Below are 106843 nucleotides of genomic sequence, written 5' to 3'. Positions count from 1 at the left end.
CTCGCGCAGGGCATCCTGCCCATCATCGGCGCCTGGCGTGGCAATGGCGCGCTGATGGCCGTGGCACGCCCCGCCGCCGCAGGACAGGCCGTGTTCGTTTTCGCCGCGATGGCGATCCTCATCCACGCCTTCCTGGCGTTCGATTTCTCGGTGGCCTACGTCGCCGACAACTCCAACCTCGCGCTGCCCTGGTACTACCGGATCACCGCCGTCTGGGGTGCGCACGAAGGCTCGATGCTGCTGTGGGTGTTCATCCTCAACATCTGGTCGCTGGCACTGGCCGCCTTCAGCCGGCACCTGCCCGATGCCTTCGTTTCCCGCGTGCTCGGCGTGCTGGGCCTGATCGGCGTGGGCTTTCTCGCCTTCATCCTGTTCACCTCCAACCCCTTCCTGCGCGAGCTGCCGATGCCGGCCGACGGCGGCGACCTCAACCCCGTGTTGCAGGACCCGGGCATGACCTTCCACCCGCCCGTGCTCTACATGGGCTACGTGGGTTTCTCGGTGGCCTTCGCCTTCTCCATCGCCGCGCTGCTGGGTGGCGAGATGGAGCAGGCCTGGGTGCGCTGGGCACGTCCGTGGACGAATGTCGCCTGGGCCTTCCTCACCATGGGCATCGTCGCCGGTAGCTGGTGGGCGTATGCGGAGCTGGGCTGGGGCGGCTGGTGGTTCTGGGATCCGGTGGAAAACGCCTCGTTCATGCCGTGGCTGGTGGGCGTGGCCCTGATCCATGCCCAGGCTGTCACGGAGAAACGCGGTTCGCTGCCGGCGTGGACGGTGCTGCTGTCGCTGTTCGCCTTCTCGCTGTCGCTGCTGGGCACCTTTCTCGTGCGTTCGGGTGTGCTCACCTCGGTGCATGCTTTCGCATCCGATCCGCGCCGCGGCCTCTACATCCTTGGCTTCCTCATCGTGGTCATCGGCGGTTCGCTGTTGCTGTATGCGATCCGCGCGCCGAAGGTGGCCAATGGCAAGCCATTCTCCGCACTTTCGCGCGAGACCGGCATCATGGTCGCCAACCTGCTGTTCACCACGGCAGCGGCAATGGTGCTGCTGGGCACGCTGTTTCCGCTGATCGGCGATGCATTCAACCTTGGCCGCGTCTCGGTAGGGCCGCCCTACTTCGGTTTTCTCTTCGTGCTGCTCATGGCGCCTGCCGTGTTGCTGCTGCCGTTCGGCCCCTACCTGCGCTGGGGCCATGCCGAAGGTCGCCAGTTGACGACCATGGCCTTGCGTGCCGGCATCGCCGCCGTGATCTGTGCCCTTGCGGCCGCGTGGTTTGCCGACGGCAAGCTGCGTGCCGTTGCCGGTGTAGCCGGTGCGGTATGGGTGGGTGCGGGCACGCTGTCGTACGTGATCAAGCGCTGGCGCGAGATGCCGGCGGGCCGCCGCTACCCGGCGGAAATGGCCGGTATGCTCGTGGCTCATGCGGGCGTGGCGATCTTCCTGATCGGCGTGATGTTGTCCGAGTCGCTCAGCACCGAGCGCGACGTGCGCCTCGCACCGGGACAGACCGAAACCGTGGGCCGCTTCCAGTTCCGCTTCGAAGGCGTACGCGAAACCGAAGGCCCGAACTGGCAGGCCGATGAAGGCGTGGTCACCGTGATGCGCGACGGCAACACCATCGCCACCCTGCATCCGCAGAAACGCACCTATTCGCGCGGCCAGGTGCAGAGTGAATCGTCCATTGATCCGGGCCTGCTGCGCGATATCTACGTCGCGCTGGGCGAACCGATGGATGCGGCCCATCCCGAAGCGGCCTGGGCCGTGCGGCTTTATCACAAGCCCTTCGTACGCTGGATCTGGCTGGGCGGCCTGTTCATGATGGCCGGCGGCTTTCTGGCGGCGGCGGAGCGCCGTTTCCGTGCGAAGAAGGCACCTGCAGCGGCGCCTGTGGTGGAGAGCGTGGCATGAGTCGCCTGCTGCCCCTGATCGGCTTTCTCGTGCTGGTGGCTCTTTTCGGCTTCGGTATCTGGTGGAACACGCAGCACGACCAGCGCGAGATCGTCTCGCCGCTGATCGACAAGCCGGCACCTGCATTCGTGCTGCCCGTGCTCGGTGAGCCCGGGCGTAGCGTGGACAAGGCATCGCTGCTGGGCAAGCCGTATTTCGTGAATGTCTTTGCCAGCTGGTGCATCGAGTGCGTGCATGAACATCCGCAGCTGCTGGGTAGCATGCGGCAGCTTGGATTGCCGTTGATCGGATTCAATTACAAGGACGATCCGGCGGAAGCCACCGCGTGGCTTGCCCAGCATGGCAATCCGTTCGACACGATCGTCGCTGATCGCGATGGTCGTGCCGGCATCGATTTTGGCGTGTATGGCGCACCGGAAACCTTTCTCATCGATGGGCGCGGCGTGATCCGGTACAAGCACGTGGGGCCGATCACGCCTGAGGTGATCGAGGGGGAGATCCGGCCTGCACTGGCGGCGCTGGCGAGGGAGCGGTCGTGAGGCGTGCCGGGATATCCGGTCGCGCGCGAGGCGCGCTCCTACAGGGGACTCGTCGCATTTGCGCGCGACCCTTGCGACATGGCGGCTTGGGCAGGAGCGCGCCTTGCGCGCGACCGTTACTCGCGCTGGTCTTTCTGCTCGCCCTGTGGCCCGCCCTGTCCCTGGCCCAGGCCATCCAGCCGCTCCCCTTCCGCGACCACGCCGAAGAGCTGCGCTTCCAGAAACTCAGCACCGAACTGCGCTGCCCCATGTGCCAGAACGAAACCCTGGCCGACTCCAACGCGCCCATCGCACACGACCTGCGCCGGCAGATCTTCGAAATGATGCAGGCCGGCAAGAGCGACAACGAGATCAAGGCCTACCTCGTCGACCGCTACTCCGACTTCGTGCTCTACAAGCCACCCGTGCGCCCATCCACATGGCTGCTCTGGTTCGGCCCGCTGGTACTGCTTGCCATCGGTGGCGGCGTGGTCTTCGTGCAAGTGCGTCGTCGCGCCCGTCAGCAGACCAGCGCCGTCATCGCACCATCTGACAACGGGGACGACTGGTGACCCTTGCGTTCTACCTGATCGCCGCGGCGATGCTCGCCGCCGCCCTCGCCCTGCTGCTGGTTCCGCTCGTGCGTCATGGACGCAGGCAAGGACGTCCGCGCGGGCCGTTCGTCATCGCGGTCGTCGTCGCCATCGCACTACCGGCTGCCAGCGTGGGCATCTATGCACTGGTCGGCAATCCGCAGACGCTCGCCGGTGTCGAACCGGCGAAGGAACTGACCGTGGACCAGGCCATCGCCGGCCTGCGCGACCAGGTGAAGGCACACCCCGACGACGTCACCGCCTGGGTGATGCTCGGCCAGGCCTATGCGATGCTGAAGCGGCCCGCGGATGCGCGCGATGCCTTTGACGGCGCACTCAAGGCCGATGCGAAGAACGCCACCGCCATGATCGGCTGGGCCGAAGCCGATTCACTGGTGCGCGACGATCATCGCCTCGACGGCCGCTCGCGCGAACTGCTCGAATCCGCGCTGGCCCTCGATCCACAGAACCAGCGCGCCCTGTGGCTGCTCGGCATCAGCGACTTCCAGCAAGAGCGCTTCGCGGAGGCGTCCGCCACATGGAAAAAACTACAACCGCTGCTGGACCCTGACTCGAACGTGGCACGTGCCGTCGCAAAACAGATCGAGCTGGCGGACGAGCGCGCAGCTTCCGCGCCACACTGATCACCTGCGTGACATCAACCGGATGATGCCCCGCCGATTCCTCCGAGGATGAGGTTCACGCCGGCAAGGAAATCCTCGCGGTCGTCGTGCGCACTCATGCGCGTGGCGATGCCGCGCGTGAACGGATAGTCGTCCGCATCCAGTTCCGACCACGCTTTCGCAACGTCGGCCAGCAGGCTCGCACGATTCATGCTCTGCGCGCGCGCCAGATACATATTGGTCGCATGCTGGCTACCGACGCCGAGGATGTAACTGAGCAAGACGGAGACCGTCGACCACTGCTCGGCCTCAGGCACACCCAGCGCACATACCGACTGGCCCAGGCGTTCGAGGATGCGCACACCCGGCGACTGGCCGGGCGCCATCGTCAGCGCCGAACCGATCCACGGATGCGCCGCGATGGCGTCGAAGACGCCCAGGGCCACCGCACGGATCGTGGCATCGGGTGCAGCCTCGCTGGCGATGCCTTCCAGCGTACGGGCCATGAGGGCATCGCAGGCCGCCGTCAGCAGGTCACTCTTGTCGGCAACGTGCCAGTAGATCGCGCCCGGCCCCGTTGCCAGCCGCTCGGCGAGTGCCCGGAAGGTCAGCCCGGCCTCGCCGCTGGCATCCAGCAGCTCGATCGCGGCGTCGATGATGCGTTCACGGGAGAGGGAGTCCTCGCGACGCTGGGGGTTCGGTTTTCTAGCCATGGCCTATCTTGACATCAATGGAACGACGTTCCAATATTTATGGAACGACGTTCCATTGAATCCATTCCCATGACTCCTTCCATCGCCATCGTCGGTGCGGGCCTCGGTGGCCTGCTGCTGGCCCAGGTCCTTCGCATGCACGGCATGGCCGCCACCGTTTACGAGGCCGAGGCATCCCCTGCCTCCAGGAGCCAGGGCGGCATGCTCGACATCCATCACGACACCGGACAGCCCGCGCTTGTCGCGGCGGGGCTCGCCGAGGCCTTCCGCTCCATCGTGCATATCGGCGGCGAAGCCGCACGCACCCTCGACAGACATGGCAACGTGCTGCTCGACCAGCCGGACGATGGGCATGGGCAGCGCCCGGAAGTGCCTCGCGGTGACTTGCGGCGCATCCTGCTCGACGCACTGCCTGCCGGCACGGTGCGCTGGGGAAGAAAGCTCACCGAGGTGTTCCGGCAGCACGATGGGCGCCATGCCCTGGTCTTCGCGGACGGCAACAGCGTCGCGGCCGATCTGGTGGTGGGCGCCGATGGGGCGTGGTCGAAGGTCAGGCCGCTGCTGTCCACGGCCACGCCGGCCTATGCGGGACTGTCGTTCGTGGAAACCTGGCTGCACGACTGCGATAACCGCCGCGCTGCAAGCGCCCGGGCCGTCGGCAGCGGGGCCATGTACGCGCTGGCGCCCGGCAAGGGCATCATGGCGCACCGCGAGCCGAATGGCGTTCTGCATACGTATGTGGCCTTGCAGAAACCGGAAGCCTGGTTTTCACGCATCGACTTCTCGCGCCCGGCAGAGGCAGCCGCACGCATCGCCGACGAATTCATCGGCTGGGCGCCCGAATTGCGCGCACTGATCACCGATGGCGACATACCAGCCGTGCTTCGCCCCATCCAGACGCTACCCGCAGGCCATCGCTGGGATCGCGTGCCTGGCGTGACCTTGCTGGGCGATGCGGCGCACCTGATGCCACCATCGGGGGAAGGGGCGAATCTGGCGATGCTGGATGGCGCCGAACTGGCCAGGGCGATCGTTGAGCATCCAGGGAATCTCGATGCGGCGCTGGCGGCGTATGAGGCGGTGCTTTTCGAGCGCAGCGCAATTGCGGCCATCGAGGCACAGGAAAGCCTGGTCACCTTGTTCGGCGATAACTCCCCCCACAGCCTGGTGGCATTCTTCAACCAGCACACCATGTAGGAGCGCGCCTGCGCGCGACCGTTTGATACGAAAACCCCGGCCGTTCTCGCCGCGAACGGTCGCGCGCAAGGCGCGCTCCTACAACAGGCAAGGCGGTCGTGGGGTGGACGCGTTCGACGGGCAAGACGGTCGTGGGGTGGACGCGTTACGCTTCGTGCTTTCCAGGAACGAGCGATTCCATGGGCGACGCACGCCGATACCATGACCTGTCCTCTCCCTTCCGCATGAAACGCGGTGGCGAACTGCATGGCGCACGGGTGGCCTACGAGACCTGGGGCACGCTGACCGAAGCGAAGGACAACGCGATCCTCATCCTCACCGGCCTGTCGCCCAGCGCGCACGCCGCCTCCAACGACATCGACCCGTCACCGGGATGGTGGGAGGACATGATCGGCCCGGGTCGCGCATTCGACACCGATCGTCACTACGTCATCTGCGTCAATTCGCTGGGCAGCGACAAGGGTTCCACCTGCCCCGCTTCGCTGAACCCCGCTACCAGCCTGCCCTATCGCCTCGACTTCCCCGAGCTCTCGCTGGAAGATGTGGCCAATGCAGCCTACGAAGTGGTGACCGGGCTCGGCATCGACACGCTCGAATGCCTCACCGGTTGCTCCATGGGCGGCATGAGCGCGCTGGCCTACATGATCCTGCACCCGGGCTCGGTCCGTACGCACATCAGCGTCGATACCGCGCCACAGGCGCAGCCCTTCGCCATCGCCATCCGCTCGCTGCAACGCGAGGCCATCCGCCTCGATCCGCAGTGGAACGAAGGCCAGTACGACGGCGAGCAGTGGCCGGAACACGGCATGAGCATCGCGCGCAAGCTCGGCGTCATCACCTACCGTTCGGCCATGGAATGGAACGGACGCTTCGCCCGCATCCGACTGGACCCCGAGCAACGCGAGGAAAACGAACCCTTCGGCTTCGAATTCCAGGTGGAGTCCTACCTCGAAGGCCACGCCCGCCGCTTCAACCGCCAGTTCGACCCGAACAGCTATTTGTACCTGTCGCGCGCCAGCGACTGGTTCGACGTCTCCGAATACGGCGAAGGCGACGTCATGCGCGGCCTGGGCCGGATCGCGGTGGAGCGGGCCCTGGTGATCGGCGTCAGCACCGACATCCTGTTTCCCCTGGAACAGCAGGAAACCATCGCCAAGGGCCTGGAAGCCGCCGGCGCCGGGGTCGAATTCGTGGCGCTCGACTCGCCCCAGGGCCACGACGCCTTCCTGGTAGACATCGAAAACTACAGCCGGGCCATAGGCGACTTCCTAAACTCCCTGTAGGAGCGCGCCTTGCGCGCGACCGGGATAACGAATACGCGCAGCCCCGCAGCCACCCCACCCGCTCACAAAGGCGCACCTCCACAGGGGCTGGTATCATCGAAACCGAGCCGCGTCCCCGCGTGGCACCGCTTTGAAGAGGTCAGCACCCATGATCACGGTCGAGTTTCCTGGCTGTCGCAAGCTCATCGATGCCATCGATGCCTCCGTCGCCCAGCCCACCACTCCCAAGATTACCGACACCCTGCGCACCAGCCTCTGCGAGCTGATCCGCTCCCGCGAGGTCGAGCTTCCGGCCTGCGTGCTCGAGACTGCCGGCGACCATTACGCCCGTCGTGAGCTTTACCGCAGCGACGAGCATGGCTACAGCGTGGTCGCCATGACCTGGGGCCCCGGCCAGGGCACCCTCATCCACGACCACAGCGGCATGTGGTGCGTCGAGGGCGTATGGAACGGCGCGCTGGAAATCGTCCAGTACGAGCTGCTCGGCCACGACTCCGACCGCTACCAGTTCCGCCCCGTCGGCTCCATCCAGGCCGGCCCCGGCTCCGCTGGCAGCCTGATCCCGCCGCACGAGTACCACACCATCCGCAACCCCAGCGGCGATTCGGTGGCCGTCAGCCTGCACATCTACTCGGGCCGCATGACCCAGTGTGCCGTGTTCAATCCGGAAGGCGACGACTGGTACCACCGCAGCGAACGTCAGCTGGGTCTCGACCAGGTCCACTGATTCACGCATAATGCCCGTCCCGCGCCGGAATGGCGGAATCGGTAGACGCAGCGGACTCAAAATCCGCCGCCCTTAAAAGCGTGTGGGTTCGAGTCCCACTTCCGGCACCAAAGACTTACGCGTTTTTTTGAACTTCGCGTTGGTCCGCAATTCGATAGTTGGTCCGCAATTATTCCGGGAACGGAAGTCGCGAGCTTTGATACTTGCTCGCTCGACAATGGACCCATGAAACGAATCCGCCCCTCCCTGTACGCCGCCCGCGCTGCTGCCGGCGGCCGTGACGCCAGCCACGCGACCCGGGTGCACTTTCCCAACGCGGCTACTGCCGCAAGCACTACCATATGAGCCCCAGCCATGGGGCGGCAAGGTCAGCGGATAGGCTCGACCAACTCGGCCCCTTGGTTGCGTGGATTGCTGACCGCCTTGGTGACAGGGTGATAGGCCAGCTCGGCGTACCGCCTAGTGATCGAGTCCTTGCTGGGTTTCAGCCTCGAAGGCGGCAAGATCCGCACGCACCGTGCGCCTCAACATGGAAAGCGTATGAGTTGATGTATCGGCATGGACGGCGACGTATGTGTTTCACTTACGACAGCGGGAGAGCATGTCCTCGTCACGCCATCCCTTGATGGACAGTCCATCGAAATCGGCCTGAGTGCCCTGACAGATGACGGTCGGGAACATCGGGCGGGAGTTGTACATGCGTCAGCCAGATGATGTGCGGGCACACCGGGCTCGCGTGCGTCAGGGTGTCGACATCTTTACGGCAGACAAGCTCACACCAAGCCGCTGTCGTACCTTTGCCAAGGCAGCTGTGTCGGCCTCCACCAGAACGTGCCATCCCCGCTCGAATGCCGCCTTATCGGGATTATCCGCATCGGGCCACCTGAAGGTTTGCCTGCTCAGCTCGCATGGCTGGCATCCGCTTGCCTGGGAGCCGCTGATTATCAGCGTAGTGCCGGGTGCATTTGGCCCCTCGGGCGCGCTCTTCAGCTGGAACACGAGTACCGTCGTCCAGGGCCCCTCTGGAAGGGAGTACGTATCCTTGCTTTCGAGACGGAACCCGGACTGCTCATAGGACTCGATGTACGCCTGTTCCAGGGCTTCAGGAGACATGCCGAAATGAGGCACCTCGGTAACAGCACGACTCTCGGCGTCGGACACTTCACTCACGAGTAAACCCACGGTCAAATTGAAGGCCAGGAAAAGCACACAAGACCGCATGTGACACCCTCCGTTTTTAATGTCTCTAGTCCGACGGGGCGATGAGTCCCGCCTAGTCAGGCGGCTCGCGCACGGCACTCTTAGGGAAGCGCGGCGGCGGTAATACTAACTGACTATACCGGCACTCCTACGCGTGAGCCATTGCCCCTTCGTTACTGTCGCCCCCCTTTACCTGTCACTCGCGTCTGAAACCGTGTCATTATCATCCATCATGCGCATTCCGCTTATTCTCGCGGCCTAGAAGCCCTCTGGTGCGTATATCAATAGCTGGATCGAGCTCCGCTGGGACGTAACGAGAACGGCATCTGGATGCGGAGACACGATGAGTACTCGCAAATGGGTAAGTGAGTCTTGAGGAGAAGCCGGAGCATGGCATTTCAGTTCCACCCGACCTTGGGCGCGGTTGACGAAACGCGCCAGATTATCGTGACCTCATCGGCACGGTTCTACGATGACCTCATCAACCGACTGCACTACACATACATTCATGACGACATGACGCTGGAATTCGTCGCTGTCACCGATACAACGCATATTCCCGGAGCCAAGGCTCTGCCGGGAAGCGGCTATATACAGAGCTGGACCACAGCAAGTCATGTCGACGAGATCTTGCTTCGCGCCGCTTTCGCGGAGGCAATCTATCCGAAGCCGCCGGATGAAACACGTTACGTCAGCATCAGGAACAGCCTGCGTGAGGGGCTATTCGTCCTGGTGACGCGAGGTGGCACCTATAGCGGCGTGTCACCCGATTTCGTAGTCGATTTCAATTGCAGCATCGATTAAGTCCCCTTCTGCCTGTGATTGTCTTCGCCGGTTCCGTCGAGCGGATCACCTGAAGCGTCGGAGTCGCGAGGGCGGGTCGGATCGCGAGAGTCCTTAGGTGTATCGTCTTGCCCTGGATGCTTCTGAGGTGGATTCTTTTCGTCAGCCATAGCGTCTAGCTCCGCCGCGGCGGAGCTAGACGAGCTAGCCATGGCAGCTGAGAAATCGCGCGAGCTCTTAGGCCAAAACGGAAGTAAGTCCCAGACGGGACTCGGCGGTGCCATCATCAAAGTGGCCGACGAGCTGGGCGCGTTAAGCATCGATTGATGTCTGGCGGCGCGCCCTATCGCGGTGGCTGCTGCACCAATGACTGGTCGCGCGCTGCCGACACGACTTCGCTGCCAGAGATCAGAGCACCAGCGACCAGTGTGCTCGCGTTACAACCGGGGCCTGACTTTCGGCACTCACGCCGAAGGTAGTACACGTGGAGGCTAGCGTTGAAGTGAAACTTTTCAGGCGTCAATGCGTGTAAAGGAGATTTCAATGAGAAGATCTGTAGGGGTAACTGATTTGTTATGCACTCTGATGCTGTCCATGGGCGTCACGGTGCCGACCCTTGCAGTGGCGCAGATCCATAGCACTGGTGGCGTGTTAACTGCTGCGCCAGTAGTTCGAGACTGGCCGGTTGAGGTGTGGGCGCGCGTCGGTTTCGAGCCGACGTGGTTTCATGCCGATGGGGGCGACTCAAAGACGCTGTATGAGGTCTACCTCACGAACTTTTCCGACAGCCCTATGCCGCTTACGGGTATAGAGGTTCATGACGCAGCCCAGCCAAAGGCGAAAGCCTTGGCGACGTTCACCGGTAGCGCACTCACTTCGATGACGAAAATCCTCGGGAGCAGCGCTTCGGAGAAGCGGACTGCTCCTGTCATTCCAGCTGGCGGAACGGCCATCGTTTTTATTTCAGTAAATCTCCAAGGCACTGAATTGCCCGAGCAACTAATCCATCGCATATCGATTGGCAGGACGGCCACCGATGGGGCAAGGACGCAAGTGAGCCACGCAAAACTACTGGTTCTTGACAGTCCCCTCGAGGGAAAGGATTGGGTTGCGCTGGATGGGCCCAACGAGGATCCGGAAAATCACCATCGTCGTGGAGCGTCCATCATGGATGCAGAAGTCGGCATTTCCCGTCGGTTCGCAATCGACTGGCAGCAGCAGATACATGGCTCGGCCTTCAAGAGTGACGAACACAACTACCGCGCGTATTATTGCTACGGTCGCCCGGTTCTGGCAGTTGCGGATGCCGTGGTGGTCGCCTCACGCGATGGTATGCCTGACAACCCACCTGGACACGGCGATGCCTTTCATCCGGCGCTTCCCGAAACAATGGATGTGGTGCCTGGCAATGCCATCATCCTCGACCTTGGCGGCGGTCTTTACGCGCACTACGATCACCTCAAGCCCGGAAGCGTAAAGGTCCGTGCGGGAGACCGTGTTCGCCCTGGTCAACTAATCGCCCAGGTAGGCGCGTCAGGCGATGCGCGAGAACCCCACCTACATTTCGAAGTCACGAACTCGATTACGCCGAGCAAAGGCGAAGGTCTGCCATATCTTTTGAGGTCATATACGGCCGTCCAGCCGGACGGAACCGAAACAAGACGACAACGGGAATTGCCTACTGGCGGAATGACTGTCAAATTCGACGAGCCTCGCTAGGTATCGAAGGAGCGCGACGCCAGTTCGACCGCCTCGTGGCCAGACGCAAGGACCTGCGCGAGTCTTCCGTTTACGCGGTCGATTTCAGAAATGTGCCGCAATGCATGATTCATGCGACCAAGGGCTCACTTACGCCTGCGTTTAATCCAGATGGTCCGCGATAATACCGCCATGAACGAGGCGGCCCTGGGTAGCGGCTTCGACAAGGTGCGGTTTCGAGTCAGCCTTATCGCGTCGAAAGAGGATGCACTGGGTTACGAGGCGCTCGTCGTCGCCGCGGCCCGTCTTGTGCATATCCTGGTCCCGGTCGGCACCCGCCCAGCGACCAGATACGTCGCAGCTATGCTTCGGATCGAAGACGAACTCGACGCGATAGGGTTCACCTCGCCGCGGCGCCTGCGGTCCCAGTTGAGCCCAGCTGCCTACCTCAACATGAATCCTGCATTGGCGATGTCATAGACCGCGAACTCGACACATGCCCGGGCCCGATAGGGCTCCGGAAGTGAACGACAGAGCGCATCTAAGAGATAGGTCTTCACGACCTTCCCATCCAGCATTATCAGATAGCCGTTCGAGTCGCAGGCTGCTGTATACGGCGCTGCGCCGCCTTTGGGTGCACATCCACTGTTCATAGCGCCCTCCTGAGCTGAGAATGCCGGGGAGGCCGGCAGCCTTCCTCCTCATCACGGTGCGCCACGTTCAGTTACCGGAGTGTTATTCCATTCAAACCGCACTCGATGCGGGCCTATGCATAGCTACGCTTCAGCCTGGAACTCGAGCTTCACGGGCCTCGCGCAGGCCATCGGCAGGCCTGCTATCGGTGATGGCGCGTGGGCGCTCCAGGCCTGAACCACCCTGCCTTCTTGGTCATTGATTTCGAAAGTGTCGATGAACCCGCCTCGCGGGGAAGCCTTCACGCTAAACGTGCAGGATTGCATCGATAGCGCAGCTGGGTTAGGACGTGAAGGCAAATAGAGAAGGCCAATGATCCGGATTGGAGGATTCGGGCCGAGTCGCTGCGGCTCCGAAGATGCTTGATTGCCGCCTTCGTTGAGATAGGCCTCCTCCGCCGCCTGATCGTCCTCGGGAAGCGAGGGAGCTCCTTCCGGCTCAGAGGAACTACCATGTTCCCCCAGGTTTGGATCGGGCTGGCCGCCAACGGCTGCGATGCTGCTTTTCATGATTGATCCTCAGAGAATCGAACCATGCGCTGCGACGCGTGATTTCCAGGCGATGAACCAAGGTCACATGAGATTCGAACTCTCACCACAAAGCTAACGATAAACTCTGGCCACCCTCACGTCACTGCGCCCAGTGTCGAGACTCCCTAAAGGAGATCGATATGAACGACGAAAAGAAAACTAGCGCACCTGGCCAGAGTACTGGCAACGACAAAAAGTCTGCTGATCCGCAAAAGCACGGTGATCAGTCGAAGCATCAATCCCCGCAGAAAAACGCGGACGATAGCCACTCGAAGAAGTAAGTTCGGTTTGTAAGGGCGGCGGTCGAGCGCCGTTTCTTCGAGAAACCATTTGCATGAAGGACTCGGCGCCCGTCTAATTCCGGTGCCACTGAAATCGAACGTGGGGCACCGAAATGAACGTCGTTGGGATCAATACCACTGACCTATCGAAAATACGGATCGATATAAATCAGGCTACCGACCTCCGTTACTGGATGAGGAATCTGGGCGTCACGGCACATGAACTCTGTCTTGCGGTTGCCGCTGCAGGTGATGTGCCGACCGACGTCCGCGCGGAAATTCGTCGGCGAAGGCGGATGTTTGCCCCAGATAGGGCATAGATATTCCTAGGAAGATAATCGACGAACGTATGCTCATAACAGGCAGCGATTGGATCTTCGCGAATTGGCAGTCAATGGACGTTGTTCCGCCTGAAGCGTCCAAACCCCTGGACTGCTGGAAGCGCTGTCATCCTCACTTTCTCCTACGGAGGTCCCTAGATTAGTCCTCTGGCGGCGAGTCCGACGCCGCCTGACCATCTAGCGAATTAAGGGCCGTGAGGGCCGATTCACCATATTGCCGCGCGTATAGAAGGGCGCCGGACATCGTGTCAAGTGAATACGTCGCCCGCCACCGGAGTGCAGGCCGCTGAGTCTCAAGGTCGGTTATGAGCACCCGAGGGACGAATCCGCCCTGGTGCTCTTCTGCATCCCAAATGAGCGTGTATCGGAAGTGCATGATTCGATGACCGGTAACTAGTCCAGTGCTATACGGACTTTGGGGCTTGCCGGATGCATGATGCTGCACACACTCGCTACGAATAGTCGACCGCTCAGGAAACCCGCCGCCGCACCTCAATAGGATCATTGCCGATGTTAAGCATCATGCAACGCGATTGTTTTATTCAAAAACATCAATGCTAGGGAACCAACATGCTAGACACTAGCCCTCCCCCTCGGCGATCGGAATGCCAGACATATAGCACGCCCTATTCATCTTTGCGCTAGCCGCCCGCAGGGTCTATGCCTAGCCTTCCATCAGATGAAGCGCCGGATAAAAGAAGCCTGCTACGACAAGGAAGGAGCTAGGGTCGCCTCCAGGAGTTCCTCGCGCGAGGCCTCTGCCTTCGATTGAGCGTATGCTAGAGCCAGTGCCGCAGTTGGAAAAATCGACTTTCCTTGCCAGGCATCTACCACCTTCCCGGCCTCATCGAATATCTCGTAGGAACCAACAAAGCCCTCCCCTACGGACCGCACGAAGTAGGAGCAGGTGAGAGATTGTCCGGACATTGACGTCTTCCTCTTTGCTCCGTCTGTGAACCCCCAGCCTAGCCCAATGATCGCTACGAAATAATTAATGCCCTTCAGCGCCTATATGCCTTTTCGGCAACACAAACAGATAGGCGAGCCATTGACGAGCCTGCCCGCGATCTATCGCAAAATCGGTGACACGTCCGCACGCCGTTGACCGCCCGACTGCTTAGGCTGTGTCGGCGACACCCGGCCCAGGGTTATGTTCTTGGATGCCCTGACTTCTTTGTTGGCGAAGGTCCAGATTTCACCACTTTCCGTTATGAGCACTGTCCAGTACAGGTCAGATTCGGGACCGTAGTCGATCAGAAAATGCGCGAACCCTTCGCCTTTGGGAGTGTTCATAGGCAGTGGCGGATTTAACTGAAGCATGGGCGTCTCCTCTTTTTTTGGATTACCCACCTTCAGTTGTCACGACCTAGTGAATCCACCGTTGAGGGTCCCATGCAGCTCGCCCGCACCCTTCGCCATCAAACGTAGGGACGCCATCCTTTACAATGGCGATCAACACCAGGATACACAGCCATTCCCTTATTCGCTCCCTGGCATCGCCCAAGCCCACCTTCCGGGTTAATGGCGTCCGGCTCAAAGTGTATGCAATCCACGCATTCACGACGCAATTGCCCGGACCTCCCGTTCTTCTGCGCCTCCAGCCACGCAAGGCCGTCCTCGGTTACGCCTGGTGATCGTGAAAGCCTGTGAGACATTATCTATTCTTCAAAACGTCCCGCAGGGGAGCCCCCTGCGGGACAAAAATAGCGACCGAAATCTATGTCTAGAACGAAGAGTTACGCAGTTTCAGTACGAAGCTGCCGGATGGCAGCTGCTCCCTCGGACTCGTCGACGTCGATGGGTATCCGACGTGGCTTCATTGCATCCGGCACCTCTCGCTGCAAGTCGACAGACAGCAGTCCATTGACCAGGCGCGCGCCAACAACACGGACGTGCTCAGCGAGTTCGAAGCGACGGCTAAATACCCGCGCCGCGATACCACGGTGCAAATATTCACCCTCGGTATCGCGCTTGCGTTCACCACTTACAATCAGTGAGTTGTCTTGGGTGGATACCGCAAGCTCGTCTTCACTGAAACCAGCGACGGCTAGGGTGATGCGATATCGATCCTCGCCCAGCTTTATCGAGTCAAAAGGCGGGTAGTTATCTCCCCGGGTCCGCGCGGCCGATTCGAGCAGATCGAAGACCCGATCAAAGCCCACGCTGGATTGGTGAAGCGGTGTAAAGTCAAGAAGAGTACGCATGGCCATATTCTCCGTAAGCAACATGGGAATGGGTTCTCTGGGTCGTCCACCTTTGGACGGCCAGGCCGGCCCCTTAGCGACCGGCAAGTCTCAGCTGTGGGCGCTGAAATCTCTTTCAAGCGGACCCATTCAGCTTCCATTTAATCACTCAAATGAGGTACTTACGAACCCCATCCCAGTGCTCTTGGAACATTTGCGTTACAGTCGAATTGGAATTATCACGTGAGTTGCGCTGTGGGTACGCAAGCCAATAGGAAGAAGAACTTCGCTCTAGTTACACGTGAACTGGAAATCGCAGGCCATGTGACGATCGGCTCCCAAGTCGAAGCTCTTGGCAAAGCTGTTTCAATTGAAAAATTCGAACGTCTACGTGCGGGTGGTGATGTATCGTTCCATTTTGCCCGCACCATCGAGCATGCGCTCAAGAAGCCCAAGAGGTGGATGGATCGCGCACCAGCTGACGACGTGGTGGGCGCCGCAGTAGACAAAGAGCAGGGTTCCTAGTCCCTTCCCGAACGAAATTGGAGCCGCAAGCAACAAGCTTATGCTTGTAACCATGCTCGGGCAGCGCGAGCGCCATCGATCGTGCCGATCAGGTGGACGCACCCGCCGATGACGGGGCGCCAGATGATCGGAACACGAATGGATGGGTGGGCCATGCCGGCGAGGCTACAACGGATCAGTCTCACATCGAGTGATCGGCTTCACCGCTATCTGAAACATTTCATGTCACAATAACCTGACGTTCGTAGGGGGAGCTTAGACCCAGGCAGGGGGAAAGGTGATGGGAACTGCATCTTCAGAAGAGAAATCGGGCGCCTATCTGCGAATGAAGATTTCGTCGCGAACACTGCGCGCCCTGGTCGAGCTTAAAAATGACATTGCCGCCATCAGGCGCCGAGATCGTGCTCAATTCTCAACAGCTGGAGTATCCGCTTGTTGGGAGAGCGAATCCGGCAACCCTATGGATGGCGCAAAGGAACCTACGTCCGGCAGTGCAGGCGGCAGGTAGTCGATCGCGCCCGACACGCCGATACGGACGGTCATCATGTACACCACGTCCTTTGGCTCTCGACTCTCAGGGTCAACGCACTTAATCACCACGGCCCCGTCTTCTTGGACGAGGGCAACTCGGACAGTGTTCTCACTATTTTCGTTCTTGAAAATCTCTACTTTCCAACCGTCGAGCCACCGCGCACCAGGTGCCGTGATTCGATACACGCCGACATCTATCCGCTCTAGTCGCACGCCAATGGCAGTGAAAGGCACTCCGAGTGTATCGCCGACAGCCGGCTGATGATCGCCATCCGGAACGATGGTCCCGTTTGGCAGAAAATTGAAGATCACAACACCATCAATGTCCATACTAAAGTGCCTTTTTAATGAATTGATTGGAATCAACCGTCGTATTGCCAGTATGCCACACGCGGCACCATGGACCCCAACCGCCACCCGCTCCGCGGTAATAGCGGAACGCCATCTCGTTACCCGTCACGCTCTGCGCAAGCTGCGTGTAATCGGACGAGCTGTAGGACAGTACGGTGACCGTGCCGTAAGCCTGGTTGGTTGGCAGCGTGCCTGGGGTCGTCGCGATGAACCTATACACCGCCGATCGGTTGACCCCATCGATGCTGGAAATGGCAGGCAGCTGCGCCGTACCCCAGCCCACGGTATTGAGCAGGGTGCCAACACCGTCTGCCGACGATTGAGCGTTGGCGGCGGCCTGCAGCGCGCCAGCTATCCGGCCATCTAGATCAACGCAGTTGTTGTCGAGCTTACGCAGGGCTCCCGTGGTGTCGTCGCCGTCAAGGGCGAAATTGGGTCGTTGCTGTGGCATACAAACCTCAGTAATTGGTGACGTCAACGAGCATCACGATGCCGTTCGGAGAATTGTCGTAGTTGGGTAGGCTCGGACCATTGCTCTTGATAGTGGCTGCAATGATCTGATCGATGCGAAACCCCGTCGGAAGCACTGATGCACCGGTAAACCTTAGGGACGCGTTCCACGTCCATTCGATTTGCCCAGGATTGCCTATCGGAGAAACAGCCGACATCAGTCCTGTGACCATCATGATGGTTGCCCAAGTCCTCGCTTCGTAGCCATCGAATGCCACGCTCGCCATGTACGTCGGGACCAGGTCCCGTGCCCGTAGGTACTTCTGCAATGCGTCGAACGTGAGCCGACCAGAAGCATCAAATACCTGGAGCCCATATTTTGAGCCGATATCAATCGGTCTATCGAACACATACCATTGCAAGCTCTGGCCGACATTCGATTTGGCGGTGATGAGATGGAAAATCCAATTCGCCCCGGATTGCTCCACGTACCATAGCGCCACGGGGAATGCAGACCTGTACGCGAGCAATGGATATTCCCCGGCAATTGTCACCGTGAGAGTCGCTGAATCTCTCGGATCGGACTCGTAAGTCGCAAACGTGGCCGAACCCTTCCCGCGCAAAGCAAGGCTAGCGAAAGACTCATCGACCTGCACCGCACCAGAATCGCCGATAATTTGCAGGCCGGTAGGCATCAGAACGTCCCGTAGGCAATCAAAAAAGGCATATTTGCCGATGTGTAGGTAATAGTGGTTCCGTCAATGGTGATCTGCGGCCCAAGGCTTCCTATGTTTGCAGCCCCCAGCACGATCGCATTTGCCCACGGCCGCCCCAGACGTAGCCCGGCATCGGAGATAGATCCCCCTTTCTGGTTCCCCGGCACCACATAGAAAACGCGTCCAACGCGTGTCGTTTGATCCAGGATGACGTTTCCGGCCTCATCAAAGCACTGAAGTCCCTGTGGCATTTACGTCCACCTCCCTAGGCGGACACGCAAAGTTCCGTTGGGATCGTAAAAGTTCAGGGACTTGGCGGTCAGCTCAGACGACCCTGTTGCGTCTGCACTGCGCTGGACGAAGCCGGTCGTTTTGTTGAGCTCCCATATTGGCCTGCCCAAGCTGTCTACGGCAGTCGCCTGGATCGAGTTGCCGATCATCGCGTCCGTGATCCAACCCTTGCCGATCAATGCCTGCGAGAGGAACAGCTGCCCACCCTGAAATACAAAGGGATAAGTGGTCGATCCGCCTGCCGAGGAACCGATAATGGCGAACGTATCCACCGTCACCAGGAACTGCGATTGCACCGTGCCACCGCTGTTGTCGATGCCAAGGCCAAAACCCGCCTGGTAGTACTTGCCATCCGACGTAACACCCACCTTGGTGACAACCGAGGCAGACACCTTGCCGTCGAGGGTAGCCTGCGCCTGCTGGATCGTCTGGATCTGTGCCGAGTATGCACCCACCTGCGCGGTCAATTGCTCCGTCTTGATGGCTTGGGCGAGGTCGCCATCGACGCGCGCGACGGAGTATGTGTAGATCCCCGCCTTGCGTACATTGGCCCCCGCCTTCGTGCTGTCGGCGCCGGCCTTCACTGGGGGCGCCGAGGAAACTTGCAGCTCACTGATCTGGTTGGCCTGATTCGCCTGCGTCTGTTGCAAGTTGGTGATCGACGCAGTGTGCTGGCCGACCATGGTCCCAAGCTGGCTAAGCTGTGTAGCTTGCTCTCCAGTCGTGCGCTGCAACGTCACGATGTTGTTCTCGGCGTCTCCGGTGCGCGTGGTCAGCCTGCTGACCTGGGCGGCCGTGTCGTCCGCTTTCTGGCTGACCGTCGTGATAAATGATCCGAGGCCCTGGTCGGCGGACTGCCGGTCCAAAATCTCCTTGGCGATGTCCTGCGCGTTTTTGACGATGTCCTTGGCCTGCTGTTGCACCTGCCCGGCCACACCGTTTGCGGCATCGATTTCGGTCATCAGCTCCTTTTGCAAGGCACCCCGCCCGATGGTGTTGCGCCAGTAGTCCTGCAGGGCATCGGGGTCCGTGACGCTCTGCCCGTTGACCGCACCGGTGGGCGGGTAAAACGGTCCGACATTGCCGGCCTTGTCCACGATCCGCCCCCAGAAAAACAGGGACGCGCCGGCTGCGAGTCCATGCAGCTCGGTGTGATCGCCGGGATAAGCGTAGTCGCCCATCTTGTAGGCCAGCGTGCCGGCGACATCCGGGCGCACTGCCGACGTGCTGGCAAAGATCTCCGTGCGCTGCGTGTCACTCGCCCCCTCCGGGAATGCCCAATCTAGAGCTATGCCGAAGGGCAGCGCCGTCGCCTTGAGGCTCACCAGTGCCGGCGGCGAACCCGTCTTGCCGGTGACCGCCGTGGGCTGACTGAGCGCGGCGAGCGACGGCGTATTGCCGTTGTTGAACGCGGTCACCCTGGCCACATACGTGCCCGTGTAGATCCCCACCACGTCCACCGATGTCGTGGCCACCGTGCCCGCCTGGATCCACTGGCCGCTGTCCTTCTGCCACTCAACTTTGTAGAGCGCGGCGCCGGCCGCAGCGGTCCACTCGATGGTCATCACGTTGTTGGCGATGCCCTGCTCTACCACCTGATGCGACGATATCCGGACATTGGTCGGCGGCACCTGCGTCCCCACCGGCAGCTTGCTGATCGGTGGAATCTGGATCTGCGCACCGTCGTCAATGTGGGCGAATTTGCTCGCGTTGTGCTGGATCGCGCTGATCGTGAATTGGATCTTGTCGCCGGAAGTGTCCTCCGTCACCGACAGCACCCGGAACGTCTGCAGCGCCAGGGTGCCGCTCTCCACGGACCAAACCGATTGCGCCACCGGAATCTCGGTGAAACCCTGGGAGACGTAGAGATCGCGCCCGTCGATACGGCTGATCGTCCGCGTCTCGGAGAGGCCGGTGGGCCGCACGACGGTGAGTGTGTCGCCGACGGCCACCTGATCCGGCGACCGGTCCACGGTCACCATGCCGGCCGTGGCTGCGCTCAGGCGTCCGCCCTGCCTCGCGCCTGATCGGTTGGGGTCCTGCACGGTGATGATCTGCCCGGGTGCCGCGCGCAGGCCGTCCAGGCCCACGGCAAACGTCACCGAGTCGGTCTCGACCTGGCTCGTCGTGATCGCCCAGAGGCCAGCGCGGTGCGCCTGCCCCTGGCTCGTGCAGCCCATGGCCACCAGCTCGACCTGCTGCAGGCCGTAGCGGGCAATGGCTGCCGTGTCCTCGACGTACTCCACGGCCTGCTTATAGCTATTCGCTGGGTCGTTCCAGGTGACCAGTGCCGCCGAGCACCGCGTCTTCCGTGCGCTGCTCTGGTACGTGAATCGGCCGCCGATGACGTTCGCGGCGGTGTACGGATACACCGGATCCGCAGGCATGTCGGCCACGGTCGTCAACGAGCCGCCCATCCAGTAGCTCACGCCGCGCACGATGGAGGCGAGGTCGCTCAGGAGTTTGAATCCATCCTGCCGAGTCTGGAGGTACGCGCTGCAACGAAATCGCGGCTCCTGGCCTCCCTTGCCGTCGCCGACCAGCTGGTCGCAGTACTGCGCGATGCGATACAGCTCCCATTTGTCGACCAGCGACGCATCGATACGGTCGCCCAGGCCGAAGCGGTTGTTGAGGATCATGTCGTACAGCACCCAGGCCGGGTTATCCGTCCAGGCGGGTTTCAGCGTTCCATCCCATGCACCGGTATACGCCCGCGTCTGGGGGTCGTAGTTGCTTGGCACGCGGATGATCCGGCCCCAGCAAACATAAGACCGGGCTGGTACGTTGGAAAACTGCGAGGCGTCCCCGCTGATCGCCACGTAGGCGGTGTTCGGATAGCGCAGCTTGGCGTCGATGATCTCCGTGATCGAGACGACGCGAGTCGTGTCCGCGATAGTCGCACTGTTGGCATTGGCCGTCAGCCGGCGCACGCGCACATTCCAGCCGGTCGTCGCCGCTGGCAGGTCGATCCGGTGCGTGCGCTGGTACGGGGCGGACGCCTTGCCGTTGAAGGCGCTATTGATGACCGTCTGCCACGCGCCGCCGTCAGTCTGCACGTCAATGGAGTATGCGATCAGATAGCCGTTGATGTCACCGTTCTTGGTGTTGCTCTGCTGGATCGAATCGACCTGCAGCGTGATGGCGACCGCCGACAGCTCGCGGTTCGAGACAGCACGCACCCACGGCGTGGCCGACTTCAGCTCCGTCGAGATGCCGATCTCGTTCTTCACGTCACCGTAGCCCGGCACATACGTCTGGTCCTGCGTGCCGGTACGCTGCTGGACCGAGACGCTCGTGAAATTCAACGTGCCATCGGCATTGGCCACGGGCGTGCCGTCGAGCTTCACCGATTGCAGACCGTTCACCAGTCCGCCGATCTCGCCCTCGGACAGCGCGTCCTCCACCTGGAAGTATGAGATCGAGCGGAGGGTGTCGGGAGCCTCTACAGGCGTGTGGGCGCTGCCGCCGCCCTTGGCACCGGTGATGAAGTGCTCGTATCCCATGCGGGCTCCATAAAAAAACCCGCTCAAGGCGGGGTTTAGTCAGCGAAGGAATCGGGAATCAGCCAGTGAGACGGAACATATCCGGCGCGAACGCGTTCTCCAGTGACGCTCGGCGAGTGCGGAGACCCGGAAGCGCTCTCTTTCGATCAAGCATGAGTTTGCTTCCGAAGGATGCCCGGACCCGCGAATCGGCATCTTCGAGCTGTACCTTCTGAAGTTCCTGCCAGACCGTCATGGAATATGCTGCCCCTGCTTGCCGTGCACGGCCGAAAGCCCGCACCAGTTCGACCTTGAGCGAGCGAATCAATGGCGTGTTTCGACTGAAGGAGAGAAGTAGATAGCACTGGTCTTCGTTGAGCAGCGCCGTCTCCCGCTTCTGAGCACCACCAGCCGTATCGAAGGATCGCGTCTCAAACGCGACCCTTCCAAGCTCCTTGAAGTCACTGGCGTATCGACGAACCATGCCCAAAACGTTCTTGTGCTGGATGCCGAGCCGCTGGGCCAGTTCCAAGGAGCTCGCGCGCACGTCGCTATCGTTCATCACCAAATGGATCACGTTGCTCATGGGGTCTCCAGCCTCTCCAAGAGAAAGGAATACGCGGCCAGCCCGGCATAGGAGAGATAGCCAGGTCTTCGGCTGTACGGGCCTAGGCTGCGCATAAAAAAAGCCCGCATAGGGCGGGCTTTGGAAAATGAATGACGGGATGTGGTCAGTCCGGGTCGTACGGCGTCAGCTTCTGCGATCCATTGGCGGTCCCCAGCCCGACATTCGAGGGCCGGGAGCTGTAGTCCATGGCCTCAATGCCAGCCGAGATCACGACACTACCGATCTCCATCGGGCCGCCGTAGAGCACCGGCACGCAGTTGCCCTGCGCCGTTGTGTTCACTGCGCCGTTGAAGATGTCGGATGCCTGATTTTCGGGGGAGTCGGCTGGCTTCCGAGCCTTGGGCTGGGGGCTGAGCATCTGGACTACGCCGCCCACTGCCAGGGCAAGGCCGGTTGTCGCTACGGCGCCTCCCCACAGGCCGTTTGCAGTAAACGCCGCTGCGATGCCGCCAGATGCGATCGAAGCAACGGTGATTAAGGCGGCGCCAAGAATGACTTGTAGGCCGCCAGCCTTCGCGCCAGCAATCGCAGGCGAAATTCTGATGAAGCCTCCAGCTGATTCGCCAACCTGGTCAAGCCCGATGTTCTTCTGGGAAGTTGCGGTCCCGGTAAAAATTGCTACACCAACGCCGTCACGCTCCATCTTCAACAGCAACGAACGGGCTGCGGGAAATTGGCTAAACCACCATCTCATTGCTTCGCGTGGTGAATTCGTGTCGAGAAATACCCGGTGCTCTCGTCCGAACTTCTTAGCCAGCATTCCTGAAAAACGAATCGTCGTTGCGCTCACATTTTTCTCCAAAAAAAAGCCCCTTACGGGGCTTTGTTAGATGCATTGCTTTAGGACTTCAGCTCTTCGCTTCTTTCGTGATTCAAAGATCCCTCCAGAGAAATAAAGGGAAGCGGTGTTCTCGGTTATATCGACTATCTCGAGAGGAGGGCCGCCTGCGGGCGAAATGACGGTCAAGCGGCCGTTGCCCTCTTGAATCATGACCATCGAAGGACCGCCGAAGGACTGTTCCTGCCACCCATCTCGGACGCATTCAGCTACCTGCTTCGCGGCCTTCGTCGCCTGGAAAGTCGCATATGCCGGCTTCTGACGAATTTCGGAAATCGTTGAGCACCCGCTCAAGGCGACGAGCGCCAGAGACATCCACACTTTCCGCATCTCAATCTCCTTCCTGTGCTGAGAAGCCGATTCTACCCAACCCGCGCGAAGGCCGCATTTCGGCAATTTCTGTAGGTGTTGGCCTACAGATCGAAAGCAATGCCGCCCTTACGATGATGGGCCGGACGCCCGAGCGTGGTTGCTAGGGGGCGGGACCGGACTTACCTACAGGGAGAGAAGAATGGAAAGCAACAGCAACGACGCGCTTAATCACCCCGAAAACCTCGCCGCTTTCGCAAAGGGCACCCTTTTAGCCATCGAGACTCTAGGGGCAATCGTCCAAGGTTTGGCCGAGGCGGTTGGAATGCCTGACATGCCTCTTGGACAGATCACCAACGTTCAGCGTGAAATTGTTCCAAACCTTGCTCCCACCGGAGATGCGGGAAAGATGTTTGAGGCAGCTCTCCTCCGCCTGAGGCATTCAGTTGAATTGGTCAAGCAGGTCCAGTCCGAAGCGCGGGGTCAAGGTGGCGGTGCGTCATAACGCCATCGAGATAGTCTCGAAAAGGTAGCTCACCACCCGCGCGACTCACCGAGAATTTTTCTGCCTCAATTATTACTACCCAGGTGTGTTCGCTGGCCGCAAGGGATTGAGCGTTGACGCCGAGGGAAATCTCGGCGTCTTTCGGATTCTGGGTCATGTGGAGTCTCCGTTGTTTGGAATGGGTGCCGCACGTAGTTGCCAGATCGATCGGGTAATCTCGGCGTACCAGCCGCCGTAGACATCTCTCGAGCTGAGCCGGCCATGCAAGTGGTGCAGGATCTGGCCATCGCCGAGGTAGACAGCAGCGTGATTCGGCACCTGGTTGCCTGAGCGGATCTGCATGAGGATGACCTCGCCGCCCTGCATGTCGGCTGGCGATACCTTTCGGAATCCAGCCCCGGCCATGGCCTCGTCGCCATACAGGTCGCTGCTGCCGTCGTCCCACCAGCCGTCCGCCCGAGGCGGATCCGGTAGTTCCACTCCACGCTCCCGGGCAAACCAGTCCCTAACCAGCGCCCAGCAGTCCAGGACGCCATGCGCCCACTGGCGACCCACCAGCGGAGCCTCGTAGCCTCGGGGCTCAGTGACCAGTGTCTCGGCCACGCGCGGACCATCCTCGCCCGGCATGACGCTTACGATCACCCAAGGCAGTCCGGAGCGCTCGCAGGCGACCAGGTCGCCCTCAGAGGGCCGTGCGGCCACGTCCGGGTGCGAGTGCACCACGGCGGTGATCTCGCCCTCGTCGTCGGCTGCGGCGTAATCGCGCGGGCAAAGGACGAAGTGATCTTCGGGTGTGGCGGCAAGGTTTCGGCAAGCCATGTATCGCTCCCTGCCCTTGCGCACGACGATCACGCCGCAGCATTCGCGCGGATATTCGGCCACGGCATGTGCGTGGATGGCGGCTTCGGTCTCAGGCGTCATCACTTCACCAGCTGGGCAGCTGGGAAGCCGCCATAAGGCAATTCGCCATTGGGCCAGTTGCGTAGACGGCACGACCGGAGCCGTCCGCCGCATCGGTCCAGCGATGGATCCGCCGTGGGCGAATCGTCGGCCTTGGCGACGGCCGGACCCGTGTAACCGCAGAATGGCCCGCGGTATCCGCCGATCGACAGCCAGCTGCACACGTTGGCGATGATCTGCCGGCCCGGGAGCTGGCGATCACCGAAGTCGAGCGGGCTCGAAAGCTCCCAGGTCACCTGTTCTTTGTCCTCGGACGAGCGGCGCTCGATGAACCACAGTTCCGGCGGTGCACCCTGGTCGGGGTCGGCCGTCGGGTTGCCGCCGGCGAAGTTGACCGCATCAAGGTACTTGCCGAGCGTACGCAGGCGCCGGAGGCGAGCACCGACCAGGTCTTGATACGCAAGGCACAGCGCCGTCAGCCGGCCATCGACGTTGCCGGCGGATAGCGTCGGCACGGGCGGCTGCTCCGGGTCGACGCGGAAGCCCTGGGCGACGATGGGCCACGGCTCGTATGCGACACCTTGCCAGGTGACCGGCCCGACCTGCGTGTATCCGTGGAAGCGGAGGATGTCACCGGCCCCGCCGCCCGTTATCGGTCGAAGATCGAGCTCGAAGAGCTCGACCCAGGCACCAGGCTGCAAGGTCTGGATATCGGCATATAGGGTCACGGTGCGAAGTCCTCTTCAAAGACCGCGGTGAGTGTGGTCAGTCCTGCAACCGCTGGCGACTCGCTGTAGCCCTCGCAGATGTAGAGCCCCTGGACGCCGTTCGGCGGCGTCCACAGGAACGAGCGAGCACCGGCACGCGCGTCGAGGAAGTCCTTGATGGGCTGCATCTCAAACGCGTACCGGTCAGCGACAGTGATGTTCCACTTCCTTGCGGAACTGTTGATGCCGTCCTGCGCACGCTGCGTGTAGCCGTCGCCAAACTGGGCCTTCTTCACGCGGAATGTCGTGGCGCCATTGGTTCCGGCGTCTACGGTGAAGGGAAATACGTCAGCCACGCTGTGATCTCCAGAGTTTCCCGCCCGGCTGCATGCTGCGCGCAAGCACCTGTTCGGCGACTGCCTGCATCTGTTGCCCCAGGTCTCGCCCGACCGCATCAGCGCCTGCCGCATCTACCTGGCCCGACGTCGACCCATCGCTGGCGACGTTGACGGTGACATTCACCTGTACGCCACCGGCCGATTGAGCCTGGCCGCCACCCGCGCGCATCGGCACAACCCGCCCACCCTCTTGCCCGGTCAGGAGGTACGAATCGCCACCGGGAGACTGGTAGACCTCCGGGCCATTCTCGGCAACGCGATACAAGCTGTTGCGATCCACGCTGCCACCGTTCGCGCGTGCCGGCGCGAGCCAGTTCGTCGCGAACGACCCGCCGCCCGAGTACGTACCACCGGTCAGGCTGAACCCACCTGACGTACCGGTCGACGGAACCGAGTCACCGCCAAGCCCAGGTATGAAGCTCAAGCCATAGCTCAACAGAGACGCGGCTGCACGATTGGCCTCCAATCGCGCCACCTCCTTGAGGATCGACGAAACGAAATCCTTGATGCTCGCCTTACCGGTGGTCGCCGCGTTGACGAGAAAGTCCGACAGGCTGCCACTGGTCGTGGTGACGAAGGAATAGAACGAGCCCGCTGCGTCCATGGCCTGGTCGCTCAGGTCGCCCATGGCCTTTCGGGCGCCCGTGGTCCAGCTCTCTCGCGCCGACGCGATGCGTGCCTGAGCGTCCAGCTCAATCTGCACCAGTCGATCGGTGCTGGCCTGCTGTACCTCTGCTTGCTGGTCGTACGTCGCGCGATCGATCTGGTTGTTGCTGAGCTGGGAGGCCAGCCGAACGAGATCGTCGGCGCCTTGCCGGCGGATCGAGATGACCCGCTGCATGTTCGCGAACTCGCGGTCCCCCATCGACAGCCGCTGGACCTGGAGATCCGCATCCGCCCGCGCCGCGGACTCCTGCCGGCCCAGTGCCTCCACGTACGCATTGATGGCGCGCGTGGTGCGCTCCTTCGCCCCTGCGGCCTCCTGCTGCAGCACGGTGTCCCGACTGATCGCGTCGGCCTCGACCTTGTGCGCCTCGGCGGAAAGCTCCGCCATGCGCTGATCGTTCTTCACTTTCTCGGCGCCAGCGACCTTCCGTTGTTGCAAGCGCGCCATCTCAGCCTGAATCGCGGTGACCTGCTCGCCCTCTCCGCGCCACAGGAGATCACGCGACTGCTCGTAGTACGCCTGCTCCGAAACGGCGCCTGCCTTGCGCTGCGCATCCAGCTCCTTCTGTGCGTTGGTATAGGAGGTGGTGATCTGGGCAAGCGCCGACTTGAAGGCCGATGCCTCGGCGGATACCTCGGCGGTATCCAACGCCTTGGACGCGCTTCGGCCGGCCTTGTCGGTGTACTGCTGGTCGATGTACTTGAGCGCCGCGGCCTGCTGGGCTTTGATCGCCGCCTTGTCCTGCGGTCGCCCAGCAAGTGCCTTCTGCGTTGCCTCTTTTACCTTGGCGATGTCCTTCGCCTTGGCGTCGTCTGCCTTGGCGCGACGGGCGAAATCGTCCAGCGTATCCGAGGCTCGCTTGCCCTCATCCTGGATGCGCTTGTCGTAAGCGGCCTGCTCCGCCGTCCACTGGTCAAGTGCCTGGTTGACCGTGATCCGATGCTTAGCATCCAGCAGTTCCTGGTACTGACCGTACAGCGGACTCCCTGACTTCTGGAGCCTCGCAGCGAAGTCCTGATCGCTCTGACCTCGGCCGCCGACCTGCGTACCCTTGAGACCCGCGATTTTCTGGTCCAGCAGGTTCAGCTTCGACGTGTCGCTGCCGCTACCGATCTGCTTTTCCTTCTCCAGCGTTTGCGAGATGGCATCCCGAACGGCAAGCCAGCTCTTGGCGAGATACCCAAGGTCCTCTTCGTACTTCTTACGGCGCTCGGAGAACTTGGCCGCCTCAATCGCCTGAATCTCGGCAACAGCGCGCTCTTGTTGGCCCTGCTCGACGAGCGCCTTGATGTGCTCGTACTGGTTCGCCGTCAGCAAGTTGTACTGCTCGTCCAGCGCGCGAACGGCCTTCACAGGGTCGTCGCGCAGGGAAACGATGTGCTGTACCGCCTCGCCGATGCTCTTGCCCGTGACCTCTGCCATGTCCACGGCAAGCTGCCCGGCCTGCTGAAGGCTGTCACCGGTGAGGCGGCCAGATTCGACCAGGCCGAGCAGTGCCTCCCGAGCCTTGCCGTACTGGCCCGAGTTACCACCGATGGCCACCACCATGCCATTGACCTGAGCCGCAGTGACGCCAGCAGAATCACCAGTGGCGATGATCGCCTTGGTGAGCTGCTGCTGGTCGTTGTAGCCAGCGATGGAAATAGCAGCCAGGCCGCCGATGGCCAGGGCCAGCGCACCAACGCCGATGGCGGCCGGCGACAAGAGGGCCGAGAAGATGCCGGTGTCGCCTGCCAGAGTAATGAGCGAGCGCTGGAAGTCCCCGAAGTTGCCGCGGGCCAGTTCACTAACCAGCGTGCCCACCTCGCGCCGCGCGGCCGCCGTGTTGAGCGAGAAGCCATGCATGGCCTCGCCAACGTCGGAAACGTCCTTGCGGCGCTGCTGGATCGTTGACATGAATCGGTCGAAGTCGTCGCCACCGAGCATGCCAGCGGCCTTGAACTGCTTGAGCTCCGCCTCCTGCTGGTCCAGCTTCTCTAGCGCGGCGATGGTCGGGTCGATCTGCTTAAGCAGCTTGTCGAGCGCCGCGCGCTGTTCGTCAACGCCCTTGGCGGCGCCACGCGAAGACTGCGCCGCCTCTTCCGTGCGCTGCCGAAATGCCGCGATGGACTCCTGTGCCCGGCGGACCGAATTGGCCTCCGAGTTGAGATCGGCCGCGACGGTTCGGCTGGCATCACTACGACGCTGCGTCGCCTCGATGGCGGCGGCGTCCGCGCGCACCTGATCCAGAGAAGCTGAGACCATCGCGCGGATGCGATCCCGGGCCTGGTCTGCCGTCTCGCCCAGGGCTTCCGTTGCCTGCGCCTGCGTTTCCGCCGCCTTGGCCGCCTGCTCGCTCGTCGCAGCAACCTTCTGGCCCGCGCTATCCAGCGAGGCATACGACGACACTTGGCGATCGATGGCCGCCGTCAGCTTGGCGATCTCGGCCGCGACCGGCCCGAACGCTTTGGATAGCGCCTCGACCATCGCCTCGGCGTTGCCCGCCGACGCCGTCATGGTGTCCAGCACATCGGTGGCCTTCGTCGCCGACGTGCTGTCGACAGCTACGACGAGGCGAGCGGTTTCATCTGCCACGGGGCATCCTCAGGATTGCCCGGCCCGCCACAGGGCATCGAGCTGTTCGATGACCTGGACCTGCCAGGGGCGTAACGGGATGCCCTCCAATCGCTGGAAGGCATCGATATCGGCGTGAGAGATGGGCTCGGCCCCCATGGCGCGCGGACGCTGCCGTGAGAGACGATGGAAGGCGCCAAGAAGCCCCTCAAATCCCTCCGGGCAGGAGCCGTGCTTGGTGAGCGCCGCCGGCTTCTTCCCGGAGGCCTTCCACAGTGCGTGTAGATGCTCACGGACCGTCCGTTGGCCACGCAGTGCGTCGAGTTTCAGTTCACCTTCGAACCACTCGAAGAGGGCGAGGAGCCTTTCCCGAAAAAACGGTCGTCGTCCGTGGCGACGCGGTCGACCTGCTCGGCCACGAGCTGAGCCTCGCGCAGAAAAGCCTCGACGTTCTCCTGCGTGCAGTCCGTGCCGAAGTTCCAGCCCGCGACCAGGCTCGCTATCAGCGACAGGCGGTCGGCTTCGCGCTGGGCATCCGTCGGCTTGCCGCCTTCCGCCAGGCGCTCACGGATCTCCGCCAACTTGGCTCGATAGGCATCGCTGCGGAAGTTACGGACGACGAGGTAGCGATCGGTGGGCGTACCGTCGGGCAGCGAGAGCGAGAGACGGATGCCGTCGTTCCCCGTCTTGCGCGTGGCGAAGGCGGCCATGTCGGCGCCGGCAACGGCGGTCTTGTTCTGGGTGTCGGTCACGTGTTGTTCCTTGGGTGGAGGGATCAGCCGCCCTGCGGCGGGGCCGGCGGCACGTAGGCGACGCGCTGGATCTGCAGCTCGGTTGTGGAGGTCGTGTCGTAGAGCGACCGGATGTTCAGCTGCTGGATGCCGAGGTCGTCACCGTTGAAGCTGTCCTGCGCGGAGGTGAAGCGCTGCCGGGGAAGCGTCAGGACGTAGGAGTTACCAGCCGTCGCCTTGTCCGTCATGGTGACCGCCATCTCGGTGTCGACTTCGTTGCGATAGCGCTGCTTCAGCGAGTCGTCCTCGATGTAGGCCGACAGGTCGCCGGTGACGTCGATCATGCCGATCTTCATTGCGTACGCAGGACGGTTCATGAGGCTGTACTTCGCCTCGATGTTGTTGGCCAGCGTGATGTTGAGGTCTGTGGCGGAGTTCAGGTCCGCCGTATCGATGGCCAGGGAGCCGTCGAACGTGGTCATGTAGTCCGTCGTGGTCGGCTGGGCGAACGTTGCGCTACCAGGGACGGTGTACGACTCCTCGGACTTGCCGACCACCGAGAACGTCACAGTGATCTTTTCCTGCAAGGGGCAGGCGAACTTCAGCGTGTTGATCTGGCAGCCGCGATAGATCGTGTCGACATTGATGTCGAGATTTCGCTTCAGGATGGCGAACCCACGGCGTACCGCCCCGGTCTTCAGGACGTTGTTCACCCAGGTGCCACAGAAGGCGGCCTCGATCAGGTCGTCGAATGTGCCGAAGGACAGCTCACCCACGATGTCGCCACTGACACTGGTGGCACCGCGACGCGCGGCACGGCGATGACGATCCGGCACCAGCTCGTTCGACTGGATGTCGTTGGCCTGCTCCTGCAAGCCGTTCTGGGTGAGGCGGATCGGCTTGAATGCCGGATTCACCGGGAGCGTGCCGTCGGCATTCTCCAGGGCATAGAAATACGCGGCGCGAGCGCCAGATGCGGCAATGCCAGCGGTCATTGGGGTCTCCGTTACGGGGTGACGCGGTGCTGCCAGCTCCGGTAACGGATGGACAGCGACAGGGTGAGCCAGCCTTCCGACCGGCGAATGGATGAGCGCGCGCAGCGCTCAATGTTGACCTTCGTGCCCTCGAACACGAACGACGCGCCGGGCGTGAATCGCGATGCGACGGTGTCAGCGGCCTTCAGCATCACCGGTGCCCCGGTGTCCAGCGGATGGTTCAGATCGATTTGCAGGATGCCGACGTGCTCGAGGGGTGCCTGAGCGCCGATAGCGGCGGGCATCGTGCCTGCGGGAAGCAGGTACAGCGCCGCCCAGGGCTTCCCCTGTTCTGGCGTGAACGCCTTACCCTCGTACGCCGTCGGATAGGCAAGCCCTGCCCCCTGCCACGCCCTCACGAGCGCAGCATTAATAGCGAACTCCGACATGCCTTAGTATTCCCTTATGAAGACGACAGTTAGCGAGGTGCGTGTGAACGAACGGTGGCTGCCTATTTCTGGGTATGAGGGCATTTACGAGGCTTCAGACCTCGGCCGAATCCGATCCATACCGCGCGAACGAAAGTTTTGCGATGGAAGGCTGCGTCATTTCGAAGGTCGAATTCTCAGCCCCGTCCGTCACAGCCAAGGCTACGCCAGCGTCCGCCTCAGTGATGGTCCAATCATCAGGACCCACCTTGTGCATCGGTTGGTGGCCGCCGCCTTCTGCTCCAACCCTTTTAGCTACGATGAAGTTAATCATCGTGATGCCGACAAGTGGAACAACGCCTCTGAGAACCTTGAATGGTGCTCTCGTGCTCAAAATCAGGTCCATGCCGCAGCACTTGGCCTCTTCGCCTCATGCGGTAGCCAGAAGGGCGCAGCCAAACTTGATGAAGGAAGCGTTTCAGCCATAAAGCGACTGATTGAGGCCGGTAAGACCAATGTAGAAATCGCTCGCATGTACGGGGTTTCTACAGCTCCTATTTGATACATAAGAACAGGCAAAGCTTGGCGGCATGTGGCCTAACTCAGGCCGCTGGAGATTCTTGCCATGCTGATTCTGACCATGCCTGCGGGGGCTTGGGAACTGTGACTCTCGTACTCAAGCACCTGTGAATATGGGAGGTTGTTGACGAGAAATGTCACCGTCCCTGCTCCGCCCATGTTTCTAAGCACTTCGCTGATAGTAGAGGATCCGCTCGGATCTACACGATCGATAGTTCCGGTTGCAGGCGCTGCAATGCTTGTCTGCCAATTCCCTCGAAATCGACCGCCGACGTACCCATCCGGCTTCGTGATATCCATCCGATCGTGGAGCTTTCGGCCAGGTTTTAACCTGCCTGCCTTGGTGACGTTATCGGGATTCTCTTTGAGCGCATCATTCCAATCTTTCACCGAATCGTTGTAGTACCTCGCTGAACGGTTAACCGCCCAAAGCTCTTCGTTTCCCACGGGTGATTGGAGAATGATGTCGGTGAAAAGCGTGAGCGTCAGCGTCCTCACCTGTTGATCGATTCGACCTTTCTCCAGCTTCGCGAAAGCAGCGACGCTCTCTCGGAATCCAGGCATCACGACCTCACTTGTAGGCGATATGCCAGCGGCGTGCCCGCGGGGTTGATGGCCTCGATGCGCACGATGGTCAGCACATCCGTTCCGGCCACAAGTCGGTCGGATGCTCCTGGCTCCTGCGACGCATCGACGATCGCCAGGCGGTCGCCGGCCAACACTTGATTCGTCGCCGCGTACTCGGCCGTCATCGAGCGAAATAGGCCGATCGTTGGCAAGTCGACCTTGCCGCCGCCCGTCGTCTCACCTGTCGCCGGGTCGTACGACGACTCTGCTGATCGACGCAACGCCATCTCGCGGCCGAACTCGTCCAGCAGCTCCGTTACCGTCGCCGCCATATCGTCGTAGAAAGCCATGGTTACGCTCGAATTGCGAAGAGCCCGCCGCGTTTCAGCAGCACATTGACCAGCGCCTCCGGCTTGGCGAAGGCACTCACGGGGAGCACCTTGCCGGGGTTGGCGTATTTGACCGTCACCGCGCCGTCCACGGTCTTTTCAATCACCGGGCCGGTGTCCTGCGGCGTGACGGTCTTCTGCAGGTCGTTCTTCACTGCCTCGATGGCAAAGGCCAGCTGGGCGTATTGCAGTTCCCTCGGAATCGAGCTCGTCGAGAAGCGCATGTCGTTGAGCCAAACGTCCTTGCGAGGCCATGCCAGCGCTTGAGTGGCCGAAGCGCGGCAGCCCAACCACCGCGCATCGTATTCGCCGAGCTTGTCCATCGCCTTGACCAGCAGCACCTCACGCGCTGCATCGTCGTCCGGCACCGTGACGCCGCGCTTGGCCGCGTACATGGCCAGATCCTCCGCCGTGGCGTAGGACTCGGCGTCAGGTTTTCCGGTGCCGTCTTCGATGATGAGCATGGGTTACGCCTGCTGGTTGGCCTTCAGGAGTTCGCGCAGGGCCGCTTCGTCGGCATCGGCAGGATAGTCGATACCTGCCGCCTTGAGGCGTTCTTGCGCTTCTTCGAGGGTCAGCTCGTCGACCGGCTTCTCGTTGTTCTGGCTGCCACCACCGGAACCCGTGCCGCCGGACGCCTTGCCGCCGCGACCGGCGCGGCCAGCGGAGACCTTGGCATCCTTCTCCTTCGCGACATCGACGCCCTCGACGGCACCGTATGCCTTGGCCACATCAGGCCAGTCGCCGACGATGGTTACCTTCGTGACACCCGGCTCAGGGCGATCGAAGTAAGCCGGGTTGCGATAGCGCTTGCCGTCGTCGAATGCCGACGTCTGCGTGGTATAGATCAGTTCCATGCTCGCTCCCATGGACGGCTCCGAGCCGGAGCCGCCCGCCATGGATCAGCCGCCCTGCTGGGCAGCCAGGTTGATGAGAACGCCAGCGGTGACCTTGTCGCTGGTGGCGTACTTGGTCCAGTTGGCGCCGGAGCCGATCGACGCCAGCGTGGGATTCACACCGCCGGCCGAATCCTTCCAGCTGTAGCCCAGCAGGTCCAGATTGAAGGTGCCCTCGGCACGGAAGCCCATTCCCAGGTTCTCCTGGTCGTTGATCGGGTACGAGCGGAAGCCTGGGGGCTGCGACTCGGTGACCTTGATGGCACCCGCCTGGAGGCCGAAGATCGTGTCGGCCGGGATGGTGTCCGAGACCAGGACCGGCTTGCCCATGGTGCCCGGCTGGCCGCCGTAGATCACGACGCCGGCTTCTTCGTACACCTTCTCGGCAATGGCCTGGTCGACCATGTCGAAGTAGGTCGACGAATCCATGGTCCACAGGGAGATGCGCGCGAAGCGGTCCCCGAACTTGCGCATGCCCTTGGTCAGGACCTTCTTGCCATCGGTCGCGAAGCTGCCGGTGGCGACCATGTTCGCGTTCGCACCGATCGCGGCCTTCAGGCCTGCCATGGCGTACTGCACGTAGCCTTCCAGCACGGCGTCGGCGTAGTCCTGACCGACCAGTTCGGAGAACTCCTCCAGCGAGCGCGCGCGGCGCTTGAAGGCTTCTTCGGTGGTCTCGTACGGGCCGTACTTGAATGGCACCTTCACACCGACCATTTCGCCAGCGCCGATTTTCTGCGCATCGACCTTGCCGACGGAGTTGACGTCGCGATGCGAGATCGAGCCGCCGAGCTTGTAGAACGCCCGCTTGCGCAGGTCGCCTTCGATCAGTTCGTTGGCGAGGACAAACGCGCCGGCGGACGCGGCGTTGAAGATGTCGATCACGTCCTGGATGCGCTCCAGGTAGGCGGTCTGGGCCAGGTCGTTGTAGATGACCAGGTCCGAATTCACGGTGGTTGCCATGCATTACTCCCTTACTTGGGTAGCTTGAGGTATGCGTCCTGACCGTGCGCCTGGATGAACTCGCGTTTCTCCACAGGCGTCATGTCGGAGCGTTTCTGCGCGGCCCCGCCGCCCTTCCCAGCACCCCCGGCCCCGCCGCCAGATGCCTTGCTGCCGGCAATCAACGGCGCGAAGGCCGGATCGCTGGCGAATTCCTTCTTCAGTTCATCGACCGTGGCGGCCGAGAGCTTCCCGTCTTGGCCCAGCACGACCACGGTCGGCTTGCCATCACGGGTTTCGACGCCGAGGCGACGCTCAAGGTGCGGTAGGAGCGCCTTGGCACTGCCCTGCACCGCCAGTTCGGCAGCCAGATCCGTCGCCATACGACCCACCGTCAGATCCCTGATCTGCGCGCTGAGCGCGGTGCGCTCGGTTTCGAGCTGCTGGGACAGCTCCGTCTCGCGACGGGTGTATTTTTCGGACCAGGATTTCTCGAGCTCCTCGACGTTGCCGGACTTGCGCAGCGCTTCCTCGCGCTCCTGGCGGGCTTTATCTTCGGCCTCCTTGCGCAGGCGCTCGGATTCCTTCTTCTCGTTGAGCAGTTCGGTAACCTTGTTCTTGAGGCCGGAGACATCCTCGCCCTGCGGGATGCCTTCGACGCCAAGGACGAACTTGCCATCCTTCTCGGTGTAGAGCGCGCGCGTGGAGTCGTCCAGCCCGTCAAGGCTGTCGATCTGGTACTTCAGCATGGTGCCTCCCTGAGGCGTTGAAGCCGGCCCGGCCGGCGTACAGGCATAAAAAAACCCGCCGAAGCGGGTTCCTATTTGGATCTGCTGAGCCGCTTTAGGGCGCGTTCGACTCATTGGTGACAACCGTCCGACCGTCCTTGAGCCGGTACTTTCTGCGAGATTCAAGAATCTCCACCGGATCTTCGTTGCGATCAATCACGGCAAGCGGAGGTTTCCCTTGATTGTGCTCATCGATATTGAGATACCGGGCGCGAAGGTGAACAACCTCACCGTCAATGGCATCTATCCTGGTCTTGAACGGAACGTCGAACGGTTTCTCTTGCGTCATTTGAATTTCCTCTCCTGAGAGGCCAAGAGATTAGATGCCACTTCTCTGGAACGCCAGCGGCTCCAGTACCTTCATTTCGGCAAGCGTGAGAGGCTTGAAGTTCCGATCAAGCTGCAATTCGGCAAAGCGCTCGGGGCTCAGCCCGCCATCCACGAGAAGCTTCGCCCGCGCCGGCCCGATGGCCGTCTCGATAAAGCCCATCGGCTGGCGCTTCAGCCACTCGTAGTACGTCTCGTCCGCTGGCACCTGCTCGGCGTTGCCGTTCACGACAGAGGGTCGCTTCGCTCCTTTCCGGAGCGCCTTGAAGCCATCGGCCAGCTCTGGGACCTCCGTGGTCCGGCAGTTGATGTGCAGCGGCGTGCGTGGTCCAGAGTCCAGCGGGAATACCCGCTGGTCCAGCGACCGGCAAATGGCCGTTGTCTTGCTGTCCAGCGTGGCGATCAGCCGCCGGCCGACCACGACATCGGCATTTGCCTTGAACGTCTCGTTACGGGCTACGCTACTGGCGTGCTGCACCGAGGTATGGACGATCGCCTGGGCGTGCCGCGTCGTGGTGCTAAGCAGACCGTCGTTGTAGTTGAGCGCCTTGGTTCCACGGATCTCACGGACCATTTCGGCGTTGGTCTTGCCCTCGTACGCGCCGCGGCGAATCGTCCCGACGATGGCGTCGCGCTCGGAAACGGACCAGTCCGCGACGAACTTCTCCAGCAGCTTGCCGCCACTGGCGCCGCGCATGGCGAGCGGTCTGGACAGCACCGCCGCCCGGACCTGCGTCGCGGCCGGCGTCACCGCATCGAAGTCCTCGACGGCATTGCCGAGCGCCCGAGCCGAGAAGCCAGCCTCATGATCTGCGAAGTCCAGCACCGCCGCGACCAGGTCATCACCAAAGGCGGACTGAATCGCAGCCAGCGACCGTGTGGTCGCGGCCAGCAGCTTCTCCAGCCTCGTCCGGCTGAACTCGGACAATTCATCCGCGCTGAGCCTGCTACGAATCTCGGCATCGATCTTGCGCAGCACTGGCGAGAACTGCGCCACTTCGTTGGCCGACAGGCGCTGGATCAGCACCTGGTGCCGGGTCAGCGCATCAACCAGCGCCGCCGAGATCGCCATTGCCACCCTCCCCGTCATCCAGAGCGCCGCCGAGCACGCCAGAAGTCAGCGACGGGTCCTGCTGCTCCAACTCGTCGCGCAGTTCGTCATCGGTCTTCTCGGCAGCGATGATTCCGCGGTCGCGTAGGTACTGCCAGAAAGCGGACACCGGGATACGGCCGGCCTGCACGCCCTTCAGGAGCGTGTCCATGACCTGCGGATCAAGGGTGATCTGCGTGTAGTCCTGGCTGATCTTGTACGTGACCTCACCGGTGACGCCAGCGAACTCCGCGTACCAGCGCAGGCATTGCTCGTAGGCCTCGTTGACGTTGCTCACAACCAGCGACAGGACGCTGTGCTCGGCCGCGCTCTCATTCTGGTCTTGCGTCGCGGTCTTCGCGGCGCTGCCGGGTTCGAACAGGCGCGCGCCGATGGCCACGAGCTGCCGCTCCTTGGCGTCCATGGCCTCTTTGACCATGGTGTTCGGGAGCGGCTGAAGTATCCCGGCCGCGCCACCTACAGGCAGCGGCAGGATTGACCGCGAGCCGACGTAGATGCCCGCCTTCTCCAGGTAATCACGCCACTGCTCGTCCAGCCCGGTGATGTACACCTGCGGTTGGCCGACCAGGTAAGTCGAATCCTCGTAGTCCGCGCTGTTCCGATAATGGCCCTTGTTGAGTTCGGCCATGTCGTAGAGCGGCGCGGGATCGACGCTCGCATCGTTGCTCTGGCTGCCGACGAAGGTGAAAGGGATCGCCTTCCACGGCTGGCCAGAGCTGTTGTTCGGGGTGAATGCCGGAGTGGCAAGCGTGGTCGACTTGCCTTCGGTCGACCAGACCTCTTGCGTGTAGTTGCCGCCGTCATTCAGGCGAAGCACGCGGTACTGGGCCACCTCTTCCGTCCCGAAACCGTCGGGCGTGTCCTTGTCCACGCACTCCTTGAGCACCACCAGGCACAGCAGCTGCTTGCTACCGACCCGGCGATACTTCCAGTTGATGACGGCCTCGGCCGGATAGGAGCAGATCGTTGGCTGCACACCGCCGGACTGCTGGTCTGCCACGCTGACGCGGCTGCCGTCCACTGCCGGATAGTCCACGAGCAGGCCATGCCGGCCGGTTTCAAGGATGTTGCCGACCACGTCCTGCGACTGCTGGTAGATGCTGACGCCCTTGCCATCGACGTCGGTCTTGACCAGGTCGAGGGCTGTCGGAACTGTGAGCGTCGGCCAGGTCCGGAAGGCGGCGCCGACGAGGGTCAGCTTCGTGTGTCCCGTTGCGCCGTAGAACTGGGCGCGCTCGACGTATGTGTCGTAGCGCCTCTTGTTCTCTTCCGACTTGTCGTGTGGATTCGGCCGGGGGAGATACGCCTCCGGCATGGCCTTGACCGCCTCGGCGCCCGCGCAGAAGTCGCGCACGAGCTTCCAGCGCCGCGCCGCTTTGTTGTATTCGCGGCGGGTGAAGGTGACGTCGGTCATCAGCTGGCAAATCCAAGTTTGAGAGAGGTCACCATCGAACGGACGGGGAAGCGCTTGGCGATGAAGTAGCCGCCGGCATCGTTCAGGTGGTCGAAACCGCCCTTCTTGTCCGGCTGCCCCTTGTCGTCGTAGACCTGGCGCTCAAGGCACTGCGTGTACTTCGGACACTGGTCGATGTTGACCTTCATCCGGCGCTCGCCATACGTATTGAGCAACATGGCGTTGACCGAGTTGATGCGGTCCTTGACGCTTGGGTTTGTCGAATCCACGGTGACCGTGAAGCCCGCCTTCCGGAGAAGCGAAAGATCCGACTCGCTGGCGTTCTTGCTGCTGGTGTTCTGGCCGCTGGCATCCGGATACACGGCGATGCCGTGATCTGGAAACCGAGCCTGGATCTTCTCGATCATTTCCGGCGTGTCGCGCACCGAATGGAATTCATCGAGCGCCATGGGCAAGCCTTCGCGCACGACGAACACTACTGCGCTCATCTTCATGACGTTGAAGTCCATGCCAATGTGCAGGGCTTCGCCCGGCTTGATCCGCTCGGTCGTCTTGCACTCGTTCCGGTTGAACGTGTAGTAGACGACGCCCGCATAGTTTTCGAAACTGGCCTCGTACTCCTGCCGGAAGGTGCGCGGGTCCATCTTGCGACGGGCCGCTTCCAGCTCCTCAGCGGGAACATTGCCACCTTGCAGTGAGGTATACAGCCAGCTTTTGTGATCCGGCTCACCGTCGGTCAACCCATCCTGGTACGTGTCGTAACAGTGATTGAAGCCCTTCGGTGTCCCGATCCGCAGCGCGTGGCCGCCCTTGCGCACCTCGCCGCTGGGCAAGGTGTAGGTGCAGGTCGACAGCATCGGGCGGAGGACTTCCTCCCACGCCGCCCACGGGCAGTCCGCCCATTCGTCGATCAGGGCGAAGAAGAGGCCGGAACCACGGAGGTTGTCGTAGTTGTCTAGGCCAACGACGCGAAGGACGTGCCCGCTCTTCAGGGTGATGGAACATTCCGTCTCGTTCGGCTTGGTCGCGCGCCAAGCAACGGGTATCGCCTGCTTCAGCCGGCGCCAGAAGACCCGCTTCGCCTGTTTGAACGTCGGCGCACAGTACCAGATCTCGTCCTCGACGCTGACGCCCCACTCCACCGCAAGGCGAGCGGCCCGGCGCATCTCGGCCTTGCCCAGGAAAGTCTTGCCGAAGCGGCGCCCGCACACCGCGTCGCGAAAGCGCGCCTGCGGCTGGAAGCCCCACACATAGATGTTCGCCTGCTTGGGGGTGAGCTGGACCGGTGCATCAGAGGTGCGGGGTAGTCGGTACATCTTCGTCCGGCCTCAGCGTATATTCCGCAGCAGCCGTCGGAGGGTCATTCGCGCCCGGAGCCTTGTCCGGCTCGATCCTCCGGTTGACATAGACATCGCCGACCTCCTTGGCCGCCTGCTCCAGGAGCTGCGCCGTCAGCGGCAGGTTCCTCATGCCCTCGGCCTTCTCAGCCAGCCTGCCAAGCGCCCGAAGCCGGTAGGCTCGGTTGGCGATGGGGATCTCTGCCGTCTCCTCGCGGAAGCGCTTGCGGGTGTCGTCGAAGAGGATGCGCCAACGCTTCGCCAGGTCGCGCCCTGCCCGTTTGTTGGGGTCGTGGGCCTCGCACTGCTGCCGGGTCACCTCGATCCCGAATTCCTCTCGGACGGACGTCGCCACCTGGGAAGGCGTGTCGAAGCAAGCCAGGGCTTGGACGATGTACGCCTTCACCTCGTTGTTCAGATTCGCCATAGGGCGGCTTCCGTCTCATGTCCGTCAGGGGGTCAGGCAGACTTGAGCAGGCAGGTGCCGCAGGCCCTCGCGATGTTGATCTTTGCCACCTCTGGCGGCGCACTGGCGGCCTTGACCAGCCGGGCAACGTCCTCGCTGGGACCGTAGCGGCGAACCACCCCGACGAACTCTTCAACGTCGTGTGAGCGCATCTCCAGCTTGGGCAATCCGTCCTTGGTGAACTTCGGCGCCCCGAACTCATCCTTGGCGTGGCCTATGTGATAAAGCTCGTGCTCCACCAGGGCGCAGAACTCAGCATCAGAACAGGTGGCGCAGTGGTCGGCCGCCAGAGTGATCAGGTAATCCGGGATGTGGCCGAACCACTGGAGCATTTGCTGCTCCTGCCTGCCCTTCTGCCAGGGACCACAGCGGAACACGAGCTCCTCGCACTGGCCGAGGACCATGCGGCCACGCTTCGGGAAGCCAGAGGCCGCCCACAGGAAAGCGATAGAGGCATCCCGGAGGTGGGCGTGGTCTTCGTTGGCGAGCTGGCCGTCCTCAGCCAGGAACGTGGCCTTGGCCCATTCCGTGACTTCCGGAGCTGGAGCGAAGCTCTCGATGGCCCAGCCCTGCCCGTCTACGAACTCGCCAAGACCAGCAGGCGGAAATGGTCTCGTCATATCTCCTGTCATGGATATGAGAACTCGCTAGCCGTATGCTCAGTGGGCGCCGGGAAGCGCCTGGCGTTACTTCAACAACAGGGGATAGTTATGAAGCTTAGGATCGACGAGATCTTCAACCACGGAGATGCCTCCAAAGAGCACGTGGCGATGACCGTGCTTGAGGACACCAATTTGCATTACTACGTGGTGGCGGATACTACCTACACAGGCAAAGGAACGGTATCGAATACCTTCCGCCACTTCATGTGGTTTCCAAGTACTGATGCCAAAAAGGGAGAACGCGTCTCACTTTGGAGCGGGAAAGGAAAGAACACACGCGTTACAGCAAAGGATGGAACCGTTTGGCATCGCTTCTATTGGGGTTCTGAAGCACCTATCTGGAACGATGACGGCGACGCGGCTGTTCTACTCCATGTGGAAAGTTGGAAAACAACCAAAGCCAAGTAACGGTGGCTCGTGGCGGAAGCACAGAGCCTCCGCCACCACTTGATCAGGCGACGTGGGTGGATGCCGCAGCAGGACTGAGAGTGCTCGGAGCCGAATTTGCAGCCGTGCTCGAGGTGAACGTACCCGCCGCCTTGAAGGTAGCGACCAGGCTGCTTGCGATGCCGGATAGAGCCGGCCACACCTCGCTGAAGGCGACGCTGGAGTTCTGCTCCTTGGCGTAGGCGCTGGCGAGGGCATCCTCGACGGCCTTGAGCTTGACGGCCCCGGGCGTGCCATCGGGCAGCGCCGCTTCGACGGTCTGCACCATCGAGGTCAGCAGGGGAATGAGGCTGGCAATCAGCTGGAACTTGGCCAGGAGGCCGGACAGCAGGGACATTGGTAGATCCTCGGAAGGGGCGGACTCGGCCGCGGTGGGTAGAACAGGTTCGGGCGCGGCCACGGCCACGGGCGCCGGCTCGCCATCCTGATAGCGGCGCAGCCAGAACCTCAGCCCAACCGCCCCAAGCAACAGGATGGCAATGACGATCCAGGCAATCATGGTTCCGGTGCCTTGCTGTGCGCGGGAATAGTCGGGAATAGGTGATCCACGATCGTGGTGGCCTTCGCCAGAAGACCGCCCACCACCATGCTCACCATGTCGCGGTTCTCGGCCGGAACGACGGTGTTGATCAGCATGGAGAGCGCGACGCCAAGCATCAGGAAGACCAGGACAGCGACACCGCCTTTGAGGGCGCGGATACTGCGATTTGCGAGGTTCGTCATGCCGGCGCCCACGTATGGGGAACCAGGCCAGTGCGCATCATTCTCGCGAGCTCCAGCACGCGACGCCGCTCGTCGTCGGCCTTGGCCTTTTCTGGCCAACGAGTCATCAGCAACGCATCCGAGGCGTCATCCCACAGGTTCCCGGAAATAGCATCCCAGAGCGGACGGCAAGCCATCAGCGGCTTCGACCCGATCACCATGGCAACGTGGGCGAGCACGGCAAGCCTCACCTGCCCCATTTGCGGATAGATCGCGGTCTTCGGCCGGAGTGAGCGCACGAAGCGACGCAGATCGCGGGCCAATAGCTCTGTCATCTCAGATCCCGTCACGGCTCGCGTGGCACCCAGCCGTTCGAACGCGCTGATGCCACGCTCTTCGATTTCGGTCGCCGCGCCCACGAAGGGCGCGTAGCCGGTGATGTGGCGGATCGCCACTTCAACCGCATTCGACTCAGTCGCCTCGACGTGGTCGTACACCTTGGCCAGCTCCTGGTCGTTGTCGATCACCGGGTATCCACGTTGAGGGCTTTCTTTGCCACGCCCCACCGCAGCTGCCGGTCGGACAATCCATTGGTGCCGCCGTTAATGCGCCGCGTCAGGCCGACGAAGTCGCCGCGATCCGCAAGCGCATTGCAGCCATTGGCCTTCCAGAACCAGCCGGCCGATCGAGCGGCGAGATGCGCGCTCTCCAACCACTGCGGGTTACGCACCAGGTCGAGTCCGAGCGCGGCGCCGGCCTTGGCGTAGTTCGCTCTGCCGGTGATCTGGATCAGGCCGCGGCCGCGATACGTCGAGCCATCGCCCTTCTGGGTATTGCCCAGGTCGGCGCGGCCTTCGTACTTCAACTGGACCGTTGTCGGACCCCAGATTTCGCGTGTGTAGGCAAAGCTGGCCGACTCGTGACCGACCTGAGCGATGAAGGCAGCCTGCCGCGCGGGCGTATCGATCCCGAACTCCGCCATAGCGGCAGTTACCGGGCCGGCCCACTCGGCGGCGCGCGGCGCCGATACCCCGGCCGCCGAGGCGAATGTCTTGGCGTCCATGGGTACTCCAGAGAATGGGCCCGTGCCGAAGCACTGGCGGCCCCTAAAAAAGTGGTCAGGCACAACGAGCCGTTGCCGACAGCGGAGTCGATTGCGCGCCAGGGTGTGAGAAACGCGCATAGCAAGGGCAGCCCAGCGACGACGTCACGTCGGGGCGGTTATGGGTATGTAGCAGGCCTGACCGTAAACTATGTCCTGTCGACCGAATCAGGACGAAAGGGAATGCTTAGAAACTTCGGGAAAATATTAGGCCGGCTTCCACGGAAAGAAACTATAGACTTCGTAAAGAACGTAGCCTTCCTTGCGGGCTTGAACGCCCTGAGCATGAGCGTCGTTTACCATAAGGATGCCGAAACATCCTGGTTCGAGTGGCCCCTTGCAATCCTGATTGGCATCGTTACGGGCGCCACCGCGGCGCTCTCTTCGCTGTTGTACATGGAGTCGTGGGAAACAGCGCCACCAAGGGTTCATCACTCGATGGTTGCGACAACCGTAGCGGTTGTATTGGCCGCTGGGCTCTACACCAAGTGGAAACTAGTCGGCCACCTATGAAAAACCCGGCTCATGGCCGGGCTTTCAGATCAGTGACACCACTGACTAGGCGCGAGTATCCGCAAAAAAAGTCCGGACGCAAGCACTTTTTTACACAGCTTCAGCAACGGGAAGCTCCACCGAAGCAGGGATACGCAGCCATGCCGCCACATGCGTGCGCGCGACCCACAGCTCATCGTAGAACAGGGTTCTCCGCATCGGCAGGCCCATAGCCCGAAGCTTCTGAAGTTTGTGCTCCTCGGCACAGCGGGTCATCGAGTATTCGCACCGCAGAGCCATTGCTGCCCTGAAGCCGTCCTTCTGTTGTTGGAGCGCCTGGACCGCCTGCTCCACCTCGTCCGCCGGCGTCGCATGCTCGGGTTGGCTTTGCCCATCCGGCGGCCGGCCGCCCCACTTCACCAGGATGGCCGTGGGGGAAATCCCCTGCCACCCGTGATTATCGTCTCGCTGTCGGTACTCGTCCGCCCACTCGCGGAGTCGATTTTCCAGTTCGTTTTTACGGCGCATGTCGCTCTCTCCGCTCTAATTCTGCTTCTGCCCGTTGGATTTCGGCTTCGATTCCCAAGGCTCTGTTTCTTAGCCCCTGGATGCGCGTCCGGAGGTCTGCGATGGAAACTGTGTGGTATCGCGTCTTATACGGAGGACACGCTTGGCTTGCTCTCTCAGCCACGGCCGGCACTCCGCCTGCTCTTCCTGGCTCAACCGCTCGATCATCGGTCCCCACTTCATCGGGTCGGATTCCCGGCGCATGATCTCGATTGCCCGGCCCAGGTGGTGATAAACGGTCATGCACGGGGTGTCTCCGATGCGGTCACCGCAACGCCGAGGGCGGCCCACGCGTGGGACTTCACGCCATAGGTCGGTCCCGGGCTCTTCTTCGTGCCGGGCGCACCCAGCTTGTCGATCAGCGCCTGACGGATGTTCGCGTCTTTCGCGCGCGGCGTGCCGCACAGGTGCATCTTCACGTCCTTTCGGTAGATCAGTCGCACAGCCTCGGGGTCGCGGCAAGCCTGCTGGAAGCGGCCGATCCAGCGCACGGTCTCGAAAACCTCAGCGCCCACAGGCATCCCGTAGCTGGCGATCATCTCGATGGCGACGACCGGATAGTCCCAGACCTCGATGTAGCCAAGCATTTGGCGGTTCGAGATCACGCCGGCGTCGCGTGCTCGGCCGTCTTCGAAGACGACATACCCGGAGTCGGATGTGCCAGGGTCGATGGCGAGGATCATGCAGTCTCCTTCCGAATGGCTTCCTGAGTGCGCAGCACGCCCTCGGCGTGCATAAGGCGGATTTGCTCCTTGGTGAATTCGGGTGCCTCCATGCGGCCGTCGACGATCTCGTGGCAGACGAAGCACGCCCAGGCGCCTTGCTCGTCATCCGGCTTACGGCCGCCGCCAGTGCCCAGCCGGTAGTGAGCCAATACCGTCGGATCGAAGATGCAACGGCAAGGGATGCGTATCATGCAGGGCTTACCCTTGGCGTCCTGTCGTGCTGCCGTGGTCTTCGACCGGGACCGCTTCATGGCGGACCGCTTCGGGAATGCCAGAGCCTCGACGGCCTTGGCGCCGCCGTCGGCCCTGCCCATGGAGGGCACGCGGCCGAGCGCCGACCCACGACGCATGGGTGTCTTGCGCGAGAGGGGTTTGGTGGTCTTCAGCATTTCAGCTCGTCCACTTAGTGCCGATAACAGGCAATGTGATGAATGGAATGGAGCAAGAAGTGAACAAGGCGACACAAGAACACATAAAGGACATCCTTGACCTCGGCCAGCACGTAGGATTTGCCTGCGGAATACTTGTGATTTTGGGGATTTTTGCCTACCACCCGGAATCGCTTGGTATCAGCAAAAACGCAATCGCCCTCAGCTACCTCGTGGCACTGATCGGCCTGGTATATGTCAGTCTGGCCGTGCTCTACTACTACGCTAGGAACCCTATTCCATGGAAAGAACATCCGCTGAAACGGGCCATCGGGCTTCTTCGCCTGATGGTCGCGATATTCATCGCGGAAGGCTCCGTGATCTTTACCGCGCACTATGTTGACTCGGCGCGGGCCCAGGAAATCGCTTCGCAAAAAGCCGCGAGTGATTGCGTGTCCGGACATCACGAAACCCTACCTGATGACTCTGGAAACTCCAGGCGCACGCCGCGCTGATCGAAGTGCCGCTGCATGTCCTCCAGGTAGCGACTTAGCTGCATCGTCGTCATGAGCGACGTGACGGGTAAGTACCGCATGGCCCTCACCTTTTGTTCGTATGACAGATAGCGCTTCATCGAAGCGTCGTACATCTCCCGAAACTCTTCGTCTTGTGCACGAAGTATTGGCACCCCGAAAAGAAGCTTGCATTCAAGCTTCACTCCCTCTGGCGTGTCCTCGCGCAACTCGCGCGCGATCTGTTCGTACCAAGCGTGGGAGATGGCGTTCTGGTCTAGCGTTCGATCCTTCCCAGTTTTGATCGTGACTCGAAGGTAGTGGTGCTTGCCCCATGCCTCCCGGATGTCGCCGAGGATCTCTTGAAGGCGCTGGGCACTGTTTACGACAACTGCGGTCATACCCGAACCTCATTGCAGCCCACGCAGCGGAGATAGGACGATCCATCGCGGCGATGCGCGCGGCGCCATTCGTGGCCGTGGCGTAGGCAGATCAGGGCATGCGTAAGGAGGGCCGAAAGCATCAGGCCGCCTCCGGAGGGTCGGGGCTGAGGTTGGTCGCCCTCTCCTGCTGCACCTGCGCAGCGCGGCGACGCAGGAACTCCGACAGCTCGGCAATGTGGCGCTCGGCGACCTCGGGCGGCGCCGCCTTGAATTCCGGCTTGTCCTGTTCGAGCGCGCCGGCCACCGGCTCCGGAAGCGCTCCGCCGTTGATGACATGCTCACGGGCCAGCTCGTAGGCGTCGCGCAGGATCTTCTCGGCCTTGTCGCTGGTGGCGGCGCGGAACCGATAGGCGTCCACGTACGACCACACCTGACGCACGAATGGCGTCATGGGTCGCGTCTTGTCCCCAAGGATCAGCTGCACCGCGGCGAAGCTTGGTATGCCCATGCAGCGCGCACGGAACTCGGACAGCGTCGGCGGCCAGGGATCGGACGAGGAGACGCAAGCCTTCAGTCCGGCGCCCAGTTGCTCACCGGTGACGCCAGCCAATCCACGCACCCAGGTGTTCGCCGTCTCGGTCAGCTTGCCGGCATCGGTCTCCGCAGCGGCACCGTGGACGCTGGCCCACTTCGCGCCGTAGATCGCGACCATGCGCAACCAAAGCTGCCGCATCGCTGCCGGAGTGGGCATGTCACCAGCCATGACCGAGCCCCCTCTGATTGGCCGCGTTGGCGGCTTCCCGGGCCTCGCCCTCGACGTAGAGCCTCTCGGCCCGCTCGGCAAGGCTTTCTCGATGATCGTTTCGATCCGCTGCATGATTTCCTCCCGTCTTCGGGTCAAGCCACTTCGCCTCAAGACCCTGCCAGCCGCGTAGCACGCAGATCCCCAGCGCCTCGTCCACCGTGTATCCCTTTGCCGCCGCTCGGTGCAGTTCTGCGCCCATAGTCCGCATGACCGTCTCGCTGACGTCGGCGCGCTTTTTCTTCCTCAAGCCGATCCAGTCGGTGAAGACCTGGGCTCCGGGTTCAGATGGCCACGCCGAGAAATCGAACTTCGATAGATCGACAAGCGCGGGTGCGCGCTTCTGACGGTTGCTCTTAGTGACGGTTAATGACGGTTCTTTACGGTTAGTGTCCGCCTGGCGGACTTCGTCGTCCGTCTCCCGGACTTCGTCGTCCGCGAGGCGGACTAGTGCGTCGCCATCCGAACTAGTACGCGTGCCGGACTGGTTCGTCTTCCGGACTAGTTGTTCAGGCGCGTATCCAGCTGGCGTGATGATGTACGTCGTGCGATAGCGGTCACTGCGGTCAGCCTTCAGCGCGCCACGTGCCTCCAGCCACTTCACCGCATCGATAACCGCAGTGCGTCCGAAGCAGGTGCGCTCGCTGATCTTCGACAGCGACGGCCAGCAGTAACCCTGGTCGTTCGCGTTGTCCGCGAGCGAGATCAGGACGGCCTTTGGTGTAGGAGGCATCTGCAACGGCCAGCACAGGCCCATAAGGGTCGTGCTCATACTGGCCACCATGTCGTTGACTGGTTTCCGGTCACCGTGCAGGCGCGTACTACCCCCTTCTTCACGGCGCCGGCAGTGACTGCGTCGGGCAGACGCCGAGCGATCTCGTGATAAGTGTCGCGTCCCAGCTCGATGAACCTGGACAACTCCCAGCTGGTCAGGCCAGGCATACGGCTGACCAGGTCGGCTACAGCCTGCAGGTTCGACTGGCGCTGGCCGGTAGATGTGTGCTTCCGGGCGGCAACGTGAGATGTATCGCTGTCATTGGCCCGGGCGGCAGGCGTCTCCAACCTACGGACGTGCGCGCGGACCAACACCGGCCGCCGCCTTGACGCCATGGGCGCCTCCGCGAACATGTCCATCTGATCGTCAATGACGTTCACGATTCAGTCCCCGCGATATGCCTCTGACGGCGCATGGCAGCGAAATGAACGCTGGCGACCTCAAGCATCCGCCGCGAACGAGCAGGCTGCGTGGTGAGGGGAAAGATCGGCAATTTTGATTTCATGGTGGAACCGGCGGCTTCAGGTCCCTCCCTATTATTCACATCGCTAGGCTCGCCGAGCGGGGAAACGAAGCGTTTGAAGCGGGGGTTTCGGGCCAGGGGCTGCTCAGCTCGCTGAGCAGCAGGGCTTCCCACGGCGCGCACCGGTCGGACCAGCCTGTCCTCTTGGCGAATGATCTCGACCATGTCAGCCCTCCTGCGGAACCCCGCGCCGGGAGTGCTCGGCACGAAGGCGGCGCAGCAAGCCAATCAGCGCGCCCTGGTAGGCGACCGCAGACCTGCTCAGGCCCGCCATCTCGTTGCCAGTGATGACGCCATCTGCAAGAGCGTCGTGCAGCTCACGCGAGAAGTTGCCTTCGGCGACACCCAGGTCGAGCATGCCGTGCAAGACGTCACCCTCCTCGGCTCCGCCTTCGACGCGAATCAGGACGTACCCATGATCTGACGCCATCGCCTGAAGGATGCCGTGGTCACCGGTGACGGCCATCAGCTTGTTGGCTTCGGCGAGCGTGAGGTGGTTGGTCGAGCAGTTCGGGTTGACCTTGTTGCTCAGGGTGCCCGGGGCGAGACCGACGCGCGGGGCCAAAGAAGTCGCCCCGCCCGGGTATTCGGAAACCGTCTGGTAGGCAGCGTCGAGGATGTGCATGAGGTCGGGGCTCTCGTTCATGGGGACGGCGCGCGGGTCGGTCGGTACAGTCGGCGCCATGGAGATCAAGGGGGAGGTCGGACGAGGAAGGGATGGTCAGGAACGCGGAGGCCGCGGAGGCGGCCTGTCCGACCAAGCCCAGGACGGCCAGAGGACGACGAGTGCGAACCCGATCAGGGAGAGGAGATCGGTGGCCATGTCAGGCGGCCTTCTTTCGCGGCTTCGCCGGGGCATCCCAGCGAAAGGCCGGGAGACTTACGCGCCGGTCCACGACGCCTGCGGTGGCGTGCTCGAGGTTGGCGGCAAGCTCGGGGCTCGGCGTCTTGTGGCCGGTGACCACCATGTAGAGGTAGTACGGAGAGACGTCGCAGAAGTCGGCTACACGGCGCAGCTCGTTCCCTTCACGGGAGAGGCGGCCGTCCTTTTTCACGAAGTAGGTCTTTGCGTCCATGTGCGCAAACTTACCTCAAAGGTATACTTACCGCAAGGGTATATTTACCCGCCAGGCTGTTTACCTCGATGGTAACGCCCGCCACCATCTCTAGGATGGACACCTACGAGATTCGCTACCGGAACCTTCGCTCCCTCGTCGCGCAACTGGAGCGCGAGGCTGGCCGGGCCGGTTACGCCAGGGCGGGGGGGCTCGCCATGCTCGCCGAGCGCCTTAACAAGCAGCCGGCGCAGGTGAACCACTTTGCGAGCGAGAGCCGAGTCAAGAACATCGGCCCCAAGATCGCGCGCGAGATCGACCGCGCTTTCGGCCACCCCGACGGCTGGCTCGATCAGCCGCACTGGGATGAGTCCACGACAGCAGCGTTAGAATCTCATCCAGTAGCGAGATCTGAGACTGCGGAGGGCTATGTTCGCTTTCCGCTTCTTGAGGGCTTCGCAGGGATGGGACGTGGTGACTACGTGGGCGACTATCCAGAGATAGTCGAATTCGTCGAGGTGACGCGGGAATGGGCTGCTACCAAGCTCAAGAGTGTTCCCATCGAGGCGGTTCGCGTCATCACCGGCCGCGGCCAGAGCATGCGCGGCATGTACGACGACGGCGACCTCATCTTCATTGACTCGCGAGTCAAGCAGTTTGTGGACGATGCCGCTTATGTCTTCCGCTTTGGCGGCCGCGTGCAGGTCAAGCGTCTCCAGTGGCGAGGCGACAAGCTGCGGATATTGAGCGCCAACCCTGCCTTTGAGCCCCTGGATGTCGACAAGAGCGAGCTTGAGATAGGTGGGATGGCATTGGCTGCGTGGACGCTTAAGGAATTCTGAAAAGCCTCACCGCGCAAGGAGCAAGTAATGTCTGCACCAGCCAGGGGTCCCGCGTTAGCCGGGGCAATAGCATCGATAGTCCTAGGTTCGATAGCTGCATCCGCTTCGGGAGCGTCCACCCTGCCGGAGGTGACTCCATTGAAGCCGACGACTGCCGCACAGGTAGCGTATGTGGCCGCGCAGTGCCGGGGTGTGGGACCGTCGGAAAGTGCATGTCGCGCGGGAGGATATACCGAGACCATCATGACACACGTTCAAGGCGCGCTCGCGAGCGCATCGCTCGAGTCATATGCAAGGTTCAAGGCGATTGCTCGGGCGGCCAAGGAGATGCAGTCCAAGACTCCTGGAAAAACCGCGCCCATTTATGCATCACTTCGGGACGAGCCGGCATCGAAAAACTTCGGAATGCAAATCGAAGCTCTGGCAGCGGTCGAGACTAAATGCATAGATGCTCTAGCGCCTCTGGGCAGGGAGAGTGTCGAGGAATATAGGATCCGGCTAGACGTTTGCGGATCAGAGGTGGCGCGCGTCGGTAAGGCTCTTGAAGGAGCTCTCGGATTCGCTGTAACAATCGGAGGTTTCAGGGACTCCAGCTGGGGAGATTCGATGCAATCGGTCGTCACCAAGGAAGGGTCGCCACTGGTTCGGAGGCCGAACCTCGTTGCTTACAGTACCAGCGTCGCCGGCCTAAAAGCTCTCGCCGTTTTCACCTTTGCTGCCGACAAGCTTGTAGCTGGCGCATACGTCTTCACGGAAGAGCACAGATCGGACAACAGCTATCTTGACGATTTTGATCAGGCATCCACTTTGCTGCGAAAGAAGTACGGCCCAACATCGCCCCCTGAGAGATCCTGGTCCGATGATCTGTACAAAGCACGCAGGCAAGATTGGGGAATGGCAATTGCCACCGGACGGATGTCACAGTACGAGGGATGGCTTAAGGACGAAACCGATATCTCGCATGTGGTCAGTGGCGACAACTTCAAGATCACGCACTCGATTAAGTACGAGAGCAGAGAACTGAAGCCCCTGCGCGATGAGGCGACGTCCAAGGCTCAGACCAAAGGTCTTTAAGGCATCGTCAGAGGACACCAACATGCCCCACCCCGCCGTAGACTGGTCGCAGGCCCCGAAGCTCGCCAGGTGGTGGGCGATGGATTCAGATGGTCACGTCCACTGGTTCCTCGCCCCGGACGTCGCCCCGTTCACCAACTTCTGGTTCAGTGAGCCCGTGCCGGCGCCGGACTTTGGGTATGCGGGGGACTATAGGGAGAGCTTGACGGAGCGGGTGGGCTAAAGGATTTCCCGGATGATCCGAACCTTCTATGGGATCAACCACTAGAGAAGTTCGAACATGACATTCCTCAAATCCACTGCCAAGCAACTTCTGGCCGTCATCGGCGCTATATCCTCGCTCTTCTCCGGCGTCCTGTGGAATGCTTCAGCAAAGATAGCCGTGCAAGTGGCAGGGATTGTCGACAAAGACGCCAGGTCACACGAAGTCATTGCAAAGCTCCAGGCCATAGCGCTCATGGAGAATTCTTGGGCGTCGTGGCTGGCCGTCGTAACTGGCGTCTCACTCGCGATTGCCGTGGCACTCGATTGAATAGCGCGACCGCCGCGGAGGACCGAATTCCTCAATGAATCCGTCGTGATAATCACAAAAAACCCCCGCTGAGGCGGGGTTTTTCTTCATCGCCGCCAGGTGCCATCGGTCGCCTTACGACGCTCGACCTCATCATCTGCGGTCATGTTTTTCCACCTGTGGACCAATTCGTCAAGATACTCAAAAGCAAGTATCTGCTTGCCTCCATCGGGCGCAACCATCCATTTCCGAATCTTTTCCGTGCGATCGTGGAGAGCGCATACGCTGCCTCCAATTGTGTCGTATAGGATTCTATCCTCTATATCGCCCAACCGAACCCCGACCGCCATGAACTCATAGTAGTTGAGCATGTACTTAATTGATTCAATCGCCTTCGCTTGCTTTAGATCGAAAAGCGCCTCAGCAGACTTCGTGGCAAGATAAGTTTCATATGCTTTACGCAGTGCCAATGGCCCAAAGAATTTCTCGTCGACGGCATCTAAGAAGTTCTTATCGGGTAGATATCTCCGGACGCGGTCGTTATGTTTCTGAAACTCTCCATTTGTCCTTGACCCGAGAACAAGAGACACTGCATGACTTGTTCTCTGTGAACGGCGAGTAAGCTGCGAACTGACGTACCAACCAGTAGACGCGACACCGATCGCAACCAACAAAGTAGGTATATCGAGAAGCTTCAAGCCCGAAGTGCCCGAGCTGACTACGCCTGTTACTAAGAAATAGCAAGAACACCAAGAAGCGATTGCGAATACAAGCAACATCCAAGTTGCTAATACTACTTGCACCATTGACTCGTACCCATCTGCGGCCATTGCCACGATCGGGCGAAAGAAGGATGAAACCAACGTTATTGAAAAGAATCCTAGAAAATAGCCTGCTGCGCTTGCGGTCAGCACTCCATTAAAAAAAGACGTGCCTATGATGAGCATCGACGCAACGCTCAAAAATAGCGTCGCAGCACTGCCTCCGTCATATTTTTCAAACAAATATGTAAGCGTGGCCTTCCGTTTAGCTAACATTCCCTTTCCCCTGACGTAAAAAAGGGCCCGTAAGGACCCTTCTTTTCACAATTAATCACGTATTTTTAGCAGTCGGTCGTTCCGCGGCTCATCTTCATGGTCTTACCCTGGTGGTGATTCAACTCTTTTGTCTCACTTCTGGGGCGCAGAATCAATACTTAGACCCTTTCCCCCGAGGAAATCTTTGAGTTCAATTATACCACCACTTGAGCATCGCAGGTGCAAATCGCCGGCCCTGAGTCGATTTCGTTCAAGATCAAGACCCCCGGTAGCCTGTGCGGACACATTTCGCGGCCCCACGGAAACTCCTGCAGTGCCCCTTCCGGCACGATGAGCCTCTGCCGATTCAGAATACCACCTCCCGCCCGCAGGGGGGGGCAGGACGTGCTCCATGCCCTGCGCTAGGTCATGGGAAATGGTGTGGCCGGCACCCGGGCACCGATCTTCCGGGCGCCCCCCGTTTGGCGACTTGAGCCCCTCCCCTTACTTGGCGCAAGCGTTCTAGGGCTTGGGTATAGCGGCAACCGAGCAACCCTCCATTGAAGGCCTTCGATCAACCGTGGCTCCCCCGATACCGATCCGCTCAACGGCCATTATGCAGCCTTCGTGAGACTCAGTATTCGTTCACGCCTTCCTTCACAACTGGCTTTAGCGAAGAAACCCAATGCCTTTCGGGGATAATCGAAATCATGGCCCCCTGGTTCCTGAAGGTCATTGCATCTTGGATTTTCCGGCCATACGAGGAATGGGCCCAGTCGCGCGACCCGACCTCCCCCACAAGGACGTAGTCGGTAGACGCGCTCACCGCGCTCCGTACGACACCCATACGCATCTCGATCGCCTCGTGAACTACACGGCGCTTTCCGTAACTGAAGGTCCCTGTGACCACGAAGATGCTCGCCGAATGAAGGATTGTAGGCAGAGGCACATCGTAAGGCAGCTCGGTGCTCAAGCTGTTGGCACCATTGGAATGGGCGGCCTCCCCGCCCACGGTAGCGGTCAATGCCTCAAGCAGCTCCCGCTCTTCATCTAGGTCGAGCACCCCGTCCTGAAGCGCCTCTGCAACCCGTGGATAGAGCACGCAGTAGGGAAACTGATCGGCAAACTCGGAGTGCCTATCAAGCCAACCGAGTAGGAACTTCGCCTCCGTTACATTCACCTCACCGTCGGCGAGGATGCCGCGGCATATCCCGATGAGCTCATTTGTTGAGCGGTCCATGCGCCAACTGCGCGTCATGGTCGCCTTCGGAGCAGCGCCATCATCCTTCTTGAACATCATCCATCCCCCTGATAGCTGTTGCGCTAGTATATCGGTCGCAAAGCGGCCATTGGCCTGCCTCCAAAAAGAAGCCGAAAAAGCGTAGGCAACTGTCATCGACTAAACGCCGCCCTGCCGGTATTAGCAACGCCTCTTCCGGCACCCACCCGCCCGCACCAGCACGACCGGGTCGCCGTACTGCCCGCCTCGACATCGTCCGCCTGGCTCCAGGCCAGCGCAATCCTCGCCCTGCCCCGCGCCGCCCGGCTTCCCGTCTGGAAGGTCAGTGGCTGCATGGGCGTCAGTGAACCGTGCTTCCCGGCTGTCGAGCCCTGAGCGGGTAGATGGTTTGCGTGGTGCCTCCTGGTGAGGCGGGAAGCGTGGCTCGTGGGCGTCTCAGGGGCAGCGACCGCACGGGAAAAATAAATTTACCTTCTGGGTATTGACATAGGTATACCTCAAAGGTAACTTTATCTCTAACGCCGGACACTCCGGCCTGGAGACACCTCATGTCCCTCACTGCTGTCCCGATGACCGACAAGCACATGGCCGCCAGCCTTGAGGTCGGCGAGTCCGCTGGAAAGGTCTACAAGATGACCATAGGCGCCGAGGCCCTGGGTTTTCCCGAGGCGGTGCTGGGCGATCTGCGCATTGCCCATGCAGCGCTCAGCCGTGCCGCCGGCACGCTGATGAACGTCGCGATCCGCGACAACGATCCTGAACGCTCGACCGCCCACTACCGTGCCTTGGCGGAACAAGCCGAGCGCGAAGCTACGGGCGGCGCAGCATGAGCGCTTGGACCGAAGATCAACGCGACGACGCCATCGAAGAAATGATGGGTAAGGCGCGGTACGTCGAAGACTTCCTTTTCGACGGCGAAGTCGACCCGACCGAGACCGTCCGCCTGCTTATGTCCCGCGACGTGCCGCTGAACAACCGCGAGCCGAGCGACGACCGCTTGAAGGATGCCTACGACGAGCAGCGCGACTTGTTCCGCGCAGCCTTCGTCAAGTACGCCAACTCGAACCAAGCCGGCCAGCACAGCAGTCGGGTCGAGACCTACCTCAACTACCAGCACCAGACCCATATGGAGGATGCCGCGTGAGCAACGTCATCAAGTTTCCCAGGCGCTACACCTACATCATCGTGGGAATGGAGAACGGCATCTGGACCGAGCGCCCGCACCACGGCCCACTCGAAACGATTCCACCTGGCATGAGCTGGAAGGCTCGCCGTGTCTACGACGGCCCGAGCGGAGGGATTGCGGCATGAGTACCGAGACAAAGGTGGATGTGCTTGCCGGGCTTAAGCTCGCAGCGGCGGATCGTCATGCCGAAGGCAACACTGCTGCTGCCAACGAACTGCTTGAAATCGTCAGCGCCGTTGCCGAGCTGATCGAGGCGGCAAACAAGGTATGGCGACGCGGCGGCGATGTTCCCGGAAGCGAATGGGACGATCTCGGCAACGTCCTCGCCCGCGTCGGGGGTGCCGAGAAGAACGTGGATGTGCTGGCCACCGCGCTGGTGCAGATTCTCGGCGCGCGCGACTACAGCGCCGAACACGGTAAGTATCCCGTGGGCACTGTGGGCCATGACCAAGCGTTCGATGACTGGGCCGCTGAGGTCGCGGGCGCCGCACTCGCCCGCGCCGGGGGTGCATCGTGAGCGAGGCGCCGACTATCGACCATGTCCATCTGTGCGTGTACGAGCGGCGCGCAGGGACCGCAATCACTCTCGGCAGCAGGCGAATCGCCGGACCCGACCTCACGCCTTACGGCAAGCCAGACCGCACGTACAAGGTGTCGATAAGGCAGCTACGAGAAATCATCGAGCGTGCCGAGCGCACTGGTGATCCCGAATGAACGCCTTCGACCGCTACCTAGAAGAGGTTGGCCGCGCCGCTTTGAAGCGCCGACCGATGACTCGCGCTGAATGGCGCTCGCTGATCGCCGGCATCGGGATTCCCCTCGCGTTTCTGCTGATCCTCGTCATCACGCAACCGCGCTAAGCACCTACATCGCTCACCAAATCACAGGCTGCCCTTGGGCGGCGCAGGAGAAGTCATGTTCACGAACATCGAAATGGTCCCGGTCGAGTCATCGCAGATCCACAGCATTGGTCACGACTCGGGAACCAGCACTCTCGCCATCCGCTTCAAGAACGCGAAGGGTGAGCCGAGCAGCCTGTACCACTACGACAACTTCACGGATACCGACTACATCCAGTTCTGTTCCGCCGAGTCGGTCGGTTCGCACTTCGGCGAATTCATTAAGCCGGCAGCCGAGAAGTACCCTTTCCGCAAGATCGACGAATCGGCCGCGCCCGCTATCGGCACGAAGACCCTTCGATTCGAAGGCCATAGCGACGATACGTTCGGTGAGTATGGCGTCACGAATGACGACTACGACAACTGCGCGAGCAGCTTCGCGATTGAGTACCTCATCACCTCGCCGAGTCAGCCGGACGCAGGCCTGGTCGTGACAGGCCAACATTGCCCGGGAGGCTCCGGCTCGTGGCTGATCGGCGTGTCGAACTACGACCCGGATTACAGCGACCGACCGCTGCCGCGGTGGCCCGCGCGCTTCGCCCCCGCCGCCGACGCTCGCTACGCCAACGAACCCGCCCTCCTGATCGACGTGCCATCTGATTTCGTCTTGCGCTGCCTCCAGCGCGACGGCGCCGACGCCTAACCCACCTACCCCACCGCGCCGGCGGACACCGGCAAGGAATCCGATGAACTCTATCGCCGTGCACGCCCCGACGAATGGAATGACCACCAGTGCGCGCATGAACGCACTGGTGCCGACATCGATGGGCGAGGCCATGCACCTGGCCGAGATCATGTCGCAGGCCAACTTGCTTCCGGACCATCTTCGAGGCAAGCCCGGTGACTGCCTCCTCGTCGTAATGCAGGCGCAGCGGTGGGGCATGGACCCCGTGTCCGTTGCCCAATGCACCTCCGTCGTTCGCGGAAAGCTCTGTTACGAAGGAAAACTGGTGGCCGCCGCCCTGTACGCCACGGGATCGGTCGAGGGCCGGATCAAGTACGCGTACAGCGGCACCGGCCGGGCTCGCAAAGTAGTCGTGTCTGCGGTCCCGCGCGGTGAGGATGATGCGGTCAGCGTCGAGGGAACCGTCGAGCAGTGGGCCACCGACAATAAGAACTGGACCGCGAACCCTGACGACATGCTCGCCTACCGCGGCGCTCGGCAGTGGGCGCGCCGCCATGCACCGGAAGCGCTGCTCGGCGTCTACACCCCAGACGAACTCGATGAGATCGAGCCCACGCGGGCGACGGTGGTCTCCGTCACGCCGGTCGAATACGGCGCGGAGGACTTCGAAAGAAACCTGTCTGCGTGGCTGAAGGCGATCGAGGCTGGTCGCCGTAGCGTGGAAGACATCATCGCAATGGCCGAAACGAAGGGGCGCCTGTCCGACGAACAGAAGAAGCGTATCCGCGATGGCCATAAGCCCGTCACCGCCGAGGAGACCGAGCAGTGAAGATTCTCAACATGACCCAGGGCACGCCGGAATGGCATGCTCACCGCGCCACGCACTTCAACGCCAGCGACGCGCCCGCCATGCTCGGCGTGTCGCCCTACAAGACTCGCGCCCAATTGATCCGCGAGACAGCCACCGGCTTGTCCGCCGAGATCGACGAAGCGACCCAGCGACGGTTCGACGACGGTCACCGGTACGAGGCGCTGGCTCGCCCGCTGGCTGAGGCCATCGTCGGCGAGGAGCTTTTCCCCTGCGTCGGCGAGGACGGCAAATTCTCTGCCAGCTTCGACGGCCTGACCATGCTCGGCGACGTCGCCTTCGAGCACAAGTCCCTGAACGACTCGCTGCGCGGCGCGTTTGCGACCATCGATACGATCGCCCCGGAGTACCGCGACGGACCGGCTGGCGGCCGAAACCTGCCCGAGCACTACCGCGTCCAGATGGAGCACCAGTGCATGGTCTCCGGCGCCGAGCGCGTGCTGTTCATGACCTCGAAGTGGGCCGGCGACGAACTGGTCGAGGAGCGCCACTGCTGGTACGAAGCCGACGCCGCGCTGCGCTCGCGCATCGAAGCTGGCTGGGCCCAGTTCGAGGCAGATGTGGCCGCCTACCAGCCCGAGCAGGCCCAGGCAGCGACGGTCGTGTCGGGCCGCGCGCCCGACCAGCTCCCGGTGCTGCGCGTCGAAGTGACCGGCATGGTCACCGCCAGCAACCTCACCGAGTTCAAGGAAAACGCGTTCTCGGTACTGGGCGCCATCAATCGCGACCTGCAAACCGACGAGGACTTCGCCAACGCCGCCGAGACGGTGAAGTGGTGCGAGGGCGTCGAGGAGAAGCTCGCCCTCACGAAGGAGCAGGTGCTCAGCCAGACGGCTGACATTGCCGCCGTATTCCGCACGATGGATGAGGTCTCGGCGGAGACGCGCCGCGTCCGACTCGAGTTGGACAAGCTGGTGAAGGGCGAGAAGGAGCGCCGTCGCAGCGAGATCGTGACCGAGGCCGTCAACGGCGTGCGCAGCCACTACGAGGCGATCAATGCCTCCATGGGCGCGCATGCCATCCAGGCTCCGCCCAGCCTGCCCTCCCTGATCGGTGAGGCCATCAAGGGCAAGAAGACGCTGACCAGCATCCGCGAAGCAGCCGAGGGCCGCGCGGCCACGGTGAAGATCGAAGCGAGCCAGCAGGCCGATCGCGTCCGGGCCAACGTCGCCGTGCTGGGTGAGCACCCGGACCACGCGCACCTGTTCGCCGACCGCGTGCAGCTCTGCTCCACGAAGACGGCGGAAGACCTGCGCAACCTGGTCGCCGCCCGCATCGCCGAGCACCAGCGCCTCGAGGAAGCCCGTCAGGAAGCCGAGCGCGATCGCATCCGCCAGGAAGAGCGCGCGAAGCTGGAACGCGAGCAGGCGGCAGCCGAGCGGCAGCGCCAGGCCGACGAGCGGGCGCGCGTGGACGCCGAGGCCGCGGCGGAACAGGATCGCGTCGCCGCGGAGCGACCGCAGAGCGGTCCTGTCGTCGCTCCAGCGCCCGTGCAGGCCGAGGCGGTGGCGTCACCCGCCCCGGTGAACTCCGTCGACGCCGACCTGAAGGCCATGGACTCGCTGCCCTTCGATGTGGCGCCCGCGCCCGGCCCGCGCCGCACCGTGAAGCTCGGCGACATCAACGCCCGCATCGCTCCCCTGTCGATCACTGCCGACGGCCTCGCGCAGTTGGGCTTCCAGTCCATCGGCACCGAGCGAGCCGCGAAGCTCTACGCCGAGAGCGACCTCATCGCGATCTATCGCGGCATGTGGGGTGTGATCGAAAGCGCAGCCAACGAGCTGAAGAAGGCAGCCTGACTATGGCGACCAAGGTGCAAACCGACTTCTGGCCCGACGGCATCTTCGACAATGTCGCCACAGGCCGCCGAGAGTTCTGGCGCGACGGCCGCCTCTGCCGCTTCGCACGCAAGAACGCTGTCGGCCATCCGAATCCGTGCTTCGGTGAGCTGAAGCATGACTGGGGTCATTACCCCGACCTGCCGGCCAACGCCGCAAAGGAAGCAGCATGACCACCGCCCCCGACAGCGCCACCCTTACCGGTGCCATTGCTCTGCTGCGTCAGCGCGAGCAGGACGGCCACACGACCCACGGGACAACGGTAGATCGTACCGATTACTCCCTGCTGCGCTGGCTCAAGGAGTCCCAGGAGGAAAAGGCCGATGACCTGATGTACATGGGCGCGGCAATCAGGGTTGCGGAAGACCTAGAAGTCCTGGTAGCCGTGGCGCGGGACTTAAACGCCTGGCTTTGCCGGTTAGGAATGGAAGGGACTGCGCATCAGCGCTGCTTGGCCGAAGCCCTTGACAAGATTGGAGACGTTGCATGACCACCGACAAGACCAGCCAGATTACCGATCCCGCGATTTACGAGGAAGACAAGCGACTGTATGGAGAGGCGATCAACGTTGTCCGCTCAACTGGCCGCGTGACCATCTCAGTCTTGCAGCGTCATCTGCGCATCGGCTACAACCGCGCCGCCAGGTTCATCGAACAGATGGAGATCGAAGGAATCGTCACCGCGCCTCAGCTGAACGGCCAGAGGGAACTGATCCAACCGGGAGCATCCGCATGACCGACAAGACCAGCACCGCGCCCGTGATGTCCGACGAAAATCGCCTTGTGGCAGTGCGATATCGAGACCTGCATGACCTGCTCGACGCAAACCTTGCGGCGGCTGACCAGGCCCTTGCGTTGACGGGCGGAATCGACTCCATCGAAGAAAATGGCGGCCCGGAATCTGATGAGCCGATGGACCGGGTGGCGTACAGCCTGTTCTATGGCCTGTTCCCGGCGAAGCGTCTTCGTGACCAGGCGGATCTCAACGCCACCGCCTCCGATGTTGTGGACGGGGATGTGGTGGCCTGCCGTTACCGCGTTGTTGCGCCAAATGGCAATGTGGGCAAGTGGTTCTTCACGGACGAGGCATGTGTATCGTCGGGATGCCTCGAAGTGCAGCCGCTCTACGCCGCCCCGCGCGTACAGGGCGACGCCTCTGTAACCCCACTGAGCGATGAAGTTGGTGAGCCTATTGCGCAGAAGCTCGACAAGGCGCTCACGGATCTATGCAACGCCGTCGAAGATATCGAAACTGGTAAGCATCCGTCGGCCATCTTTTCCTTCCTGCGATCCGTGCGAGAGTACGTGACGGACGTCCGTGAAGACATTGTGGCCCTCGCCGCCCAGCCGAAGGGCGATGTGCTGGATGCACCAGCGCTGGTCGGCAACACGATTTTCGACCGAGGCACGAAGTGCTCAAACGTCATTGCACGCGCCCAGCTTGCTTACAAGCACAAGGACGACGTGATGCCGCCTGAGCAGGTCGCGGAGATGCGCGCGGCGCTCGACAGAGCACGCGGCACCCAGGCACCGATTGCTGCATCCCACCCTGCCGAGCAGACGAGGGGCGATGGGGTGGCGGCTATCCCTTCTAGCTTCCTCATCTCGAAGAAAGCGCTGGAAGGCATCCACTATATGTGCGGAGGCGATGAAGAAGGCGCCGAGATTGATGACCGCTGGTGCGAGGGCATGGCTTGGATCGGTAATCTCGAGAACGGTGACGGCACATCCACATATGGGCTGCACCTGCATAACGCCGACTATCCTGAAGAAGGAAGCATCACCATCGCGCAGTTTGTCGAACGAGATGCCCTGCGACAGGCTGTGCCGGACGGGGTGACTAAGGATGCGGCTAGGTATCGCTGGTGGAGAGACAACATCGAGCGTGTGTCCAAAGATTGGGACGGTGTCCGTGGTGTGTCGTATGCGATGGGCCTAGACATATGCCGTGATTACTCAGCTACACAAGGACAGATTGCAGATGCAGTAGCCGACGCTGCAATAGCCGCCGCCCCGTCAGCCGGGCGGATGGGGGTGGAGTCGTGACCCTTGCCGTTCGCCCCGTCACCTTTCGCGAGGCCTGCGCCTTCGTGCAGGAGCATCACCGGCACAACAAGCCGCCTCGCGGGCATAAGTTCTCGATCGCGGTGCAGCGTAACGGCCAGATGGTGGGTATCGTCATGGTTGGACGCCCTATCGCTCGCCATCTCGACGACGGACTCACCGCCGAGGTCAATCGCACCTGCACTGATGGCTCGCGCAACGCCAACTCGATGCTGTATGGCGCAGCCTGGCGTGCGGCAAGGGCAATGGGCTACGTCCGATGCATCACCTACACGCAGGCCGATGAATCCGGTGCCTCACTCCGAGCAGCTGGTTGGGTCCGCCTCAAGGACCTGGCGCCGCGGAAGTCCTGGGCAGACTCCACAGCTGGCGGCCTCAAGGCCATCCGCGACCCTATTGGTTCTGGCGGCATTGCGAGGGTGCTTTGGCAGATATCCACCACCCGGAGCGCAGCATGACGACCAACTACATCGCCACCGCGAGGGAGGTGAGCAATGCGTAAGTACGCATGGACGGTAATCGCAGGCATGGCCGCAGGATTCGCACTGGGCCGCATTGCGGAGGTGCTGTCGTGAACGGACCCCAGGTCGTATGCGTCGCCTGCGGGAAGGTGACGAACAGCATCGCGTCGCCACTGTGCGACGCCTGCATGAAGTCATCACCGGAGCACCAGGTAGATATGCTCTTTGCCCGCATGGTCCTCAACCAGGTGGTGATTCCACCTGCCGAACAGGAGGTGCCCAATGCGTGAGGTGACCGAGCGCGACATGCGCGATCCGAAGTACGGCCCCGGCCAACCTGGCGAATTCGAGTTTCGGGAGGACGGTGCAATCGTCCGAAAGGATCGATGGGAGATGGGCATACGTCGCATCGCGGACGCGGTTGGAGCACTAGAACAACGGCAATTCGAAATCGCTGATGTTGTGAAGCGCGTGGAGGACATGGCCCACTGGCTTGCAAAGCCAGAACGCGTTGATGCCGACGAAGACGAACAGGAGGTGCCGGGACATGGCTGATACCGAATCCACCTACGAGCTGTGGCAGGACGGGGTTTGCGTGGCGAAGACGTTCGGGCCGGATGCCATCGCTTTCCGCGAGATCAAGCATTATCACGCCACGTACGCCCAGGACGGCGGCAAGCTGGTGATGTACTACCGCGACGGGCGCAGACGCCATCTAATGGTCTTGTCACGCAACGGCGAATACATGTTCAACGCCGGGGATGCCTTTGAGGTTGTGCGTGACCGAAAGACTGCTTTCTATGCGCCGGCAACGTACTACATCCGCAACGTGCTGGCCGACCAGTTCCCGGGCATCCCCGTCAGCATCGTGCGCCAGGCCCTGTTGCGCTTGGAGGCCGAGGGCCGCGTGGTACGCGCTAGGTCGTCCCGCCCCAACCAGATCGAATGGAGAGCGCCATGACCCTAACCCATTATTTGGTTTCACGCTTCATTTCCCATACCGCGAAAAAGTTCACTGATCGCCAAAATTACCTTCTCGTTGGCCGTCACACTCTTTGCCAGCTCCTCCTCGACTATTTGGAGGTCTTTCTGCGGCATCTCCCACGTGTGCTCCGGCTGTCCGTTATCCAGCCGACTTCGAAGCTCATTGAACAGAGACTGCAAATGCATAAGGTGAAAGTATGCCGTCTGGATTGGTGCCGCTGTCTTACCCAGGTCTGCCATGACATTAGGAATTCTCTGCAAATCGCTATTCAATGCTCTCACTTGCCAAAGGCAAACTACATCCTCAGGATTAGGCCCAGTACGCACTATTTCATTCGGTTTACACCCGCTATCCAACCGCAACTTCGCCTGCTCCACATTAGTGGCCGCCTCGTTGAACGAAGGGAGAAGCGCGAGGACAGCCGTCCGGGCGCGCCTAATTTCATTCAAATTGCGAATTTCGTCTTCTCTGTTCGCATCTTCCTTGCGTAGCTGCGCTTCGTGCTTCCGTGCATCTTTTGCTGTCTTCACTGCGTAGAAAATCGTCAGGACGCTGAGCACACCCTGACCTATCGCTGCGCCGGCTTGAACCCATGCGGCATTGGCTTGCTGTCTAGCCGCCGCAAGGGTGGCAAGCGTTTCGGGATCTGCAACCATGCCTGAACTCCCCATCCTTTTAAGTGCGCCGATGGTGCACCAGGGCCACGCCCACGCACAACTCGCAAAGGCACCTATCGCGTCGGCGGACGCACGAACAATGGGTTCCTGGGAAGCGCATTCCTGTGCCAGCACGTCTGGCATCGGAAGTACTCGCCCTGGGCATCGAACCTGCGAATCTGCTGTTTGGCGGGCATGCCGCAACGGTCACAGACCCAGGTCTCCTTGGCCTCGGGTTGCGGGCGGTCACTCATCGGCGGCACGGATTTTCCGACCCGCCATCGATTCCGCGACTTCCTGCGCGTACTTGCAGAGATGGTCCATGGTGCTGAAGACCAGGCCGACGGTTTCGCTTCGCCCGGAACCGACTGCCCTCACTTCGTCCAGAAGGTATCGGTTGCTCTCAAGGGGCTCGACACGAGCAGTCCAAGCAGCCTCCCCCGCGCCCCCGGAAATCATCTCTTTGAACGGCATGACGCAACCTGAAACCGAGCCCGATAAGACAATGGTGCCGGGCGCCAGCGAAACTATCAACCAGGAGGTGCGCCGTGGGCGCCGCTGAACCGCATCCCTTCCTGAGCCTCGAAGAAGTCAAGGAATTGACGGGGGCCGGAACCAAGCGCAAGGTTTTAGCAAACCTGCGGAAGAACGGCATACGGCACTCGATCCGCGCCGATGGGTGGCCCTCTGTGGCCTGGGCAAACGTCGTAGGGACGGCTCTGGATCACCTCACTGCCGGACCTGCGAAGAAGTGGACTTCCAACAAGGCCGCCTGACACATGGGAAGACGTTCTACTCGCCCCGACGCCATCCCCCGATTGCGCGCTCGACGCAAGCCATCGGGCACCCTCTATTACTACTACGACCTTGGTGGATCGCCGCGGCGCGAAGAGCCCTTGGGTAGCGACTATGGCCTTGCCATCCTTAAATGGGCCGAACTGGAGCGCAGTCGCACGTCGGATGAGGTGGTTGCCCAGGTGGTGACGTTTGCCTACGTGGCAGATCGATACATGGCCGAGGTCATCCCAACGAAGGCCCCGCGAACCCAGAAAGACAACGTCCAGGAGATCGCGAAACTCAAGGAATTCTTCAACGATCCGCCGGCTCCGCTCGACGCTATCGACCCGTCAGACGTGAAACGCTATGTGAAATGGCGAAGCCAGACTGCCAAGGTCCGCGCAAACCGCGAGAAGGCCCTGCTTTCGCACATCTGGAACTGGGCAAGGGAAGAGGGCTACACATCCAAGGCAAACCCTTGTGCGGGCGTCAAGGGCAACAAAGAGTCCGGGCGAGACGTTTACATCGAGGACGAGGTTCTAGACGCTGTCTATGCCAAGGCTTTCCAGCCCCTGAAGGACGCGCTCGACCTCGCGTACCTTACGGGCCAGCGCGTTGGCGACGTGCTTCGAATGGACGAGACGATGGTTCGGGATGGCTTCATCCAGGTGAAACAGGGCAAGACCAACGCCAAGAACCGGATCGAGGTCATAGGACAGCTCGCCGCTCTCCTAGCACGAATCCGCGCGAGGAAGGCCGGCTATCCCGTTCACGCCACACGCTTGATCGTCGGCCTGGACGGGCAGCCATTGACCTACAACCAGCTTTACGACCATTTCCGGAATGCGCGCGAGGCAGCCGGCACCGTCGCCAGGGGTTTCCAGATGCGCGACCTTCGGGCGAAGGCCGGCACCGACAAGGCGGACTCGGCCGGGGACATCCGAAAGGCGCAGGCGCAGCTTGGGCACACCACTGTCACTATGACCGAGCACTATGTGCGCAGGCGCAAGGGCGACAAGGTCACCCCCACAAAATAGCCAGATTCCGGTCCGCAATTCGTAGCCGACATCTAGCAATCGCGGGCGAAACCCACCCTGATTTTATGGCGTTTGCGGACCGGTAATTTATCTAAGCTTTTGTAATTATTGAAACCTACATGTGGACTCAAAATCCGCCGCCCTTAAAAGCGTGTGGGTTCGAGTCCCACTTCCGGCACCAAAGACGTAGCGATAAAAATCACCAGAATTGCTTTCCGCAATTCTGGTTTTTTTCTGCAATTTTTCCAGGATTGGAAGTCGCGAGCCTTGATACTTGCTCGCTTGGATAGCCGAGCACTCCAATATTGCCGAGCAATGCAGGCGGACGCATTTTCCTTGCATTTTTCGCCTCAACCTATGCCTTACATGGGAATACCTTCGACGACGAAGGCGTCGTCACAAGCGCAATTGTGAAATGAAGGCACGGCCTGCTGGCCCGGGAAGCGTGTCCTTACGATAGACCACATGCATGGGGAGATAGGATTCGCGCGGGAGCCCCTCGATCTTGATCCTCACCAGGGTTCCTGCGTCGAGATCCTTCTTTACCATGTGCAAGGGCATGTGTCCCCAGCCCAATCCTGCGGTCAAAAACGCGTGCTTGGCACCCAGATCGGCGAGGTGCCACGTTAATGGCGAGAGCACGCCGAAGGTTCTGCCTTCGGACAGTGTCGTGCGATCCGTCAGTACAAGCTGTACCTGCTTTTCGAAGTGCTTTCGGCTGATGGGGCCTTTACGCTCGGCGAGCGAGTGTGACGGCGCCACCACTGTAATGAAGGGAAGGTCAATCAGTGGCTCCGAAGCAAGTTCATCGGGTATCACTGGAAGAGAACCCACGATGCCAATACGGCACACACCATCGATCACCGGCCGGATCACACCACCCAGCGCTTCCACATAGACGCGCAAGGATGTGTTGGGGGAAAACTCGCGACAATGCGCCGCGGCGCGCGTGAGCCCCTCCATGGGATACATCACATCGACCACCACTGAGAGCTCGGGCTCCAGGCCGTCCTTCATGGCGCGGGCACGCGCCTTAAAGCTGTCCATCTGATCGGCGACACCTCGCGCTTCGGTCAGTAGCGCCACCCCCGCTTCAGTAAGCCTGGGATAGCGCCCGCTGCGATCGAACAGTGAGACGCCGAGCTGCGCTTCGAGATTGTGCAGCGTCTGGCTCACCACCGATTGCGCGCGGCGCAGTTTGCGACCCGCAGCAGAAAAGCTGCCCTGTTCCGCAGCGGCAATGAACGTACGAAGCTGGTCCAATGTGACGGAGTCGAGCATGTATCGTCCATAACGATGGATTGCATCGAAATATATAGCCTATTCAGATGCAGCACCAGCACCTAGGCTTCGCCCATCGTAGACGAGGGTGCCCTCATGACCGCTGATACTTCATTCCTATACCGTCCCGAACCGGCCGGCGAGCTTGCCAGCCATCCGCGAAAAATCCGCACGATTACAAGCGGCTATCAGCACGGCCCCATTACTCGCCTGGTCAGCCCTTCCGATCTCGGCCAGTGGATCAAGCCCTTTGTTTTCCTTGATACCGGCGTGGTGCCGCCATCGGCCAATCCCTTGTTCGGTATTCACCCGCACTCAGGCATCGCCACGTTGACCGCCGTGCTGGAAGGTCGCGCGGCCTACGAAGATACGACCGGAAAGCAGGGCGAGGTGCAGACTGGTGGGCTGGAGTGGATGAGGGCCGCGGGCGGTGTGTGGCACGACGGTCATATCGTCGGCACGACGCCACTGGAATTCTTCCAGCTGTGGGTAACGCTGCCGCCAGAAATGGAAAACGGCGCACCCGAAAGCCAGAATATTGCGCCGGAAGACGTGCCTGTCGTCGGTCCGGTACGGGTGTTGCTCGGACACTACCAGGGCGCGAACAGCCCGATTCGCGCTCCGACGGGTATCACCTATCTGCATGTTCGCCTGAAGGCCGGTCAGCACTGGCGCTTTGAGCCGAATCCGAACCAGACCGTAGCTTGGCTCGCGCTGCATAAGGGCTCGACCTCGCTGCCTGAGAGCCTTGCTGCCGGCGACCTCGTTATCTTTGAAGAATCCAATCACGCCATCGACGTAGTCGCCGATGACGACTTGTCCTTCGTATTGGGCGCCGCCGCAAAGCATCCCTATCCTCTGGTAACAGGCAAGTACTCCGTCCACACCAACGTTAACGCACTCGCCCAAGGTGAAGCGGAAATCGCACGAATCGGTCGGGAGCTGCGTGCGACGGGACGCCTGAAATAGATACCCGCGCCCATCCAATGACCTACCCATCCCGATGAGAGACCCCTCATGAGCACCAAGATCGAAACCGTTTCCAACTTCAACAACACGGCCGCCAAATCGAGGCTTACGATCAAGAGCGCTGCCGAATTGCTTGGTCGTGTGCTGATCGCGGGACTATTCCTGCTTTCAGGCATCGGCAAGATCACGGCCTATGCCGCTACCGCAGGCTACATGACCTCCGTCGGCGTACCCGGCGCCGTACTCCCACTGGTGATCATCACCGAAGTATTCGGGTCCATCGCCATCATGCTCGGCTGGAGAACACGAATCGTTTCTTTACTTCTGGCAGGCTTTACTCTGCTGACGGGCATTTTTTTTCACACCAATTTTTCCGACCAGGTGCAGATGATCATGTTCATGAAGAATGTATCGATCACGGGCGCCTTCCTGCTGCTGACCGTCAATGGCGCGGGCCCGCTCAGTCTCGACAATAAGCCGCGCAAATGATCTTCACCCATACATTCCGTCGATAATCTATCGGGTTACACCTCATGAGCTATGCCATCATCGGAGCAGGCGCCCTCGGGGGCGCCCTTGCCAAGCAATTTGCGCGCGGCAAGATTAAAGCCCTCATCACACATCGTCGCGGGCCAGCTTCGGTTCAAAGTGAACTGGAGGCGCTCGCTCCGATCGTGAATTCCGTGGACGTCACCGACGCGCTAGATGCCGAAGTGATCATCCTTGCGGTGCCGTTCGGAGCCATTGGTGATGTCGCTGAACTACGCAGTCATTGGGCCGACAAGATCATAGTGGATGCCACCAACGCGATCGACTTCCCAGGCTTCACGCCAATGGATCTTGGCGGTCGGCCATCCAGCCAGGTTGTGGCAGCGCAATTCAACGGCGCCAAGGTCGTCAAGGCTTTCAATACGCTACCCGCTCCAGTGCTCGCAGAAGATCCGAGCCTGCGTTATGGTCATCGCGTGATTTTCATTTCAGGTGACCATCACGATGCCAACATACAGGTTGCGTCGCTCGTTATCTCACTTGGCTTCAGCCCCATCATCCTGGGTCGTCTCGCCGAAGGTGGTTTGCTGCAGCAGTTCCGAGGCCCGCTTGGAAGGCATAGCCTGATCAAGCAACATTAAGCCGCCCTCTTCCTTGCCGTCGGTAATTCCGAAAATTGGCGCCGTGAATACAACGAGGAGCGGCCGGCAAGGGTGGATTTCACAAGTCCTTGCGAAGAAAAATGCGTGCTGTCCCCTCGGGGTGGCACGACACCTCACCAAACACGACCCAGCCATGGCGCCGATAGAATTCGGGCGCCTGGAACGTAATCGTGTACAGCACGGCCGAGCAACAACCACGGCGTCGACCTTCGGCCTCCATCGCTGCGAGCATTCGGCTGCCTAAACCACTCCCTCGCAAATGCGCCGGAAGATAGAAAAGATCGATAAAAAGCATGCCGAGCGAGGTGCGGCCGGTAACTCCGCCTTGCACCTGGCCTGTTTCAGGGTCGATAGCAAGGACGGCAAGTGGCTTTCGATCTGCGATGCCCGTAGACGCTATGTTGAACTCATCGAGTGCCCCGGAAATCTGCGCCAGGATATCCTCACCCGGATCGTCGGTAACGACGATATCGATATTCTCAGCCATTTATGGCTCCTCTTCCCAAGCCCGTATCCCGTTACTGTACCTGCGGCGCCGCGCTGCCTGCGGGGGAAGATAATGTCCGCGCCCCAGAATGGAGGCGGCAGGCGTTACGTCGCGCGCATGGCAGGTATCCACATCCCCACGCTTGCGCGGTAAGCACCGTACCCTGTTACCGTGGCGACGATACACGTCCCGAAAAACAGCTGTCGGAGCGCCGCGACCATGCACCAGCTGGTCGCGGCCATCTGCAACATATCGATCCGAACGGTGCGGGTGCGAGTAGTCGATTCCTGAGCGCTTATATCCATGCAAACTCCACTCAGGCTACGGGTAATACGGCGGACCGGGATGATTGCGTACCGGCGGATAGCCACATGGGAAGCGAAGCCTCAAAAGCCGTGACCATACGATGAAAACTACGGTCCACATCGACGGGAAGACCGAATCCGCCAAGCTCCTGAAGGGTAACGAATCCGTGCAGCGCCGAACGCAATGCTCGCAAGGCATCGATCGCATCGTCACCATCCAGGCCGTAGCCAGAGAACACGGAAAGAAAAATTCCGGCGAGTTCATTTGCCGCCGTGGTCATTTCCGTGTCCCCCGGAACGGGCGCCCGCTGCAGGGATGCATACCGGCCTGGATGTGCCCTGCCCCATTCTCGATAGGCTGAGCAAAGCGCAAGCACTGCATCACCGCGAGAGCGACCGATGGCAGCGCGGGAAAGCACGACGGCAAGTTCCGAAAGTGCTCTTAATGCGATGGAGCGATTCAGATGCTGGACACTGGAAATATGCTTGTACAAGGAAGGCTGGGCAACGCCCAGGCGTGCCGCCAGTGCCGATATCGTCACCGCTTCCAAACCGACGGCATCGGCAAACTGCCCGGCTTCCGATACGACGCGTTCGTGAGTGAGGCCAGCCCTAGGCACGGTGGGTCACCCTGTCTGCAAATCGCGCGATCATGTCACCAACCAGGGTCGGCTGCTGCGACTGCGGATAGTGTCCACTGTCCGCAACCATGACGACTTCGGCGGAAAGCGCCGTACCAGTCCAGGTCGCTTCGGCCTGCGGATCAGGGAAATCCGGGTCGAGTTCGCCCATCAGGACCAGTGCCGGTGCGGTGACCTTCGGCAGCGCCTCCTCTGCTGCCTTGTGACGTGTCCGGGTCGTGAGCGAAAGCGCTCGCGCGTAACCTGGCCGCTTCAATGCGGCCACGACCTTGCCGAGGTAGTCGGCAAAATCATCGGGTTTCGCGCCTGCGTAAAGCTTCGGCAGGAAGGCCTTCCATGTCGCCGCGGCCCACAGCGGTGCCATGGCAACTCGCATCACCGCACGCATGACCGGACTCACGCGGGGGTCGCGTACATAGCCTCCGATCAGCACCAGGCCGCTGACGAGTTCCGGACGCGTGGCCGCCACCAGCACCGCCGATCCCGCCGCCATCGAATTGCCGACGATCAGCGCCGGACCACCAAGCCGGGTGATGAGCGCAACCATGTCGGCCGCCGTGGCTTCGTCGCCATAAGCACTGAAGGTGGCGTCGCTATCGCCATGGCCGCGCAGATCCATCAGGACGACGCGATAACCCGCCTCCAGCAGCCGGGGGACGATCTTCCGGTAGCTCGAACGCAGCTCGCCCATGCCGGGCACACAAAGTATCAGAGGACCATCGCCAGCCACTTCATAGGCAATGCCGCCCTGGGCGGTATCGAGCCTCAGAAGCTGGGAGGTGTGACTGGAGCTGTTCATATCGGATGCCTTCATATAAGGAAATTCCATATTCCCCAAAAGCTATATAATATTCCCTTCATCGTCAATCCCAGCCATCTCGGAGTCATCGAGCCAACTGCTCCGACACGAAAAGCCTGGATAACCCAGGCCTCGACCCTGCCCGCTGTACCCAAAACGACCGCGGCGTATCATGAGGCCACACGACACATCGCAGGTGCCCCATGGTCTTCCGAGATCCTGATCCGGTTCGCGCGTCGATCGCCCCGAGAATCCGGTATGCCGGCGCAGTCGTCGGCATACTGGCCACATGCGGTGTCGTGCTGCTTCTGCCCTTCCTGCTCCACACTTGCGGCTTGCAGGTGTCGACCGCCTGGGGGTTGGGCAAGCTCGCCGCCCCTATCTGCCTCGTCGGCAGCATTCCCGGATTGCTGTTCGCTCGCCAGATCTTTCAGTGGGGCGGTTCATTCGGGCTGATTGGCTGAAGCCTCCCGGGACAGGCGTCACCTCAGATCGGGCACATTCCCGAGGCGCTGCAAGAGCACAGGCGCTCCGTATTCGCCCGTGGCCAGATCAGCCTGCTGACACCAGGCGATCACTCCGTCACACGTGGCGCCCAGGGTCTCAACACGATGCCGGGCCTGGTCGGCGCTGCCGCAGGCAAACCCGGGAAGTGCCGTGAAGCGACTCCGCTGGCCATCGGCGGCGCGAAATCCCTGGACGAAGTAAATGGTGTCCTGCATATGGCCTCCATCAGAAGGCGGCCATGCTGAAGTAGCGAGGTCTCATCCGTCGCGACTGTGCCAGCCAGGGCTTGCATGCTGTCGCGACTGTGCCAGCCAGGGCTTGCATGCTGTCGCACGCGAATGCTCCGCGATCTTCTTCAAACGCAGGTTATTGCCCCTGCCCGGAACCAGGCACCCGGCCGACAACGGGCCTGGGCGGGGGGAACGCCCCAATCATTAAACTTCTGTAATGGATTTTTTAACAAACAACATCAAAATGACACGAAAACAGCGATATGCTGCTGTCCACGGGCGCCCCAACCAAAATGACTTTCTGAGGCCATATGGTCCGTCAACTTGTGGTGCCCGCATGCCTTCTGGGCATGTCTCTGCCTGCCCTGGCCACATCCACCCTGACCGTAGGTGCCGATCGCTTCGATGCGACACCTGTAAAGCCCCCGCACAAAATGGGCCCCCTCTGCTGGCCTACCCAGTATTCCCGGGTAGGTCGGACGGACATCATTTCCGACTATAAAGGCCATCGGTTCCTCTTCAACAAGGGAGATGGCTGGAAGTCTTCGCATGTCACGCTCAAGGGCGCACATACCATTTACCCGGCGCCATGGGGTGGCTACATCACGGCGGATACGGAATCCAACGCGATCCTCTCGCTGGATTCACTGACGGCAGACCGCCCCAAAAGCATCAGCAACATCAACGGAAAGGCCCTCAACCGGCCTCATGACCTCGTGATCGATCCCGTCTCCAAGTATGTGTACCTGCTGGACGGCAGTCGTCGGTTGATCCGGTTCAAGAGCCTGTCAGGCCCGTTCGAGGAGATGAGCTTTCCGTTCGCCGACATGAACTACGCGCGCTCGTTGTCCCTGATGGAAGATCATGTCTACGTAGCCAATTCCAGCCGCGGAAGCATGATCCGCATCGATGATTTTGCCCACGCCAAGTACACCATCATCCACTCCCGTCGCAACGAGAACGATTATGCGGCTGGTGCATACGGCCTGAGCGGACTCGTCCTCAATAGTGTTACGAAGGCAAACGGCCGTTACTTCGCCACCAATTACTTCACGACATCGTATGCCCAGGGAAAAGACCCCGACGCCATGCGGCTTATCTCGTGGCGCTCCTGGAAGGATTTTCAGCGAGGCCGCTTCGAGGATCTCAGCCACCTCATTCCCCGGGGCCGGGTGCCGTACACCGTGTCGGTGTCTGGCCGGCGGCTGATGCTTACCTATTTCAACCACGAAAAGCCGTGCGATGGCGATGGCGCCATGGTGATCGACATGCGCCTGCCACTGGATAACGCGGTCAACTGATCTTTCACCATCGGACGTCGAAACGAAAAGTTTTCACCTATATGAAATTCATTTCACGTTCCGTCCGCATCTTGTGGATACTTGCCTCTCCTATGGTTGGTGCTTATTTTCCAGGCACGATGATGAGGAAGCCGGGCATGGGCGATACCTTGGCGACAATCGATCCGGCAAGGCCTCCCCTCAAGCTGGGGCGGGCCTTTCTCGAAGGGATCAAGACCCTGCGCAACGACCTGGGAAATGTTCGTTGTGCAGCGCCCCCGACCGACGAGAACGACCCGGTTGCAGAGCTGCATGCGCCCGTCCACGACGCACGCTGATCAATTAACGTGGCAGCAGTTGCGAAACCCAGTCGATGAAGACCCGGAGTTTCGCGCTGACATGACGATTGGGGGGAAAGGCGACGTACATGGGCATGGCATCGAGTCGCCAGTCCTCGAACAACGGCATCAGGTCGCCTCGCGTCACGGCTGCTTGCGCCATATACCCGGGTAGCCAGAGCACCCCCATGCCGGCCAGCCCGGCTTCAAGGTAAGCGTTGCCATCGTCCACTGAAAGCACGTACCGGCCATGTACCTTTACGTGCTCCTCCCCGCGATGCATGGCATAGGGAAAGGGCTTGCCGCTGCGAGCCCATCGAAACCCAACGATACGATGATGGGTGTCTTCCAGGTCCGTCGGATGCGCGGGCACGCCAGCGCGCACGAGATACGCTGGCGCTGCGAAGACGCCCAGTTGCAGGTCCCCAAGTCGCCTTGCCATCAGTGACTGATCGACAAGCTCACCACCACGTACCACGCAGTCGACACTCTCATCGATCAGGTCGACCATCCGGTCGCTGACGCCCAGGTCCAGCTGGATGTCTGGATAGCGCGCATGGAAGGCCGGCAGCGAGGGAATCAGGACCATGCGGGCCCATGGGCTTGGCACATCCACCCGAAGCCGACCGCGTGGCGACGTCGAAGCGCTGGAAAGACTGGTTTCTGCGTCGTCCAGATCGGCCAGCAGGCGCATGGCGCGCTCGTAGTACAAGGCGCCGTCGGCGGTGACATTCACCTTGCGCGTGGTGCGATTGAGCAGTTTTACGCGCAAACGCGCTTCCAGCTGTTGCACGAGCTGGGTCACCGTGGTCTTGCTCATGTGCAGGCTTTCGGCCGCACGGGTGAAACTGCCGGTGCCCACCACGCGGACGAAGGCCTGCATTGCGTCGAAACGATCCATCGGGCCTCCGGGTGTTTTCGATTGTCCGCATTCTACAAACGGTGATGGACAGAATTGCCTGTTTATCCCCTCCGGGCTGGCACCTAGATTGCCTTCATCGCCACAACCGGTCCGGATGCGGACCCATGAAGGAATACCCATGCAGCATCGCGACGTCGTCTTTCCCCTCGGCCGCCAGGCCCTCTATGAACGCAATCGTTACTCACCGGCCATCCGCTCCAACGGGTTTCTGTTTGTCTCCGGCCAGGTAGGCAGTCTGGAGGACGGTTCGCCCGAGCCGGAGCTGAAGGCCCAGGTACGGCTCGCCTTCGACAACCTCAATGCCATTCTTGAAGCTGCCGGTGGCTCGTTCGACGACGTGGTGGACGTGACCATCTTCATGGTCGATCCCCAGGACACCTTCCAGGCGATCTGGGACACCCTTCCGGCCTACTGGGGTGAAGCCCCCCACCCCACACTCACGGCGGTGGGCGTGACCTGGCTGTACGGCTTCCGCTTCGAGATCAAGGTGATTGCGCGGGTGCCGGGTGGCGACCACTGAGGACATGGTTCGTGCTGTCATCCACGCGGTCACGATGCGCCGTGCGCACGATGGCGGCGACGATGTCGTCGTGCAGCGCCACAGGCAGGTCGTGCCCCATGCCGTCGATCAGCATGAACTCCGCGCCGGGGATGGACGCCGCCGTATCGGCGCCGCACGCCGGCGGAATCAGCGGATCGGCGCTGCCGTGGATGACAAGGGTCGGCGCGCGGATAGCGGCATTCCCGGGGCGAAGATCGCCGGTCGCGGCAATCGCCGCGATCTGGCGTGCAAAACCCGCCGGATCATACGCACGACGAAGTTCTTCGCGCACGACGTTTCGATGAGCCTCTTCGTCGAACGATCGGTTCGTGCTTGCGATGCGCCTGGCGAAGGCACTGCTGTGCGCGAGATAACCTGCTTCGTCTTCCGATGGATGGGGCGCGGGACGCATCATCAAAGCCATGACGTCGGGCGCGGTCTGCGGCAACGAAGGATTGCCCGTGCTCGACATGATCGAGGTGAGCGAGCGGACGCGATCGGGCCGTGTTCCCGCCATGAGCTGGGCAATCATGCCGCCCATGGAACGGCCCACGACATGCGCTTTCTTGATCGACAGGCCATCGAGCAGCCCGATGGCATCGGCTGCCATATCGTGCAGTGTGTATGGCACGTCCGGACGTTTCCCCGCTGCCGCTGCGGCAGCGAGTGCTGCGAAATCGGGAACCGGATGCCGGGACAGATGCGTGGATAATCCTGCATCGCGATTGTCGAAGCGGATCACACGAAAACCCTTCCCGACAAGGCGCTCACAGAACGCATCACTCCAGCGGATCCTCTGCGCGCCAAGCCCGGAAATCAGCAGGATGGCTTCATTGTCTTCGGAACCGAAGCTGTCGTAGTCCAGGGTCATGCCATTGGTCGTCATGCCAGCCATGCGCCCTCTCCTTCCGTCAGGACGTTGTGTTCCATCGTGGTCATGGGCAGCAGGCGCGAGTCTTCGACGGCGGCCATGCGATGTCCCATGCCGGCGAGATAGGCCGGGTTGCCGGCGAAGGCGAGAAACGATTCCACGCTGCTCTGCTGCACCAGCATCACGAGATCCCAGCGCTCTTCCGAAGGGCCGATAAGGAAGTTGCCTCCCTTGCCGAGGAACAGCAGATCGCCACCACTCTCGTGAAGGAACGGCAAGGTGTGCCGGATGTAGCGATCAAAAGCTTCAGCGCCCGTGATCGCTTCCCGCGGTGCCAGGTGCGGATGCGCCGAATAGTCGGCGACCTGACGGAAACGCAGCAGGTTCAGCATGACGACACTGCCTTGCAGGCCGCGCATCACGAAGGCACGACCCGCTTCCTGGGTCGGTTCGAGGTAAGGGGAATTCATTCGCGTCTTGCTCCTTGGGACGGCGTGCCGCGTCGTGCGGCGACGGACGCAAATAATGCCCGGGTGAAATAATCTCGTCAATATCACCCGGGCAAATTTATCCCTAGTGGAAATCCCGCGAACGCACGTCCAGCGACGACAACATCGACGACATGTCGATCAGCCGGTGCGCCACGAGGTGGCACACCCCATCCACCTGCTGCCACTGCCCTTCCACGGCCAGCAGGCGCGCTTCCAGGTAGATCCGTCGCTGGCGTTCGGCCACCTGGCGCCAGACCACCACGTTCACCGGCCCGTACTCGTCTTCGAGGGTGATGAAGGTGACCCCGCTGGCCGTCTGCGGCCGTTGCCGCTGGGTGACCAGGCCGGCCATGCGCGCCCGCGCGCCATGCGGCCGGGCCAGCAACTGGCGGGAATCGGTGCAGCCCGCCGCGCTCAAGCGCGCACGTAGCTGGCGGACAGGATGCGGGCCGAGCGTCAGGCCCACGCGCGCGTAGTCGGCCAGCGTGTCCTCGGCCTGCGACGGTGGCGGCAAGGCGACCGGCGCTTCTTCCGGACTGGCATGCCCGAACAGCGGCAGCTGCGGCTCGATGCCGGCCATGGCCCAGCGGGCGCGATGCCGGTGCCCCGCAAGGCTGCGCAAGGCACCTGCTTCGGCAAGTGCCTCCTGGTGATGCCGGTCGAGTCCCGCACGCCCGCAAAGGTCGGCCATGTCCATGAAGGGATGCTGCGCGCGTGCCGTCGAAAGTCGCCGCGCCGCGTCTTCGCGGCAACCGCGCACCTGCCGCAGACCCAGTCGCAGTGCCAGGCCGCCCTTCGATGCCGGGTCGATTTCCAGCGTGTTGTCCCAGTCACTGTGGCGCACGTCCACCGCCCTCACCACGACGCCATGGCGCTGTGCGTCCTGCACGATCTGGCTGGGGGCGTAGAAGCCCATGGGTTGGGCGTTGAGCAGGGCGCAGGCGAAAGCGGACGGTTCATGGCATTTGAGCCATGAGCTGGCATAGACGAGGCCGGCGAAGCTGGCGGCGTGGCTTTCGGGAAAGCCGTACGAACCGAAGCCCTTGATCTGTTCGAACAGGCGTGCGGCGAATGCTTCCGTGCAGCCGATTCGCAACAGGCCCTCGGTGATGCGGATGCGATGGGGTTCGAGACCGCCGTGGCGTTTCCATGCAGCCATGCAGCGGCGGAGGTTGTCGGCCTCATCGGGCGAATAACCGGCAGCCTGGATCGCCAGCTTCATGACCTGCTCCTGGAACAGGGGCACGCCAAGGGTTTTGGCAAATACCGACTTCAGTGCTTCGGCGTCCGCCGGGTAATCGATTTCCTCCTCGCCTCGCCGACGACGCAGATACGGATGCACCATGTCGCCCTGGATCGGGCCGGGACGCACAATCGCCACCTGGATCACCAGGTCGTAGAACTCCTTCGGCTTCAGGCGCGGAAGCATCGCCATCTGTGCACGGCTTTCGATCTGGAATACGCCGATGGTGTCGGCTTTCTGGATCATCGCGTAGGTGGCTTTGTCCTCTTGCGGAATGGTGGCCAGCGTCAGATCGTGTTTGCCATGCGCACGCAGCAGATCAAGACACTTGCGAATGCAGGTGAGCATGCCCAGCGCAAGACAATCGACCTTGAGCAGTCCCATCTCATCGAGATCGTCCTTGTCCCACTGGATGATCGTGCGATCGGGCATGGCCGCATTTTCCACGGGCACCAGGCGTGACAGCGGCTGGTCGCAGATGACGAAACCGCCCACGTGCTGCGAGAGGTGGCGGGGAAAATCCAGCAGCTCGGCGGTCAGGATGAGTACCGTACGGATCAGGGGGCTTTGCGGATCGAAACCACGCTCGCGCAGTTGCTCGTCGAGCCGGGTTTCGCCATCCCACCAGGTACACACCTTCGCCAGCAGGTCGACCTGATCCGGCGGCAGGCCCATCACGCGGGCCACGTCGCGCACGGCGCTCTTGCTGCGATAGCTGATCACCGTCGCCGCCAGGGCCGCGCGTTCGCGGCCGTATTTTTCGTAGATGTGCTGGATGACTTCCTCACGCCGCTCGTGCTCGAAATCGATGTCGATGTCCGGCGGCTCCTTGCGCTCGCGCGAGATGAATCGCTCGGTCAGCAAGTCGAAGTTGGCCGGATCGACGGCGGTGACGCCCAGGGCATAACAGACGGCCGAGTTGGCTGCCGAACCGCGGCCCTGGCAGAGAATGTCCCTGTCCCTGGCGAACCGAACGATTTCCTCGACAGTAAGAAAATAAGACTCGTATTTCAGATACTCCACGAGGGCCAGCTCGCTTTCGATCTGCTTCCTGACTTTCGCCTCGATACCGTCGGGCCATCGCCGCTTGATGCCTTCCTCCGTGAGATGGCGAAGCCAGCTGGTAGCGGTATATCCCTGCGGCACGAGTTCGGCCGGGTAGCTGTATTTCAGCTCGCCCAGATCGAACTGGCAGCGTGCCGCCAGCCGGAGGCTTTCTTCCATGAGGTGTCCGGGATAGATCCCGGCCAGTGCCTCTAGCGTGCGCAGATGCCGCTCGCCATTGCGAAACAGCAGGTTTCCCGCTTCCGCCACCGTCTTGTGGTGACGGATCGCCGTGAGCACATCCTGCAGGGCACGCCGGCCACGCACATGCATATGGACATCGCCTGCCGCGACCGTGCGAATGCCCATGGAAGAAGCCAGCGACTCCAGCTCACTCAGGCGACGTGCATCATCGGGACCACGATGCAGTTCCACGGCCATCCACAGGCGCTCGCCGAACAACGAACGAAGCCAACGGGCCTGTTCGCGATCGGGCACCGTATCGGGGAGCCATAGCGCCAGGGTTCCGGGCATGCCGTCTTGCAGGTCTTTCCGGAACAGCCGGTAATCACCCTTCTCCGCCGCACGCCGCCCCTGCGTGATCAGCGAACACAGTGCGATATAACCCTCGATGGTTTCGCACAGCAGGACGACGCGCGGCCCGTCCAGAAGGCGGAATTCCGCACCGACGATGAGTTTTATCCCTGTCTCCCGCGACGCCTTGCGCGCCCGCACGATACCCGCCAGCGAACATTCGTCGGTGATGGCCAGCGCGGTATAGCCGCATTCTTTCGCACGCTCGAATAGTTCGCTTGCGCTGGAAGCCCCTCGCTGGAACGAGAAATTCGACAGGCAATGCAGTTCGGCATAGGCACTCATGCAAACCACCCGTGCAGCATCCAGCGCCCCGGCTCGTCCGGCGCACGGTATACCCATGCACGCTGACCCTGTGCGGTACGCACGACGTAGTAATCGCGACGAATGTCGCCGTCCCACCAGCCGGTTTCCAGCCGTTCGGGGCCGCAGATGACAGCCGAGGGCGCATCGCGCAGCGGTATCGGGTGATCGAGCAGCCAGGTAGGCCGTGGCGATGTCTCGGGCGTTGGCACAGGCGCCGTGGGTTCACGCGCCTGTGCATATTCCGGGCGCGGATCGACGGTGCGACCCAGCCGGTAGATCGCTTTTTCCCCAAGACGCGCAAGCAATCGTCCGCGCAACTGATCCAGCGGCATGGCGTTTGCCGGGCGCGTGTCGAACAGGTCGCGCCCTCCGGGGACAAAGGGCGGCAGTTCGCTGGCGATCAGTCGCATCGCCACCACGGATGACGGCAGCGCCTGGCGTTCCAGTCGCTCACGTGCGCAGTCGAACAGCAGGCGTGCATCGCGCTCGGCGGCGAGCAGGCCCACGGGCATGCAGGTCGGGGGTCCGCTGCGATGTTCCAGTTCCACCACGAAACGTTGCACGCCGCCATCGCGACCGGCGAGATACGCCGCCAGGTCGCCGGTGAGGCGGCGCAACGGAAACACCAGGGCTCCCGACTGCTCCACCTCGTGGGCCCACTCCATGCGCAGGTCCAGGCTGTCGGGTGGACGGAAGCTTTCCAGCGTCGCGGGTGCGTCGCCGACCAGTGCATCCATGTAGTCGAGCAGCATCGCACCGAAGCGCCGCTGCAATCCCGCTCGCGGCAGGCCCATGAGCTGCCCGAACGTGCGCACGCCCATGGACGCCAGTGCATCGGCCGCGCCCTCGGGCAGGCGCGCACGCTGCAAGGGCATGGGCGCAAGCGTGCGCCGCAGCTCATCGACCGAGGTGACCGCCAGCCCGTCACGCACACCCGCAAGCACATGTGCCGCATGGGCGTTCGGGGCCAGCGTGATGCGATGACGAAAACCCTGGTCATCGAGACTGCGACGCAAGGCAGGCTCCATGTCCGCCCATTGCCCGAACAGTTTCAGGCTGCTGCCTGCTTCAAACACCACCGCATGGGGCAGCAAGGCGACATCGGAGCTGTAGCCGTAGGCCCAGGCGGCGAGCATGCGATGGGCACGCAGGGTCGCCGCAGGGTCGTATTCCACCATCTCGAATCGGTTGAGCAAGGCCTGCGCCGCGGACAGATGCTGCCCGCGGTACACGCCTGCCGCACGCGCGGACAGGTTTGCCGCGACCACGATGCGTCCGTTGGCCGGGCCGCCCACCAGCACGAGCGGTTCATCCGATGGCGGCCGGCCCCGAAGGACATCGTCCAGCGCCAGCTGCGGCAGCAATACACAGGCCCAGAGCATCGCGATGCCTCACGTCCAGCCGACGGGCACGGGAAATGCGGGCGCATTGCCGCCACGGCACTTGTGCACGCGCACCTGCGATGCCGCGCCGGGCATCAGTTCGAGGCGAAGCGCGGCGGGAGAGGCCTGCACGAGATGACGGCGATCACGAAAGGCAAAGGCCAGCGCCTTGCCGGTATCGGCCGCCACCTGCAAGCGACGCAACGCACGGTCGTCGGCCTGGAACGGCCACGCCAGCACCGCGGCGCAGCTGCCCGAGCGCAGGCATTGTTCCGTAGCCCATAGCGCGTCGCGCGCATCGGCCTGCACGATGTCCACCTTCGACATGCGCACGCCGCCGGCTTCCCATCCCGGCACATAGGGCGTGTAAGGCGGCGCGACCACCACCACGGTGCGCCCGGCCTGCGTATGCCTTGCCAGCGTGGGCAGCAGTAATTGCAGCTCGCCCACGCCATCGGCCGGCAGCAGGATTTCCGTCATGGCCGCCGCAGGCCAGCCACCCGCAGGCAGGATCGCGTCGAGCATCGCCCAGCCCGTGGGTTCGTCGCCGGTCGTTACGGGCGTGGCCGTGCCCTGCCAGACCTGCCGGCCTTCGATCAGGGAACGCAGTGCGACGACGCTGCCCATGGCGATTCAGCGCAGGCTGCGCAGGCAACGGGTGACGACACCCCAGATTTCCAGGGTTTCATCCTCGCGGAACACGATGGGCTTGAAGTGCGCGTTCTCGGGCAGCAGGGCCACCTTGCCCTCGATGCGGCCCAGACGCTTGATCGACAGTTCGCCATTGACGATGGCCACCACGATGTCCCCCTGCCGCGGCCGGAGTGCGCGATCAACCAGGACCTCGTCGTTATCGAAGATGCCTGCCCCGATCATCGACCAGCCGGACACCCGGATGATGAAGGTGCTGGGTTCGTGCCCGGGCAGCACCAGATGGGTGTTGAGATCCACGGCCTCGTCGGCATGGGCATCCGCCGCGCTGGGGATGCCGGCCGGCACGCGGCTGGTGAAGGCTGTGAGCGCCACCGTGGACGGGTCCAGCGACAACGGACGCGGCGCGTCCAGCGCCGGCGGCTTCCGATAGGCGTCGAGATAGGCCAGCACGGCCGGCACCTGGCTCTCGGGCACACGGATACGCTGGCTGGGCTCACCGACCGGACGGCCGGCGCCTGGGCGGGTTCCACCGTGGTCGGAGGGGGGCATGGGCAGCCATCTTGATTAGCGGGACGGAATTCAAGATACCACCGCTTCATCTCAGCGCGTGAGATATCGCCGAGCAGTGATCTGTAGGAGCGCGCCTTGCGCGCGACCGGCATCGCAATAATCCGGTCGCGCGCAAGGCGCGCTCCTACATGAGCCTGGCTTCCGTGCTCCGGCATGCAGGTTCATCGGGTGAGACGGCGCGGTGATAAAGTGGCTTCGTCACCCAGTCAGCCCTCGTCGCCATGTTCGATGCCCACGCCATCGCCGTCGTCTTCTCCGTCTACGTTGTCGGAGTGGTCATACCCGGCCCGAACTTCGTGGCCGTGGCGCACAAGGCCGCGTCCACGACGGTGCACGAAGCACTCGGTACCGTGCTGGGCATCGTGCTGGTGAACCTGTTCTGGGCCAGCTGCGCGATCCTGGGTATCGGCATCGTCTTTGCCACGTTTCCCTGGATCGCACTGGCAGTGAAGCTTTGCGGTGCCGCCTATCTGATCTGGTTCGGCGGGCGCCTGATCGCCCGCGCCGGCGCGCAGGCGGCCGTGACGGAAGGCTCGCGGACCGGCGGCATGCGCCGCGCGATCCGCGAAGGCATTGCCACGAACCTGGTCAATCCCAAGTCCATGGCATTTTTCGCAGCAGTCTTCGCCGCCGCTGCGCCGCCCCATGTCTCGCTGCCCACCTTCCTCGGCATGCTGGGCACGGTCTGCGTGGTGGCAACCACCTGGTACGCCCTCGTGGCGGTGCTTTTCGCCACACCGCGGGTCGCTGCCCGCTATCGCCAGCACAAGGCATGGATGGATCGCGCGTGCGGCTCGATCATTGTCGCGCTGGGCATCCGCCAGCTCGCCCGCTGAACCGGACAGCCAAAGACCTCAGGTCGATGCCGCCCGGGCCGGGAACCCCGTGCTGGTTTCGAATTCGGCGATGGGGCGGGAGGTTTCCGTGAGGGAGGACAACGGCACCCGCTCGGCCACGCCCATGAGGCGCACCCGCAGGGCGCTGATCTCGCGCACGCGCTCGGAGGCCTCGAAGGAATATTCGTCGGTCATCTCGAAAGCGGCAACCACGTCGCCCTCTGCACCCCGCATGATCCATGGGCGCCGGGCCGTGATGAGGCCCGCCTTCTGCAAGGCTTCGTAGATATCCAGCAGGATCGAGACGACCAGATCCGTGCGCCCCGGGAAGGGCCGGTAACCAACGATGATCGACGTGGCCATGCGCCTGCCCCGCATGATTGGATTCACCCGATTGTTCCGCTTACAGCGCCGACGTCAAGCCGAATCCTGGGCGGAATCGGCAAGCTTCGTCATTGCAGCTCGCGAACCACCCGGAAGCCCACGCGCGCGCTGCGCACATCGGCCGCGGCGCCCTGGCGATATGCCGATCGGACCATGTCGGGCGCACTACCCCAGGAGCCGCCACGGATCACGCGGCGGTTGCAGCCCGGGTTGACCCAGGCCTCGGCGTTGCGGGGGGCGCGGATGTAATTATCGTGCCAGCAGTCGGCCACCCACTCGGACACGTTGCCGCCCATGTCGTAGAGGCCGAACGGATTCACCGCAAAGCTCATGACCGGTGCAGGGCCCCAGTAGCCGTCCTTGTATCCGCTGAAGGCATTGCTCCAGCGACGTCCCGACGCCGAGCGGTCGTTGCCACCCGTGAGGTTTTCCACCTTCGACGTGGGCGTGCCGTCGCCCCACCAGTAACGCGTAGTGGTGCCTGCACGCAGTGCGTATTCGAATTCGGATTCGCTGGCCAGGCGGTATTTCTTGCCGGTGCGCTGCGACAGCCACTCGGCGTACGCCTTTGCGTCGTTCCACGACACGTTCACCACCGGCAGGCGTTCCTGACCCGGTTTGCCCGCGTAGTCGTCCTGCCAGGTGGCCGCGCTGTCGTCGCGAAGTCCGCCGCTGGCCTCGTCATAGACACTGCCGCCCTGAAGCGATTGCGACTGGGGCACATAGCCGCTCGCACGGACGAAATCGCGGAACTGGCCGATGGTGACGGAGCTGCGCGCCATCGCGAAGCCCTTGTCCACATCCACCTCGTGCAGGGGCGATTCGTTGGCATCGTGGCCGCGCTCGCCATCCGGGGAACCCATGAGGAACTTGCCGGTGGGCACCACCACCATGGGCGGCGCCTGGCCGTTGGTGTCCACGAAGCGGTCGACGAAGACCTGGCCCGGCTTGTAGCTCGCATAGACGCGGGCATTGGTGAGGCGTTCGTTGAAGTCGTCGATGCCGGCGACATCGGGGCTCACCTGCTGAGCCTTGGCGGCCAGCTGCTGGGCCAGCTCAAGGTTGCCGGAATCCAGCGCCGAACGGGCCTGGGCAAGCACGCCGCTGGCGTTCTGCCGACGCATGCCCTCCACACGACCCCGGGTGTCCTGCAAGGCCTGCGACTCGGGCTCGATGGTGGCAGCCTCGGCCAGCGCGGCATCGGCGGCGACAAAGTCATCCTGCGCCACGGCCGCCAGCGCCTTGTCGAGCACCGAGCGCTGCACCTGGGCCATGCCCTGCGTGGCGACGGCGTTGTCCGGATCCAGCTCCAGTACCTGGCGATACGTATCCAGCGCGCTGTCGCCACGCGGCTGGCTGGCCTTGCCGTCCTGCAGCTGCGAGGCGGCCTTGCCCAGCAGTGGCCGCACCTTGTCGAGCACGGCCAGCTTCTGTTGCAGGGGGCCGACGTCGCCGGCGCTGTCCGGCAGCGCCTTCAGCGCAGCCAGCGAGTCTCGCGCCGCATCACCGTCGCCCAGCACGATGTCCTGCTCGATCTCTGCCGCCAGCCGCCCGCGCACCTCATCCAGACCGGCACGGGCGCGCTGGCTGTCGTCCTTCTCCTTGAGCGCGGCGAGGAAGAGCGCGGAGGCGCTGTCCTTGCCACCGACGAGACGATCGGCCGCCAGCGCCTTGTCGGCGCGATCCAGCAGGGCCGTCAGTTCGGGCGAGTCGGGGGTTTTCTGGGCCGGCAGCGGGGCTTCGTTCGTCTTGCCGCGCTTGCGGGTCGCAATGACCGACGTGGAAGCCAGCATGATCGGCGGACCGGCATCCAGCTCGGACGCCATGGCGGGGGCCGCCGCCTGCGGACGCTGGTCGAAGCCCATGGTCGTGGCCTGTCCGCGCAAGGTGGAGCGCGGCGTGTTCTGGCTGGGCTGGACGTGCAGCAGCTGCGGAAAAAAGTGGTAGAACAGCGCGAACGCGAGCACGGCCACGCCCAGGGCACCACCAATGGCGCGCTGTCGGCGGACGGTCTCGGTATTGGGCATGGTGGGCTGTTCCGCGTGGGCCTGCTATCGTGCGCCGTCACCATAGGGAATCACGCACGACAGGGCAACCTCGAAGAGCGTACGTCCCTCGTATCATTAAGGACGCATGCATGCTTTCGAGCGACCTCGCTCCCAACGCTCCCTGGATCGACCGCGCCGATGCGCTGGCCGACTGGCTCGCACCTGTCGGCCCTCATGCCATCGTCGGACTCGATACCGAGTTCATGCGGCGCAACACCTTCTACCCGCAGCTCGCCTTGCTCCAGCTGGCACACGAAGGCCGCTACGCGCTGATCGATCCGCTCGCCTTTCCGCTGGACGGCACCCTGCTGGCGACCTTCGCGGCGCAGCCGACGGTCACCGTGATGCACAGCGCAGGCGAAGACCTCGAAGCCCTCTCGCCCTTCCTCCCGGAAGGGCCGCACACGCTGTTCGACACGCAGATCGCCGCAGCCTTTGTCGGCATGGGCCTGGGCATCAGCTATCGCGCACTGGTGAAGGAACTGGTGGGCGACGAACTGGACAAGGGCGAGACGCGCAGCGACTGGCTGCAACGTCCGCTCACCGATTCGCAGAAGTTGTACGCCGCGCTCGATGTGGTGCACCTGCATCCGGTACACGCCATCCTCAGCGAGCGCCTGGCGGCGCGTGACCGCGCGCAGTGGCATGCCGAGGACTGCGCCCGCATGAAGCGTCGTGCCAGCCAGCGCGAGGGTGATCCGCAGCCACAGCGCGGCTACAAGCCGGCCGCCGAATGGGCGCCTGAGAAACAGGCCCTGCTCCGCCGCGTGCTGCGCTGGCGCGAACTCACCGCACGTACGATCGACAAGCCCCGCTCCTGGCTGCTCGAAGACACCCACGCCCTCGACCTCGTCGACCGTCCGGCCGCTTCGCTCAGTGTCGTGGAAGAGCGCACGCGCGGTACGCGTGCACTGCGTTCACAGCAGCGCGAAGAATTGTTCCACCTGCTCCAGCGCCCCGTGGAAACGGTGGAAATCGAGGAGACCGCGCCAGTCCTGGGGCACCCGGTGGGCGATGCCAAGCGTGCCATCAACGACATGCGCACCGTGGTCGACCACATCGCCACCGAACTCGACCTGCCACCCGGCCTGCTCTGCTCGCGCAAGTCGCTGGAAGAATTCGTGATGGGCGGCGGCCACTGGCCCGACTCCCTCGACGGCTGGCGCCGGGGCGTGCTGTTCGACAAGCTGTCGGCCTTGCTGCCCGGCTGAGCCGGGCAGCCACGGGTATCAACCCTTGGGGCAGGATGTGCGTGCGGTATCGGCCACCGACGAGATACGCCAGTTGCCATCGATGCGCACCAGGGTTACCACGTTGCTGCCGCAGTGGTGCACCTTGTCGTCGATAAAGAAGGTGTAAGGCGCCCAGATCACCGCCACGTTGTCGTCGATGCGGATTTCCGGGTTGTGGATCTGCTCAAGCAGCTTCTCCGTCCCGGTCTTCGGCAGGCGCGCGAGGAAGGCATCCAGATCAAGTTCCAGCGGCTTCCCCTCGCGCATGAGCGTGGCATGGAAACTCGGCAGCGCCTGGTCGCGCATCATCTGCTGGTCGCGCTTGGCCAGGCCGTCGAGAAGGAGCTGCAGCGGGCGGTAAGCCGCCTGTTCCTGCGCGTTCATGGCATGGGCCTGGGATACGGGAAGAAGACACGCCGCGGCGACGGCGACACAACAGGACAGGGTAAGCAGGCGCGGATACCGGAACACGGCAAACCTCCAGGGACGGGCGATGGAAAGGCGGCAGATGATCGGTCGGGACGGCATGCGAGGGCTTTCACATAACCAGCGAAAACCGCCATTTCAACGCGACGGCCGCCCGGGCCAGGGGTACCCAGGACAACACCAGCGCCATGGCGCCCGTAAAACCCGATGAGCGCAGGAGCGTCCGGCGCCGCTGATCGACGTGCTCGTTCATGTGCACTACCTCTTGATCGGGAAGCGTGGTGGTCGGAATAGCACATCGCCGGGGCCGTTGCAGCATGGGTGAGCAAAGGCAAGGCCCCGCCGATCAAGGCCCTATTTCACGCACCGGAGGCTGTTGGCAGCTGCCGGGATCGCTGATATGATCCCGGGCTCGTGGGGCGGTAGCTCAGCTGGGAGAGCGTCGCGTTCGCAATGCGAAGGTCGGGAGTTCGATCCTCCTCCGCTCCACCAATCATTCCAGACAAAAAGCCCTGGCATTGCCGGGGCTTTTTGCTGTTGGCGATATCCCTGCCTCAGCTCCCGGCCAGCCTCTTGTCGATGCCCGCATAGAAATCCCGGTATGCCCCCGGATCACTGACAATCGACGTCCGTGCATCACCCTTGCTGTCCCACACCGTCAACCGGAAGCGCGTCCGTAGCTTGACCGTGCGCCCTTCGGATTCGGCGGCGATAAAAGCCTCGGTGCTCTGGTGATCCGCCTTGGCCGGAAGCGGAACGCCCCGGGCCTTGAGCACGCCACGCAAGATCTCCCGGCGAGTGGTGACGAGTGTTTCGTCGTGGCGGGCGTTTATCTGGTGAAACTCGGAATCGACCTCGACCGAGGCATAGCCCTCCTGTGCGAGCACGGCCGCCGCTGCGGCAAGCACCTTGCCTGTATCTTGCGAGACGTAGCTATGGTCGCGCGCCTGCTCGAAGGCCTGGCGCTCCTGCGGGGTCTGCGGCACGACGACCTGGGTAGAGCTGAAACGCAGAAAGTGTCCGCCGGACCCCGTGACTTCCGGAGCGGGCGCGGCATCCTGGGCCAGGGACGCCAGGGGACATAGCGCTGCCGCCAGCATGGCGGCCTTCCATCGCAAGGCATTCCGGAACACGGTGCGCTCCCTTCAGGTGATCGGATCCGGCGCGAGTCTATGCCAGATCAGGTAACCGTATGCTTACCGTAGTGCCGGTCCGCCGGAATGGGCAGCCGCCCTTGTAGGAGCGCGCCTTGCGCGCGACCGGTACAAAGCAATGCGTTCGTAAACACCGGCACGCCACGACACATCCGGTCGCGCGCGAGGCGCGCTCCTACAAGGGTGGCGGAATCGTCCGGTGCCCCGGCGTCTGGCCGGGGCACCGGTGGCATCAGATTCCGAAGTCCAGGTTCATCTGCACCCACAGCTCACGCCCGAGGGCGTTGTAGTTGGTGACGTCGAAGTACGGCCAGTCGCCATTCGTTATGTCTTTCGGCGGGCGCTTGTTGAAGATGTTGTTTGCCGAAAAGGTGATCGATGCCATCGGATTGAAACGGAACGTCGTCGAGCCGTTCCAGCGGATCCACGGCGGCAGGTTCTTCGCGGTGCCGATGTGGTTCCACATCTGGCCGTCGCGCTGGCCGTAGATCGTGCTGCTCCACGAGCCGATGCTCCAGGTCAGGTTGCCGCTGACCCGGCTCTTGAACTCGTTGGAGTTCGCGCAGCACAGGTAGTTCTGGGTCGGGTCACCTTCCTTTTCCTTGTCCGTATGGGTGAGCGCGTCGTAGTAGCTCACGCCAAGCACGAAATCACCGAAGCGCCCTGCCCTCCAACGATAATCCACCTGGGACTGGATACCCGTCTGCCGCTCGCTCGCCACGTTGATGGGATACGTGGACACGCCCAGCACGGCATTGGGCGCGATGGGGTCGGTCGAGGGACGGCGGCTCACTTCACCGAGCACTTCCTGGCACGTCGGCGAACTGATGTCGTAGCCGGTCTGGCCGTTCTCCGACGTGCCCAGTCGGCAGTTCGCTTCCGTGGTCAGGATTTCGTCGGTGCCAAGAGTACGTACCTCGTTCTTGATGACCACCGCGTTGTAGTCCACCGACCAGCTCAGCGCGTTGTCGGGCGTGGACCACACGAAGCCATAGGTGAACGATTTCGCGGTGATGTCCTTCAGCTTTGTATTGCCACTGGAGGTGGAAAGCACCGCAAGGCCCGACTGCGGGCAGTCGTTATAACTGCTGGAATTGAAGCCCGCGAGGCGACACTGATAATAGTCGGTGTTGGTGGTATAGCCGCTGGAATGCGCGGAGAACAGGTTGAACATGTTCGGCGCACGGAAGGCCGTGGCATAGCTGCCGCGCAGCAGCAGCGTATCGAGCGGGCGGTATTCGAGGCCCAGCTTGTAAGTGAGCTTTCCATTGCCCTGGCCGGCGTAGTTGTACTTGTCCCAGCGACCCGAGACATTGGCCGTCAGCTTGTCCAGCAGGGGCACCTGGAATTCGGTGCCGAAGGCCGTCGAATCGCGGCTGCCCTTGGCAACCGTAGAACCGGTCTGTCCACGGAAGTAGCCCTCATCGGCCAGCTCACTGGCGGAGCGGTTCTGGAAGTGCTCGTGCCCGCGCTGCGCGATCACGGCCATGCCCACGTCACCGGCAGGCAGCTGGAACAGGCTGGGATTGGTCAGCGTGATGGAGAAGCTCTGGTTCCAGGACTGCGACGCTGCACGATTGAGTGCGCTGAAACTGTTGTATTGCGCCCGGTCGACAGGCACGTACAAACGGTCGAGGTTCGGCGCAAAAATCGGATACCCGCTCGCGTCCGTACCCAGCTGCGGCCCGAGGTAGTAATCGTCGACGCCGTTCTTCGCGAGGAAGTCGGTGGACTTGCGTACCAGGCTCGTCTGCGAACGGTTGGAATAGATGTCGTAGTCGAATCCGGTATCGAACAGCGGACCCTTGCCACCCAGCGTGAAGTTATAGCTATGCGTGAAGACATGCTGGTCTTTCGCATCGAGCCCGACTTCCTCCGGCCCGAAGATCCTCTGCCAGGTCTCGTAGTGGCCGCTGGTCTGGTTGTAGAACGTCTGGTTCCAGGACGGGCTTCCACCGGAATAGGTCGGATTGCTGTAGCTGTAGAGAATGTCGGAATACAGCTCGGTTTCCGGCGTGAAGTGATAACGCAGGAACATCGCACCGTTGAGGTCGGTTTCCTTGTTGCTCAGCGTCGTGTAGCTGACGTTGTTCGGCGTACCGCAGTAATGACCCAGGCCCGCACCACTTCGATAGCTATACGCCGTGGTGTTGCCGTACAGATAGGAAAGGTTGTTGCAGGTGGCCGCGCCCGGGTCTACGTAATGTTTGTTGTTGCCGAGCTCCTGGCGCAGGAAGGTACGCGACGGCACCACTCCCTTCCCCGTGGGATCGTCGTAGTACGAATCAATGTAATCGCGCTGGTAGGCCCACACGGGAGTCTGCTTTTCCAGCTGTATGCCACCGGAGATATCCAGGTCTCCCCAGCGGGTGCCGCTGTTGATCTGCAAGCGCTGGTTTTCACCGCCGCCATCGGAATAGCCGCCCATGCGGAAATTGACATGGGTACCTTCGATGTGGTCCTTCAGCACGATATTGACCACGCCCGCGATGGCCGATGATCCGTACACCGACGACTGCCCGCCTGTCAGCACGTCGATATGGTCGATGAGACCCACCGGGATGTTCGCGATATCGGTGATGTTGGTGCCGCCGTTATAGGCCAGTGGGTAGCTCGCCATGGGCCGGCCATTGAGCAGGGTCAGGGTGTATTCGGGCGGCAGGCCCAGCAGGCTCACGGTCTTGGCACCCGGCGTATAGCCTCCGGTGAACTGGCCGTCCTGTACCGAGCCGTTCGCGATGGGCAAGGCGCGCAACGCATCGAACGTGCTGCCGAAACCCTTCTGCTCGATGTCTTTTGCGGTGATCGTGACCGAGGGCGATGGCCCTTCGATCTGTGCGCGGGGAATCAGCGAGCCCGTCACCGTGACCGCCTGCATCTTCGTGGCGTGGGCGGCGTCATCGCCCGCGGCCTTCCCCTTGATCTTCACTGTCTTGTCGCCAGCCTGCTCGTCCTTCGAGGCGCTGCCCGACGCATCGCTGGCGACTGTCTGCAAGGCATGCGCCGACGGAACCAGCAGCAGCGAGGCCACCACCAGGCTCAAGGTCTTCAGTTTCATATGTGACAACCCCTATCGCTGAATATGTTTTTCAGGACAAGCGCTCCCGTCGCCGCTCTCGCGTCGATGCGGAAAACGCCCGTGGAGCCCACGCGCACCTACCCGGCGCGTCGGCGTTGCACCCCAACTACCTGGTCAACAAAATCATTCAGTGCGGCCCTGGCCCCTGCCCGGACCCGGATCATCAAACATGCGGCTTGGGTCCCTCAGCACCTGCCAGACGGGAACACCCGTGCATCGCGAGAGGCGCGAGGACGGAACCGCTTATCGTATTAGCGGACAACCCACTCCCCGCGGGCGGTCACGTATCCCTGAGCGAACGATTTAAATCGTTCCAAATCGAGATTATGAAGGTTTCGTTACCTTGTCAATTGGCGGCGCAGCAAGGCGGCTCATAACCTGGTCGCTCCCTGAAGACACGCCACATGTCGCCGATCCACGTCGTTTCGGCGCCAGGAAAGCGGACGCCGGCCAATAGAAAGCATGGCTGCGTCTGACCGCATAAGAACAACGCGTATTCGGCAGAATGCCTGCATCCGGGTTGAAGGACGCCACCCCCACGTTGAATCGTGGCAATATTGAGTGGAAATTTTTCTTACTTCTGGCTGGGGAGGCAGGTGTGAAGGGAAGCACAGCGCAAGGGAATGTGAGCGCGATTCATTGGGCGCACTGGGGACAACACTTCGCCATCGCCGCTGCGTATGCCGCGTGCTACGAGCTCGCGCGTTACGTTTCTTTTCCGCAATGGCTGCTTACTGCCGGGCTTCGACTTGCCTGCCTGCTTCTTCTTCCCGTCCGGTTCTGGCCTGCCCTCGCCCTGGGTGAAGGACTCCCCCTTCTGGAGGAAGCCGCACTTTGCGCATCCAAGTTCGGCACGGGCTGGGCCATCGCACAATCGGTCCCGATGGTGGTGCTCTGGATGGCGTTGTTGAAGCCCATGCGGCTTCGGTGGGCGCTTCATGACGAGCACGGGCAAGTACGCATGTCGATGATTCTTGCAGCCTCACTCGGCACGTCGATTATCACTGCTTCGGCTACATCGATTCGACTGATGCTCGCTCTTCAGCACACGCCTGGAAAATGGCCTGATATTGGTAGCGAGGATTTCTTCGCATATCTTCTCGGAGCTTATCTGGGTGCGTTGACGCTGACGCCCGTCGTCCTCGCGTTGTGCGAGCGGATACATGCCTGTCGCGGTGAGACCATTTCCCTGGGGACGATCTGGCGTAGCCAGCTTCTACGGGATGTTCTCTGGTGGACACTGCCAGTGGTAACCGGACTGGTATGGATGACGTTGGCTACGCACGATGAGGGCATTCGCCAGATCACGCGTCTGGCTCTGCTGCCTCCCGTCATAGGCCTCGCATGGCGTCACGGATGGCATGGCGCTGCGGTGGGCGGCATGGTTGCCAGCGTGGCATTGGCCATGACGGCACATGGCGCGCTTGACCCTGAAACCATCAGGGTCCAGGTCATTCTTGCGCTCACCATCTCCAGCTGCCTCTGGATCGGCGCCTATGCGGCACGTCGATCCGGATCACTCATCGCTTCAGCGTCACTGAAGCGATGAGTGATCCATCATCAATGGGCCGTCATCTGAATGGAGCAAATGCGAGGATCGTCGCAATTTGAAGCCACCATCAGTCGAGTGGTCCCGTTGCCCTGCGGCGCAGCCGAAATACTTACGGCTTCGTCCCGATAAACCTGCTCACCTGCAGGAGCAGTCTTAGCGCTACCGTCGGTCGGGGTCACCCAGCGCCCGGCATCCACGCCAATGGGTAGATCCAGAATGCTGTCGGCAGCGGTATAGGCGATCGCGCCGCGTACCGTGCCGCTGGCATCGTTGACCTGGACATAACGCACGCCCTGCTTCTGAAATACGTAGACGTGATAGTGCGGCGTGGTGCTGACATCCGCCGTGCTCGGCCAGGATTGTCCGAGGCCCGTCGTGACCGGACCGGCCGCCATCACGGCGGTGGTAGCGAACAAACCCGCGAATCCTGCTGCCAGCAAACCAGAACGACTGCGCATAAACCTTCCTCCATGCGGTTGGGAATCGGTAGAGTAGTCGTCAATATAGGCCCTGCCCAGTCCCCTGCGCACAGGGATTCGGCGCAAGCCACGCCAGCATGGATGGCAATCTGGGGCCTATTCCATGACACCGCTTCCGATTCGGGATACAACCACCGGAAGTCCGCCTCTGCACAGCGCCATCGTTACGTCATGAATGCCACGAAGACACCCCACGCCTCCGTCCTCTTCATCTGCACCGGCAATATATGCCGCTCACCCACGGCCCATGCGCTGCTCGTCCACAAGGCGGCGGCCGCAGGGTTGACGCTGGAAGTGGATAGCGCGGCGGTCACCGATTCAGAGCTGGGCAATCCACCGGATGCCCGTTCCCTTGCGGAACTGCGTCGGCGAGGGATACCCATGCCGGCGCACCGGGCGCGACGGGTAACCGCGGACGATTTCCGCCGTTTCGATCTCGTGGTGGGCATGACCGCCGCACATGTCGCTACGCTCAACCGGATGGCGCCGGATGCTGCGCACAAGATCGGGCTGATGATGGTCCACTCCGCCGATCACGGCGCCATCGACGTACCCGATCCGTGGTATGGCACGCGAACAGACTTCATCGAAGTATTCGACATGCTCGATGTCGCGGTGGATGGCCTGCTGGATTCGCTCCGCCGGAATCACCCGCAGGTCAGTTGAGGGCGCTGTCGCGCCCCTGGTCATCGGCAGCCGGCAACAAGCCGGCCAGCAGCCAGCGGGCGCTGTCACCGGGGCGGTCGCCATGGAGCAGCTCCACGCCGTACTGGCGCGAGAACAGCAGCAGGCCGAAATCCACCGTCCGGCCGCAGAGCGCCAGCACAAGGCAAAGCACGGCTTTCATCGCCCCCGCCTTCCGGCATCGATGGCACGAAGCACGCGAACAAGGGCGGCGCCCTGTCCGGTGGCAATGGCGCGCTCCGCGGTCAGGCCGTCCAGCTCCCGGATGGGGTCGTGGAGGAACCACTCGGTGCGCAGCGCGGCATCGGGCTCGATGCGTGCGGCAATGATCATGGCCCGGGCGGCGGGATGACGGGGGAGCCGGCGGACGGAGGTGCGGACAAGGGCGGCGTTCGGCATGACGGTCGGACCGGGGGAAGTTGCCGTGAAGTCTGCGCGTCGACCTTATCCTGCGTTTGTCCACATTGCGTCCATGGGGTCACTTTGTGTCTGCCTTGAAATAAATGACTTATGTGTCCCCAGGGGCTATAACGGCGCTGTTTTTTCCTGTGGGTGCAAAGATCGTGCGACGTATCCTGGTGGTGGACGATGACGAGGAAATCGGTGACCTTTTGCGCCGCTTCCTCGAACGCAACGGCTTTGCGGTGGACGTGGCCATGTCGGGCGTGGCCATGGACGAGTATCTGGGTCGCGGCGATTACGACCTGATGACGCTCGACCTCATGCTGCCCGGCGAGGATGGCTTGTCACTCTGCCGTCGCGTTCGCGCGAAGTCGGCCCTGCCGATCATCATGCTCACGGCCACGGGTGCCACATCCGAGCGCATCGTGGGCCTGGAGGTGGGTGCGGACGACTATCTCGCCAAGCCCTTCGACCCCCGCGAGCTGCTGGCCCGTATCCGCGCGATCCTGCGCCGTGCAGAGGCCACCCAGAACGCCGCATCCGGTACGACCCGCGCCTGCATCCGCTTTGCCGGCTGGAGCCTCGACGTGGCGCGCAGGGAGCTGCGCGCCACGGATGACACGCTCGTGCCCTTGTCGGGCGGCGAATTCGACCTGCTGCTGGCCTTCGTGGAGCATCCGCAGCGGGTGCTTACGCGTGAGCAGCTGATCGACCTCGCGCGCGGCAGCCGCCACGAAGCCTTCGACCGCAGCATCGACGTGCAGGTGAGCCGCCTGCGCCGCAAGTTCGGCGCCGATTCGCATGCGCCGGAGCTGATCCGCACCATCCGCAACGTGGGCTACATGTTCGTCGTGCCCGTGGACGCCGCATGAGCCGTCTGCGCTGGCGCCTGAATACCCTTGCCGGCTGGCTCATGGCGAACATCATGGCCGCCATCGGGCTGCTCATGCTGCTCAATGCGCTGGTGATCCTCTTTGTCAGCGTGTGGACACGACCCACGTTCACGCAGAGCGGCATGGCCGAACAGATGGGCCTGGTACAGCGCGCCGTCGATGCCACGCCCGTCGAACACCGCAAGGCGCTGGTAGCCACCCTCGCCTCGCATACGCAGTACGGGATTCACTGGTATCCGGACCGCGCATCGGTGCCGATGCCGCATATCGACCATCCGGACAAGGCGTTTCCCGAACGCATGCAGGAAATCCTCGGCAAGCGCGCCGTCGAAGGCTTCGACCCGAACACCGACGACCCCGGCACCACGGGCCAGACCCATTACATGCTGGCCATCCAGATCAACGACGGCAGCTGGATCACCTTCGACACGGCCACGCGCATCTGGGGCCTCGATCCCTTCACCCAGCTCCTGGTAATCAGCCTGTTCGCGCTGTTTTCCGGCGTGGTCGTGGCCGCGTTTGCTAGCCGCCGCCTGTCCCGACCGATGAACCTGCTCGCGGGAGCAGCGGAACGCTTCGGCTCCGACGTGCAGTCGCCAGCCATTCATCCCGAAGGTCCGCATGAAATCCAGGTGGCGATGCGCGCCTTCAACGAGATGCAGGGGCGCATCCAGCGCTTTGTCCGTGACCGTACCGAAATGCTCGCGGCCATCTCACATGATCTGCGTGCACCACTGACCCGCATGCGCCTGCGCGGGGAATACATCGACGATGCGGACCAGCAGCGCCGGCTGTTCAACGACGTGGACGAGATGCGTGCCATGGTCGATGCCGCGCTGGCGTTCTTTCGCGGCGATGGCGAAGAAGAACCCATGACCCGGTTCGACCTGACCGCCCTGGTCCATACCGTCATCGACGACTGTCGCGACGAAGGCGCCGACGTGAGTTACGAAGGTCCGGAGCGAATGATCTACGAAGGACGACCCAAGGCGCTCAAGCGCGCCATCGTCAACCTCGTGGGCAACGCCGTGCGCTATGGCAGCAAGGTGTGCGTTTCGCTCGACGAATTCGATGGACAGGTGCGCCTGCGCATCACCGACCGGGGCCCTGGCATCCCGGAAGCGCTGCACGAGACCGTGTTCCGCCCCTTCTTCCGCGCCGAAGGCTCGCGTAATCGCCACACCGGCGGCGTTGGCCTGGGCCTGCCCACGGCACGCAACATCGTCCGCGGCCACGGAGGCGACATTACCCTGCGCAACCTGCCGCAGGGCCTGGAAGCCAGCCTCTGGTTGCCGGGGTCGCCCCGTCCAAACTGAACGAAATCGGCAAGTCCTACACATCTTGTCAACGGAGAATCGCCAGAATTGCCGATAACGCGCAGGCGCCAAGGTGCCGCAAGCGCGATCCAGGCGGCCTTGGGCCGCCCCTTGGAGGTCGGCAGGCAATGAGCGATACCGGGATGGCGACGCGTGGACGTCGCACAAGCAGGGAGGCGGCATGGATGCATCGCTGATGCACTCGCTCCTCCAGTACGCGTTCTTCTATCCCTGGGTGATGTCGCTGCTGTGGATGAGTGGCGGCCTGATCTACTTCGTGCGTACCGAGCGCCACGCCGGGGATCGCGAGCACCCGCCGCTGCTGGACGACTATCCCTTTGTCACCCTGATCGTGCCCTGCTTCAACGAAGGCGCCCAGGTACGGGAAACCATCGCCCACCTCTCGACCCAGCGCTGGCCTGACTTCGAGATCATCGCGGTGAATGACGGCTCGTCCGACGACACCGGGCCGATCCTGGACAGCCTGCTCCATGAGCATCCGCGCCTTCGCGTGATGCATATGGAATCCAACCACGGCAAGGCCATGGCCTTGCGTGCCGCCGCCCTGGCGGCACGCGGCGAGTTCCTCGTCTGCGTGGATGGCGATGCCCTGCTCGACGACTATGCAACGCACTGGATGGTGTCCCACCTGGTGGGCTCGCCACGCGTGGGCGCCGTCACCGGCAACCCGCGCATCCGGAATCGATCGACTCTGCTGGGCAAGCTCCAGGTCGGCGAGTTTTCGTCGATCATCGGACTGATCAAGCGCGCACAGAGCGTCTATGGGCGCATCTTCACGGTGTCGGGGGTGATCGCCGCGTTCCGCCGCAGCGCCTTGCACGATGTCGGCTACTGGCATACCGACATGGTCACCGAAGATATCGACATCAGCTGGCGCCTGCAGATGCGCCACTGGCAGATCCGCTACGAGCCCAACGCCCTGTGCTGGATCCTCATGCCCGAAACCCTGCGCGGCTTGTGGAAACAGCGCCTGCGCTGGGCCCAGGGCGGCTCCGAGGTGTTGCTGCGCCACGGCCCGGCCCTGTTCCGCTGGCGCCAGCGCCGCATGTGGCCACTGGCTATCGAGTATGTGATGAGCCTGGTCTGGTCGTATGTGATGGGCGCGATCATCGTGCTCTGGGCACTCGGGGAGATCACCGATGTGCCGCCACCTTTTCACGTCGGCACCCTGTTCCCTCAATGGCATGGCGTGGTATTGGGCGTGACCTGCCTGGTGCAGTTCATGCTGAGCCTGATGGTGGACCGCCGTTACGAAGCAGGCATCGGCAGGCACTATTACTGGATGATCTGGTATCCGCTGGCGTACTGGACCATCAACACCGTCACCTCCATTGCCGCACTGCCCCGTGCCGTCGCACGGCGCGAAGGCGTGCGCGCGACGTGGGTCAGTCCGGACAGGGGCATCCAGTGAAAGCCGAGCCGATCCTCATCGAGCGTCCCGAACGCCAGTCCTGGCCCCGGCGCATCGTCTATGCGGTGCTGACCGTGATCGCCTGGGTAGCCTGGGGCCTGCTCTGGCTCCCCGCCCTGCATCGCCTCGCCCGGGAATGGGGCCTGCCTTCGCGCTATGCCCGCTGGATTCCCGATGTGGTGTTCAGCGGGCTGGGCGACCTGGCGGGCATCGTCTGGCTGGCACCGCTGAGCCTCGTGGTCTTTCTGGCCTGGTCGCTCTACGAAGGCAGGCGCCGGACCGGAGGTGAACGCCGCCGCCGCGCGCAGCCCGTAGCGCTTCCCGCGACAGCGCAATCCCTGGGCACGAGCGTGGCGGAAGTCGCATGCATCCAAAACAGCCGTCGCGCCGTATTACGTATCGACGACGAAGGCGGTATAGGGGTCGCGACAGCAGAGCCAGCCTCTCTACATGATGATTCATCATCACGACAAGAGCGCCAGTTCACATAAATCGAAAGTTGTTGCAGCTTTGTTAGGTTCGTTGCCTATACCATGCGCATGGACCGTCGGCAGACCAGGGGATGGACGGTCCGACTCTCAACGCCGTTTGCCGGGAATGGATATCCGGCTTCGCCGATAGCAGGTCAACTGGCAGGATGGGACTGACTTCGACGATACCTCCGCGCAGCACGCGCGTGCCCCGGGCAAGGCTTTGCCTGGCGCTGATCATCGCTTTGCATGGCCCATTGGCCCTCGCCTCCACGAATACGAGCGAACGCGACGCCCTCATGGCGAAGGTGCGCGCCGAACGTGAACAGGGGCACCGGGTGGATGCGCTTGCGCATTGCCAGGCGATCCTCGACCGCTGGCCCGACGACCGGGAGGCCCGCGCGATGAACGTGACGCTGCTGACCGAACTCGGCGCCACGACCCGTGCCCGTGAGCTGGCCGCAGAGCTCGACCCGCCACTGAGCGAGGCCGCTCACTTCCACCTGGAGACCGATCAGGTCGGTCACGAGATCCGCTGGGCAAACGGCGAGCCCGCCGATCCGCGCCAGCCTTACGCCGAAGCGGATCGCGCGGTGGACGATGCGCGCCGACTCACCGACGACGCCTCCCTGTCCGGCGACCTGCGTCGCCGCGAGCAGCTCGACCTGCTGGTGGCACTGGACCAGGCCGGCCGCAGTGCGGAGGCCGTGCAGCGCTATGACGCGATGAAGAAGGATGGCGTCACCCTGCCGGCCTACGTCGAGCGCCCGCTTGCCGATGCCTTGCTGGTGCAGCGCCGTCCGGCCGAGTCGGCGACGATGTTTGAAGACTCGATCGCGAAAGATCCCGGCCCTTACGATGCCGCCGAGAGCGAGCCGCGCATCGGCCTGATGTACGCCTACCTGGAATCGAATCAGACCAGGAAGGCATTCACTACCATCGACACGCTGGCAGCGAAGGAACCGGCCTGGATCCGCGTGCCCGGCATCCGCCTGCCCGTGCAGAATCCGCGCAAGGTCGACGCCGAACTCAACGCCGCCGTCGTACGTGAATACGTGAACATGCCGGCCGAGGCGTATGACCGGCTCGTGCCGCTCAGTAATGAAGCGCCCGCCAATGCGCAGGTACGCCGCGAACTGGGCATGACCGAGCTGGCCCGTGGCTGGCCACGCCTGGCGGAGCAGGATCTCAACATCGCCGGCACCCTCGACGAACGCGACGTCGGCGCCTACATCGGCCAGGCCGATGCAGCACGTGCGCTCTACGATTACCAGGACGTCGACGAAAACCTGGCCATCGCCCGTTCGCTGGCCGACCGCAACGGCCGCGTCGAACGCGCCGAGCAATCCTGGGAACGCGAAAAGGGCTGGCAGTTCGACATCACCACCGAGCGTGGCAAGGGCTCCAGCCCCGACTACGGCGACCGCGACGGTGCCACGCAGGCCACCATTGCCAGTCCGCTCATCGACAATCACTGGCGTGTACTCGCGCTCGGTCGTTACTCCACGGCCGACCTGCCCGAGGGCGACGTGCGCCGCACCCGCTTCGGTCTGGGCGTGCGCGGTTACTGGCGCGGTATCGAGGCCTATGTACAAGCCCTGCCCTCCAGCGACCGCTACGTAGGCAAGACGGCACTCGAAGCCGGCGTGAACTGGGCCATGACCGACCACTGGCTGCTCAACGCCGACTTCAGCACGGCCGGCGAAGACACGCCGCTGCGCGCGCAGTACTACGGCATCTCGGCCAAGACACTGAGCACCGCCGTCACGTGGCGAGCGAGCGAGCTGTTCCAGGCGAAGCTGGGCCTGTCACGCGACAACTTCAGCGATGGCAACAAGCGCACCGGCTGGCTGGCCACGATCACGCAGCGGCTGCACACCGCGCCGAACCTCACCATCGATGGTGGCGTGGAGGTCGGCGGCTCGATGAATACGCAGACCGACCGGCCGTACTTCAACCCGCGCCGCGACAACAGCTACGCCATCACCGGCCGCCTCGAAAACGTCATCAGCCAGTTCTACGAGCGCTCGCTTACCCAGCGACTCGACGTGGCCTTCGGCCAGTACGACGAAAAGGGCTATTCCAGCGACTGGATGGCCACTGTCCGCTATGGCCAGTTCTTCCAGCCCCAGCAGGGTTTCCGGCTGGGCTGGGGCGTGTCCTGGCACAACCAACCTTACGACGGCCGTCGCGAGCACCGCGTCGTCCTCGACCTGACCCTGCACTGGGGAGACTGACGAGTCATGCGTTCGCTGTTGTCACTGCTGGCCCTGCTCGGCCTCGCGCTGCCTGCTTTCGCGCAGCCGGCCGCCCCCCTACGGGCGCCGCTGATCGTGCTGGCCTACCACGACGTCCGCGACGATGTCGGCACCCTTGCCGACCGCGACCCGGATGCCACCAGTACCGATCACCTCATCGCCCACTTCGACTGGCTCAAGGGCAACGGCTATCACGTCGTGAGTCTTGAACAGGTGGTACAGGCCGGCCATGGCGGTGCGCCACTGCCGCCCAACGCCGTGCTGCTCACCTTCGACGATGGCCTGGAGAGCTTCTACACCCGCGTCTATCCCCTGCTGCGTGCCTACAACTACCCGGCCGTGCAGGCCATCGTGGGTTCGTGGGTAGACCTGCCCCCCGGCAAGCGCATGCCCTACAACGGCAGCGATTGCGACCGCTCCTGCTTCCTCAGCTGGGACCAGGTGGCCGAGATGCAGAAGTCGGGCCTCGTGGAGTTCGCCTCGCATTCGTGGGCACTGCACCAGGGCATGAATGGCAACCCGCAGGGCAACCTGCTGCCGGCGGCCGCGCATGTCGCCTACGACAACGCGACCAAGCACTACGAAACCGAAGCCGAGTACATCGCGCGCATCCAGGCTGACCTGGCCCACAGCGCCGATGAAATCCAGTCCCATACCGGCGTGCGGCCGCGCGCCGTTGCGTGGCCTTACGGTGCGTACACGCAGGTCGGCCAGAACGTGGCCGCCAGCGTCGGCATGAAAGTGTCCTTCAGCCTGGGCGACCGCCTGCCTCGCGTGGGCGCGGGTGGCACCATCCCCCGCCTGCTGGTCAGCGGCAACATCACCGCCAACCGCCTGGGCTGGCTGATGCGCCACCTCTCGCGTACCGATCCGGTGCGCGCGGTACAGGTGGATCTCGACTACGTGTACGACCCCGACCCGGCGCAGCAGGACCGCAACCTGTCGAAGCTGCTCGACCGCATCAAGCGCATGCATCCCAGCCAGGTCTGGTTGCAGGCCTATGCGGACCCCGACGGCGACGGCGTGGCTGACGCCGTGTACTTCCCCAACCGCCACCTGCCGATGCGCGCAGACCTCTTCTCGCGCGTGTCCTGGCAGTTGCGCACCCGTGCCGGCGTGCGCGTATACGCCTGGCTGCCGGTGCTGGCCTTCCGCTTCCCCGATGGCAAGGACCTGCCGACGCTGGCCGGCGAACCGAAGCCCGGCGGCGATCATTTCCGCCTTGCGCCGTATGACCCGAAGGTGCGCCAGATGATCGGCGACGTCTACGAAGACCTGGCCATGCACGCCGATGCGGCGGGCCTGCTGTTCTCCGATGATGCCTACCTGCGCGACACCGACAACCTGGGTCCGTGGGCCAACCGTACCCCGGCGCAGAGGACGCGTGCGCTGATCGACTTCACCGACGAGATCACCACGCGTGTGCAGCGCTGGCTGCCGCAGGTGCGCACGGCACGCAACATGTTCGCCCTGCCCGTGTTCGAACCGAAGGCCGAAGCCTGGACGGCGCAGAACCTCGCCACGTTCAACGAGGCCTACGATTTCACGGCGATCATGGCGATGCCGCAGCTGGACAAGCAGTCGGACAAGATCGGCTGGTACCGTAACCTTGCACGCAAGGTGGCTGCGACACCGGGGGCCTTCGAGAGCACCGTGTTCGAATTCGCCTCGCACGACTGGCGCACCAACAAGCCGATTACCGCAGCGGAGATGGGCCAGCGCATGCGCACGGTGCAGTCCGAAGGTGCATGGCATATCGGGTATTACCCGGATGACTTCCTGCACAACCGTCCGGACCTGGAAACCATCCGTCCGTTCATTTCGGCATCTGATTACCCGTGGCCGGAGCCGGCGCGATGAATCAGGGCGGCATCCTCCACATCCTGCTGGAATTCGCGTTCTACTATCCGCTGATCATGTCGCTGATCTGGATGAGTGGCGGCGTGATCTATTTCCTGCGCTGGGAACGCAACGAACCGTTGCGCGTGAAGCCGCCCGAGCTGGCCGAATACCCGATGGTTTCGCTCATCGTGCCCTGCCATAACGAGGGGGAGCAGGTGCGCGAGACGATCGCCCACCTGGCCTCGCAGCAGTACCCGCACTTCGAGATCATCGCCATCAACGATGGCTCCACGGACGACACCGGTGCGCAGCTCGACCAGCTGATGGAACAGTACCCGCGGCTGCGCGTGATCCATATGTCGAGCAACCAGGGCAAGGCCATGGGCCTGCGCGCTGCGGCTCTGGCATCCAATGCCGATTACCTGGTCTGCGTCGATGGCGATGCCCTGCTCGACGACTACGCCACGCACTGGCTCATCTCGCACATGCTGGAAAGCCCGCGCGTGGCGGCCGTCACCGGCAACCCGCGCATCCGCAACCGCTCCACCCTGCTGGGCAAGCTCCAGGTCGGTGAGTTTTCATCCATCATCGGCCTGATCAAGCGCGCCCAGCGTGTATATGGCCGCATCTTCACGGTGTCGGGCGTGATCGCCTGCTTCCGCAAGAGCGCCCTGCACGATGTCGGTTACTGGAACACCGACATGGTCACTGAAGACATCGACGTCAGCTGGCGCCTGCAGATGCGTCATTGGGAAATCCGCTACGAGCCTAACGCCCTGTGCTGGATCCTGATGCCCGAGACCCTGCGCGGCCTGTGGAAGCAGCGCCTGCGCTGGGCGCAGGGTGGCTCCGAGGTACTGCTGCGCTATACGGGCAAGCTGTTCAAGTGGCGCCAGCGGCGCATGTGGCCCGTGGCCCTGGAGTATGTGATGAGCCTGCTGTGGTCGTACAGCATGGCCATCATCGTCACGCTGTGGGTCCTCGGGCACTTCGTGCCGCTGCCGGACTCGCTTCGCATCAACACCTTGCTGCCACAATGGCACGGCGTGGTACTGGGTGCGATCTGCCTGCTGCAGTTCCTGATCAGCCTGCTGGTGGACCGCCGCTACGAGACGCGGATCGGCCGCAATTACTACTGGATGATCTGGTATCCGCTGGTGTATTGGATGCTCAACACGGCCACCTCCATCGTGGCGATGCCCAAGGCCTTGATGAAGCGCAAGGGCACGCGCGCGGTGTGGGTCAGCCCGGACCGGGGACTGCGATGAAAGCCGATGCCATCATGATCCAGCGGCCGGAACGCCAGTCGCGCGCGCAGAAGGCCGTCTTCACGATGATCACCGTGGGGGCGTGGCTGTTCTGGGTGTTCCTGTGGCTTCCGCTGATCACCCTGGGCGCCTGGGCCTTCGGCCTGCGCAACGCCTGGCTGCAGCTGTATGTGCTCGACCCCATCGGCGACGGCGGCGACATCAATATCGTGCTGGTGGTGGCCCTTATCTGCGCGCTGGTCTTCAGCAGCTGGTCGGCCTATAACCACGCACGCTTCGCCGGCAAGCAGAAGCGCCGCGGCAATTCACCCGTGAGCGTGGGGGAAACGGCCGCCGCCATCGGTGCCACCACCGACGATGCCGTTCGCATGCAGGGGCATCGTCGCGCGGTGGTGAGCGTGGCCGACAACGGCTTCATGACTGTCGACGAGGTCCGCTGAAGGCCGCTAAACGGCCTTCAGCACGTAAAGCCCGAACGCCGGTCCGGGCGATACCCACTCACGCTCCACGATCCATCCACCGGCCTGCGCAAGCGCCGCGAAGGAGGCCGGCGTGAACTTGTGCGAGTTCTCGGTATGGATCGATTCGCCCGCTGCGAAGTCGAACACCTGCCCCGCCACTGTCACCCGTTGTGCGTGGCGGCTCACCAGGTGCATCTCGATGCGAGCCTTGTACGCGTTCCATATCGCACGATGTTCGAACGCTCCCGTGTCGAAGTCGGCGCCAAGCTCCCGGTTGATGCGTACCAGCACATTGCGATTGAACGCGGCGGTGACACCTTCCGCGTCGTCGTAAGCCGCAATGAGCGTACCGGTATCCTTCACCTGGTCGGCGCCCACGATGAAACGGGTGCCCTTGCCAAGGCTGCATCGCACGGTACGCAGCAGCTCCACCGCCTCGTCGGGGGTGAAGTTGCCGATGGTGGAGCCGGGGAAAAACGCCACCACGGGTCGCCCTGCCACGTCGTCGGGCAGTTCGATGCCACGGGTGAAGTCCGCCACGCGTGGATGCACTTCAAGTGACGGATAAGCCGCTCGTAGTCGCTCTGCGGCTCCCTGCAATGCGTCCGGGCTGATGTCCACGGGAACATAGGCGCTCAGCCACGGCGCGGCATCGAGAAGAAGACGAGTTTTCTCGCTGGCACCGCTGCCCAGTTCGAGCAACGCTGCGCCTTCGGGAAGATACGTGACCAGTTCGCTTGCGATGCTCCCCAGCAACGCGGTTTCCGTGCGCGTCGGGTAATACTCCGGTGTTGCGCAGATCGCCTCGAACAGCGCGGAACCCGCGCCGTCGTAGAAGTACTTCGGCGAGAAGGACTTCGGCGTGGCCGACAAACCGGCCAGCGTATCGCGCAGGAAGGTGTCGCGTTCGTCCTCAGGCTCACCCGGCACGTCACGGGCCAGACGCACGCCGGAGAACATCCAGCGCTGTCCGGGGCGGTAGAAATTGCGGTACGAAGGGCGGCTGTGGCCGGGCGGCGTCACGCTCGCGCCGCCCCGGAGCACCATCTGTCCGCTCATGAACTTGCCGTTGTATTCGCCGACGGCATCGTCCGTCGCGCGAAAGCCGGGATACGGGGTATATGCACTGGCGGTCCATTGCCAGGCCACGTCGTCCACCTGCTCCAGGCCGGGGCGCGAACGCACCGCATGCTCCCACTCCGCTTCCGTCGGCAATCGCGCACCGGCCCAGCGCGCATAGGCTTCGGCCTCGTAATAGCTGACATGGGTGACCGGTGCATCCGGGTCCACCGGCTGCCAGCCGGCCGGGGTCATATGCGACCAGACCTCGCCTTCGCGCTGCCAGTACAGCGGTGATTCCCAGCCTTCTTCCCGAGCCAGTGCCCAGCCGTCGGAAAGCCAAAGGTCCGCCCGCCGATAGCCACCCATCGTCATGAAGGCCAGCCACTGCCCGTTGGTGACCAGCCTGTCCGCGATATGGAAAGGTTCCAGCCACGCGGTGTGTCGCGGCCCTTCGTTATCGAAGGCAAACGGCTCATCGGCGGCACCTATGCGCACAGGGCCGCCGCCTACACGACGAAAGCGCGCGATACGGCCCGCTGCTGGAAGTGGCCATGCCGGGTCGAATGCCGGTTTCAATGGCGACTGGGCGAACAGGTGCTGCATGTCCATCACCAGAAGCTCCTGGTGCTGCTCCTCGTGCGCCAGGCCCAGCCGCAGCAGGGATTCGGTCTGCGCATCGAGGGCTTCCGCCAGCAGCACCTGCATATGGGTGTCGACGTGTGCGCGATATTCCATCACTCGTGCAACGGACGGCCGTGTCAGCAACCCGCGCATGGGACGCGGATGGCGCGGACCGATCGCCTCGTAGTACGAATTGAAGAGAAAGCCGAAGATCTCGTCGAACACCGTATAGCCGGGTACGTTCGGCCCGAGGATGAAGGTCTCGAAGAACCAGGTGGTGTGCGCAAGATGCCACTTGGCCGGACTCGCATCGGGCATGGACTGCACCACCATGTCCTCAGGATCAAGGGCGGCTACCAGCGCCTGCGTGCGCTGACGCAGCGTGGCATAACGTTCGGCGAGGGAGCGTTCATGGCGGGCGGTCGTGCAGGCGACGGCCGTGGTACACGCAGGATCGGAATCGAGAATGGCTTGCATGGGTGACGTCCCTTGGCTGATGTCCCGACCGGCCACGCTATGCACGCGGCCGACGCAGGAAGACGGATAACCATCGTGCGTTCGGCACCCGGCCATTCCAAGTCGAGAGGTCCGCACATCAAGGATTCCCGGGCGGCAACAATGGCAGGATCGGACACTTCGTGGCGGAATTTGATGCACTTGCAAATCATCCAGACGCTCTCATAATGAGTGCTCACTCACTTATTTATCCCCTTTCTGGAGCATACCCATGCGTGTCCTTTTATTTGGTGCCTCGGGCATGGTCGGCCAGGGCGTGCTCCGTGAATGCCTGCGCGCCGAAGACGTATCGGAAGTAGTCGCCGTGGGCCGCAGCCCGCTCGCCGTGTCGCACCCGAAGCTGACCGTGCTTGTGCGTGCGGACCTCGCGGATCCGGCGGCCATCGCCAGCCTGCCCGGCCACTTCGATGCATGTTTCTTCTGCGTGGGCGTGACCTCGTTCCGCATGGACGAGGCGACGTATACCCGTCTTACCTACGACATGACACTCGCCGTCGCCACGGCGCTTTCGCGACGTGATCCGGACATGACCTTCGTTTACGTATCGGGCGCCGGTGC

132 protein-coding genes and 2 tRNA genes (2 of these 134 only partly in view) are annotated in these 106843 nt (G+C 62.4%); 61 read left to right on the top strand and 73 right to left on the bottom strand.

Annotated elements, in window-relative coordinates:
* The 4 genes from HBF25_RS12960 to HBF25_RS12945 all read left to right on the top strand — a co-directional run.
* A protein-coding gene (locus HBF25_RS12960) for a heme lyase CcmF/NrfE family subunit (protein ID WP_166949041.1) crosses the window boundary here: on the top strand, positions 1 to 1908 show its 3' portion. 51 nt of this gene lie to the left of the window's left edge; only the last 1908 of its 1959 coding nucleotides appear in the window; its start codon lies beyond the left edge, outside the window; it ends in the stop codon at positions 1906 to 1908.
* On the top strand, positions 1905 to 2447 hold the full coding sequence (locus tag HBF25_RS12955; protein WP_166949039.1) for a DsbE family thiol:disulfide interchange protein: 543 nt from the start codon (positions 1905 to 1907) through the stop codon (positions 2445 to 2447). The genes HBF25_RS12960 and HBF25_RS12955 overlap by 4 nt, the downstream gene beginning before the upstream one ends.
* A gap of 86 nt (positions 2448 to 2533) precedes the next feature.
* Complete coding sequence (locus HBF25_RS12950; RefSeq protein ID WP_243853210.1) at positions 2534 to 2998, top strand: cytochrome c-type biogenesis protein; 465 nt, start codon at positions 2534 to 2536, stop codon at positions 2996 to 2998.
* Positions 2995 to 3663 (top strand): TPR domain-containing protein, encoded by a 669-nt coding sequence (locus HBF25_RS12945; RefSeq protein WP_166949037.1) that lies wholly within the window; start codon positions 2995 to 2997, stop codon positions 3661 to 3663. The genes HBF25_RS12950 and HBF25_RS12945 overlap by 4 nt, the downstream gene beginning before the upstream one ends.
* 14 nt (positions 3664 to 3677) lie before the next feature.
* On the opposite strand, the gene HBF25_RS12940 is transcribed toward HBF25_RS12945, so the two are convergent.
* On the bottom strand, positions 3678 to 4355 hold the full coding sequence (locus tag HBF25_RS12940; protein WP_166949035.1) for a TetR/AcrR family transcriptional regulator: 678 nt from the start codon (positions 4353 to 4355) through the stop codon (positions 3678 to 3680).
* A gap of 69 nt (positions 4356 to 4424) precedes the next feature.
* On the opposite strand from HBF25_RS12940, the gene HBF25_RS12935 reads away from it, so the two are divergent.
* From HBF25_RS12935 to HBF25_RS12920, 4 genes are all read left to right on the top strand, one after another.
* Positions 4425 to 5552, top strand: coding sequence for an FAD-dependent oxidoreductase (locus HBF25_RS12935; protein WP_166949033.1), 1128 nt, complete (start codon positions 4425 to 4427; stop codon positions 5550 to 5552).
* Between the two features lie 179 nt (positions 5553 to 5731).
* Positions 5732 to 6835 (top strand): homoserine O-acetyltransferase MetX, encoded by a 1104-nt coding sequence (metX, locus tag HBF25_RS12930; RefSeq protein WP_166949031.1) that lies wholly within the window; start codon positions 5732 to 5734, stop codon positions 6833 to 6835.
* A 148-nt stretch (positions 6836 to 6983) separates the two neighbouring features.
* Positions 6984 to 7562, top strand: a complete 579-nt coding sequence (locus tag HBF25_RS12925) for a cysteine dioxygenase family protein (RefSeq protein ID WP_166949029.1) — start codon at positions 6984 to 6986, stop codon at positions 7560 to 7562.
* A gap of 23 nt (positions 7563 to 7585) precedes the next feature.
* Positions 7586 to 7672, top strand: a tRNA-Leu gene (locus HBF25_RS12920).
* 631 nt (positions 7673 to 8303) lie between these two features.
* Here the strand turns inward: HBF25_RS12920 and HBF25_RS12915 are convergent.
* Complete coding sequence (locus tag HBF25_RS12915; protein ID WP_166949027.1) at positions 8304 to 8675, bottom strand: hypothetical protein; 372 nt, start codon at positions 8673 to 8675, stop codon at positions 8304 to 8306.
* Between the two features lie 477 nt (positions 8676 to 9152).
* Between HBF25_RS12915 and HBF25_RS12905 the strand changes: the two genes are divergently transcribed.
* The 3 genes from HBF25_RS12905 to HBF25_RS12895 all read left to right on the top strand — a co-directional run bounded on the left by HBF25_RS12905 (position 9153) and on the right by HBF25_RS12895 (position 11723).
* The gene (locus HBF25_RS12905; RefSeq protein WP_166949025.1) at positions 9153 to 9566 is read left to right on the top strand and encodes a hypothetical protein; all 414 of its coding nucleotides are present in this window, start codon (positions 9153 to 9155) and stop codon (positions 9564 to 9566) included.
* A gap of 522 nt (positions 9567 to 10088) precedes the next feature.
* Positions 10089 to 11264: a M23 family metallopeptidase gene (locus tag HBF25_RS12900; protein WP_166949023.1), complete on the top strand. Its 1176-nt coding sequence runs from the start codon at positions 10089 to 10091 to the stop codon at positions 11262 to 11264.
* 171 nt (positions 11265 to 11435) lie between these two features.
* Complete coding sequence (locus tag HBF25_RS12895; RefSeq protein WP_166949021.1) at positions 11436 to 11723, top strand: hypothetical protein; 288 nt, start codon at positions 11436 to 11438, stop codon at positions 11721 to 11723.
* Between the two features lie 296 nt (positions 11724 to 12019).
* Here the strand turns inward: HBF25_RS12895 and HBF25_RS12890 are convergent, their stop codons facing one another.
* Positions 12020 to 12445 (bottom strand): hypothetical protein, encoded by a 426-nt coding sequence (locus HBF25_RS12890; protein ID WP_166949019.1) that lies wholly within the window; start codon positions 12443 to 12445, stop codon positions 12020 to 12022.
* Positions 12446 to 12606: 161 nt separating this feature from the next.
* Between HBF25_RS12890 and HBF25_RS12885 the strand changes: the two genes are divergently transcribed.
* Together HBF25_RS12885 and HBF25_RS22425 are read left to right on the top strand one after the other, a co-directional pair.
* Positions 12607 to 12747, top strand: coding sequence for a hypothetical protein (locus HBF25_RS12885; protein ID WP_166949017.1), 141 nt, complete (start codon positions 12607 to 12609; stop codon positions 12745 to 12747).
* A gap of 113 nt (positions 12748 to 12860) precedes the next feature.
* The gene (locus HBF25_RS22425) at positions 12861 to 13067 is read left to right on the top strand and encodes a DUF3606 domain-containing protein (protein WP_166949015.1); all 207 of its coding nucleotides are present in this window, start codon (positions 12861 to 12863) and stop codon (positions 13065 to 13067) included.
* 1089 nt (positions 13068 to 14156) lie between these two features.
* On the opposite strand, the gene HBF25_RS12875 is transcribed toward HBF25_RS22425, so the two are convergent.
* Both HBF25_RS12875 and HBF25_RS12870 read right to left on the bottom strand, forming a co-directional pair.
* Entirely contained in the window at positions 14157 to 14408 is a 252-nt protein-coding gene (locus HBF25_RS12875) for a hypothetical protein (protein WP_166949013.1), read from the bottom strand.
* A 416-nt stretch (positions 14409 to 14824) separates the two neighbouring features.
* Positions 14825 to 15292, bottom strand: a complete 468-nt coding sequence (locus HBF25_RS12870) for an Hsp20 family protein (RefSeq protein WP_166949011.1) — start codon at positions 15290 to 15292, stop codon at positions 14825 to 14827.
* 234 nt (positions 15293 to 15526) lie between these two features.
* On the opposite strand from HBF25_RS12870, the gene HBF25_RS12865 reads away from it, so the two are divergent.
* Entirely contained in the window at positions 15527 to 15796 is a 270-nt protein-coding gene (locus HBF25_RS12865) for a hypothetical protein (protein ID WP_166949009.1), read from the top strand.
* Between the two features lie 405 nt (positions 15797 to 16201).
* Here the strand turns inward: HBF25_RS12865 and HBF25_RS12860 are convergent, their stop codons facing one another.
* The 8 genes from HBF25_RS12860 to HBF25_RS12825 form a co-directional block, all read right to left on the bottom strand.
* Positions 16202 to 16657 carry a hypothetical protein gene (locus HBF25_RS12860; RefSeq protein WP_166949007.1) on the bottom strand — a complete coding sequence of 152 codons (456 nt, stop codon included), beginning with the start codon at positions 16655 to 16657 and terminating at the stop codon, positions 16202 to 16204.
* Position 16658: 1 nt separating this feature from the next.
* A complete protein-coding gene (locus HBF25_RS12855; RefSeq protein ID WP_166949005.1) occupies positions 16659 to 17129 on the bottom strand; it encodes a pyocin knob domain-containing protein in 471 nt (156 codons plus the stop codon).
* A gap of 7 nt (positions 17130 to 17136) precedes the next feature.
* Entirely contained in the window at positions 17137 to 17823 is a 687-nt protein-coding gene (locus HBF25_RS12850) for a hypothetical protein (RefSeq protein ID WP_166949003.1), read from the bottom strand.
* On the bottom strand, positions 17823 to 18095 hold the full coding sequence (locus HBF25_RS12845) for a hypothetical protein (protein ID WP_166949001.1): 273 nt from the start codon (positions 18093 to 18095) through the stop codon (positions 17823 to 17825). Before HBF25_RS12845 ends, HBF25_RS12850 begins: the two co-directional genes overlap by 1 nt.
* Complete coding sequence (locus HBF25_RS12840; protein WP_166948999.1) at positions 18096 to 21638, bottom strand: TipJ family phage tail tip protein; 3543 nt, start codon at positions 21636 to 21638, stop codon at positions 18096 to 18098. It lies immediately after the preceding gene.
* A gap of 58 nt (positions 21639 to 21696) precedes the next feature.
* Complete coding sequence (locus tag HBF25_RS12835; protein WP_166948997.1) at positions 21697 to 22203, bottom strand: Rha family transcriptional regulator; 507 nt, start codon at positions 22201 to 22203, stop codon at positions 21697 to 21699.
* Positions 22204 to 22348: 145 nt separating this feature from the next.
* On the bottom strand, positions 22349 to 23035 hold the full coding sequence (locus HBF25_RS12830; RefSeq protein WP_208392561.1) for a tail assembly protein: 687 nt from the start codon (positions 23033 to 23035) through the stop codon (positions 22349 to 22351).
* A gap of 36 nt (positions 23036 to 23071) precedes the next feature.
* Positions 23072 to 23398, bottom strand: coding sequence for a hypothetical protein (locus tag HBF25_RS12825; protein ID WP_166948996.1), 327 nt, complete (start codon positions 23396 to 23398; stop codon positions 23072 to 23074).
* 196 nt (positions 23399 to 23594) lie between these two features.
* Between HBF25_RS12825 and HBF25_RS12820 the strand changes: the two genes are divergently transcribed.
* Positions 23595 to 23897: a hypothetical protein gene (locus tag HBF25_RS12820; protein ID WP_166948995.1), complete on the top strand. Its 303-nt coding sequence runs from the start codon at positions 23595 to 23597 to the stop codon at positions 23895 to 23897.
* Between the two features lie 153 nt (positions 23898 to 24050).
* Here the strand turns inward: HBF25_RS12820 and HBF25_RS12815 are convergent, their stop codons facing one another.
* The 8 genes from HBF25_RS12815 to HBF25_RS12785 are packed head-to-tail and all read right to left on the bottom strand — an operon-like array spanning position 24051 to position 31276.
* Positions 24051 to 24818 carry a C40 family peptidase gene (locus HBF25_RS12815; protein WP_166948994.1) on the bottom strand — a complete coding sequence of 256 codons (768 nt, stop codon included), beginning with the start codon at positions 24816 to 24818 and terminating at the stop codon, positions 24051 to 24053.
* Positions 24818 to 25525 (bottom strand): phage minor tail protein L, encoded by a 708-nt coding sequence (locus tag HBF25_RS12810; protein ID WP_166948992.1) that lies wholly within the window; start codon positions 25523 to 25525, stop codon positions 24818 to 24820. The genes HBF25_RS12815 and HBF25_RS12810 overlap by 1 nt, the downstream gene beginning before the upstream one ends.
* The gene (locus HBF25_RS12805; RefSeq protein ID WP_208392560.1) at positions 25522 to 25860 is read right to left on the bottom strand and encodes a phage tail protein; all 339 of its coding nucleotides are present in this window, start codon (positions 25858 to 25860) and stop codon (positions 25522 to 25524) included. Before HBF25_RS12805 ends, HBF25_RS12810 begins: the two co-directional genes overlap by 4 nt.
* Positions 25853 to 29143, bottom strand: coding sequence for a phage tail length tape measure family protein (locus HBF25_RS12800; RefSeq protein WP_166948987.1), 3291 nt, complete (start codon positions 29141 to 29143; stop codon positions 25853 to 25855). Before HBF25_RS12800 ends, HBF25_RS12805 begins: the two co-directional genes overlap by 8 nt.
* A gap of 9 nt (positions 29144 to 29152) precedes the next feature.
* Positions 29153 to 29398, bottom strand: a complete 246-nt coding sequence (locus HBF25_RS22685; protein WP_425483482.1) for a phage tail assembly chaperone — start codon at positions 29396 to 29398, stop codon at positions 29153 to 29155.
* A 50-nt stretch (positions 29399 to 29448) separates the two neighbouring features.
* Positions 29449 to 29874, bottom strand: a complete 426-nt coding sequence (locus HBF25_RS12795; protein ID WP_166948985.1) for a hypothetical protein — start codon at positions 29872 to 29874, stop codon at positions 29449 to 29451.
* Positions 29875 to 29897: 23 nt separating this feature from the next.
* On the bottom strand, positions 29898 to 30848 hold the full coding sequence (locus tag HBF25_RS12790; RefSeq protein ID WP_166948983.1) for a phage tail tube protein: 951 nt from the start codon (positions 30846 to 30848) through the stop codon (positions 29898 to 29900).
* An 11-nt stretch (positions 30849 to 30859) separates the two neighbouring features.
* The gene (locus HBF25_RS12785; RefSeq protein WP_166948981.1) at positions 30860 to 31276 is read right to left on the bottom strand and encodes a phage tail terminator-like protein; all 417 of its coding nucleotides are present in this window, start codon (positions 31274 to 31276) and stop codon (positions 30860 to 30862) included.
* A gap of 16 nt (positions 31277 to 31292) precedes the next feature.
* On the opposite strand from HBF25_RS12785, the gene HBF25_RS12780 reads away from it, so the two are divergent.
* The gene (locus HBF25_RS12780) at positions 31293 to 31817 is read left to right on the top strand and encodes an NUMOD4 domain-containing protein (protein WP_166948979.1); all 525 of its coding nucleotides are present in this window, start codon (positions 31293 to 31295) and stop codon (positions 31815 to 31817) included.
* A 35-nt stretch (positions 31818 to 31852) separates the two neighbouring features.
* Here the strand turns inward: HBF25_RS12780 and HBF25_RS12775 are convergent, their stop codons facing one another.
* The 12 genes from HBF25_RS12775 to HBF25_RS12720 form a co-directional block, all read right to left on the bottom strand.
* Positions 31853 to 32398 carry a hypothetical protein gene (locus HBF25_RS12775; RefSeq protein ID WP_166948977.1) on the bottom strand — a complete coding sequence of 182 codons (546 nt, stop codon included), beginning with the start codon at positions 32396 to 32398 and terminating at the stop codon, positions 31853 to 31855.
* The gene (locus tag HBF25_RS12770) at positions 32398 to 32751 is read right to left on the bottom strand and encodes a hypothetical protein (RefSeq protein ID WP_166948975.1); all 354 of its coding nucleotides are present in this window, start codon (positions 32749 to 32751) and stop codon (positions 32398 to 32400) included. Before HBF25_RS12770 ends, HBF25_RS12775 begins: the two co-directional genes overlap by 1 nt.
* A 2-nt stretch (positions 32752 to 32753) precedes the next feature.
* Entirely contained in the window at positions 32754 to 33254 is a 501-nt protein-coding gene (locus HBF25_RS12765; RefSeq protein ID WP_166948973.1) for a DnaT-like ssDNA-binding protein, read from the bottom strand.
* A gap of 3 nt (positions 33255 to 33257) precedes the next feature.
* Positions 33258 to 33647, bottom strand: coding sequence for a hypothetical protein (locus HBF25_RS12760; RefSeq protein WP_166948617.1), 390 nt, complete (start codon positions 33645 to 33647; stop codon positions 33258 to 33260).
* A gap of 45 nt (positions 33648 to 33692) precedes the next feature.
* Positions 33693 to 34649, bottom strand: a complete 957-nt coding sequence (locus tag HBF25_RS12755; protein WP_166948971.1) for a major capsid protein — start codon at positions 34647 to 34649, stop codon at positions 33693 to 33695.
* Between the two features lie 11 nt (positions 34650 to 34660).
* Positions 34661 to 35377, bottom strand: coding sequence for a hypothetical protein (locus HBF25_RS12750; RefSeq protein ID WP_166948969.1), 717 nt, complete (start codon positions 35375 to 35377; stop codon positions 34661 to 34663).
* Between the two features lie 94 nt (positions 35378 to 35471).
* Positions 35472 to 35705, bottom strand: coding sequence for a hypothetical protein (locus HBF25_RS12745; protein ID WP_166948967.1), 234 nt, complete (start codon positions 35703 to 35705; stop codon positions 35472 to 35474).
* A gap of 30 nt (positions 35706 to 35735) precedes the next feature.
* Positions 35736 to 36815 carry a phage minor head protein gene (locus HBF25_RS12740; RefSeq protein WP_166948965.1) on the bottom strand — a complete coding sequence of 360 codons (1080 nt, stop codon included), beginning with the start codon at positions 36813 to 36815 and terminating at the stop codon, positions 35736 to 35738.
* A complete protein-coding gene (locus tag HBF25_RS12735) occupies positions 36790 to 38268 on the bottom strand; it encodes a DUF4055 domain-containing protein (RefSeq protein WP_166948963.1) in 1479 nt (492 codons plus the stop codon). Before HBF25_RS12735 ends, HBF25_RS12740 begins: the two co-directional genes overlap by 26 nt.
* Positions 38268 to 39584 carry a phage terminase large subunit family protein gene (locus HBF25_RS12730; protein WP_166948961.1) on the bottom strand — a complete coding sequence of 439 codons (1317 nt, stop codon included), beginning with the start codon at positions 39582 to 39584 and terminating at the stop codon, positions 38268 to 38270. Before HBF25_RS12730 ends, HBF25_RS12735 begins: the two co-directional genes overlap by 1 nt.
* Positions 39559 to 40032 carry a DUF2280 domain-containing protein gene (locus tag HBF25_RS12725; protein WP_166948959.1) on the bottom strand — a complete coding sequence of 158 codons (474 nt, stop codon included), beginning with the start codon at positions 40030 to 40032 and terminating at the stop codon, positions 39559 to 39561. Before HBF25_RS12725 ends, HBF25_RS12730 begins: the two co-directional genes overlap by 26 nt.
* Before the next feature lie 32 nt (positions 40033 to 40064).
* Positions 40065 to 40691, bottom strand: coding sequence for a putative metallopeptidase (locus HBF25_RS12720; RefSeq protein WP_208392559.1), 627 nt, complete (start codon positions 40689 to 40691; stop codon positions 40065 to 40067).
* Between the two features lie 90 nt (positions 40692 to 40781).
* Between HBF25_RS12720 and HBF25_RS12715 the strand changes: the two genes are divergently transcribed.
* Positions 40782 to 41141: a hypothetical protein gene (locus HBF25_RS12715; RefSeq protein ID WP_166948958.1), complete on the top strand. Its 360-nt coding sequence runs from the start codon at positions 40782 to 40784 to the stop codon at positions 41139 to 41141.
* A 43-nt stretch (positions 41142 to 41184) separates the two neighbouring features.
* Here the strand turns inward: HBF25_RS12715 and HBF25_RS12710 are convergent, their stop codons facing one another.
* Genes HBF25_RS12710 through HBF25_RS12695 form a run of 4 tightly spaced genes read right to left on the bottom strand, consistent with a single transcriptional unit; the run spans position 41185 to position 42945 of the window.
* Entirely contained in the window at positions 41185 to 41679 is a 495-nt protein-coding gene (locus HBF25_RS12710) for a hypothetical protein (protein WP_166948956.1), read from the bottom strand.
* Positions 41676 to 41903 carry a hypothetical protein gene (locus HBF25_RS12705; RefSeq protein WP_166948955.1) on the bottom strand — a complete coding sequence of 76 codons (228 nt, stop codon included), beginning with the start codon at positions 41901 to 41903 and terminating at the stop codon, positions 41676 to 41678. Before HBF25_RS12705 ends, HBF25_RS12710 begins: the two co-directional genes overlap by 4 nt.
* Positions 41900 to 42409 (bottom strand): hypothetical protein, encoded by a 510-nt coding sequence (locus HBF25_RS12700; RefSeq protein ID WP_166948953.1) that lies wholly within the window; start codon positions 42407 to 42409, stop codon positions 41900 to 41902. The genes HBF25_RS12705 and HBF25_RS12700 overlap by 4 nt, the downstream gene beginning before the upstream one ends.
* Positions 42406 to 42945: a glycoside hydrolase family 19 protein gene (locus HBF25_RS12695; RefSeq protein ID WP_166948952.1), complete on the bottom strand. Its 540-nt coding sequence runs from the start codon at positions 42943 to 42945 to the stop codon at positions 42406 to 42408. Before HBF25_RS12695 ends, HBF25_RS12700 begins: the two co-directional genes overlap by 4 nt.
* 222 nt (positions 42946 to 43167) lie before the next feature.
* Here HBF25_RS12695 and HBF25_RS12690 point away from each other — a divergent pair, with 222 nt between their 5' ends.
* Positions 43168 to 43497, top strand: coding sequence for a hypothetical protein (locus HBF25_RS12690; protein WP_166948950.1), 330 nt, complete (start codon positions 43168 to 43170; stop codon positions 43495 to 43497).
* 90 nt (positions 43498 to 43587) lie between these two features.
* Here HBF25_RS12690 and HBF25_RS12685 read toward each other — a convergent pair whose 3' ends face one another.
* The 3 genes from HBF25_RS12685 to HBF25_RS12675 all read right to left on the bottom strand — a co-directional run bounded on the left by HBF25_RS12685 (position 43588) and on the right by HBF25_RS12675 (position 45157).
* The gene (locus HBF25_RS12685; RefSeq protein WP_166948949.1) at positions 43588 to 44004 is read right to left on the bottom strand and encodes a hypothetical protein; all 417 of its coding nucleotides are present in this window, start codon (positions 44002 to 44004) and stop codon (positions 43588 to 43590) included.
* Positions 44005 to 44282: 278 nt separating this feature from the next.
* Positions 44283 to 44726, bottom strand: coding sequence for a hypothetical protein (locus HBF25_RS12680; RefSeq protein WP_208392558.1), 444 nt, complete (start codon positions 44724 to 44726; stop codon positions 44283 to 44285).
* Positions 44723 to 45157, bottom strand: coding sequence for a nuclease domain-containing protein (locus HBF25_RS12675; RefSeq protein ID WP_243853209.1), 435 nt, complete (start codon positions 45155 to 45157; stop codon positions 44723 to 44725). The genes HBF25_RS12680 and HBF25_RS12675 overlap by 4 nt, the downstream gene beginning before the upstream one ends.
* 59 nt (positions 45158 to 45216) lie before the next feature.
* On the opposite strand from HBF25_RS12675, the gene HBF25_RS12670 reads away from it, so the two are divergent.
* Complete coding sequence (locus tag HBF25_RS12670) at positions 45217 to 45651, top strand: hypothetical protein (RefSeq protein WP_166948947.1); 435 nt, start codon at positions 45217 to 45219, stop codon at positions 45649 to 45651.
* Here HBF25_RS12670 and HBF25_RS12665 read toward each other — a convergent pair.
* The 7 genes from HBF25_RS12665 to HBF25_RS12635 all read right to left on the bottom strand — a co-directional run bounded on the left by HBF25_RS12665 (position 45600) and on the right by HBF25_RS12635 (position 49207).
* Positions 45600 to 46049, bottom strand: coding sequence for a NinB/YbcN family protein (locus tag HBF25_RS12665; RefSeq protein WP_166948946.1), 450 nt, complete (start codon positions 46047 to 46049; stop codon positions 45600 to 45602). The genes HBF25_RS12670 and HBF25_RS12665 overlap by 52 nt on opposite strands.
* 121 nt (positions 46050 to 46170) lie before the next feature.
* Positions 46171 to 46782 (bottom strand): hypothetical protein, encoded by a 612-nt coding sequence (locus HBF25_RS12660; RefSeq protein WP_166948944.1) that lies wholly within the window; start codon positions 46780 to 46782, stop codon positions 46171 to 46173.
* Position 46783: 1 nt separating this feature from the next.
* Complete coding sequence (locus HBF25_RS12655; RefSeq protein ID WP_166948943.1) at positions 46784 to 47605, bottom strand: helix-turn-helix domain-containing protein; 822 nt, start codon at positions 47603 to 47605, stop codon at positions 46784 to 46786.
* Positions 47602 to 47988, bottom strand: a complete 387-nt coding sequence (locus HBF25_RS12650; RefSeq protein ID WP_166948941.1) for a MarR family transcriptional regulator — start codon at positions 47986 to 47988, stop codon at positions 47602 to 47604. The genes HBF25_RS12655 and HBF25_RS12650 overlap by 4 nt, the downstream gene beginning before the upstream one ends.
* Positions 47985 to 48296 carry a hypothetical protein gene (locus HBF25_RS12645; RefSeq protein WP_166948940.1) on the bottom strand — a complete coding sequence of 104 codons (312 nt, stop codon included), beginning with the start codon at positions 48294 to 48296 and terminating at the stop codon, positions 47985 to 47987. The genes HBF25_RS12650 and HBF25_RS12645 overlap by 4 nt, the downstream gene beginning before the upstream one ends.
* A 1-nt stretch (position 48297) precedes the next feature.
* Positions 48298 to 48756, bottom strand: coding sequence for a phage regulatory CII family protein (locus tag HBF25_RS12640; protein WP_166948939.1), 459 nt, complete (start codon positions 48754 to 48756; stop codon positions 48298 to 48300).
* Between the two features lie 199 nt (positions 48757 to 48955).
* The gene (locus HBF25_RS12635; RefSeq protein ID WP_166948937.1) at positions 48956 to 49207 is read right to left on the bottom strand and encodes a helix-turn-helix domain-containing protein; all 252 of its coding nucleotides are present in this window, start codon (positions 49205 to 49207) and stop codon (positions 48956 to 48958) included.
* Positions 49208 to 49302: 95 nt separating this feature from the next.
* Here HBF25_RS12635 and HBF25_RS12630 point away from each other — a divergent pair, with 95 nt between their 5' ends.
* From HBF25_RS12630 to HBF25_RS12620, 3 genes are all read left to right on the top strand, one after another.
* A complete protein-coding gene (locus tag HBF25_RS12630) occupies positions 49303 to 50028 on the top strand; it encodes a S24 family peptidase (RefSeq protein ID WP_166948936.1) in 726 nt (241 codons plus the stop codon).
* 243 nt (positions 50029 to 50271) lie between these two features.
* Complete coding sequence (locus tag HBF25_RS12625) at positions 50272 to 51102, top strand: hypothetical protein (protein ID WP_166948934.1); 831 nt, start codon at positions 50272 to 50274, stop codon at positions 51100 to 51102.
* A 280-nt stretch (positions 51103 to 51382) separates the two neighbouring features.
* Positions 51383 to 51634, top strand: coding sequence for a hypothetical protein (locus HBF25_RS12620; RefSeq protein WP_166948933.1), 252 nt, complete (start codon positions 51383 to 51385; stop codon positions 51632 to 51634).
* Between the two features lie 86 nt (positions 51635 to 51720).
* Here the strand turns inward: HBF25_RS12620 and HBF25_RS12615 are convergent, their stop codons facing one another.
* Together HBF25_RS12615 and HBF25_RS12610 are read right to left on the bottom strand one after the other, a co-directional pair.
* Entirely contained in the window at positions 51721 to 52650 is a 930-nt protein-coding gene (locus tag HBF25_RS12615) for a DUF4760 domain-containing protein (RefSeq protein ID WP_166948932.1), read from the bottom strand.
* 613 nt (positions 52651 to 53263) lie between these two features.
* A complete protein-coding gene (locus tag HBF25_RS12610; protein ID WP_166948930.1) occupies positions 53264 to 53929 on the bottom strand; it encodes a BRCT domain-containing protein in 666 nt (221 codons plus the stop codon).
* Between the two features lie 488 nt (positions 53930 to 54417).
* On the opposite strand from HBF25_RS12610, the gene HBF25_RS12605 reads away from it, so the two are divergent.
* From HBF25_RS12605 to HBF25_RS12530, 16 genes are all read left to right on the top strand, one after another.
* Entirely contained in the window at positions 54418 to 54699 is a 282-nt protein-coding gene (locus HBF25_RS12605; RefSeq protein WP_166948928.1) for a hypothetical protein, read from the top strand.
* Positions 54696 to 55013 (top strand): hypothetical protein, encoded by a 318-nt coding sequence (locus tag HBF25_RS12600; protein WP_166948926.1) that lies wholly within the window; start codon positions 54696 to 54698, stop codon positions 55011 to 55013. Before HBF25_RS12605 ends, HBF25_RS12600 begins: the two co-directional genes overlap by 4 nt.
* Complete coding sequence (locus HBF25_RS12595; RefSeq protein ID WP_166948924.1) at positions 55010 to 55180, top strand: hypothetical protein; 171 nt, start codon at positions 55010 to 55012, stop codon at positions 55178 to 55180. The genes HBF25_RS12600 and HBF25_RS12595 overlap by 4 nt, the downstream gene beginning before the upstream one ends.
* Positions 55177 to 55572, top strand: a complete 396-nt coding sequence (locus HBF25_RS12590) for a hypothetical protein (RefSeq protein ID WP_166948922.1) — start codon at positions 55177 to 55179, stop codon at positions 55570 to 55572. Before HBF25_RS12595 ends, HBF25_RS12590 begins: the two co-directional genes overlap by 4 nt.
* 193 nt (positions 55573 to 55765) lie before the next feature.
* Positions 55766 to 55915, top strand: coding sequence for a hypothetical protein (locus HBF25_RS12585; RefSeq protein ID WP_166948920.1), 150 nt, complete (start codon positions 55766 to 55768; stop codon positions 55913 to 55915).
* Positions 55916 to 55970: 55 nt separating this feature from the next.
* Complete coding sequence (locus HBF25_RS12580) at positions 55971 to 56597, top strand: KTSC domain-containing protein (protein ID WP_166948918.1); 627 nt, start codon at positions 55971 to 55973, stop codon at positions 56595 to 56597.
* A 43-nt stretch (positions 56598 to 56640) separates the two neighbouring features.
* The gene (locus HBF25_RS12575; protein WP_243853208.1) at positions 56641 to 57408 is read left to right on the top strand and encodes a recombinase RecT; all 768 of its coding nucleotides are present in this window, start codon (positions 56641 to 56643) and stop codon (positions 57406 to 57408) included.
* Positions 57405 to 59246, top strand: a complete 1842-nt coding sequence (locus tag HBF25_RS12570; protein ID WP_166948916.1) for a YqaJ viral recombinase family protein — start codon at positions 57405 to 57407, stop codon at positions 59244 to 59246. Before HBF25_RS12575 ends, HBF25_RS12570 begins: the two co-directional genes overlap by 4 nt.
* A 2-nt stretch (positions 59247 to 59248) precedes the next feature.
* Positions 59249 to 59458, top strand: a complete 210-nt coding sequence (locus HBF25_RS12565; protein WP_166948914.1) for a hypothetical protein — start codon at positions 59249 to 59251, stop codon at positions 59456 to 59458.
* A complete protein-coding gene (locus HBF25_RS12560; RefSeq protein WP_166948912.1) occupies positions 59455 to 59775 on the top strand; it encodes a hypothetical protein in 321 nt (106 codons plus the stop codon). Before HBF25_RS12565 ends, HBF25_RS12560 begins: the two co-directional genes overlap by 4 nt.
* Positions 59772 to 60020, top strand: coding sequence for a DNA translocase FtsK (locus HBF25_RS12555; protein ID WP_166948910.1), 249 nt, complete (start codon positions 59772 to 59774; stop codon positions 60018 to 60020). The genes HBF25_RS12560 and HBF25_RS12555 overlap by 4 nt, the downstream gene beginning before the upstream one ends.
* Positions 60017 to 61330, top strand: coding sequence for a hypothetical protein (locus HBF25_RS12550; protein ID WP_166948907.1), 1314 nt, complete (start codon positions 60017 to 60019; stop codon positions 61328 to 61330). Before HBF25_RS12555 ends, HBF25_RS12550 begins: the two co-directional genes overlap by 4 nt.
* Positions 61327 to 61806 (top strand): XF1762 family protein, encoded by a 480-nt coding sequence (locus tag HBF25_RS12545; protein ID WP_166948905.1) that lies wholly within the window; start codon positions 61327 to 61329, stop codon positions 61804 to 61806. Before HBF25_RS12550 ends, HBF25_RS12545 begins: the two co-directional genes overlap by 4 nt.
* Before the next feature lie 113 nt (positions 61807 to 61919).
* Positions 61920 to 62099 carry a hypothetical protein gene (locus tag HBF25_RS12540; RefSeq protein WP_166948903.1) on the top strand — a complete coding sequence of 60 codons (180 nt, stop codon included), beginning with the start codon at positions 61920 to 61922 and terminating at the stop codon, positions 62097 to 62099.
* Positions 62092 to 62364: a hypothetical protein gene (locus HBF25_RS12535; protein ID WP_208392557.1), complete on the top strand. Its 273-nt coding sequence runs from the start codon at positions 62092 to 62094 to the stop codon at positions 62362 to 62364. Before HBF25_RS12540 ends, HBF25_RS12535 begins: the two co-directional genes overlap by 8 nt.
* Positions 62357 to 62770: a hypothetical protein gene (locus HBF25_RS12530; RefSeq protein WP_166948901.1), complete on the top strand. Its 414-nt coding sequence runs from the start codon at positions 62357 to 62359 to the stop codon at positions 62768 to 62770. The genes HBF25_RS12535 and HBF25_RS12530 overlap by 8 nt, the downstream gene beginning before the upstream one ends.
* Positions 62771 to 62790: 20 nt before the next feature.
* On the opposite strand, the gene HBF25_RS12525 is transcribed toward HBF25_RS12530, so the two are convergent.
* Together HBF25_RS12525 and HBF25_RS12520 are read right to left on the bottom strand one after the other, a co-directional pair.
* Positions 62791 to 63450: a hypothetical protein gene (locus tag HBF25_RS12525; RefSeq protein WP_166948900.1), complete on the bottom strand. Its 660-nt coding sequence runs from the start codon at positions 63448 to 63450 to the stop codon at positions 62791 to 62793.
* Between the two features lie 246 nt (positions 63451 to 63696).
* Positions 63697 to 63924 (bottom strand): hypothetical protein, encoded by a 228-nt coding sequence (locus HBF25_RS12520; RefSeq protein ID WP_166948898.1) that lies wholly within the window; start codon positions 63922 to 63924, stop codon positions 63697 to 63699.
* 74 nt (positions 63925 to 63998) lie between these two features.
* On the opposite strand from HBF25_RS12520, the gene HBF25_RS12515 reads away from it, so the two are divergent.
* Both HBF25_RS12515 and HBF25_RS12510 read left to right on the top strand, forming a co-directional pair.
* A complete protein-coding gene (locus HBF25_RS12515) occupies positions 63999 to 64226 on the top strand; it encodes a DUF4224 domain-containing protein (protein WP_166948896.1) in 228 nt (75 codons plus the stop codon).
* Positions 64227 to 64229: 3 nt separating this feature from the next.
* Positions 64230 to 65264 (top strand): tyrosine-type recombinase/integrase, encoded by a 1035-nt coding sequence (locus HBF25_RS12510; RefSeq protein ID WP_166948894.1) that lies wholly within the window; start codon positions 64230 to 64232, stop codon positions 65262 to 65264.
* 396 nt (positions 65265 to 65660) lie between these two features.
* On the opposite strand, the gene HBF25_RS12505 is transcribed toward HBF25_RS12510, so the two are convergent.
* The gene (locus tag HBF25_RS12505) at positions 65661 to 66545 is read right to left on the bottom strand and encodes a LysR family transcriptional regulator (protein ID WP_166948892.1); all 885 of its coding nucleotides are present in this window, start codon (positions 66543 to 66545) and stop codon (positions 65661 to 65663) included.
* 96 nt (positions 66546 to 66641) lie between these two features.
* Between HBF25_RS12505 and HBF25_RS12500 the strand changes: the two genes are divergently transcribed.
* The 3 genes from HBF25_RS12500 to HBF25_RS12490 are packed head-to-tail and all read left to right on the top strand — an operon-like array spanning position 66642 to position 68644.
* Positions 66642 to 67514, top strand: coding sequence for a pirin family protein (locus HBF25_RS12500; RefSeq protein WP_166948890.1), 873 nt, complete (start codon positions 66642 to 66644; stop codon positions 67512 to 67514).
* Between the two features lie 48 nt (positions 67515 to 67562).
* Positions 67563 to 68003, top strand: coding sequence for a DoxX family protein (locus HBF25_RS12495; RefSeq protein WP_166948888.1), 441 nt, complete (start codon positions 67563 to 67565; stop codon positions 68001 to 68003).
* A 44-nt stretch (positions 68004 to 68047) separates the two neighbouring features.
* A complete protein-coding gene (locus HBF25_RS12490; protein ID WP_166948886.1) occupies positions 68048 to 68644 on the top strand; it encodes an NADPH-dependent F420 reductase in 597 nt (198 codons plus the stop codon).
* Positions 68645 to 68723: 79 nt separating this feature from the next.
* On the opposite strand, the gene HBF25_RS12485 is transcribed toward HBF25_RS12490, so the two are convergent.
* From HBF25_RS12485 to HBF25_RS12475, 3 genes are all read right to left on the bottom strand, one after another.
* Positions 68724 to 69152: a GNAT family N-acetyltransferase gene (locus tag HBF25_RS12485; protein ID WP_166948884.1), complete on the bottom strand. Its 429-nt coding sequence runs from the start codon at positions 69150 to 69152 to the stop codon at positions 68724 to 68726.
* A gap of 316 nt (positions 69153 to 69468) precedes the next feature.
* Positions 69469 to 70077: a WHG domain-containing protein gene (locus HBF25_RS12480; RefSeq protein WP_166948882.1), complete on the bottom strand. Its 609-nt coding sequence runs from the start codon at positions 70075 to 70077 to the stop codon at positions 69469 to 69471.
* The gene (locus tag HBF25_RS12475) at positions 70070 to 70912 is read right to left on the bottom strand and encodes an alpha/beta fold hydrolase (protein WP_208392556.1); all 843 of its coding nucleotides are present in this window, start codon (positions 70910 to 70912) and stop codon (positions 70070 to 70072) included. The genes HBF25_RS12480 and HBF25_RS12475 overlap by 8 nt, the downstream gene beginning before the upstream one ends.
* Before the next feature lie 188 nt (positions 70913 to 71100).
* On the opposite strand from HBF25_RS12475, the gene HBF25_RS12470 reads away from it, so the two are divergent.
* The gene (locus HBF25_RS12470; protein WP_166948880.1) at positions 71101 to 71361 is read left to right on the top strand and encodes a hypothetical protein; all 261 of its coding nucleotides are present in this window, start codon (positions 71101 to 71103) and stop codon (positions 71359 to 71361) included.
* 18 nt (positions 71362 to 71379) lie between these two features.
* On the opposite strand, the gene HBF25_RS12465 is transcribed toward HBF25_RS12470, so the two are convergent.
* Positions 71380 to 71619 carry a hypothetical protein gene (locus tag HBF25_RS12465; RefSeq protein WP_166948878.1) on the bottom strand — a complete coding sequence of 80 codons (240 nt, stop codon included), beginning with the start codon at positions 71617 to 71619 and terminating at the stop codon, positions 71380 to 71382.
* A gap of 365 nt (positions 71620 to 71984) precedes the next feature.
* On the opposite strand from HBF25_RS12465, the gene HBF25_RS12460 reads away from it, so the two are divergent.
* Positions 71985 to 72935, top strand: a complete 951-nt coding sequence (locus tag HBF25_RS12460) for a hypothetical protein (RefSeq protein ID WP_166948876.1) — start codon at positions 71985 to 71987, stop codon at positions 72933 to 72935.
* A 137-nt stretch (positions 72936 to 73072) separates the two neighbouring features.
* A complete protein-coding gene (locus tag HBF25_RS12455) occupies positions 73073 to 73252 on the top strand; it encodes a hypothetical protein (RefSeq protein WP_166948874.1) in 180 nt (59 codons plus the stop codon).
* A gap of 4 nt (positions 73253 to 73256) precedes the next feature.
* On the opposite strand, the gene HBF25_RS12450 is transcribed toward HBF25_RS12455, so the two are convergent.
* Positions 73257 to 74153: a LysR family transcriptional regulator gene (locus HBF25_RS12450; RefSeq protein ID WP_166948872.1), complete on the bottom strand. Its 897-nt coding sequence runs from the start codon at positions 74151 to 74153 to the stop codon at positions 73257 to 73259.
* 139 nt (positions 74154 to 74292) lie between these two features.
* Here HBF25_RS12450 and HBF25_RS12445 point away from each other — a divergent pair, with 139 nt between their 5' ends.
* Positions 74293 to 74694, top strand: a complete 402-nt coding sequence (locus HBF25_RS12445; protein WP_166948870.1) for a RidA family protein — start codon at positions 74293 to 74295, stop codon at positions 74692 to 74694.
* On the opposite strand, the gene HBF25_RS12440 is transcribed toward HBF25_RS12445, so the two are convergent.
* The 6 genes from HBF25_RS12440 to HBF25_RS12415 form a co-directional block, all read right to left on the bottom strand.
* Positions 74657 to 75610, bottom strand: coding sequence for an alpha/beta fold hydrolase (locus tag HBF25_RS12440; protein WP_208392555.1), 954 nt, complete (start codon positions 75608 to 75610; stop codon positions 74657 to 74659). The genes HBF25_RS12445 and HBF25_RS12440 overlap by 38 nt on opposite strands.
* Positions 75598 to 76056, bottom strand: a complete 459-nt coding sequence (locus tag HBF25_RS12435; protein WP_166948868.1) for a DUF1330 domain-containing protein — start codon at positions 76054 to 76056, stop codon at positions 75598 to 75600. The genes HBF25_RS12440 and HBF25_RS12435 overlap by 13 nt, the downstream gene beginning before the upstream one ends.
* Before the next feature lie 103 nt (positions 76057 to 76159).
* Entirely contained in the window at positions 76160 to 79243 is a 3084-nt protein-coding gene (locus tag HBF25_RS12430) for an error-prone DNA polymerase (protein WP_166948866.1), read from the bottom strand.
* Positions 79240 to 80646 carry a Y-family DNA polymerase gene (locus tag HBF25_RS12425; RefSeq protein WP_166948864.1) on the bottom strand — a complete coding sequence of 469 codons (1407 nt, stop codon included), beginning with the start codon at positions 80644 to 80646 and terminating at the stop codon, positions 79240 to 79242. The genes HBF25_RS12430 and HBF25_RS12425 overlap by 4 nt, the downstream gene beginning before the upstream one ends.
* A gap of 9 nt (positions 80647 to 80655) precedes the next feature.
* Positions 80656 to 81273 carry a translesion DNA synthesis-associated protein ImuA gene (gene imuA, locus HBF25_RS12420; protein ID WP_166948862.1) on the bottom strand — a complete coding sequence of 206 codons (618 nt, stop codon included), beginning with the start codon at positions 81271 to 81273 and terminating at the stop codon, positions 80656 to 80658.
* A gap of 6 nt (positions 81274 to 81279) precedes the next feature.
* Complete coding sequence (locus tag HBF25_RS12415; protein ID WP_208392554.1) at positions 81280 to 81849, bottom strand: LexA family protein; 570 nt, start codon at positions 81847 to 81849, stop codon at positions 81280 to 81282.
* Between the two features lie 242 nt (positions 81850 to 82091).
* Here HBF25_RS12415 and HBF25_RS12410 point away from each other — a divergent pair, with 242 nt between their 5' ends.
* Positions 82092 to 82706, top strand: a complete 615-nt coding sequence (locus HBF25_RS12410) for a LysE family translocator (protein ID WP_166948860.1) — start codon at positions 82092 to 82094, stop codon at positions 82704 to 82706.
* Positions 82707 to 82724: 18 nt separating this feature from the next.
* Here HBF25_RS12410 and HBF25_RS12405 read toward each other — a convergent pair whose 3' ends face one another.
* Both HBF25_RS12405 and HBF25_RS12400 read right to left on the bottom strand, forming a co-directional pair.
* Complete coding sequence (locus tag HBF25_RS12405; RefSeq protein WP_166948858.1) at positions 82725 to 83069, bottom strand: hypothetical protein; 345 nt, start codon at positions 83067 to 83069, stop codon at positions 82725 to 82727.
* An 89-nt stretch (positions 83070 to 83158) separates the two neighbouring features.
* A complete protein-coding gene (locus HBF25_RS12400) occupies positions 83159 to 85117 on the bottom strand; it encodes a formylglycine-generating enzyme family protein (RefSeq protein WP_166948856.1) in 1959 nt (652 codons plus the stop codon).
* Between the two features lie 110 nt (positions 85118 to 85227).
* On the opposite strand from HBF25_RS12400, the gene HBF25_RS12395 reads away from it, so the two are divergent.
* Positions 85228 to 86349 (top strand): ribonuclease D, encoded by a 1122-nt coding sequence (locus tag HBF25_RS12395; RefSeq protein WP_166948854.1) that lies wholly within the window; start codon positions 85228 to 85230, stop codon positions 86347 to 86349.
* Positions 86350 to 86367: 18 nt separating this feature from the next.
* Here the strand turns inward: HBF25_RS12395 and HBF25_RS12390 are convergent, their stop codons facing one another.
* Both HBF25_RS12390 and HBF25_RS12385 read right to left on the bottom strand, forming a co-directional pair.
* Complete coding sequence (locus HBF25_RS12390; protein ID WP_166948852.1) at positions 86368 to 86898, bottom strand: nuclear transport factor 2 family protein; 531 nt, start codon at positions 86896 to 86898, stop codon at positions 86368 to 86370.
* A 10-nt stretch (positions 86899 to 86908) separates the two neighbouring features.
* The gene (locus HBF25_RS12385; RefSeq protein WP_166948850.1) at positions 86909 to 87049 is read right to left on the bottom strand and encodes a hypothetical protein; all 141 of its coding nucleotides are present in this window, start codon (positions 87047 to 87049) and stop codon (positions 86909 to 86911) included.
* A 163-nt stretch (positions 87050 to 87212) separates the two neighbouring features.
* Here HBF25_RS12385 and HBF25_RS12380 point away from each other — a divergent pair.
* Positions 87213 to 87288, top strand: a tRNA-Ala gene (locus HBF25_RS12380).
* A gap of 62 nt (positions 87289 to 87350) precedes the next feature.
* Here the strand turns inward: HBF25_RS12380 and HBF25_RS12375 are convergent.
* Entirely contained in the window at positions 87351 to 87929 is a 579-nt protein-coding gene (locus HBF25_RS12375) for a hypothetical protein (RefSeq protein ID WP_166948848.1), read from the bottom strand.
* Between the two features lie 253 nt (positions 87930 to 88182).
* Complete coding sequence (locus HBF25_RS12370; protein ID WP_166948846.1) at positions 88183 to 91008, bottom strand: TonB-dependent receptor plug domain-containing protein; 2826 nt, start codon at positions 91006 to 91008, stop codon at positions 88183 to 88185.
* A 541-nt stretch (positions 91009 to 91549) separates the two neighbouring features.
* Between HBF25_RS12370 and HBF25_RS12365 the strand changes: the two genes are divergently transcribed.
* A complete protein-coding gene (locus HBF25_RS12365; protein ID WP_166948844.1) occupies positions 91550 to 92578 on the top strand; it encodes an MASE1 domain-containing protein in 1029 nt (342 codons plus the stop codon).
* 11 nt (positions 92579 to 92589) lie between these two features.
* Here the strand turns inward: HBF25_RS12365 and HBF25_RS12360 are convergent, their stop codons facing one another.
* The gene (locus tag HBF25_RS12360; RefSeq protein ID WP_166948842.1) at positions 92590 to 93039 is read right to left on the bottom strand and encodes a hypothetical protein; all 450 of its coding nucleotides are present in this window, start codon (positions 93037 to 93039) and stop codon (positions 92590 to 92592) included.
* Positions 93040 to 93231: 192 nt separating this feature from the next.
* Between HBF25_RS12360 and HBF25_RS12355 the strand changes: the two genes are divergently transcribed.
* Positions 93232 to 93726, top strand: a complete 495-nt coding sequence (locus HBF25_RS12355) for a low molecular weight protein-tyrosine-phosphatase (RefSeq protein WP_166948840.1) — start codon at positions 93232 to 93234, stop codon at positions 93724 to 93726.
* On the opposite strand, the gene HBF25_RS12350 is transcribed toward HBF25_RS12355, so the two are convergent.
* Both HBF25_RS12350 and HBF25_RS12345 read right to left on the bottom strand, forming a co-directional pair.
* Positions 93719 to 93907: a hypothetical protein gene (locus tag HBF25_RS12350; RefSeq protein ID WP_166948838.1), complete on the bottom strand. Its 189-nt coding sequence runs from the start codon at positions 93905 to 93907 to the stop codon at positions 93719 to 93721. The two genes, HBF25_RS12355 and HBF25_RS12350, sit on opposite strands and share 8 nt — an antisense overlap.
* Complete coding sequence (locus HBF25_RS12345) at positions 93904 to 94143, bottom strand: hypothetical protein (RefSeq protein WP_166948836.1); 240 nt, start codon at positions 94141 to 94143, stop codon at positions 93904 to 93906. Before HBF25_RS12345 ends, HBF25_RS12350 begins: the two co-directional genes overlap by 4 nt.
* A 164-nt stretch (positions 94144 to 94307) precedes the next feature.
* Between HBF25_RS12345 and HBF25_RS12340 the strand changes: the two genes are divergently transcribed.
* The 8 genes from HBF25_RS12340 (at position 94308) to pgaD (HBF25_RS12305) (ending at position 104065) form a co-directional block, all read left to right on the top strand.
* Positions 94308 to 95018, top strand: a complete 711-nt coding sequence (locus tag HBF25_RS12340; protein WP_166948834.1) for a response regulator — start codon at positions 94308 to 94310, stop codon at positions 95016 to 95018.
* Positions 95015 to 96355, top strand: coding sequence for an ATP-binding protein (locus HBF25_RS12335; protein ID WP_166948832.1), 1341 nt, complete (start codon positions 95015 to 95017; stop codon positions 96353 to 96355). The genes HBF25_RS12340 and HBF25_RS12335 overlap by 4 nt, the downstream gene beginning before the upstream one ends.
* Before the next feature lie 181 nt (positions 96356 to 96536).
* Positions 96537 to 97787 (top strand): poly-beta-1,6-N-acetyl-D-glucosamine synthase, encoded by a 1251-nt coding sequence (gene pgaC / locus HBF25_RS12330; RefSeq protein ID WP_166948830.1) that lies wholly within the window; start codon positions 96537 to 96539, stop codon positions 97785 to 97787.
* Positions 97784 to 98278: a poly-beta-1,6-N-acetyl-D-glucosamine biosynthesis protein PgaD gene (pgaD, locus tag HBF25_RS12325; RefSeq protein ID WP_166948828.1), complete on the top strand. Its 495-nt coding sequence runs from the start codon at positions 97784 to 97786 to the stop codon at positions 98276 to 98278. Before pgaC (HBF25_RS12330) ends, pgaD (HBF25_RS12325) begins: the two co-directional genes overlap by 4 nt.
* 146 nt (positions 98279 to 98424) lie before the next feature.
* The gene (pgaA, locus tag HBF25_RS12320) at positions 98425 to 100494 is read left to right on the top strand and encodes a poly-beta-1,6 N-acetyl-D-glucosamine export porin PgaA (protein ID WP_166948825.1); all 2070 of its coding nucleotides are present in this window, start codon (positions 98425 to 98427) and stop codon (positions 100492 to 100494) included.
* A gap of 6 nt (positions 100495 to 100500) precedes the next feature.
* Complete coding sequence (gene pgaB / locus HBF25_RS12315; protein WP_166948823.1) at positions 100501 to 102375, top strand: poly-beta-1,6-N-acetyl-D-glucosamine N-deacetylase PgaB; 1875 nt, start codon at positions 100501 to 100503, stop codon at positions 102373 to 102375.
* Positions 102372 to 103625: a poly-beta-1,6-N-acetyl-D-glucosamine synthase gene (gene pgaC / locus HBF25_RS12310; RefSeq protein ID WP_166948821.1), complete on the top strand. Its 1254-nt coding sequence runs from the start codon at positions 102372 to 102374 to the stop codon at positions 103623 to 103625. The genes pgaB and pgaC (HBF25_RS12310) overlap by 4 nt, the downstream gene beginning before the upstream one ends.
* The gene (gene pgaD, locus HBF25_RS12305; protein WP_166948820.1) at positions 103622 to 104065 is read left to right on the top strand and encodes a poly-beta-1,6-N-acetyl-D-glucosamine biosynthesis protein PgaD; all 444 of its coding nucleotides are present in this window, start codon (positions 103622 to 103624) and stop codon (positions 104063 to 104065) included. Before pgaC (HBF25_RS12310) ends, pgaD (HBF25_RS12305) begins: the two co-directional genes overlap by 4 nt.
* Before the next feature lie 6 nt (positions 104066 to 104071).
* Here pgaD (HBF25_RS12305) and egtB read toward each other — a convergent pair whose 3' ends face one another.
* Complete coding sequence (egtB, locus tag HBF25_RS22555) at positions 104072 to 106246, bottom strand: ergothioneine biosynthesis protein EgtB (RefSeq protein ID WP_166948818.1); 2175 nt, start codon at positions 106244 to 106246, stop codon at positions 104072 to 104074.
* Positions 106247 to 106496: 250 nt separating this feature from the next.
* On the opposite strand from egtB, the gene HBF25_RS12295 reads away from it, so the two are divergent.
* Positions 106497 to 106843, top strand: partial view of an NAD-dependent epimerase/dehydratase family protein gene (locus tag HBF25_RS12295; RefSeq protein ID WP_166948815.1) — the 5' portion only. 328 nt of this gene lie beyond the right edge of the window; only the first 347 of its 675 coding nucleotides appear in the window; it begins with the start codon at positions 106497 to 106499; its stop codon lies off the right edge, out of view.

Source organism: Luteibacter anthropi, from assembly GCF_011759365.1.
Lineage (GTDB): Bacteria > Pseudomonadota > Gammaproteobacteria > Xanthomonadales > Rhodanobacteraceae > Luteibacter > Luteibacter anthropi.
This window is presented reverse-complemented; position numbering and strand designations above follow the sequence as displayed.

Bases quoted from the DNA above. Each gene is read 5' to 3' on its own strand.
- HBF25_RS12955 (WP_166949039.1), top strand. From the start codon at position 1,905: ATGAGTCGCCTGCTGCCCCTGATCGGCTTTCTCGTGCTGGTGGCTCTT.
- HBF25_RS12940 (WP_166949035.1), bottom strand. From the start codon at position 4,355: ATGGCTAGAAAACCGAACCCCCAGCGTCGCGAGGACTCCCTCTCCCGT.
- HBF25_RS12935 (WP_166949033.1), top strand. From the start codon at position 4,425: ATGACTCCTTCCATCGCCATCGTCGGTGCGGGCCTCGGTGGCCTGCTG.
- metX (WP_166949031.1), top strand. From the start codon at position 5,732: ATGGGCGACGCACGCCGATACCATGACCTGTCCTCTCCCTTCCGCATG.
- HBF25_RS12925 (WP_166949029.1), top strand. From the start codon at position 6,984: ATGATCACGGTCGAGTTTCCTGGCTGTCGCAAGCTCATCGATGCCATC.
- HBF25_RS12915 (WP_166949027.1), bottom strand. From the start codon at position 8,675: ATGTCTCCTGAAGCCCTGGAACAGGCGTACATCGAGTCCTATGAGCAG.
- HBF25_RS12905 (WP_166949025.1), top strand. From the start codon at position 9,153: ATGGCATTTCAGTTCCACCCGACCTTGGGCGCGGTTGACGAAACGCGC.
- HBF25_RS12900 (WP_166949023.1), top strand. From the start codon at position 10,089: ATGAGAAGATCTGTAGGGGTAACTGATTTGTTATGCACTCTGATGCTG.
- HBF25_RS12895 (WP_166949021.1), top strand. From the start codon at position 11,436: ATGAACGAGGCGGCCCTGGGTAGCGGCTTCGACAAGGTGCGGTTTCGA.
- HBF25_RS12890 (WP_166949019.1), bottom strand. From the start codon at position 12,445: ATGAAAAGCAGCATCGCAGCCGTTGGCGGCCAGCCCGATCCAAACCTG.
- HBF25_RS12885 (WP_166949017.1), top strand. From the start codon at position 12,607: ATGAACGACGAAAAGAAAACTAGCGCACCTGGCCAGAGTACTGGCAAC.
- HBF25_RS22425 (WP_166949015.1), top strand. From the start codon at position 12,861: ATGAACGTCGTTGGGATCAATACCACTGACCTATCGAAAATACGGATC.
- HBF25_RS12875 (WP_166949013.1), bottom strand. From the start codon at position 14,408: ATGCTTCAGTTAAATCCGCCACTGCCTATGAACACTCCCAAAGGCGAA.
- HBF25_RS12870 (WP_166949011.1), bottom strand. From the start codon at position 15,292: ATGCGTACTCTTCTTGACTTTACACCGCTTCACCAATCCAGCGTGGGC.
- HBF25_RS12860 (WP_166949007.1), bottom strand. From the start codon at position 16,657: ATGGACATTGATGGTGTTGTGATCTTCAATTTTCTGCCAAACGGGACC.
- HBF25_RS12855 (WP_166949005.1), bottom strand. From the start codon at position 17,129: ATGCCACAGCAACGACCCAATTTCGCCCTTGACGGCGACGACACCACG.
- HBF25_RS12850 (WP_166949003.1), bottom strand. From the start codon at position 17,823: ATGCCTACCGGCCTGCAAATTATCGGCGATTCTGGTGCGGTGCAGGTC.
- HBF25_RS12845 (WP_166949001.1), bottom strand. From the start codon at position 18,095: ATGCCACAGGGACTTCAGTGCTTTGATGAGGCCGGAAACGTCATCCTG.
- HBF25_RS12840 (WP_166948999.1), bottom strand. From the start codon at position 21,638: ATGGGATACGAGCACTTCATCACCGGTGCCAAGGGCGGCGGCAGCGCC.
- HBF25_RS12835 (WP_166948997.1), bottom strand. From the start codon at position 22,203: ATGAGCAACGTGATCCATTTGGTGATGAACGATAGCGACGTGCGCGCG.
- HBF25_RS12825 (WP_166948996.1), bottom strand. From the start codon at position 23,398: ATGTCTCTGGCGCTCGTCGCCTTGAGCGGGTGCTCAACGATTTCCGAA.
- HBF25_RS12820 (WP_166948995.1), top strand. From the start codon at position 23,595: ATGGAAAGCAACAGCAACGACGCGCTTAATCACCCCGAAAACCTCGCC.
- HBF25_RS12815 (WP_166948994.1), bottom strand. From the start codon at position 24,818: ATGACGCCTGAGACCGAAGCCGCCATCCACGCACATGCCGTGGCCGAA.
- HBF25_RS12790 (WP_166948983.1), bottom strand. From the start codon at position 30,848: ATGACCGCTGGCATTGCCGCATCTGGCGCTCGCGCCGCGTATTTCTAT.
- HBF25_RS12785 (WP_166948981.1), bottom strand. From the start codon at position 31,276: ATGTCGGAGTTCGCTATTAATGCTGCGCTCGTGAGGGCGTGGCAGGGG.
- HBF25_RS12780 (WP_166948979.1), top strand. From the start codon at position 31,293: ATGAAGACGACAGTTAGCGAGGTGCGTGTGAACGAACGGTGGCTGCCT.
- HBF25_RS12775 (WP_166948977.1), bottom strand. From the start codon at position 32,398: ATGCCTGGATTCCGAGAGAGCGTCGCTGCTTTCGCGAAGCTGGAGAAA.
- HBF25_RS12770 (WP_166948975.1), bottom strand. From the start codon at position 32,751: ATGGCTTTCTACGACGATATGGCGGCGACGGTAACGGAGCTGCTGGAC.
- HBF25_RS12765 (WP_166948973.1), bottom strand. From the start codon at position 33,254: ATGCTCATCATCGAAGACGGCACCGGAAAACCTGACGCCGAGTCCTAC.
- HBF25_RS12760 (WP_166948617.1), bottom strand. From the start codon at position 33,647: ATGGAACTGATCTATACCACGCAGACGTCGGCATTCGACGACGGCAAG.
- HBF25_RS12755 (WP_166948971.1), bottom strand. From the start codon at position 34,649: ATGGCAACCACCGTGAATTCGGACCTGGTCATCTACAACGACCTGGCC.
- HBF25_RS12750 (WP_166948969.1), bottom strand. From the start codon at position 35,377: ATGCTGAAGTACCAGATCGACAGCCTTGACGGGCTGGACGACTCCACG.
- HBF25_RS12745 (WP_166948967.1), bottom strand. From the start codon at position 35,705: ATGACGCAAGAGAAACCGTTCGACGTTCCGTTCAAGACCAGGATAGAT.
- HBF25_RS12740 (WP_166948965.1), bottom strand. From the start codon at position 36,815: ATGGCGATCTCGGCGGCGCTGGTTGATGCGCTGACCCGGCACCAGGTG.
- HBF25_RS12735 (WP_166948963.1), bottom strand. From the start codon at position 38,268: ATGACCGACGTCACCTTCACCCGCCGCGAATACAACAAAGCGGCGCGG.
- HBF25_RS12730 (WP_166948961.1), bottom strand. From the start codon at position 39,584: ATGTACCGACTACCCCGCACCTCTGATGCACCGGTCCAGCTCACCCCC.
- HBF25_RS12725 (WP_166948959.1), bottom strand. From the start codon at position 40,032: ATGGCGAATCTGAACAACGAGGTGAAGGCGTACATCGTCCAAGCCCTG.
- HBF25_RS12720 (WP_208392559.1), bottom strand. From the start codon at position 40,691: ATGACGAGACCATTTCCGCCTGCTGGTCTTGGCGAGTTCGTAGACGGG.
- HBF25_RS12715 (WP_166948958.1), top strand. From the start codon at position 40,782: ATGAAGCTTAGGATCGACGAGATCTTCAACCACGGAGATGCCTCCAAA.
- HBF25_RS12710 (WP_166948956.1), bottom strand. From the start codon at position 41,679: ATGATTGCCTGGATCGTCATTGCCATCCTGTTGCTTGGGGCGGTTGGG.
- HBF25_RS12705 (WP_166948955.1), bottom strand. From the start codon at position 41,903: ATGACGAACCTCGCAAATCGCAGTATCCGCGCCCTCAAAGGCGGTGTC.
- HBF25_RS12695 (WP_166948952.1), bottom strand. From the start codon at position 42,945: ATGGACGCCAAGACATTCGCCTCGGCGGCCGGGGTATCGGCGCCGCGC.
- HBF25_RS12690 (WP_166948950.1), top strand. From the start codon at position 43,168: ATGCTTAGAAACTTCGGGAAAATATTAGGCCGGCTTCCACGGAAAGAA.
- HBF25_RS12685 (WP_166948949.1), bottom strand. From the start codon at position 44,004: ATGCGCCGTAAAAACGAACTGGAAAATCGACTCCGCGAGTGGGCGGAC.
- HBF25_RS12680 (WP_208392558.1), bottom strand. From the start codon at position 44,726: ATGATCCTCGCCATCGACCCTGGCACATCCGACTCCGGGTATGTCGTC.
- HBF25_RS12675 (WP_243853209.1), bottom strand. From the start codon at position 45,157: ATGCTGAAGACCACCAAACCCCTCTCGCGCAAGACACCCATGCGTCGT.
- HBF25_RS12665 (WP_166948946.1), bottom strand. From the start codon at position 46,049: ATGACCGCAGTTGTCGTAAACAGTGCCCAGCGCCTTCAAGAGATCCTC.
- HBF25_RS12660 (WP_166948944.1), bottom strand. From the start codon at position 46,782: ATGCCCACTCCGGCAGCGATGCGGCAGCTTTGGTTGCGCATGGTCGCG.
- HBF25_RS12655 (WP_166948943.1), bottom strand. From the start codon at position 47,605: ATGAGCACGACCCTTATGGGCCTGTGCTGGCCGTTGCAGATGCCTCCT.
- HBF25_RS12645 (WP_166948940.1), bottom strand. From the start codon at position 48,296: ATGGTCGAGATCATTCGCCAAGAGGACAGGCTGGTCCGACCGGTGCGC.
- HBF25_RS12640 (WP_166948939.1), bottom strand. From the start codon at position 48,756: ATGCACATCCTCGACGCTGCCTACCAGACGGTTTCCGAATACCCGGGC.
- HBF25_RS12635 (WP_166948937.1), bottom strand. From the start codon at position 49,207: ATGGACGCAAAGACCTACTTCGTGAAAAAGGACGGCCGCCTCTCCCGT.
- HBF25_RS12630 (WP_166948936.1), top strand. From the start codon at position 49,303: ATGGACACCTACGAGATTCGCTACCGGAACCTTCGCTCCCTCGTCGCG.
- HBF25_RS12625 (WP_166948934.1), top strand. From the start codon at position 50,272: ATGACACACGTTCAAGGCGCGCTCGCGAGCGCATCGCTCGAGTCATAT.
- HBF25_RS12620 (WP_166948933.1), top strand. From the start codon at position 51,383: ATGACATTCCTCAAATCCACTGCCAAGCAACTTCTGGCCGTCATCGGC.
- HBF25_RS12615 (WP_166948932.1), bottom strand. From the start codon at position 52,650: ATGTTAGCTAAACGGAAGGCCACGCTTACATATTTGTTTGAAAAATAT.
- HBF25_RS12610 (WP_166948930.1), bottom strand. From the start codon at position 53,929: ATGATGTTCAAGAAGGATGATGGCGCTGCTCCGAAGGCGACCATGACG.
- HBF25_RS12605 (WP_166948928.1), top strand. From the start codon at position 54,418: ATGTCCCTCACTGCTGTCCCGATGACCGACAAGCACATGGCCGCCAGC.
- HBF25_RS12600 (WP_166948926.1), top strand. From the start codon at position 54,696: ATGAGCGCTTGGACCGAAGATCAACGCGACGACGCCATCGAAGAAATG.
- HBF25_RS12590 (WP_166948922.1), top strand. From the start codon at position 55,177: ATGAGTACCGAGACAAAGGTGGATGTGCTTGCCGGGCTTAAGCTCGCA.
- HBF25_RS12585 (WP_166948920.1), top strand. From the start codon at position 55,766: ATGAACGCCTTCGACCGCTACCTAGAAGAGGTTGGCCGCGCCGCTTTG.
- HBF25_RS12580 (WP_166948918.1), top strand. From the start codon at position 55,971: ATGTTCACGAACATCGAAATGGTCCCGGTCGAGTCATCGCAGATCCAC.
- HBF25_RS12575 (WP_243853208.1), top strand. From the start codon at position 56,641: ATGAACTCTATCGCCGTGCACGCCCCGACGAATGGAATGACCACCAGT.
- HBF25_RS12565 (WP_166948914.1), top strand. From the start codon at position 59,249: ATGGCGACCAAGGTGCAAACCGACTTCTGGCCCGACGGCATCTTCGAC.
- HBF25_RS12560 (WP_166948912.1), top strand. From the start codon at position 59,455: ATGACCACCGCCCCCGACAGCGCCACCCTTACCGGTGCCATTGCTCTG.
- HBF25_RS12555 (WP_166948910.1), top strand. From the start codon at position 59,772: ATGACCACCGACAAGACCAGCCAGATTACCGATCCCGCGATTTACGAG.
- HBF25_RS12550 (WP_166948907.1), top strand. From the start codon at position 60,017: ATGACCGACAAGACCAGCACCGCGCCCGTGATGTCCGACGAAAATCGC.
- HBF25_RS12535 (WP_208392557.1), top strand. From the start codon at position 62,092: ATGCGTGAGGTGACCGAGCGCGACATGCGCGATCCGAAGTACGGCCCC.
- HBF25_RS12530 (WP_166948901.1), top strand. From the start codon at position 62,357: ATGGCTGATACCGAATCCACCTACGAGCTGTGGCAGGACGGGGTTTGC.
- HBF25_RS12525 (WP_166948900.1), bottom strand. From the start codon at position 63,450: ATGGTTGCAGATCCCGAAACGCTTGCCACCCTTGCGGCGGCTAGACAG.
- HBF25_RS12520 (WP_166948898.1), bottom strand. From the start codon at position 63,924: ATGCCGTTCAAAGAGATGATTTCCGGGGGCGCGGGGGAGGCTGCTTGG.
- HBF25_RS12510 (WP_166948894.1), top strand. From the start codon at position 64,230: ATGGGAAGACGTTCTACTCGCCCCGACGCCATCCCCCGATTGCGCGCT.
- HBF25_RS12505 (WP_166948892.1), bottom strand. From the start codon at position 66,545: ATGCTCGACTCCGTCACATTGGACCAGCTTCGTACGTTCATTGCCGCT.
- HBF25_RS12500 (WP_166948890.1), top strand. From the start codon at position 66,642: ATGACCGCTGATACTTCATTCCTATACCGTCCCGAACCGGCCGGCGAG.
- HBF25_RS12495 (WP_166948888.1), top strand. From the start codon at position 67,563: ATGAGCACCAAGATCGAAACCGTTTCCAACTTCAACAACACGGCCGCC.
- HBF25_RS12490 (WP_166948886.1), top strand. From the start codon at position 68,048: ATGAGCTATGCCATCATCGGAGCAGGCGCCCTCGGGGGCGCCCTTGCC.
- HBF25_RS12485 (WP_166948884.1), bottom strand. From the start codon at position 69,152: ATGGCTGAGAATATCGATATCGTCGTTACCGACGATCCGGGTGAGGAT.
- HBF25_RS12475 (WP_208392556.1), bottom strand. From the start codon at position 70,912: ATGAAGGCATCCGATATGAACAGCTCCAGTCACACCTCCCAGCTTCTG.
- HBF25_RS12470 (WP_166948880.1), top strand. From the start codon at position 71,101: ATGGTCTTCCGAGATCCTGATCCGGTTCGCGCGTCGATCGCCCCGAGA.
- HBF25_RS12465 (WP_166948878.1), bottom strand. From the start codon at position 71,619: ATGCAGGACACCATTTACTTCGTCCAGGGATTTCGCGCCGCCGATGGC.
- HBF25_RS12460 (WP_166948876.1), top strand. From the start codon at position 71,985: ATGTCTCTGCCTGCCCTGGCCACATCCACCCTGACCGTAGGTGCCGAT.
- HBF25_RS12455 (WP_166948874.1), top strand. From the start codon at position 73,073: ATGGGCGATACCTTGGCGACAATCGATCCGGCAAGGCCTCCCCTCAAG.
- HBF25_RS12450 (WP_166948872.1), bottom strand. From the start codon at position 74,153: ATGGATCGTTTCGACGCAATGCAGGCCTTCGTCCGCGTGGTGGGCACC.
- HBF25_RS12445 (WP_166948870.1), top strand. From the start codon at position 74,293: ATGCAGCATCGCGACGTCGTCTTTCCCCTCGGCCGCCAGGCCCTCTAT.
- HBF25_RS12440 (WP_208392555.1), bottom strand. From the start codon at position 75,610: ATGGCTGGCATGACGACCAATGGCATGACCCTGGACTACGACAGCTTC.
- HBF25_RS12435 (WP_166948868.1), bottom strand. From the start codon at position 76,056: ATGAATTCCCCTTACCTCGAACCGACCCAGGAAGCGGGTCGTGCCTTC.
- HBF25_RS12430 (WP_166948866.1), bottom strand. From the start codon at position 79,243: ATGAGTGCCTATGCCGAACTGCATTGCCTGTCGAATTTCTCGTTCCAG.
- HBF25_RS12425 (WP_166948864.1), bottom strand. From the start codon at position 80,646: ATGCTCTGGGCCTGTGTATTGCTGCCGCAGCTGGCGCTGGACGATGTC.
- imuA (WP_166948862.1), bottom strand. From the start codon at position 81,273: ATGGGCAGCGTCGTCGCACTGCGTTCCCTGATCGAAGGCCGGCAGGTC.
- HBF25_RS12415 (WP_208392554.1), bottom strand. From the start codon at position 81,849: ATGCCCCCCTCCGACCACGGTGGAACCCGCCCAGGCGCCGGCCGTCCG.
- HBF25_RS12410 (WP_166948860.1), top strand. From the start codon at position 82,092: ATGTTCGATGCCCACGCCATCGCCGTCGTCTTCTCCGTCTACGTTGTC.
- HBF25_RS12405 (WP_166948858.1), bottom strand. From the start codon at position 83,069: ATGGCCACGTCGATCATCGTTGGTTACCGGCCCTTCCCGGGGCGCACG.
- HBF25_RS12400 (WP_166948856.1), bottom strand. From the start codon at position 85,117: ATGCCCAATACCGAGACCGTCCGCCGACAGCGCGCCATTGGTGGTGCC.
- HBF25_RS12395 (WP_166948854.1), top strand. From the start codon at position 85,228: ATGCTTTCGAGCGACCTCGCTCCCAACGCTCCCTGGATCGACCGCGCC.
- HBF25_RS12390 (WP_166948852.1), bottom strand. From the start codon at position 86,898: ATGCCGTCCCGACCGATCATCTGCCGCCTTTCCATCGCCCGTCCCTGG.
- HBF25_RS12385 (WP_166948850.1), bottom strand. From the start codon at position 87,049: ATGAACGAGCACGTCGATCAGCGGCGCCGGACGCTCCTGCGCTCATCG.
- HBF25_RS12370 (WP_166948846.1), bottom strand. From the start codon at position 91,008: ATGAAACTGAAGACCTTGAGCCTGGTGGTGGCCTCGCTGCTGCTGGTT.
- HBF25_RS12360 (WP_166948842.1), bottom strand. From the start codon at position 93,039: ATGCGCAGTCGTTCTGGTTTGCTGGCAGCAGGATTCGCGGGTTTGTTC.
- HBF25_RS12355 (WP_166948840.1), top strand. From the start codon at position 93,232: ATGAATGCCACGAAGACACCCCACGCCTCCGTCCTCTTCATCTGCACC.
- HBF25_RS12350 (WP_166948838.1), bottom strand. From the start codon at position 93,907: ATGAAAGCCGTGCTTTGCCTTGTGCTGGCGCTCTGCGGCCGGACGGTG.
- HBF25_RS12345 (WP_166948836.1), bottom strand. From the start codon at position 94,143: ATGCCGAACGCCGCCCTTGTCCGCACCTCCGTCCGCCGGCTCCCCCGT.
- HBF25_RS12335 (WP_166948832.1), top strand. From the start codon at position 95,015: ATGAGCCGTCTGCGCTGGCGCCTGAATACCCTTGCCGGCTGGCTCATG.
- pgaC (WP_166948830.1), top strand. From the start codon at position 96,537: ATGGATGCATCGCTGATGCACTCGCTCCTCCAGTACGCGTTCTTCTAT.
- pgaA (WP_166948825.1), top strand. From the start codon at position 98,425: ATGGGACTGACTTCGACGATACCTCCGCGCAGCACGCGCGTGCCCCGG.
- pgaB (WP_166948823.1), top strand. From the start codon at position 100,501: ATGCGTTCGCTGTTGTCACTGCTGGCCCTGCTCGGCCTCGCGCTGCCT.
- pgaC (WP_166948821.1), top strand. From the start codon at position 102,372: ATGAATCAGGGCGGCATCCTCCACATCCTGCTGGAATTCGCGTTCTAC.
- pgaD (WP_166948820.1), top strand. From the start codon at position 103,622: ATGAAAGCCGATGCCATCATGATCCAGCGGCCGGAACGCCAGTCGCGC.
- egtB (WP_166948818.1), bottom strand. From the start codon at position 106,246: ATGCAAGCCATTCTCGATTCCGATCCTGCGTGTACCACGGCCGTCGCC.